General features: G+C 66.4%; 104 protein-coding genes and 5 pseudogenes (1 of these 109 running past the window's edge). 62 read left to right on the top strand and 47 right to left on the bottom strand.

The features are described from left to right. The 9 genes from gcvP to purU form a co-directional block, all read left to right on the top strand. Positions 1 to 1,213, top strand: the 3' portion of a protein-coding gene (gcvP, locus tag AC1DN2_RS06940) for an aminomethyl-transferring glycine dehydrogenase (RefSeq protein WP_476849738.1). 1,634 nt of this gene lie to the left of the window's left edge; 1,213 of the gene's 2,847 nt are visible here — the last part of the coding sequence; the start codon falls outside the window, past its left edge; it ends in the stop codon at positions 1,211 to 1,213. Positions 1,214 to 1,222: 9 nt separating this feature from the next. Continuing rightward, the gene (gcvT, locus tag AC1DN2_RS06935) at positions 1,223 to 2,359 is read left to right on the top strand and encodes a glycine cleavage system aminomethyltransferase GcvT (protein WP_476849737.1); all 1,137 of its coding nucleotides are present in this window, start codon (positions 1,223 to 1,225) and stop codon (positions 2,357 to 2,359) included. Positions 2,360 to 2,416: 57 nt separating this feature from the next. Beyond that, a complete protein-coding gene (gene gcvH, locus AC1DN2_RS06930) occupies positions 2,417 to 2,800 on the top strand; it encodes a glycine cleavage system protein GcvH (protein WP_223913460.1) in 384 nt (127 codons plus the stop codon). Further along, positions 2,797 to 4,119, top strand: a complete 1,323-nt coding sequence (gene glyA, locus AC1DN2_RS06925) for a serine hydroxymethyltransferase (RefSeq protein WP_476849736.1) — start codon at positions 2,797 to 2,799, stop codon at positions 4,117 to 4,119. Before gcvH ends, glyA begins: the two co-directional genes overlap by 4 nt. Positions 4,120 to 4,236: 117 nt before the next feature. Further along, the gene (locus tag AC1DN2_RS06920) at positions 4,237 to 5,649 is read left to right on the top strand and encodes an L-serine ammonia-lyase (protein ID WP_476849735.1); all 1,413 of its coding nucleotides are present in this window, start codon (positions 4,237 to 4,239) and stop codon (positions 5,647 to 5,649) included. A gap of 14 nt (positions 5,650 to 5,663) precedes the next feature. Next, positions 5,664 to 6,671, top strand: a complete 1,008-nt coding sequence (gene lipA, locus AC1DN2_RS06915) for a lipoyl synthase (RefSeq protein WP_476849734.1) — start codon at positions 5,664 to 5,666, stop codon at positions 6,669 to 6,671. Positions 6,672 to 6,745: 74 nt separating this feature from the next. Beyond that, entirely contained in the window at positions 6,746 to 7,582 is an 837-nt protein-coding gene (locus AC1DN2_RS06910; RefSeq protein ID WP_476849733.1) for a methylenetetrahydrofolate reductase, read from the top strand. Further along, the gene (cycA, locus tag AC1DN2_RS06905) at positions 7,572 to 9,038 is read left to right on the top strand and encodes a D-serine/D-alanine/glycine transporter (RefSeq protein WP_476849732.1); all 1,467 of its coding nucleotides are present in this window, start codon (positions 7,572 to 7,574) and stop codon (positions 9,036 to 9,038) included. Before AC1DN2_RS06910 ends, cycA begins: the two co-directional genes overlap by 11 nt. Next, positions 9,035 to 9,964 (top strand): formyltetrahydrofolate deformylase, encoded by a 930-nt coding sequence (gene purU, locus AC1DN2_RS06900; RefSeq protein ID WP_476849731.1) that lies wholly within the window; start codon positions 9,035 to 9,037, stop codon positions 9,962 to 9,964. The genes cycA and purU overlap by 4 nt, the downstream gene beginning before the upstream one ends. 432 nt (positions 9,965 to 10,396) lie before the next feature. Here the strand turns inward: purU and AC1DN2_RS06895 are convergent, their stop codons facing one another. Beyond that, positions 10,397 to 10,600, bottom strand: a complete 204-nt coding sequence (locus AC1DN2_RS06895) for a hypothetical protein (RefSeq protein ID WP_476849819.1) — start codon at positions 10,598 to 10,600, stop codon at positions 10,397 to 10,399. A gap of 36 nt (positions 10,601 to 10,636) precedes the next feature. Between AC1DN2_RS06895 and AC1DN2_RS06890 the strand changes: the two are divergent. From AC1DN2_RS06890 to AC1DN2_RS06865, 6 genes and pseudogenes are all read left to right on the top strand, one after another. Further along, positions 10,637 to 10,717 (top strand): annotated as a pseudogene (locus tag AC1DN2_RS06890) (short-chain dehydrogenase); the annotation flags it as partial. Between the two features lie 413 nt (positions 10,718 to 11,130). Further along, positions 11,131 to 12,003 carry an aminoglycoside phosphotransferase family protein gene (locus AC1DN2_RS06885; RefSeq protein ID WP_476849730.1) on the top strand — a complete coding sequence of 291 codons (873 nt, stop codon included), beginning with the start codon at positions 11,131 to 11,133 and terminating at the stop codon, positions 12,001 to 12,003. Positions 12,004 to 12,080: 77 nt separating this feature from the next. After that, positions 12,081 to 13,523: an HNH endonuclease signature motif containing protein gene (locus AC1DN2_RS06880; RefSeq protein ID WP_476849815.1), complete on the top strand. Its 1,443-nt coding sequence runs from the start codon at positions 12,081 to 12,083 to the stop codon at positions 13,521 to 13,523. Between the two features lie 660 nt (positions 13,524 to 14,183). Beyond that, entirely contained in the window at positions 14,184 to 15,092 is a 909-nt protein-coding gene (locus tag AC1DN2_RS06875) for a phosphotransferase (RefSeq protein ID WP_476849729.1), read from the top strand. Positions 15,093 to 15,215: 123 nt separating this feature from the next. Then, positions 15,216 to 16,508, top strand: coding sequence for a C-glycoside deglycosidase beta subunit domain-containing protein (locus AC1DN2_RS06870; protein ID WP_476849814.1), 1,293 nt, complete (start codon positions 15,216 to 15,218; stop codon positions 16,506 to 16,508). 32 nt (positions 16,509 to 16,540) lie between these two features. After that, positions 16,541 to 18,019 carry a sugar phosphate isomerase/epimerase family protein gene (locus tag AC1DN2_RS06865; RefSeq protein WP_476849728.1) on the top strand — a complete coding sequence of 493 codons (1,479 nt, stop codon included), beginning with the start codon at positions 16,541 to 16,543 and terminating at the stop codon, positions 18,017 to 18,019. A gap of 64 nt (positions 18,020 to 18,083) precedes the next feature. Here the strand turns inward: AC1DN2_RS06865 and AC1DN2_RS06860 are convergent, their stop codons facing one another. Next, positions 18,084 to 19,028: a LysR family transcriptional regulator gene (locus AC1DN2_RS06860; RefSeq protein ID WP_476849727.1), complete on the bottom strand. Its 945-nt coding sequence runs from the start codon at positions 19,026 to 19,028 to the stop codon at positions 18,084 to 18,086. Between the two features lie 228 nt (positions 19,029 to 19,256). Between AC1DN2_RS06860 and AC1DN2_RS06855 the strand changes: the two genes are divergently transcribed. The 12 genes from AC1DN2_RS06855 to AC1DN2_RS06800 all read left to right on the top strand — a co-directional run bounded on the left by AC1DN2_RS06855 (position 19,257) and on the right by AC1DN2_RS06800 (position 30,427). Next, entirely contained in the window at positions 19,257 to 20,546 is a 1,290-nt protein-coding gene (locus AC1DN2_RS06855) for an ABC transporter substrate-binding protein (protein ID WP_476849726.1), read from the top strand. Positions 20,547 to 20,599: 53 nt separating this feature from the next. After that, positions 20,600 to 21,559 carry a carbohydrate ABC transporter permease gene (locus tag AC1DN2_RS06850; RefSeq protein WP_476849725.1) on the top strand — a complete coding sequence of 320 codons (960 nt, stop codon included), beginning with the start codon at positions 20,600 to 20,602 and terminating at the stop codon, positions 21,557 to 21,559. A 3-nt stretch (positions 21,560 to 21,562) separates the two neighbouring features. After that, a complete protein-coding gene (locus tag AC1DN2_RS06845) occupies positions 21,563 to 22,399 on the top strand; it encodes a carbohydrate ABC transporter permease (RefSeq protein ID WP_223913472.1) in 837 nt (278 codons plus the stop codon). A gap of 6 nt (positions 22,400 to 22,405) precedes the next feature. After that, complete coding sequence (locus AC1DN2_RS06840) at positions 22,406 to 22,777, top strand: nuclear transport factor 2 family protein (RefSeq protein ID WP_476849724.1); 372 nt, start codon at positions 22,406 to 22,408, stop codon at positions 22,775 to 22,777. A 30-nt stretch (positions 22,778 to 22,807) separates the two neighbouring features. Continuing rightward, positions 22,808 to 23,584, top strand: a complete 777-nt coding sequence (locus AC1DN2_RS06835; protein ID WP_028275819.1) for a TIM barrel protein — start codon at positions 22,808 to 22,810, stop codon at positions 23,582 to 23,584. Continuing rightward, positions 23,578 to 25,140 (top strand): GMC oxidoreductase, encoded by a 1,563-nt coding sequence (locus tag AC1DN2_RS06830; protein ID WP_476849723.1) that lies wholly within the window; start codon positions 23,578 to 23,580, stop codon positions 25,138 to 25,140. The genes AC1DN2_RS06835 and AC1DN2_RS06830 overlap by 7 nt, the downstream gene beginning before the upstream one ends. A 73-nt stretch (positions 25,141 to 25,213) precedes the next feature. Further along, the gene (locus tag AC1DN2_RS06825; protein ID WP_476849722.1) at positions 25,214 to 25,609 is read left to right on the top strand and encodes a C-glycoside deglycosidase beta subunit domain-containing protein; all 396 of its coding nucleotides are present in this window, start codon (positions 25,214 to 25,216) and stop codon (positions 25,607 to 25,609) included. After that, the gene (locus AC1DN2_RS06820; RefSeq protein WP_476849721.1) at positions 25,606 to 26,709 is read left to right on the top strand and encodes a sugar phosphate isomerase/epimerase family protein; all 1,104 of its coding nucleotides are present in this window, start codon (positions 25,606 to 25,608) and stop codon (positions 26,707 to 26,709) included. The genes AC1DN2_RS06825 and AC1DN2_RS06820 overlap by 4 nt, the downstream gene beginning before the upstream one ends. 20 nt (positions 26,710 to 26,729) lie before the next feature. Beyond that, a complete protein-coding gene (locus tag AC1DN2_RS06815; RefSeq protein WP_476849720.1) occupies positions 26,730 to 27,794 on the top strand; it encodes a sugar phosphate isomerase/epimerase family protein in 1,065 nt (354 codons plus the stop codon). A gap of 8 nt (positions 27,795 to 27,802) precedes the next feature. Beyond that, the gene (locus AC1DN2_RS06810; RefSeq protein ID WP_223913478.1) at positions 27,803 to 28,201 is read left to right on the top strand and encodes a C-glycoside deglycosidase beta subunit domain-containing protein; all 399 of its coding nucleotides are present in this window, start codon (positions 27,803 to 27,805) and stop codon (positions 28,199 to 28,201) included. Further along, positions 28,198 to 29,409, top strand: a complete 1,212-nt coding sequence (locus AC1DN2_RS06805) for a Gfo/Idh/MocA family protein (protein WP_476849719.1) — start codon at positions 28,198 to 28,200, stop codon at positions 29,407 to 29,409. The genes AC1DN2_RS06810 and AC1DN2_RS06805 overlap by 4 nt, the downstream gene beginning before the upstream one ends. A gap of 13 nt (positions 29,410 to 29,422) precedes the next feature. Further along, positions 29,423 to 30,427, top strand: coding sequence for a sugar phosphate isomerase/epimerase family protein (locus AC1DN2_RS06800; protein ID WP_476849718.1), 1,005 nt, complete (start codon positions 29,423 to 29,425; stop codon positions 30,425 to 30,427). A gap of 84 nt (positions 30,428 to 30,511) precedes the next feature. Here AC1DN2_RS06800 and AC1DN2_RS06795 read toward each other — a convergent pair whose 3' ends face one another. Then, a complete protein-coding gene (locus AC1DN2_RS06795) occupies positions 30,512 to 31,540 on the bottom strand; it encodes a restriction endonuclease subunit R (RefSeq protein WP_476849717.1) in 1,029 nt (342 codons plus the stop codon). 68 nt (positions 31,541 to 31,608) lie between these two features. Here AC1DN2_RS06795 and AC1DN2_RS06790 point away from each other — a divergent pair, with 68 nt between their 5' ends. After that, complete coding sequence (locus AC1DN2_RS06790; protein ID WP_476849716.1) at positions 31,609 to 32,025, top strand: C-glycoside deglycosidase beta subunit domain-containing protein; 417 nt, start codon at positions 31,609 to 31,611, stop codon at positions 32,023 to 32,025. A gap of 29 nt (positions 32,026 to 32,054) precedes the next feature. Here the strand turns inward: AC1DN2_RS06790 and AC1DN2_RS06785 are convergent, their stop codons facing one another. Continuing rightward, positions 32,055 to 33,317, bottom strand: a complete 1,263-nt coding sequence (locus tag AC1DN2_RS06785) for an ROK family protein (protein ID WP_476849715.1) — start codon at positions 33,315 to 33,317, stop codon at positions 32,055 to 32,057. A 106-nt stretch (positions 33,318 to 33,423) separates the two neighbouring features. Between AC1DN2_RS06785 and AC1DN2_RS06780 the strand changes: the two genes are divergently transcribed. From AC1DN2_RS06780 to AC1DN2_RS06755, 6 genes are all read left to right on the top strand, one after another. Continuing rightward, positions 33,424 to 34,464: a Gfo/Idh/MocA family protein gene (locus AC1DN2_RS06780; protein ID WP_476849714.1), complete on the top strand. Its 1,041-nt coding sequence runs from the start codon at positions 33,424 to 33,426 to the stop codon at positions 34,462 to 34,464. Continuing rightward, positions 34,461 to 35,258 (top strand): hypothetical protein, encoded by a 798-nt coding sequence (locus tag AC1DN2_RS06775; RefSeq protein ID WP_476849713.1) that lies wholly within the window; start codon positions 34,461 to 34,463, stop codon positions 35,256 to 35,258. The genes AC1DN2_RS06780 and AC1DN2_RS06775 overlap by 4 nt, the downstream gene beginning before the upstream one ends. Before the next feature lie 187 nt (positions 35,259 to 35,445). After that, positions 35,446 to 36,927 carry an MFS transporter gene (locus AC1DN2_RS06770; protein WP_476849712.1) on the top strand — a complete coding sequence of 494 codons (1,482 nt, stop codon included), beginning with the start codon at positions 35,446 to 35,448 and terminating at the stop codon, positions 36,925 to 36,927. 16 nt (positions 36,928 to 36,943) lie between these two features. After that, positions 36,944 to 38,521: a GMC oxidoreductase gene (locus AC1DN2_RS06765; RefSeq protein ID WP_476849711.1), complete on the top strand. Its 1,578-nt coding sequence runs from the start codon at positions 36,944 to 36,946 to the stop codon at positions 38,519 to 38,521. Between the two features lie 75 nt (positions 38,522 to 38,596). Continuing rightward, positions 38,597 to 39,559: a LysR family transcriptional regulator gene (locus AC1DN2_RS06760; protein WP_476849710.1), complete on the top strand. Its 963-nt coding sequence runs from the start codon at positions 38,597 to 38,599 to the stop codon at positions 39,557 to 39,559. Positions 39,560 to 39,632: 73 nt separating this feature from the next. Further along, entirely contained in the window at positions 39,633 to 40,415 is a 783-nt protein-coding gene (locus AC1DN2_RS06755) for an SDR family NAD(P)-dependent oxidoreductase (protein WP_476849709.1), read from the top strand. 18 nt (positions 40,416 to 40,433) lie between these two features. Here the strand turns inward: AC1DN2_RS06755 and AC1DN2_RS06750 are convergent, their stop codons facing one another. The 9 genes from AC1DN2_RS06750 to AC1DN2_RS06710 all read right to left on the bottom strand — a co-directional run bounded on the left by AC1DN2_RS06750 (position 40,434) and on the right by AC1DN2_RS06710 (position 49,086). After that, positions 40,434 to 41,210 (bottom strand): SDR family NAD(P)-dependent oxidoreductase, encoded by a 777-nt coding sequence (locus AC1DN2_RS06750; RefSeq protein WP_476849708.1) that lies wholly within the window; start codon positions 41,208 to 41,210, stop codon positions 40,434 to 40,436. 1 nt (position 41,211) lies between these two features. Continuing rightward, positions 41,212 to 42,210, bottom strand: coding sequence for a fumarylacetoacetate hydrolase family protein (locus tag AC1DN2_RS06745; RefSeq protein ID WP_476849707.1), 999 nt, complete (start codon positions 42,208 to 42,210; stop codon positions 41,212 to 41,214). A 10-nt stretch (positions 42,211 to 42,220) separates the two neighbouring features. Next, complete coding sequence (locus AC1DN2_RS06740) at positions 42,221 to 43,294, bottom strand: amidohydrolase family protein (RefSeq protein WP_476849706.1); 1,074 nt, start codon at positions 43,292 to 43,294, stop codon at positions 42,221 to 42,223. Beyond that, positions 43,291 to 44,415: an FAD-dependent monooxygenase gene (locus tag AC1DN2_RS06735; protein WP_476849705.1), complete on the bottom strand. Its 1,125-nt coding sequence runs from the start codon at positions 44,413 to 44,415 to the stop codon at positions 43,291 to 43,293. Before AC1DN2_RS06735 ends, AC1DN2_RS06740 begins: the two co-directional genes overlap by 4 nt. A gap of 61 nt (positions 44,416 to 44,476) precedes the next feature. Further along, a complete protein-coding gene (locus AC1DN2_RS06730) occupies positions 44,477 to 45,520 on the bottom strand; it encodes a cyclase family protein (RefSeq protein ID WP_028275798.1) in 1,044 nt (347 codons plus the stop codon). Further along, the gene (locus tag AC1DN2_RS06725; RefSeq protein WP_476849704.1) at positions 45,517 to 46,479 is read right to left on the bottom strand and encodes a fumarylacetoacetate hydrolase family protein; all 963 of its coding nucleotides are present in this window, start codon (positions 46,477 to 46,479) and stop codon (positions 45,517 to 45,519) included. The genes AC1DN2_RS06730 and AC1DN2_RS06725 overlap by 4 nt, the downstream gene beginning before the upstream one ends. A 6-nt stretch (positions 46,480 to 46,485) precedes the next feature. Further along, entirely contained in the window at positions 46,486 to 47,505 is a 1,020-nt protein-coding gene (locus AC1DN2_RS06720; protein WP_476849703.1) for a VOC family protein, read from the bottom strand. Positions 47,506 to 47,702: 197 nt separating this feature from the next. Next, a complete protein-coding gene (locus AC1DN2_RS06715; RefSeq protein ID WP_476849702.1) occupies positions 47,703 to 48,923 on the bottom strand; it encodes an ROK family transcriptional regulator in 1,221 nt (406 codons plus the stop codon). Positions 48,924 to 48,933: 10 nt separating this feature from the next. Then, complete coding sequence (locus tag AC1DN2_RS06710) at positions 48,934 to 49,086, bottom strand: hypothetical protein (protein WP_230010248.1); 153 nt, start codon at positions 49,084 to 49,086, stop codon at positions 48,934 to 48,936. A gap of 223 nt (positions 49,087 to 49,309) precedes the next feature. Here AC1DN2_RS06710 and xylA point away from each other — a divergent pair, with 223 nt between their 5' ends. Continuing rightward, positions 49,310 to 50,500 (top strand): xylose isomerase, encoded by a 1,191-nt coding sequence (gene xylA / locus AC1DN2_RS06705; RefSeq protein ID WP_223913496.1) that lies wholly within the window; start codon positions 49,310 to 49,312, stop codon positions 50,498 to 50,500. Between the two features lie 19 nt (positions 50,501 to 50,519). Then, the gene (xylB, locus tag AC1DN2_RS06700) at positions 50,520 to 52,034 is read left to right on the top strand and encodes a xylulokinase (RefSeq protein WP_476849701.1); all 1,515 of its coding nucleotides are present in this window, start codon (positions 50,520 to 50,522) and stop codon (positions 52,032 to 52,034) included. A gap of 163 nt (positions 52,035 to 52,197) precedes the next feature. On the opposite strand, the gene AC1DN2_RS06695 is transcribed toward xylB, so the two are convergent. The 3 genes from AC1DN2_RS06695 to AC1DN2_RS06685 form a co-directional block, all read right to left on the bottom strand. Continuing rightward, positions 52,198 to 53,034: a hypothetical protein gene (locus AC1DN2_RS06695; RefSeq protein WP_476849700.1), complete on the bottom strand. Its 837-nt coding sequence runs from the start codon at positions 53,032 to 53,034 to the stop codon at positions 52,198 to 52,200. Between the two features lie 309 nt (positions 53,035 to 53,343). Further along, on the bottom strand, positions 53,344 to 54,045 hold the full coding sequence (locus tag AC1DN2_RS06690) for an SCO1664 family protein (protein ID WP_476849699.1): 702 nt from the start codon (positions 54,043 to 54,045) through the stop codon (positions 53,344 to 53,346). Between the two features lie 43 nt (positions 54,046 to 54,088). Beyond that, complete coding sequence (locus tag AC1DN2_RS06685) at positions 54,089 to 54,763, bottom strand: MSMEG_4193 family putative phosphomutase (protein ID WP_476849698.1); 675 nt, start codon at positions 54,761 to 54,763, stop codon at positions 54,089 to 54,091. Between the two features lie 148 nt (positions 54,764 to 54,911). On the opposite strand from AC1DN2_RS06685, the gene AC1DN2_RS06680 reads away from it, so the two are divergent. Further along, the gene (locus AC1DN2_RS06680; RefSeq protein WP_476849697.1) at positions 54,912 to 56,300 is read left to right on the top strand and encodes a sigma 54-interacting transcriptional regulator; all 1,389 of its coding nucleotides are present in this window, start codon (positions 54,912 to 54,914) and stop codon (positions 56,298 to 56,300) included. Positions 56,301 to 56,325: 25 nt separating this feature from the next. Then, positions 56,326 to 58,329: a vWA domain-containing protein gene (locus AC1DN2_RS06675; protein WP_476849696.1), complete on the top strand. Its 2,004-nt coding sequence runs from the start codon at positions 56,326 to 56,328 to the stop codon at positions 58,327 to 58,329. A gap of 69 nt (positions 58,330 to 58,398) precedes the next feature. On the opposite strand, the gene AC1DN2_RS06670 is transcribed toward AC1DN2_RS06675, so the two are convergent. The 4 genes and pseudogenes from AC1DN2_RS06670 to AC1DN2_RS06655 form a co-directional block, all read right to left on the bottom strand. Further along, entirely contained in the window at positions 58,399 to 60,369 is a 1,971-nt protein-coding gene (locus AC1DN2_RS06670) for an ATP-binding cassette domain-containing protein (protein ID WP_476849813.1), read from the bottom strand. Between the two features lie 87 nt (positions 60,370 to 60,456). Further along, positions 60,457 to 60,663, bottom strand: a pseudogene (locus AC1DN2_RS06665) (FHA domain-containing protein); the annotation flags it as partial. Between the two features lie 11 nt (positions 60,664 to 60,674). Then, positions 60,675 to 62,324 (bottom strand): serine/threonine-protein kinase, encoded by a 1,650-nt coding sequence (locus AC1DN2_RS06660; protein WP_476849695.1) that lies wholly within the window; start codon positions 62,322 to 62,324, stop codon positions 60,675 to 60,677. A gap of 3 nt (positions 62,325 to 62,327) precedes the next feature. Further along, the gene (locus tag AC1DN2_RS06655) at positions 62,328 to 64,088 is read right to left on the bottom strand and encodes a zinc ribbon domain-containing protein (protein ID WP_476849694.1); all 1,761 of its coding nucleotides are present in this window, start codon (positions 64,086 to 64,088) and stop codon (positions 62,328 to 62,330) included. A gap of 293 nt (positions 64,089 to 64,381) precedes the next feature. Between AC1DN2_RS06655 and AC1DN2_RS06650 the strand changes: the two genes are divergently transcribed. Next, entirely contained in the window at positions 64,382 to 65,839 is a 1,458-nt protein-coding gene (locus AC1DN2_RS06650; protein ID WP_476849693.1) for an MFS transporter, read from the top strand. 40 nt (positions 65,840 to 65,879) lie between these two features. On the opposite strand, the gene AC1DN2_RS06645 is transcribed toward AC1DN2_RS06650, so the two are convergent. The 10 genes from AC1DN2_RS06645 to AC1DN2_RS06600 all read right to left on the bottom strand — a co-directional run bounded on the left by AC1DN2_RS06645 (position 65,880) and on the right by AC1DN2_RS06600 (position 76,439). Then, positions 65,880 to 66,485, bottom strand: coding sequence for a hypothetical protein (locus tag AC1DN2_RS06645; protein ID WP_476849692.1), 606 nt, complete (start codon positions 66,483 to 66,485; stop codon positions 65,880 to 65,882). After that, on the bottom strand, positions 66,482 to 66,877 hold the full coding sequence (locus AC1DN2_RS06640; RefSeq protein WP_476849691.1) for a PEP-utilizing enzyme: 396 nt from the start codon (positions 66,875 to 66,877) through the stop codon (positions 66,482 to 66,484). The genes AC1DN2_RS06645 and AC1DN2_RS06640 overlap by 4 nt, the downstream gene beginning before the upstream one ends. Position 66,878: 1 nt before the next feature. Further along, entirely contained in the window at positions 66,879 to 67,292 is a 414-nt protein-coding gene (locus tag AC1DN2_RS06635; RefSeq protein WP_476849690.1) for a hypothetical protein, read from the bottom strand. 187 nt (positions 67,293 to 67,479) lie between these two features. Next, the gene (locus tag AC1DN2_RS06630; RefSeq protein ID WP_476849689.1) at positions 67,480 to 69,189 is read right to left on the bottom strand and encodes a phospholipase C; all 1,710 of its coding nucleotides are present in this window, start codon (positions 69,187 to 69,189) and stop codon (positions 67,480 to 67,482) included. An 81-nt stretch (positions 69,190 to 69,270) separates the two neighbouring features. Next, complete coding sequence (locus tag AC1DN2_RS06625) at positions 69,271 to 70,278, bottom strand: DUF6454 family protein (RefSeq protein WP_476849688.1); 1,008 nt, start codon at positions 70,276 to 70,278, stop codon at positions 69,271 to 69,273. Between the two features lie 173 nt (positions 70,279 to 70,451). Further along, positions 70,452 to 71,999, bottom strand: coding sequence for a glycoside hydrolase family 32 protein (locus AC1DN2_RS06620; RefSeq protein WP_476849687.1), 1,548 nt, complete (start codon positions 71,997 to 71,999; stop codon positions 70,452 to 70,454). 36 nt (positions 72,000 to 72,035) lie between these two features. Beyond that, positions 72,036 to 72,923, bottom strand: coding sequence for a carbohydrate ABC transporter permease (locus AC1DN2_RS06615; RefSeq protein ID WP_439954127.1), 888 nt, complete (start codon positions 72,921 to 72,923; stop codon positions 72,036 to 72,038). A 1-nt stretch (position 72,924) separates the two neighbouring features. Beyond that, on the bottom strand, positions 72,925 to 73,884 hold the full coding sequence (locus AC1DN2_RS06610; protein WP_476849686.1) for a carbohydrate ABC transporter permease: 960 nt from the start codon (positions 73,882 to 73,884) through the stop codon (positions 72,925 to 72,927). A gap of 83 nt (positions 73,885 to 73,967) precedes the next feature. Continuing rightward, a complete protein-coding gene (locus AC1DN2_RS06605) occupies positions 73,968 to 75,263 on the bottom strand; it encodes a sugar ABC transporter substrate-binding protein (protein WP_223913509.1) in 1,296 nt (431 codons plus the stop codon). 153 nt (positions 75,264 to 75,416) lie between these two features. After that, positions 75,417 to 76,439, bottom strand: a complete 1,023-nt coding sequence (locus AC1DN2_RS06600; RefSeq protein WP_476849685.1) for a LacI family DNA-binding transcriptional regulator — start codon at positions 76,437 to 76,439, stop codon at positions 75,417 to 75,419. Positions 76,440 to 76,665: 226 nt separating this feature from the next. Here AC1DN2_RS06600 and AC1DN2_RS06595 point away from each other — a divergent pair, with 226 nt between their 5' ends. The 3 genes from AC1DN2_RS06595 to AC1DN2_RS06585 are packed head-to-tail and all read left to right on the top strand — an operon-like array spanning position 76,666 to position 80,236. Then, positions 76,666 to 77,442 carry an electron transfer flavoprotein subunit beta/FixA family protein gene (locus AC1DN2_RS06595; protein ID WP_476849684.1) on the top strand — a complete coding sequence of 259 codons (777 nt, stop codon included), beginning with the start codon at positions 76,666 to 76,668 and terminating at the stop codon, positions 77,440 to 77,442. Positions 77,443 to 77,453: 11 nt separating this feature from the next. Continuing rightward, positions 77,454 to 78,437 (top strand): electron transfer flavoprotein subunit alpha/FixB family protein, encoded by a 984-nt coding sequence (locus AC1DN2_RS06590; RefSeq protein WP_476849683.1) that lies wholly within the window; start codon positions 77,454 to 77,456, stop codon positions 78,435 to 78,437. A gap of 2 nt (positions 78,438 to 78,439) precedes the next feature. Continuing rightward, positions 78,440 to 80,236: a cytochrome b/b6 domain-containing protein gene (locus tag AC1DN2_RS06585; protein WP_476849682.1), complete on the top strand. Its 1,797-nt coding sequence runs from the start codon at positions 78,440 to 78,442 to the stop codon at positions 80,234 to 80,236. 16 nt (positions 80,237 to 80,252) lie between these two features. Here AC1DN2_RS06585 and AC1DN2_RS06580 read toward each other — a convergent pair whose 3' ends face one another. Both AC1DN2_RS06580 and AC1DN2_RS06575 read right to left on the bottom strand, forming a co-directional pair. Beyond that, entirely contained in the window at positions 80,253 to 80,921 is a 669-nt protein-coding gene (locus tag AC1DN2_RS06580; RefSeq protein WP_476849681.1) for an alpha/beta fold hydrolase, read from the bottom strand. A 102-nt stretch (positions 80,922 to 81,023) separates the two neighbouring features. Then, positions 81,024 to 81,641 (bottom strand): TetR family transcriptional regulator, encoded by a 618-nt coding sequence (locus AC1DN2_RS06575; RefSeq protein ID WP_476849680.1) that lies wholly within the window; start codon positions 81,639 to 81,641, stop codon positions 81,024 to 81,026. Between the two features lie 83 nt (positions 81,642 to 81,724). Between AC1DN2_RS06575 and AC1DN2_RS06570 the strand changes: the two genes are divergently transcribed. The 3 genes from AC1DN2_RS06570 (at position 81,725) to AC1DN2_RS06560 (ending at position 83,619) form a co-directional block, all read left to right on the top strand. Continuing rightward, complete coding sequence (locus tag AC1DN2_RS06570) at positions 81,725 to 82,504, top strand: SDR family NAD(P)-dependent oxidoreductase (RefSeq protein WP_476849812.1); 780 nt, start codon at positions 81,725 to 81,727, stop codon at positions 82,502 to 82,504. A gap of 285 nt (positions 82,505 to 82,789) precedes the next feature. After that, entirely contained in the window at positions 82,790 to 83,272 is a 483-nt protein-coding gene (locus AC1DN2_RS06565; protein ID WP_476849679.1) for a hypothetical protein, read from the top strand. A 32-nt stretch (positions 83,273 to 83,304) separates the two neighbouring features. Continuing rightward, positions 83,305 to 83,619, top strand: coding sequence for a hypothetical protein (locus tag AC1DN2_RS06560; RefSeq protein ID WP_476849678.1), 315 nt, complete (start codon positions 83,305 to 83,307; stop codon positions 83,617 to 83,619). A gap of 140 nt (positions 83,620 to 83,759) precedes the next feature. On the opposite strand, the gene AC1DN2_RS06555 is transcribed toward AC1DN2_RS06560, so the two are convergent. Continuing rightward, positions 83,760 to 85,103, bottom strand: a complete 1,344-nt coding sequence (locus AC1DN2_RS06555; RefSeq protein ID WP_476849677.1) for an MFS transporter — start codon at positions 85,101 to 85,103, stop codon at positions 83,760 to 83,762. A gap of 267 nt (positions 85,104 to 85,370) precedes the next feature. On the opposite strand from AC1DN2_RS06555, the gene AC1DN2_RS06550 reads away from it, so the two are divergent. The 3 genes from AC1DN2_RS06550 to AC1DN2_RS06540 all read left to right on the top strand — a co-directional run bounded on the left by AC1DN2_RS06550 (position 85,371) and on the right by AC1DN2_RS06540 (position 88,270). Next, positions 85,371 to 85,952: a PadR family transcriptional regulator gene (locus AC1DN2_RS06550; protein ID WP_476849676.1), complete on the top strand. Its 582-nt coding sequence runs from the start codon at positions 85,371 to 85,373 to the stop codon at positions 85,950 to 85,952. A 180-nt stretch (positions 85,953 to 86,132) separates the two neighbouring features. Next, entirely contained in the window at positions 86,133 to 87,230 is a 1,098-nt protein-coding gene (locus AC1DN2_RS06545; RefSeq protein WP_476849675.1) for an aromatic ring-hydroxylating oxygenase subunit alpha, read from the top strand. Between the two features lie 35 nt (positions 87,231 to 87,265). Continuing rightward, positions 87,266 to 88,270, top strand: coding sequence for a PDR/VanB family oxidoreductase (locus tag AC1DN2_RS06540; RefSeq protein WP_476849674.1), 1,005 nt, complete (start codon positions 87,266 to 87,268; stop codon positions 88,268 to 88,270). Positions 88,271 to 88,338: 68 nt separating this feature from the next. Here the strand turns inward: AC1DN2_RS06540 and AC1DN2_RS06535 are convergent, their stop codons facing one another. Continuing rightward, entirely contained in the window at positions 88,339 to 88,815 is a 477-nt protein-coding gene (locus AC1DN2_RS06535) for a hypothetical protein (RefSeq protein ID WP_476849673.1), read from the bottom strand. Positions 88,816 to 89,312: 497 nt separating this feature from the next. Between AC1DN2_RS06535 and AC1DN2_RS06530 the strand changes: the two genes are divergently transcribed. After that, a complete protein-coding gene (locus AC1DN2_RS06530) occupies positions 89,313 to 90,488 on the top strand; it encodes a zinc-dependent alcohol dehydrogenase (protein ID WP_476849672.1) in 1,176 nt (391 codons plus the stop codon). A 151-nt stretch (positions 90,489 to 90,639) separates the two neighbouring features. Here AC1DN2_RS06530 and AC1DN2_RS06525 read toward each other — a convergent pair whose 3' ends face one another. The 3 genes and pseudogenes from AC1DN2_RS06525 to AC1DN2_RS06515 all read right to left on the bottom strand — a co-directional run bounded on the left by AC1DN2_RS06525 (position 90,640) and on the right by AC1DN2_RS06515 (position 92,396). Then, positions 90,640 to 90,789: a VOC family protein gene (locus AC1DN2_RS06525; protein ID WP_476849818.1), complete on the bottom strand. Its 150-nt coding sequence runs from the start codon at positions 90,787 to 90,789 to the stop codon at positions 90,640 to 90,642. 115 nt (positions 90,790 to 90,904) lie between these two features. Then, positions 90,905 to 91,033 (bottom strand): annotated as a pseudogene (locus AC1DN2_RS06520) (VOC family protein); the annotation flags it as partial. 103 nt (positions 91,034 to 91,136) lie between these two features. Next, a complete protein-coding gene (locus tag AC1DN2_RS06515) occupies positions 91,137 to 92,396 on the bottom strand; it encodes an NYN domain-containing protein (protein WP_476849671.1) in 1,260 nt (419 codons plus the stop codon). Between the two features lie 399 nt (positions 92,397 to 92,795). Here AC1DN2_RS06515 and AC1DN2_RS06510 point away from each other — a divergent pair, with 399 nt between their 5' ends. Both AC1DN2_RS06510 and AC1DN2_RS06505 read left to right on the top strand, forming a co-directional pair. Further along, on the top strand, positions 92,796 to 93,611 hold the full coding sequence (locus AC1DN2_RS06510; RefSeq protein WP_476849670.1) for an alpha/beta fold hydrolase: 816 nt from the start codon (positions 92,796 to 92,798) through the stop codon (positions 93,609 to 93,611). After that, positions 93,608 to 94,579, top strand: coding sequence for a PAS domain-containing protein (locus AC1DN2_RS06505; RefSeq protein ID WP_476849669.1), 972 nt, complete (start codon positions 93,608 to 93,610; stop codon positions 94,577 to 94,579). Before AC1DN2_RS06510 ends, AC1DN2_RS06505 begins: the two co-directional genes overlap by 4 nt. 83 nt (positions 94,580 to 94,662) lie before the next feature. Here the strand turns inward: AC1DN2_RS06505 and AC1DN2_RS06500 are convergent, their stop codons facing one another. The 3 genes from AC1DN2_RS06500 to AC1DN2_RS06490 form a co-directional block, all read right to left on the bottom strand. Then, complete coding sequence (locus AC1DN2_RS06500; protein ID WP_018775517.1) at positions 94,663 to 94,842, bottom strand: hypothetical protein; 180 nt, start codon at positions 94,840 to 94,842, stop codon at positions 94,663 to 94,665. 365 nt (positions 94,843 to 95,207) lie between these two features. After that, entirely contained in the window at positions 95,208 to 96,503 is a 1,296-nt protein-coding gene (locus AC1DN2_RS06495) for a cation:proton antiporter (RefSeq protein WP_476849668.1), read from the bottom strand. A 242-nt stretch (positions 96,504 to 96,745) separates the two neighbouring features. Further along, positions 96,746 to 97,330, bottom strand: coding sequence for a hypothetical protein (locus AC1DN2_RS06490; RefSeq protein WP_476849667.1), 585 nt, complete (start codon positions 97,328 to 97,330; stop codon positions 96,746 to 96,748). A gap of 263 nt (positions 97,331 to 97,593) precedes the next feature. On the opposite strand from AC1DN2_RS06490, the gene AC1DN2_RS06485 reads away from it, so the two are divergent. The 5 genes from AC1DN2_RS06485 to AC1DN2_RS06465 all read left to right on the top strand — a co-directional run bounded on the left by AC1DN2_RS06485 (position 97,594) and on the right by AC1DN2_RS06465 (position 101,238). After that, positions 97,594 to 98,004 carry a TOBE domain-containing protein gene (locus AC1DN2_RS06485; RefSeq protein WP_223913528.1) on the top strand — a complete coding sequence of 137 codons (411 nt, stop codon included), beginning with the start codon at positions 97,594 to 97,596 and terminating at the stop codon, positions 98,002 to 98,004. Next, positions 98,001 to 98,819: a molybdate ABC transporter substrate-binding protein gene (modA, locus tag AC1DN2_RS06480; RefSeq protein ID WP_476849666.1), complete on the top strand. Its 819-nt coding sequence runs from the start codon at positions 98,001 to 98,003 to the stop codon at positions 98,817 to 98,819. Before AC1DN2_RS06485 ends, modA begins: the two co-directional genes overlap by 4 nt. Before the next feature lie 5 nt (positions 98,820 to 98,824). Beyond that, positions 98,825 to 99,646, top strand: a complete 822-nt coding sequence (locus AC1DN2_RS06475) for an ABC transporter permease (protein ID WP_476849665.1) — start codon at positions 98,825 to 98,827, stop codon at positions 99,644 to 99,646. Next, entirely contained in the window at positions 99,643 to 100,692 is a 1,050-nt protein-coding gene (locus AC1DN2_RS06470; RefSeq protein ID WP_476849664.1) for a sulfate/molybdate ABC transporter ATP-binding protein, read from the top strand. Before AC1DN2_RS06475 ends, AC1DN2_RS06470 begins: the two co-directional genes overlap by 4 nt. A gap of 84 nt (positions 100,693 to 100,776) precedes the next feature. Then, entirely contained in the window at positions 100,777 to 101,238 is a 462-nt protein-coding gene (locus AC1DN2_RS06465) for an SRPBCC domain-containing protein (RefSeq protein ID WP_476849663.1), read from the top strand. A 34-nt stretch (positions 101,239 to 101,272) separates the two neighbouring features. Here AC1DN2_RS06465 and AC1DN2_RS06460 read toward each other — a convergent pair whose 3' ends face one another. From AC1DN2_RS06460 to AC1DN2_RS06435, 6 genes are all read right to left on the bottom strand, one after another. Then, positions 101,273 to 102,433, bottom strand: coding sequence for a glycerate kinase (locus AC1DN2_RS06460; RefSeq protein WP_476849662.1), 1,161 nt, complete (start codon positions 102,431 to 102,433; stop codon positions 101,273 to 101,275). A 1-nt stretch (position 102,434) separates the two neighbouring features. Further along, entirely contained in the window at positions 102,435 to 103,910 is a 1,476-nt protein-coding gene (dctA, locus tag AC1DN2_RS06455) for a C4-dicarboxylate transporter DctA (RefSeq protein WP_476849661.1), read from the bottom strand. 166 nt (positions 103,911 to 104,076) lie between these two features. Further along, positions 104,077 to 105,174, bottom strand: coding sequence for a tartrate dehydrogenase (locus tag AC1DN2_RS06450; RefSeq protein WP_476849660.1), 1,098 nt, complete (start codon positions 105,172 to 105,174; stop codon positions 104,077 to 104,079). Positions 105,175 to 105,290: 116 nt separating this feature from the next. Then, the gene (locus tag AC1DN2_RS06445; protein ID WP_476849659.1) at positions 105,291 to 106,223 is read right to left on the bottom strand and encodes a LysR family transcriptional regulator; all 933 of its coding nucleotides are present in this window, start codon (positions 106,221 to 106,223) and stop codon (positions 105,291 to 105,293) included. A 150-nt stretch (positions 106,224 to 106,373) separates the two neighbouring features. Further along, positions 106,374 to 106,946, bottom strand: a complete 573-nt coding sequence (locus AC1DN2_RS06440; protein ID WP_223913536.1) for an MOSC domain-containing protein — start codon at positions 106,944 to 106,946, stop codon at positions 106,374 to 106,376. A 115-nt stretch (positions 106,947 to 107,061) separates the two neighbouring features. Further along, complete coding sequence (locus AC1DN2_RS06435; protein ID WP_476849658.1) at positions 107,062 to 108,075, bottom strand: medium chain dehydrogenase/reductase family protein; 1,014 nt, start codon at positions 108,073 to 108,075, stop codon at positions 107,062 to 107,064. A gap of 124 nt (positions 108,076 to 108,199) precedes the next feature. Here AC1DN2_RS06435 and AC1DN2_RS06430 point away from each other — a divergent pair, with 124 nt between their 5' ends. The 3 genes from AC1DN2_RS06430 to AC1DN2_RS06420 all read left to right on the top strand — a co-directional run bounded on the left by AC1DN2_RS06430 (position 108,200) and on the right by AC1DN2_RS06420 (position 110,013). Continuing rightward, positions 108,200 to 108,619, top strand: a complete 420-nt coding sequence (locus tag AC1DN2_RS06430; RefSeq protein ID WP_476849657.1) for an ArsR/SmtB family transcription factor — start codon at positions 108,200 to 108,202, stop codon at positions 108,617 to 108,619. Between the two features lie 18 nt (positions 108,620 to 108,637). Further along, positions 108,638 to 109,135, top strand: a complete 498-nt coding sequence (locus AC1DN2_RS06425; RefSeq protein ID WP_230009669.1) for an SRPBCC family protein — start codon at positions 108,638 to 108,640, stop codon at positions 109,133 to 109,135. 89 nt (positions 109,136 to 109,224) lie between these two features. Then, positions 109,225 to 110,013 (top strand): alpha/beta fold hydrolase, encoded by a 789-nt coding sequence (locus tag AC1DN2_RS06420; protein WP_230009667.1) that lies wholly within the window; start codon positions 109,225 to 109,227, stop codon positions 110,011 to 110,013. Between the two features lie 7 nt (positions 110,014 to 110,020). Here AC1DN2_RS06420 and AC1DN2_RS06415 read toward each other — a convergent pair whose 3' ends face one another. Further along, positions 110,021 to 110,788 (bottom strand): TetR/AcrR family transcriptional regulator, encoded by a 768-nt coding sequence (locus AC1DN2_RS06415; RefSeq protein WP_476849656.1) that lies wholly within the window; start codon positions 110,786 to 110,788, stop codon positions 110,021 to 110,023. A gap of 134 nt (positions 110,789 to 110,922) precedes the next feature. Here AC1DN2_RS06415 and AC1DN2_RS06410 point away from each other — a divergent pair, with 134 nt between their 5' ends. The 3 genes and pseudogenes from AC1DN2_RS06410 to AC1DN2_RS06400 form a co-directional block, all read left to right on the top strand. Beyond that, on the top strand, positions 110,923 to 111,741 hold the full coding sequence (locus AC1DN2_RS06410) for a DUF2306 domain-containing protein (protein ID WP_476849655.1): 819 nt from the start codon (positions 110,923 to 110,925) through the stop codon (positions 111,739 to 111,741). Continuing rightward, positions 111,738 to 112,276 (top strand): annotated as a pseudogene (locus tag AC1DN2_RS06405) (DinB family protein). Before AC1DN2_RS06410 ends, AC1DN2_RS06405 begins: the two are co-directional and overlap by 4 nt. A gap of 186 nt (positions 112,277 to 112,462) precedes the next feature. Next, positions 112,463 to 112,769: pseudogene (locus tag AC1DN2_RS06400) on the top strand (IS481 family transposase); the annotation flags it as partial.

Here is a 112,769-nt window from a genome sequence, read left to right as displayed (position 1 = left end):
CCTCGCCGAAATCACGGGCTATGACCAGGTCTCCATCCAGCCGAACGCCGGCTCCCAGGGCGAGCTCGCCGGCCTGCTGGCCATCCGCGGCTACCACCACTCCCGCGGGGAGGCCCAGCGCAACGTCTGCCTGATCCCGGCCTCCGCGCACGGCACCAACGCCGCCTCCGCCGTGCTGGCCGGCATGAAGGTCGTGGTCGTGGCCACGGCTTCGGACGGCACGATCGACCACGCGGACCTGACGGCCAAGATCGAGCTGCACAAGGATGCGCTGTCCTGCATCATGATCACCTACCCGTCCACCCACGGTGTGTACGACACAGACGTCCGCGAGGTCTGCGACTCCGTGCATGCGGCCGGTGGGCAGGTCTACGTCGACGGCGCCAACCTCAACGCCCTCGTCGGGCTGGCCCAGCCGGGCAAGTTTGGCGGTGACGTCTCGCACCTGAACCTGCACAAGACCTTCTGCATCCCGCACGGCGGCGGCGGACCGGGCGTCGGCCCGGTCGCGGCCAAAGCCCACCTGGCGCCGTTCATGCCAGGGGACGCGAACAAGGTCGAACCGGGAAAGGGAGTTGCCATCTCCGCTTCGCGTTACGGATCCGCCGGTGTGCTGCCGATCTCCTGGGCGTACGTGAAGTTGATGGGCGGCCAGGGCCTCACCGAGGCCACCAAGTCCGCGCTGCTCGCGGCGAACTACATCGCATCCCGGCTGGATGAGCACTTCCCGGTTCTCTACACGGGGGAGAGCGGCCTGGTGGCGCACGAGTGCATCCTGGATTTGCGGGAACTCACGGCCAGGACCGGCGTCACCGCTGAGGACGTGGCCAAGCGCCTCATCGACTTCGGCTTCCACGCCCCCACGCTGTCCTTCCCCGTGGCGGGCACCCTCATGGTGGAGCCCACCGAGTCCGAGGACCTTGCGGAGATCGATCGCTTCATCGAGGCGATGATCACCATCCGCCAGGAGATCGACCAGGTCTCCAACGGCGATTTCACGGTGGAGAACTCCCCGCTGCGCAACGCACCCCACACGGCAGCCGCCGTCGTCAGCACCGACTGGACCCGCGAGTACCCGCGTGAGCAGGCCGCATTCCCCGTCCACACACTCAGGCAGGACAAGTACTTCCCGCCGGTCGGACGCATCGACGGCGCCGCCGGAGACCGCAACCTGGTCTGCTCCTGCCCGCCGCTTTCCGAATTCGAAAACTAAGGATCCCTGATGAGTGAGAACTACACCGCTCTCTACGAGCAGCACAAAAAGGCCGGCGCCTCCTTCACGGACTTCGGCGGCTGGCAGATGCCGCTGAAGTACAGCTCCGAACTCGCCGAGCACCACGCCGTCCGCAACGCCGCGGGCCTGTTCGACCTCTCCCACATGGGCGAAGTCTGGGTCACCGGCCCGGACGCCGCGGCGTTCCTCGACTACGCCCTGGCCGGGAAGCTGTCGGCCGTGGCCGTCGGCAAGGCGAAGTACTCGCTGATCTGCCAGGAAGACGGCGGCATCATCGATGACCTCATCTCCTACCGCCGCGGTGAGGACAAGTACCTGGTGGTCCCCAACGCAGGCAACGCCAAGGTCGTGGCCGCGGCACTGGCCGAAAGGGCCGGTTCTGCCCAAGAAGGCGGGTTCGACGTGACGGTGGAAGACGTTTCCGCCCAGATCTCGCTGATCGCCGTCCAGGGCCCGAACGCCGAAGCCATCCTGCTGACGCTGGTCCCGGCCGAGCAGCATGTCCTGGTCACCGAGCTGAAGTACTACGCTGCGGTTGAGGTTCAGATCAACGGACAAGATCTGCTCCTCGCCCGCACCGGTTACACCGGCGAGGACGGCTTCGAGATCTACATCTCGAACGAGGATGCGGCAGGTCTCTGGGAAGCACTGCTGGAAACCGGTGCCAGCCACGGGCTCATCCCGGCCGGCCTGGCCTGCCGTGACTCGCTGCGTTTGGAAGCCGGCATGCCGCTCTATGGCAACGAACTCTCCCGCGAAGGCAACCCATACGCAGCAGGCCTGGGCCCGGTCGTCTCGCTCGCCAAGGAGTCGGACTTCGTCGGCAAGGCCGCCCTGAGCGAGCTCAAGGCAGCCGGCGCAGGCTCCACGACCGGCCGCAAACTCGTCGGGCTCAAGGGCCTCGGACGCCGTGCCGCCCGCAGCCACTACCCGGTCCTCAAGGACGGCAACGTCGTCGGCGAAGTGACCTCCGGACAGCCCAGCCCCACCCTCGGCTACCCGGTCGCGATGGCCTACGTCGACATCGAACACGCCGCACCGGGCACAGCCCTGGACATTGACCTCCGCGGCAAGACGGAGCCTTTCGAAGTCGTCGCACTGCCGTTCTACAAGCGCCAAAAGTAGCCGGCCGCCGCTGGCTGAGCCTGCCGAAACCACATACGAACTTAAGGATTGAGATAAATGAGCAAAGTTGTAGCCGAACTGAAGTACTCCGCTGAACACGAGTGGGTTGCTGCCGACGGATCTGGCCCTGCAGGAATTGGGATTTCGGCCGTGGCCGCCGACGCCCTGGGCGACATCGTCTACGTGGACCTGCCCGAGGTCGGTTCCGCGGTGACCGCGGGGGAGACCTGCGGCGAGGTCGAGTCGACCAAGTCCGTCTCGGACCTCTACGCGCCGGTCACCGGCGAGGTGGTGGAGATCAATGACGCCGTCGTTTCCGATCCGGCGCTGATCAACAGCGATCCGTACGGGGCCGGCTGGCTGTTCAAGGTCGCCGTGACCGAAGAAGGCCCACTGATGTCGGCTGAAGAGTACGCGTCCAAGAACGGCGGCGAGCTGTGAGCGCCGCGACGGGTACCGTCGCGTTTGAGCAGGTCGTTTCTCCGAGCCTGGACGCGGAGCTGTCCGTGCTGGATCCGGAGATCGCCGCGAAGATCGACGCCGAACTCACCCGGCAGCGTGACGGTTTGGAGATGATCGCCTCGGAGAACCACACCGCCAAGGCTGTGATGCAGGCGCAGGGTTCGGTGTTGACGAACAAGTATGCCGAGGGCTACCCGGGCAAGCGCTATTACGGTGGCTGCGAGCACGTTGACGTTGTGGAGCAGCTCGCGATCGACCGGGTCAAGGCCCTGTTCGGCGCCGAGTACGCCAACGTGCAGCCGCACTCCGGCGCGCAGGCCAACGCCTCCGTGATGCACGCCCTGATCCGTCCGGGCGACACCATCATGGGCCTGAACCTGGCGCACGGCGGGCACCTGACGCATGGCATGCGGATCAACTTCTCCGGCCGGCTCTACAACGTGATCCCGTACCAGGTCCGTGAGGAGGACCACCGGATCGACATGGCCGAGGTCGAGGCCCTGGCCCAGGAGCACAAGCCGGCGCTGATCGTGGCCGGCTGGTCCGCGTACGCCCGGCAGCTGGACTTCGCCGAGTTCCGCCGGATCGCCGACTCGGTGGGCGCTTACCTGATGGTGGACATGGCGCACTTCGCCGGCCTCGTCGCGGCCGGTCTGCACCCGTCCCCGGTCCCGCACGCGCACGTCACCACCTCCACGACGCACAAGACCCTGGCCGGTCCGCGCGGCGGCATCATCCTGTCCAACGACGCCGAGATCGCCAAGAAGATCAACTCGGCGGTGTTCCCCGGGCAGCAGGGCGGGCCGCTTGAGCACGTCATCGCCGGCAAAGCCGTGGCGTTCAAGATCGCCGGGTCCGAGGAGTTCAGGGAGCGCCAGGAGCGTGTCCTGGCCGGCGCCCGGATCCTCGCCGAGCGGCTGGTCCAGGACGACGTGACCGCGCAGGGGATCAACGTGATCTCCGGCGGCACCGACGTGCACCTGGTCCTGGTGGACCTGCGCGAGTGTGAGCTCAACGGGCAGGAAGCCGAGGACCGGCTGGCGGCGATCGACATCACGGTCAACCGCAACGCCGTGCCGTTCGATCCGCGTCCGCCGATGGTCACCTCCGGGCTGCGGATCGGCACCCCGGCGCTGGCGACCCGCGGTTTCGGCGAGGCGGCCTTCGCCGAGGTTGCCGACATCATCGCCGAGGCCCTGACCGCCGACGCCGGCGCGGACCTGTCCGGTCTCCGCACCCGGGTCCAGGCCCTCGCCGCCGCCCACCCGCTCTACCCCTCGGTTGCTAACCTCGCCTAGCGCTCAATGGGCGCATCATCGCACCGGTCCAGGGTCATTGGGGGGCCGGGACCGGTGCGGTGAGCCCCGCCTCTAGTCATTGACCATCATTCTCTTTCTCCGCGGAAGGTACGCATCATGGCAGTTGGAGTCTTCGACCTCTTTTCCATCGGAATAGGGCCATCCAGTTCCCACACCGTTGGCCCCATGCGGGCCGCCGCCGTGTTTGCTGAAGAACTCAAGCCCCTCGGCAAGCTGGCAGAGGCGGCGTCGCTCCGGGTGGACCTCTACGGCTCCCTCGCCGCGACCGGCCACGGCCACGGCACCATGACCGCCATTCTGCTCGGACTCGAGGGCTTCCACCCCGAGCAGATCCTCCCCGAGGAGGTCGAGGAGCGGCTCGCCGCGATCGCGAACACCGGCACCCTGCGGCTGGCCGGCTCGGTCGCCCTGCCGTACGGGGTGCAGGACATGGTCCTGCGCCCCCTGACCATCCTGCCCCGGCACACCAACGGCATGACCTTCACCGTCTCCGACGCCGAAGGCGAAGTCCTCCACCGCGCCACATTCTTCTCCGTCGGCGGCGGCTTCATTGTCCGCGAGGGCGAGGAGGACGCGGCACTGCAGGAACTCGCGGAATCCAAGAAGGAACTTCCCCTGCCGTTCCGCACGGCCGCCGAACTGCTGGAACACTGCCGGAAGACCTCGCTGAGCATCAGCGAGGTGATGCGGATCAACGAAGAGGACAGCCGGACCGAGGCCGAGATCCGTGCGGGGCTGCTGCACATCTACTCGGTGATGGAAGGCTGCGTCGAGGTCAGCCTCAAGCGCGAGGGGCTGCTGCCCGGCGGGCTCAAGGTCCGCCGCCGCGCCCCGGACTGGCACGAGCGGCTGATGAAGGAAACCCGCGGCCAGGACCCCGACTACCGGGACCCGAAGTACTGGCAGGAATGGGTCAACCTGATCGCGCTGGCCGTAAACGAGGAAAACGCCTCCGGCGGCCGCGTGGTCACCGCCCCCACGAACGGCGCCGCCGGCATCATCCCGGCCGTGCTCTACTACGCGCTGCACTTCGCCCCCGGCATGGACCAGGCCACCCAGCAGGACCGGGACGAGGTGGTGGTCAGGTTCCTGCTGACCGCCGGCGCCATCGGGGTGCTGTACAAGGAGCAGGCCTCGATCTCCGGGGCGGAAGTCGGCTGCCAGGGCGAGGTGGGCTCGGCGTCGTCGATGGCGGCCGCCGCCCTGGCCGAAGTCATGGGCGGCACGCCCCAGCAGGTGGAGAACGCCGCGGAAATCGCGATGGAACACAACCTGGGCCTGACCTGCGATCCGATCGGCGGGCTSGTGCAGGTCCCGTGCATCGAACGCAACGCGATCGCCGCCGCCAAGGCCATCAACGCCGCCAAAATGGCGCTCTGGGGCGACGGCACGCACCGGGTCTCCCTCGACGAGGTCATTGTGACCATGCGCGAAACGGGCAAGGACATGTCCTCCAAATACAAGGAAACCGCGATGGGCGGCCTTGCCGTCAACGTCGTCGAATGCTGAAGGAAAGAGAACTAATGACACTGGCACCAGAAGGCCGGAAGATGCTGCGCATTGAGCAGCGAAACGCGGCCACACCGGTGGAACGGAAGCCGGAATGGATCAAGGCCAAGGTCCAGATGGGCCCCGAGTTCGTCCAGCTCAAGAACCTCGTCAAGAAGGAGGGCCTCCACACGGTGTGTGAGGAGGCCGGCTGCCCGAACATCTTCGAGTGCTGGGAAGACAAGGAGGCCACCTTCCTGATCGGCGGCTCCGAATGCACCCGGCGCTGCGACTTCTGCCAGATCGACACCGGCAAGCCCTCCCCCGTGGACATGTTCGAGCCCACCAAGGTGGCCCGCTCGGTCCAGGCCATGCAGCTGCGCTACGCCACCGTCACCGGCGTGGCCCGCGACGACCTCGCCGACGAGGGCGTCTGGCTCTACGCCGAGACGGTCCGCAAGATCCACGAACTGAACCCGGGCACCGGCGTCGAACTGCTGATCCCCGATTTCTCCGGCAGGCCCGAGCACATCGCGGCGATCTGCGACTCCAAGCCCGAGGTCTTCGCCCACAACGTCGAAACCGTGCCCCGGATCTTCAAGCGGATCCGCCCGGCGTTCCGCTACGACCGTTCCCTGGACGTCATCACCCAGGGCCGCAAGCTCGGCATGGTCACCAAGTCCAACCTGATCCTCGGCATGGGCGAGACCCGCGAGGAAATCTCCGAGGCGCTGCGGGACCTGCACGAGGCCGGCTGCGAGCTGATCACCATCACCCAGTACCTGCGCCCGTCCGAGCGGCACCTGCCGGTGGACCGCTGGGTCAAGCCGCAGGAATTCGTGGACCTGCAGCACGAAGCCGACGAGATCGGCTTCCTGGGCGTCATGTCCGGGCCCCTGGTGCGTTCCTCCTACCGCGCCGGCCGGCTCTGGGCCACCGCGATGCGCAAGAAGGGCTGGGAAATCCCGGCCAAACTCGCACACATCGAAAGCTCCGGCAGCACCCGCCAGGAAGCCAGCTCGCTGCTGGCAGCTACGGCCTGAACAACCCAACCTTGATGCCCAAAACCTGATACCCAAAAACCTGATGCCCAAAATCTGATGTTCAGAGAGGACCAATGATGTTCCCCATCAGAATAGAAATCATCCCTTCCGGGGGAATCGTTGAGCGCGTCACGGACCTGGTGCCGTTGACCACGACGCTCACGGTGACGTGCCTGCCCCATCACGGCATCGAGCGGACCATGCGCACTGCCGTGCAGCTTGGTGTGCTGGGCTACACCGTCATCCCGCACCTCGCCGCGCGGACCCTGCATGACCGGGCCGAGCTGACCGGAATCCTCCGCGACTGCGATGCCGCCGGCATCCGCGAGGTCTTTGTCATCGGCGGGGACCGGAAGCAGCCGGCCGGCCCGTATGAGTCCGCCCTTCCTCTGCTGGAGGACATCGCGCAGTACACAGGCGGGTTGATGCGGGCAGGCATTGCGGGCTACCCGGAGGGCCACCCCTCCGCCGGCCCCGTGGAGGTGCTGGACGCCCTCCTGGCAAAACAGCACCTGGCCTCGCACGTTGTGACCCAGATGTGCTTCGCCCCGGAGAAAATCCTTGATTACGCTGCGCTCCTGCGCCGCGAAGGCGTTGAGCTGCCCATCTGGGCAGGGGTGGCGGGGTCCGTGCCCCGGACCAAACTGGTCTCGCTGGCTACGCAGATCGGCGTCGGAAGTTCCCTGAAGTTCCTGAGCCGGAAGGGCCCGCTGGCCCGCAAACTCCTGAGCGGCGACCACTACTCGCCGCAAAGCCTGGTGTCCGGGCTGGAAAACCAGCCTGGCAACCTCGCGGGCATCCATCTCTACAGCTTCAACAGCCTTGACTCGGTTCCCTGCGGACCGGGTCAGGCGCCCATCTCAGCAGCACTCCAGACAGCATTGATTCGAGGAGCAGCACGTGACAACTGAAACCGTAACTTCCCACCAGGAACCGCATCTTGAGCGGCAGCTCAGCAACCGGCACATCCAGCTGATCGCCATTGGCGGCGCCATCGGCACCGGCCTGTTCATGGGCTCGGGCAAAACCATCTCCGCGGCCGGGCCGTCCGTCATCTTCGTCTACATGATCATCGGCTTCATGCTGTTCTTCGTGATGCGGGCCATGGGCGAGCTCCTGCTCAGCAACCTGAACTACAAATCCTTCAGCGACTTCGCAGCGGACCTCCTTGGGCCCTGGGCCGGCTTCTTCACCGGATGGACGTACTGGTTCTGCTGGGTGATCACGGGAATCGCGGACGTCATCGCCATTGCCGGATACTCCAAGGAACTCTGGCCGGGGCTGCCGCTGTGGATCCCGGGCCTGGCCACCGTGGCCATCCTCCTGCTCCTGAACCTCACCACGGTGAAGGCGTTCGGCGAGACGGAGTTCTGGTTCGCGCTGATCAAGATCGTCGCTATCGTGGCGCTGATCGTGGTGGGCCTGTTTATGATCTTCAGCGGGTTCCAGTCCGATGCCGGCCCTGCCAGCTTCACAAATCTGTGGAGCCACGGTGGATTCTTCCCGAACGAGTTCATGGGTTTTGTGGCCGGCTTCCAGATCGCCGTGTTCGCTTTTGTGGGCATTGAGCTGGTGGGCACCACCGCCGCGGAGGCCAAAGACCCGGAGAAGAGCCTGCCGAAGGCCATCAACTCCATCCCGATCCGAGTGCTGCTCTTCTACGTGGGCGCCCTGATCATCCTGATGTCTGTCACTCCCTGGACCCAGTTCCAGGCTGGCCACAGCCCGTTCATCGCCATGTTCTCCCTGGCAGGGCTCGGAGCCGCGGCAACGATCGTGAACCTGGTGGTGCTCAGCTCGGCCATGTCCTCGGCCAACTCCGGCATCTACTCCACGTCGCGCATGGTCTACGGGCTGGCCCAGGAGGGCGACGCGCCGTCAGTCTTCAGCAGCCTGTCCCGGCGTAAGGTCCCGCAGAACGCCCTGTTCCTGTCCTGCGTCCTCCTGCTCTCCGGCGTGGTGCTGATGTACGCCGGACAGGACATCGGCAAGGCCTTCGACATGGTGACCACCGTGTCGGCCGTCTGCTTCGTGTTCGTATGGTCCATCATCCTGGCCAGTTACCTGGCCTTCCGCCGTCGCCGCCCGCACCTGCATGACGCGTCCAAGTTCCAGATGCCCGGCGGAATCCCCATGGTCTGCGTGGTCTTCGCGTTCTTCGCCTTCGTCCTCTGGGCGTTGACCACGCAGCCGGACACACTTCTGGCACTCCTGGTAACGCCGGTCTGGTTCATTCTGCTCGGCGCCGCGTGGTTCGTGCTGCGCCGGCGCCCCGCGCACTTGGCCCGCTATGAAAGCTTCCAGGCTGAGCTCGCGCAGGACGAGGAATCAGCTGTTGCGCGAAAGTTTGAGAAGGTTCAGAAATGACCGCACAGACCCCAAACAGCCCCGAGCCTGCAGCTGCGGAACCCGGTGCCACGGCAGAGCACATCCTGACCGTCGACTGTGTTGAGTCGCCGGGCATCGTCAATTCGGTCTCGGGATTCCTGCTCAACCACGGCTGCGACATCCTGGACATCAAGCAGTACGGGGACAAGGGGCAACGGCACTTCTTTATGCGCGTCCACTTTTCCTCGGGTTCCTCCTCCGACGCCTCCTTAGGGCAGGATTCCTTCAGCACCGAGGACCTGCGCCGCGACTTCACGCCTGTGGCCGAAAAGTGGGAGATGAATTGGCAGCTGGAACCGCACGGCCGCAAACGCCGTGTCCTGGTGATGGTGTCCAAAATGGGCCACTGCCTCAACGATCTACTCTTCCGGGCACGCACCGGCGACATCCCGGTGGAAATCGTCGCGGTGGTATCCAACCACCGCGACCAGGAGGGCCTGGTCCAGTGGCACGGCATCCCGTTCTTCCACCTGCCAGTCACCAAGGACACCAAGCCCGAGGCGGAGGCCCGGCTAATGGAGCTGGTGGACGCCTTCGACGTGGAACTCGTGGTCCTGGCCCGTTACATGCAGGTCCTGAGCGATGAGCTCTCGGCTCAGCTGGCGGGACGGACCATCAACATCCACCACTCGTTCCTGCCCAGCTTTAAAGGCGCAAAGCCGTACCACCAGGCCTACGACCGCGGCGTCAAGACCGTGGGCGCCACGGCTCACTACGTCAACGCCGAACTCGACGAGGGCCCGATCATTTCCCAGCAGGTCATCGAGGTGGACCACACGTACACCGCTGATGACCTGGTGGCGGTGGGCCGGGACGCCGAATGCGCGGCCCTCCGCAACGCCGTCCGCTGGCATTGTGAAGGCAGGATCCTGCTGCTCGGCAACCGCACCGTCATCTTGCGGTAGGCCATGAAACCGACAAATGTGCCGCGCTGGCGCCCAGTGTCGTGGAACGCCTTGCCCGTCGGGCAGCCGGTGAGGCTCTCGCAGGACGGCCGCCCTATCGGCTCCGGCACCGTGGACGGAACCACGCCAGACGGATCCATCATCTGGGTTGTCCTTGACGGCTGGTCCGAACGGCGAATGTTCCACCGGGAGGATTATGTTCGGGTCGAAATTAGCGCGTAGCCGGCCGCGGCCAGCGCGCGAGTCATCGCACCGTAAGCGCGCTGATCGGCGGTTGCGCAGGGAAACCTGGGCTGTCATTCTCGCGGCCGGTGCCCTGTTGGCAGTGATCCTGTGGCAGGCACTGTCCTATGGAAACTGACAAAACGCCAGCGGACGACGCCGACTGGGCTCCATAGAAGGTCAAGACGACGGCATCAGAGTCCGTCGAATTCAGACTGGTTCGATTTTGCTGGGCCGGGGTTCAGCATGATGTCCGTTCTGCTTGCTCGGGATCTCGGTCGGCGCTCCGGGGAGCGCGTACACGCGTCGGGCGTTGTCGCGTCCGACGAGTTGCACGATCCTGCGGGCGTCCGCCTCGGAACAGTCGTCGTCGTCGATCCATCCGCCGGCTACCTTGGTGATTGCGTTGCGCAACAGTCTCGCTCCGAGGTAGTGAAGTTCGGCTGGGCCGCCACCGCCGCGCAGCTCGCCGCCTCCATCACCTTCCTGCTCAGCGACGACGGCACCAACGTCAACGGCGCCGCCGTCGCTCGTTTACCTGCGTCAGGAGGGCGGCGCAGCGACGGTTCAAGTCCACCCTCCGGACGCCGCGACCGGCTTTCTGGAAAAGTTGCGCAGCCAGGTGTGGGAAGCCCGAGGTGATAGGGCAGCTGATGACGGCAGCGCCGACAGCCAGGGTTCTGGAAGAGGTGGCCCGTCAGGGCCAGGGCGCGGGCTGACCGCTGAGAATCCGGTGGTCCACGCCGGATGAGCTAGCCGCAACTTCATGCTGTCCCAGGACGACGGCGGGACATCCCGCCGTCGTCCGATTCCATGTCCTCCCGCGCCCCGTCGGCTCTTGGGCTCTTGACCGATATTCGGACGAGGGGAAAGGATCGGACTGCATTGCCGGCACAAAGGAAGGCGGGTTCTGAATGGCGGAAATGCCGCCAGCCACGGTGGAAGTGAGTGACGCAGTGATCCAGCGCCTTGTCCGGGACCAGCGGCCCGACCTCGGCGATTGTCCCTTAGTGCGGGTTGCGAACGGCTGGGACAACGCGACCTTCCGGCTCGGTGACGGCCTGGCCGTCCGGCTTCCGCGCAGGGCGGAGGCCGTTCCGCTGATACTGCATGAGCAGCGCTACCTTCCCGACATAGCCCGCCGCTCCCCGGTCGCGGTTCCTGTCCCCGTCCATGCCGGCAGGCCGACGTCGGACTTTCCATGGCCGTGGAGCATCGTGCGGTGGGTCCCCGGAGCCGCTGCGGCCGACGTCGTGCCGGCAGGCCGCGGGCCGGCGGCTAAGGGCCTCGCCGATTTCCTGCTGTCCCTTCACGTGCCCGCCGAAACCGGCGTCCCGGTCAACCCTTTCCGAGGCGTGCCGCTGGCGGACCGTGACGCTGTGCTGATAGAACGGCTCGGGGACCGCGAACGCTACCCGCAGGCGGCAGCGCTGAGAGCAGTGTGGGCGCAGGCCTGCGCCGCCAAAGCCTGGGATGGTCCGGCGATGATGCTCCACGGAGACCTCCACCCTGGCAACATCCTGCTGGCGGACGACGGCTCCCTGGCCGGCGTCATCGATTTCGGCGACGTCGGGGCAGGGGACCCGGCTGTCGATCTTGCGGTGGGGTGGCTGATGTTCGACGCCGGCACCCGCCACCGCTTCATGGGCGCCTTTGGCTCCGCAGTAGATGGAGACACCTGGGTGAGGGCCCGCGGTTGGGCCCTCATCCTGTCCACCGCCATGCTGAGCAACTCCGACGATAATCCTCGGATGTTCAGCGTAGGAAAGTTCGGGATCAGGCAGATCGTGGATGACGGACTTCGCCTGCAACTCTGACGCCAGAGTTAAATGTCAGTGGCGCCTGCCATGCTGAGGGTGTGGAAGGCAAAGCAGTTGCGGAGACGTTGGAGGCCATGGAGGCCTCCCTTGCCAGGTTGTCTGCATTTGCCGGTCGCGGAGCCGGGAACGCGGCCTCGACTGGCGCTGACCCTCTTCGGGACGAAGCGGACGCGTGCCTGGACGGTATGGCTGAGGTCGCCAGCATGGAAGCCAGGCTGGCCGCCCTGAAAGTGCACTTCGCCGCCGGATATGCCCGCGCTGCCGTCGCCATGGCGGGCCCAGCCGATTCCCCGCAGGAGCGCACCGCCCAGGAAATGGCCGTGACAGCAGAGGTGGCCTGTGTCCTGACCGTGAGTGAAAGATCGGCGGCGGCGCTCCTGGCAGAGTCGGCCACCCTGACCACTAAGTTGCCCCTGACGCTGGCTGCGCTGCAAGTAGGCAGCATTTCATGGCAACATGCGCGGGTGATGTGTGATGAAACGTCCGGTCTGGACCTCGCCGCGGCGGCTGCTTTGGAGGCTCATTTCCTGGACCCCGAAGCTCCCTTTGCCGCGCGTGGCTGCCCGGCGGGGGAGCTGGTGCCGGGCAGGTTCCGGGCCAAGGCGCGCAGATGGCGTGAGCTGCACCATCCCGTAAGCATCGAAGCCCGCCACCGCAAGGGTGTGGAGGACCGTCGGCTGGAATATGTGCCGGACCGGGACGGCATGGCCTGGCTCTCGGCCTATCTGACTGCGGATGTGGCGGTGGCTGCATGGTCCCGTGCCACGGAAGCGGCCCGTGCCCTGCAGGAGCCGAATGAATCCCGGACCCTGACCCAGCTCCGTGCGGACGTCGCCGCCGACTGGCTGCTGGCGGGGGTGGCGGAAGGAACTCCGTCACCCAAGGCGCAGGTCCTGGTGACCGTGCCGGTGCTGTCTCTTTTGGGCGCCGAGTCGGAACCGGCCACGCTGGACGGGTATGGTCCCGTTCCGCCGAGCATGGCCCGCCGGCTTGTGGGGGATGGCGCCGGATCGTTCCTGCGTGTGCTGACCGATCCGCGCAGCGGAGCGCCGCTGGAGATCGGACGGACCAGCTACCGGGTTCCGAAGGCGATGCGCCAATGGTTGCGGCTTCGGGATGGCCGGTGCCCTTTTCCGGGCTGCAACAACCATTCCCTGGATAACGAAGCGGATCATCTGTTGGCTTGGTCCGAGGGAGGCGGCACCGGGGTCACCAATCTGGGCCAGCCATGCCGGCGGCACCACCGGCTCAGACACACCACAGCATGGAGGCCGGTTGACGCGACCCGGGACAAGCCACCCGGCTGGATCTCACCTGCGGGACGCTCCTATCCCAGCGAACAACAAGACTGGGAACCACCACGCTGGCCGCAGCACCTCGGCCACGCGGGTGAAGGCCGGGAGTTGGAACCGCCCGACTGGCCGGACGTACTTGTCGGCGCTGTTGGACCCGGAGAGACCGGGCCGCCACTGCCGGTGGATCCCTTTCCTGACTGGGCACTGTTCATCGCGGCGTAGGAGCGGGGCTCCATGTTTCCCTCCCCGTCCAATGAGAGGCTCGAAAGGATGTGCCGGCCATTGGCCTGCACCCCTGCCTCCGCCGTGACCCTGAGCCGTGACCCTGAAAGGCCGGATCGGCCAGGACGAACGCGACTCAGGCCACCGTCCCCCCGCCCATCACGGTCCGGGTCAATCTCGACTCACCGGACGGGTTCGTCGGGTCTGCCTGCTGCGGCGATCCTGCGACGCATGACGCCGAGTGGACGGGGAAGAAGGCCTTGATGAAAGTTTCTTCATGACCGTTTCATCCCTGCCTCATTGTTGTCGTTCACGCTGGACACACGAATGGCTTGCGCCGGAAGAGCCTGGGTATGGGGAAGCGGGGGCATGGTGGACGGAGCATGGCTGTCTACTGTTCGGGGGCACGGCACGCCTGGAACGCGTCAATCTGCTGCGTCGCACCACTCGCTGGTGTCTCCGCCAGTCCATGGAATTGATTCCATGGATTGGCCCTCCGCCGTTCCGGCGTCTGCCGACGACGATACCGGCACGTCCTGGCTGGTTCAGCGGGCTTGGCCAGAGAAGACACCAGGAGAATTTGTACTGGAGGTCCGGACGCCGGGAGTGCCAGGCGTCCGGGGAGCTTACTTGCGTCACGGGCAGTTCGAACTAATCCCGTTGGACGATCCGGGGCTTCCCGCCTTGCGGGGGGAAGCGCAGCAGGGGGAATTGATTTCGTATTGGCCATACCATCAGGCTGTCGTCCGGGCGGAGGGCCGCTATATCAAGATCTTCGGGCCCGGGGGAGCCGTCGTACCGGCCGAGCGCTGCGCGCAAATGGAGGTCCTGCTGGACGCCGGCAACTTCACAACGCCCAGAATCCTTCGTCAGAGTTCCCAGGCGGACGTCATCGCTTTCAGCGCCATACCGGGACCGACTCTGAACGAGCTGGGCCGGGTGGAAGCGGCCGTCTGCGATGAAGCGTTCGCCAGGGCATGGGAGAAATGGTCGCGCGCCTGGGTCGCGGAACTGAACGGCTCCCATGGCCCAGCAGCACGAGGCGTTCTCGACAGCCTTCCGCTCCGTTCAGCAGAGTGGGAAGCCACGAAGGTGTGCCGACGGGTGGACGACTGGTTGCGGCACAATGAAAACGTCCCCGAGCTGTCGTCTCAGCGCGCTGTCCTGCGCGCCGCGGCAGAGCACGTGGCCATGAACTTCGCACGGACGGCACCGGATCCGGTGGTATGGGCGCACGGAGACCTGTACGACAAGCAAATCATCGTTCCCGACGGCGACATCCCGCCCGGACTGCTGGACTTCGACAGTACGGCCCGACACGAGGCCGCCCGGGATCTGGCCGGCCTGGACGTCCATCTGGAGCTGCATCTACGAAACAACCGCATGACGCCTGCACGATATCTGACCGCTCACACGCAGGTGCTGGCCGTGGCCGAGGAACTGCGCGTCAGTCCAGCCCGGTTCGATGCGTACTCGGACGCCATCTGGCTCCGTCTGGCACTTTCTCCGTTACCTGGCCGCTTCTCTCTGGCCATCGGCGTCCTCGCGGAACGGGCCGAAAGGAGCTGAGGCCCTCGAAGCGGCCAGGCCGGCGAGCCCTTGGCATGTTTTGCCGGTTAGCCGCTCACTTAGGTGTAAAAGCGACAGAATGATTGCTACTCTGGATTCTGCACCTAGAGAGAGTGAGCAATGATGCTTCTCGAAAGAGACCTCATCCAGTCCGTCGGCTTCCGCAACGTAATGGACGGCGGACGTGTAACCGGCTTTCAGTTCCGGGTCCGGATGCCTTCCTACCGGGGCATGGCCGCGTCCCTCATCGATGGCATCGCCGTTCGCGTGGGCGGCATCGTCGACGTCGGACCTGACGTTCCGCTGTGGACCTTCGGCGGGCGGACCTACACCCTGCAGCAGCTCTGGGAAAGTGATGGCGTGCGCTGGCCCCTTGAGGAAGCGGCAGTGGTCACCGTTCCCCTCGATGGCGGCCTGCCGCAGGGCGTCCACGAGCTCTCCATCGAGCTGCGGCTGCGGATGTCCTACATACCAGTCGAGCACCAGCCCACCACTCACCGGACCAGCCGCAAGGTGACGCTCGCACCGGAAGGCGGCGAAGGTACCTTCCGCTACGGCGTTTCCCTCTACAGCTTTATGGGCGATTACGGCACGGTGATGGACCTTGAGACGGCGCTGGCCGCCGTCGCCGACGTGGGCGCCACCGGCGTCGAGATCCTCGGCGAGGGCCACGTTCCCAACTATCCGGAACCGTCCCCGGCCTGGATCGATAACTGGTTCGGCCTGCTGGAGAAGTATTCGCTGGAGCCGACGAACTACGGTTCCTGGATTGACACCCGTCTTCACCCGGGCCGCACCATGACGGTCGCCGAGGGTGCGGAGGCCCTGCAGCGGGACCTGCGGCTTGCCAACCAATTGGGTTTCGGCTTCGTGCGCCCCAAGATCGGCGTGGTGTCCAGCGATCTGGTCCCAGACCCCATCTGGACCGAGTCCGTGGAACGCTCCCTTGATCTGGCCCACGAGCTGGGGATCATCATCTGCCCGGAGATTCATTCGCCGACGCCCATCAGGCACCCCGTCGTCGAGGACTACATCGCCCTCATCGAACGAACAGGAACCAAGAACTTCGGCCTGCTCATCGACACCGGAATCTTCCAGGACCGGCCCATTCCGCTGCGCGCAGGTGAGACCCGCGAGACCCGGCCGGCCTTCCTCGACGGCATCGGCGTCGACCCCGCCGACTTCGCCGATATCGCCCAGTATGTGGTGTTCGTCCAGGCGAAGTTCCACGACATCAACGAGCAGCTGGAAGACCAGCAGATTCCCTGGCTGCCCGTGCTCAAGGCCCTCAAGGACTCCGGCTACACCGGTTATCTCTCCAGTGAATATGAAGGCGAACGCACGCCATGGCACGCCATTGAGCAAGTGCGGCGCCAACACGCCCTGATCCGCCGCATCACCGGCGAACTTACCTGACCCATCCCCTTTTCCCAGTAAAGAGAGCAACAATGCCAAACGGACTTCTTGACGATGCAAGCCTCCGCACCCATCCCGACGGTCTCGCGCTTGCCCTGACCCTGCCGTGGTACCGAAGTCTGTGGCTCTCCTCGGTCTCCAGCCTGCGGCTCACCGTCGACGGCCAGGATATCCCCGCCGGGAACTTGTCCCTGGAACTGGGCGGTGTCCGCTATGCGCTCCCGGACCTGCCCGCTCAAAGCGAAACTCTCTGGTACCTCCAGGAACATCCCTTGCTCATCGCCACAACGGAGAGCCCTGTTGCCTTGGGCGAGCAGCACACCGTCCGGCTCATCGGTGAGCTGCGCCTGCCCTACATGCAGATTGCGCCCGGCAAGGACGGCGGTCCCGGCATGTACGTTCCCAACTTCGTGAACCAGACGTTGGAGCTGACCGTCACGGACAGGGCTGCGGCGGCACCGGAACTGACGACGGCGGTCACGCCGCCCCCACCGAAAGCGGAGGAAGATCCGTTCTCGCTGGGGCTCACCCTGTACTCGGCAAGCGCCGAATTCCGGGCCGGCTGGTACGACTTCGACGGTCTGCTGAACCGCGTGGCCGAGCTCGGCATCGGCCCCGGGATCGAAATTGTGGCATCGCAGGTCCTGCCTGCCTATCCCAACGTGACTGACGACTTCGTGCGCTCGTGGCAGCGCGCCTTCGACAAACACGGCTTCACCGCCAGCTCCTTCGGCGCCAATTTGGACATGGGACGCCGCCGTGACCGCGACATGACCCCGGACGAGGAGTACGAGTTCACGCAGACACTCTTCCACGGCGCCAAGAAGCTCGGTTTTCCGCTCGTCCGCATCCAGAGCGCGAAGCCGGACCTGCTTCGCCGGCTGCTGCCGCTCGCCGAGGACCTCGAACTCAAACTTGCCTACGAGATCCATGCACCGCTGGGACCCAACTCGCCCGAGATCATGAAGGTCCGCGACGTCTACGCCGAGCTGGATTCACCGCTGTTGGGCTTCGTGGCTGACTTCTCCTCAACCATGCACAGCATGTCTCCCACGCTCCTGCGCGCGGTTCGCCGTGCCGGGCTGGACGATGAAGCTGTCGAAAGGCTGCAGGGTATCTGGGGCACTGAGGCACCGATGCGGGTGCGGCAGGAGGAGTTCATTGCGTACCTGCGGGGACGTGACTTCGATCCTGCCCGGCTTGGGTCCTTCGCCCACCTGGCGTTCAACATGCACGGCCACGTCAGCCCGAAGGAGTGGGCTGACATCATGCCGCAAATCATGCACGTCCACGCGAAGTTCTACGACATTGATGAGCAGGGCAACGAGCCGGCCATCGACTATCCGGAACTGGTCCGCGTATTCGTCGAAGGCGGCTACCGCGGTTACTGGTCCAGCGAATGGGAAGGCCATGCCTTCGCTGAGCTCGGTGAGGTGGATCCGCTGCTGCTGGTGCGGAAGCAGCATGACCTCATCCGCAAGAGCATGCGTACGGCGCTGGCATCAGCCTGACCTGAAAGGCCGACGTCCCATAGCCTCGATGCCCGTCCGTTTAGCCGGCCGGGCATCGAGGCATTTAAGGGGTTTCCTTGGTTGCGGCGGCTGCCACGATGTCGGCAGCCTCTTTGAAGAGGCCCCGCATCCACTCATGTTCGGAGTCGCGGTTGTGCACGGGGTGCCACCACAAGGCATTAACCAGCGGCGTGGCATCGAAGGGCAGCGGCAGGATCCGAATCCCGCCCACGCGCAGGGCGAACGGCACCAGGGCCGCCTGGATGAGCGCGATCCGGTTGGTCCCAACCACAAAATGCGGCAAGGACTGGAAACTTTCAACAACCACGTCCACGCGGGGCTCAACGCCCAGCTGCTGGATCTGCCGTTCCGCCGACGTTGAGGCTGAGCGCGTCTGATAGGTCATCACCCAGGGAAGTTCAGCGATGTTTTCCATGGTGATTTGCTCGCCGACGGCTTCATTTGACGTGGAGACCACGGCCACCCACCCGTCCCTCCACAGGTCCAGGTAGGGCAGCCCGGTGAGGAATCCATGAGGAATCACCATGCCGTCCACCGATCGAAGGCGGTTGGCTGCATCCTCCACCACCATCGGATTGTGGAGCATGAACCGGAACCGGACACCTGGGGCGCGCTCGGCTGCAAGCTCGGAAACAACCCGGCCAATGGTGGTGAAGCCGTAATCCGAGCCGTAGATGGAGAACTCGCGCTCGGATTCTGTGGGCTCCCAGGTGGCCTGGCTTTCGAAGACGCGGCGTGCGGCCTCCAGCGCGGTGGTGGTGTGCTCGGCGAGCCGGAGGGCGAAGGGGGTGAGCTCGTAAGCATTGCCGCGGCGGGCCAGGATCGGGTCCCCAAAGTGGGATCGGAGCCGGGCGAGTGAGGCGCTGAGCGCCGGCTGGCTGAGGTGGAGCCGCTCGGCCGCCCTGGTAACGCTTCGCTCGGTAATGAGGGCATCCAGCGAGATCAGCAGGTTGAGGTCGAGACGGGAAAGCAGGACATGTTTCGTCACGGCGCAGCGATCCTTTGGGAGTGGAACCGTTTCAAGGGAGTGTATCAGCGGGATCTATAACGTAGGCGAAGCCATCAGGGATCTGGATGGACCTTCCGCGGACCCCCGTTAAACTTATGTCCGTCATAGCGAAGACTTATGTGTCTTTTAGGCACATCTCCTGCATACTTGTGAGTGACCGGGGTCACGACACCCGGATTTTGGACAATGAAGTCAGAAAGGCTGGACATGACACAGCACCGTCGCTATTCAGGCCTGAAGGTCGGCGCCCTCGCCGTCCCCACCGTCGCAGCACTCATTCTTACCGGTTGCTCGGCCTCCACCGGCAGCAGCTCCTCTTCGGGTGGTTCCCAGGAATTTTCACTGTCCTTCGCGACATCCAACACCATCGAGAGCCCCTTCCAGGTGTTGGCAGAAAATTACATGAAGTCACACCCGAACGTGAAAATCACCTTCAATCCTCAGCCGAACGACTCCTACGACCAGACCCTGCGCACACAGCTCCAGGCCGGAAACGCCTCAGACGTCGTAGTGACCTCACCCGGCTCCGGCACCGGCCGCAGCATCCTGCCGCTCGTCCAGGCAGGTTTCCTTGAGCCGCTTGACGATGCCGCGAAGCAACTGCTCCCCGAGGGAAGCGCCAGCACCTTTGGAACCGACGGCAAGGTGTACGGCCAGGCCACGGAAATTACGATCTCTGCCTTGGTGAGTAATGAGACGGCTGCAGCTGCAGCCGGCGGCTTCCCTGCCGACTATTCCTCCCTCCAGCAGCAGTGCAAGGCTCTGGAGTCCTCCGGTAAATCCCTCTTTGCCCTTGCCGGATCAGCCCCTCCCAACACAGGGCTGATGGCGATGTCCCTGGCAGCCTCGCGCGTCTACGCGGAAGACCCGAAATGGAACGATAAGCGCGCTGCCAAGGAAGCCACCTTCGCCGGATCGGACGGTTGGAAGGCAGCCCTCGAAGCAGTTAATACCTTGAAGGACGCGGGCTGCTTCCAGAAGGGTGCTGCCGGCGGCGGCTTCGATGCCATCACCAAGGGGCTTGCCAGCGGAACGTCCGTGAGCGGCTTCATCCCGGCTCCAAGCTGGAAGCAGCTGCAGTCCGCCGCTGGGGGCTCCCAGTTCGCCGTACGGCCGTTCCCGGCGGAACAGGGCTCAGGTAATAGCTACGTATTTGCCAGCGCAAACTACGCCTTCTCCATCAACGCGGCCTCCAAGAACAAGGACGCTGCCAAGGCCTTCCTCGACTGGGCCGCCCAGCCTGAGCAGACCAAGGCCTTCGCAGAAATCGACGGTGCCCTGCCGGTCAGCGGACTCGACAAGTACGATTTCGACGCCGGCGCCTACAAGAACGTCGGAGGCCTGATCAAGGACGGCAAGTACGGCCCCCTGCCCAACATCCAGTGGCCGAATTCCGCCGTCTACGACGCACTGGCCACGGGGGTCCAGGGCATCATCACCGGCCAGAAGAGCCCTGACCAGGTCCTGCAGGCCATGGACGCGGCCTGGGAACAGTAGAGTTCTTCACCATCAACGTTCCGACGACTCAAAGGGACAAGCAAGGAATACCAATGACTGCGACGATGCAACCGAAAAGCGAAGCAGCTGAAGCACCCCGGCGAGGCAAGCGGACGCCGGGGACGGGTGAGAACACCCGTCCCCGGCGGGGGCCCATGGAGTTCGGACACTGGTGGTGGGCGCTGCCCGGGATCGCCCTGGTGTTTGCCATCCACTACGTGGCAACCGGAATCGGCGGATTCTTCGCCTTTACCAACTGGACGGGCATCGGCTCGTTCAAAATCACTGGCTGGACAAACTTTGAGGCCATCTTCAAGGACCCCACGAAACTCGGAGCCCTCTCCAACACCCTCTTTCTGGCCTTTGGCTCGGTTCTCCTGGGCAACATCGCCGGGTTGGTCATTGCGCTGGGCCTGAACCGCGTCGTCAAGACGCGCTACATCCTCCGGACCCTCTTCTTCATGCCGGTGGTGCTCAGCCCGCTAGCCACGGCCTACATCTGGAAATACATCTTCGACTTCGACGGTCCGCTCAATGCCTTCCTCACGGCAATAGGCGCCGGCGACCAGATCAAGCCGTGGCTGGCCGACCCGCAGTGGGCCATCTGGACCGTCCTGGTGGTGCTGGTCTGGTCTTCCACCGGCTTTGCCATGGTGATTTTCATGGCCGGCCTGGCCGGTGTCCCCGTGGAAGTGGAGGAGGCGGCGGCCATTGACGGCGCCAATCTGTGGCAGCGGTTCCGCAACGTTACCCTGCCCGCCATCCGCCCCGCCGTCGCCATCGCCACCACGCTGGGAATCGTCCAGGGGCTGCGCGTCTTCGATCCCATCATGGCGCTCACCGGCGGCGGACCGGCCGGAGCGACGGAAACGCTGGCCACGCTGGTTTACAAGCAGGCCTTTGCGCTCGGGAACTTCGGGGGCGGTGCCGCCCTGGCCCTGGTGCTCGCCGCCATCATCCTGATCTTCGCCGTTCTCCAGCAGCGGCTGACGCGTTCGAACCCTGAGGACTAAGCCATGTTCCGCTACACCAAACTCACCCTGCTTCGCGAAGTCGGCCTATGGGCGCTCGCCCTGGTGTTCCTCGCACCGTTCTACTTCCTGGTGACAACTGCCCTGAAGCCGGACAACGAGTTGTTCACCACCTCGGCCCTGGCTCCGCCAACAAGCCCCGACTTCAGCAACTTCATCGACGTCCTCACCGCCACCGGCAACTCCAACGTGGTGATGGGCCTGGTCAACAGCGCCATCATCACCGCAGGCAGCATCGTGGGGCTGATCGCACTCGGTTCCATCACCGGATATGTCATCTCCCGCAGCACCCGACGCTGGAGCAAGGGCGCGTATTACCTCTTCCTGATCGCCATCATCCTCCCCGGCCAGCTCGGCGCCGTCCCGCTCTACATGGGTGCACGGGCCCTTGGGCTCACCGGATCCGCTTGGGGCCTGATCATCCTCTACACGGGCATGCTCCTGCCGTTGTCGATCTTCCTCTACGCAAACTTCTTCCGCGGCCTCGGCACGGACTACGAAGAAGCGGCCACCATCGACGGCGCCAGCAAATCCCAGATTTTCTCCAAGGTGGTGTTCCCCATGATGGCCCCAGCCACGGGAACGGTCACCATCTTCGCCGGGCTCATCGTGTGGAACGACTTCTTCACGTCGCTGATCTTCCTGGGCGGCTCCGCCAACCAGACGCTGCCGGTGGCCATGTACTACTACATCGGCTCCCTGGTCTCCCAGTGGAACTCGATCTTCGCGATAGTGATCGTCTCCATGATTCCCATCTTGGCGCTGTTCCTGTTCGCGCAGAAACGGTTCATCCAAGGCTTCTCCGGCGGCCTGAAGGGCTGACCCGCGATGGTTGACAACCGCGCAGCGTTCGAGCGCTTCGTGGAGATCTTTTACACCCAAAAACGGGTGCGTGAAGCCTTCGACTTCCTTGTGGCCGACGACTACCGGCAGCACAACCCGACCATTCCTGACGGGCCTGAGGCGGCAGTAAGAATGCTGACGCCGAAGTTCGACGGATCGCCAGACTCCCGGTTCGAGGTTCAGCGCATCCTGGTGGACGGTGACCTGGCGTTGGTGCATGTGCGCGCTTCAGGTCCCGGGCGTCCCGACGCCGCCGTCGCAGACATTTACCGCTTCGAAAACGGGCGGATTGTTGAGCACTGGGACGTGCTTCAGCCGGTTCCCGAGCACCCGGTCCACGACCACCCCATGTTTTAGACCACCATCTCAATTCCCTAGGAGACATCCATGTTTCAACTTTCGCCCAATATCGACCTTTTGTTCGCCGAAGCAGGCGAAAGTGCTGCCGATCGGGTTCGCGCGGCGGCAGCAGCCGGCTTCGACGCCGTCGAAATGTGGGGCCCAACGGGCAAAGACATCCCGGCCCTGAAGCACGCACTCGAGGAAACCGGAGTCCAGCTCACCTCCCAACTGGCGGAACCGCGTATGCAGTTCATGATCCCGCCCCGCAACCACGATGCTTTCTACACCGGGCTGGACGCCGGCGTCGAAGTGGCACAGCAGCTCGGCTGCCCCCGGATGGTAGTGGGCAGCGGTACCGGATTCGGCGGGCGCAAGCGGCAGGACCAGCTGGACGAACTGATCGAGATCTTCACCCGAGGCGTCGCGCACATCGAGGGTTCCGGCATCACCCTGGTCCTCGAACCGGTCAACGTCAGGGTTGACCACCCGGGAGCCCTCCTGGACCGGACCTCGGAAGCCGTCTATGTCGCCAAGGGCGTCAACTCGCCCAACTTCGGCGTTCTCTACGACCTCTACCACTCCACGGTCGAGGGCGAGGACGTGGCCGCCGAGCTCGCCAACGCCGGCGACCTCATCAAGTATGTTCAGATCGCCGATGCGCCGGGGCGCGGCGAACCCGGCTCGGGATCCATCGACTGGCACGCCCGGCTCACGGACCTGGGGAACAGCGGGTATGCCGGCCCCATCGGGCTCGAGTACTATCCGACGATCGACTCGGCGAAGTCCGTCCGGCGCATCCAGGAACTGGTGGCGGGATGGTGAGCGGTAACCGGTATCCCGCTGCGGTCGACGTCGCCATCGTCGGCAGCGGCCCCACGGCATCGGCATACGCGCGGATCCTCAGCGAGGAAGCCCCTGGTGCCACCATCGCCATGTTCGAGGTGGGCCCCACGGTCAGCAATCCACCCGGGGCGCACGTCAAGAACATTGAGGATCCTGAACGCCGCAGCCTCGCGCAGCGGGCATCGGAAGGCCCCGGTGCAGGTGCCGAAACGGTGAACTCACCCGGCGCCGTCAAAAGCGGGGAGCGAAGGGCCAGGCCCGGCACCTACCTGCTCCAGGACGGCTACGTCTTCCCCGGCGAGGACGGGATGCCCGTTGCCGCCATGTCCAGCAACGTGGGCGGCATGGCCGCCCACTGGACCGCTGCCTGCCCGCGCCCGGGCGGCAAAGAGCGCATTCCGTTCCTGCCGGACCTTGAAGAGCTTCTTGACGACGCCGACCGACTGCTGGGGGTGACCACCTCCGCCTTCGACGGGGCTCCGTTCTCTGACCTCGTCCGGGAACGACTCGCCGCCGCCGTGGACGCGGGCCGTGACACCGCCTACCGCGTCCAGCCCATGCCTCTTGCTGTACACCGGCGGGAGGACGGCGGCCTGGTCTGGTCAGGTTCCGACGTCGTGATGGGGGATGTGACCCGGGAAAATCCGCAGTTTGAACTCTATGATGAGTCGCTGGTAGCGCGTGTGCTCCTGGAGGACGGAGCTGCTGCCGGCATCGAAGTCCAGGACCGCCGCAGCGGCGAAACCCATCAGGTGACCGCCCGCTACGTTGTGGTGGGTGCGGATGCCCTGCGCACGCCGCAGCTGCTGTGGGCTTCCGGGATCCGGCCCGACGCCCTGGGCCGCTACCTCAACGACCAGGCGCAGGTGGTGTTCGCGAGCCGGCTGCGTGATGTCACGGCTCCGCAGGGCCGGGCAGCCGCCAACGGCGCGCTCAGTGAGCAGAGCGGAGTTGCCTGGGTTCCCTACACGGACGGGGCACCCTTCCACGGCCAGATCATGCAACTGGATGCGTCACCGGTTCCCTTGGCCGACGATGACCCCGTTGTCCCGGGCTCTATCGTGGGGCTTGGCCTGTTCTGCGCCAAGGATCTGCAGCGCGAGGACCGGGTGGCGTTCGACGACGGTGTCCGCGACTCGTACGGAATGCCCGCCATGCGCATCCACTATCGCCTCACAGAGCGGGATCACGAGGTACTGGACCGCGCCAAGCAGGAAATTGTCCGCCTGGGCAAGGCGGTGGGTGAACCGCTCGACGAGCGTCCGTTCGTCATGCCGCCCGGCGCTTCGCTTCACTATCAGGGCACAACCAGGATGGGTGCAAGGGACGACGGCGAGAGCGTGTGTTCGCCCGACAGCCAAGTGTGGCAGGTCCCCGGCCTCTTCGTGGCCGGCAACGGCGTCATTCCCACCGCCACGGCCTGCAATCCCACGCTGACTGCTGTGGCGCTCGCAGTCCGCGGCGCCCGGAAACTCAGAGAAGAACTCAACAGCTCTTTACTTATGTCTGAATCAGACAATAGACTGACTAAATAATGAATAAGTGGTGCGATGCCGCTGCTATTTCGTTCAATCACAGGCAAGGCATGCCGCAGACAAGGAGGTCTCGATGATCGCCGACCGCATAATCGAGCAGGGAACACTGATCACCCAGGACGGCCGTACCGCCGTCGAAGTCCGCATCCCCTGGTACCGGGCCCTGCCGGGTTCCTGCATCGCTGGAGCTGCATTGACAGTGGACGGCGTCGCCGCCCCCGAGAGCTCACTGCGCTGGACCATGAACAACCGCACTTTCAGCTTCGAGGAACTCGTGGACGAGACCGGCGAATGGTGGTTCCCGCTGGACTCGGCAGTCCTTTCGGGTGACCTTCCCGTCCCGGACAGCCGGACCGAGCACGAGGTCAGGGTGGACCTGAAGCTCTACATCCCCTACATCATCACCGACCACGGCGTGCTGCACATCGAAGAGCACGACACCAAGACCATGAAGGTGGAACAGCGATGACCAGCCTCGGCACGCCGATCCAGGGCGTCACCCTTTACAGCTTCACCCGGGCCTTCCACGCCCGGCAGTACGACCTCGATGGCCTGATCCGCAAAGTGGCGGCCGAAGGCTTCGGCCCAGGGCTCGAAGTCATCGGATTCTCCAGCCTGCGCGGCTTCCCGGACCGGATCGATGACAACTTCGTGGGCCAGTTCCGTGATCTTGTGGCCGAGGTTGACCTGGTCCCCACCTCGCTCGCAGTCAACGTTGACACCGGAATCCGCCGCGACCGGCTGATGAACCATGACGAGCTTGTCGAATACATGCGCAAGCAGATCGAAGTAGCCGCCAGGCTCGGCTTCCCGATCGCCCGGGTGCAGATCTCACTGACTCCGGACGCCATGGAAAGCCTGCTGCCCGTGGCCGAGAAGTACGGCGTCACCCTGGCCCTCGAAGTCCACGCGGACCAGCACGGCGCCCACGAGCGTGTCCTGGCCCTTCGCGACCGCTACGAGAAACTCAATTCCCCCTTGCTCGGCTTCACCGCCGACTGGGGTGCCACCGTTACCGGTTTTGCGCCGTCCCTGCTGGAGGCCTACCGCCGCCGTGGTGCTTCGGAGGAACTTCTCGGACAGGTGGTTGACCTGTGGAATGGTTTCTACGTCGACGGACCGCCAAACACGCAAAAGGTTCACGGTGAACGCTTCGGTGCCTTCATCGGCCTGGCCGCCCGGAACGGCCGGCCCGATCTTGGCATTGACTTCGCCATCAACGGAACAGGGCTTTTCGGTCCTGCCCCGCTGGACACCTGGCTGGAGATCATGCCTTGGGTCCGCCACGTGCACGGCAAGTTCTTCGGCATCGACGAGACCGGCGAAGAGCCCTCGGTGCCGGTTCGGAGCCTTGTCCGGCAACTGGTTGAGCACGGCTACTCCGGCGCAATCTCCAGCGAATACGAAGGCTGGCACTGGAACAACTGGCAGGACCCGTTCGACATTATCCGCGGCGAGCAGGCAGTCCAGCGCTCAGCGGCCGCCAACGCCGGTTCGGCCATGATCACCGACCCTTCAGAAGCCCGCCGCATCCTCAATAGCCATCTCGCCCAGCCCGTCCGCGGCTGACAACGAAGGAACCAGAAATTATGTCAGAAGGCATCGCAGGCTCGGGCATCGAGCTTGGCATTACCCTCTATTCGCTCACCTCCGAGTTCGCCGCCGGGCTCTACACCCCTGAGACGCTGATCAAAGCTGTTGCAGATGAAGGCCTCGGCCCGGGGGTTGAGTTCAACATCGCCCAGATGCTGCGCACCTACCCGGACGTCGACGACGACTTCGTCCGCCTGTGGCGCGACAGCATGGACCGCTACGGCCTGACCCCCAGCGCAGTGGGCACCAACCTGGACATGGGCCGCCGCAAGGACCGGGACATGACACCCGATGAGGAGTACGACTTCTTCGCCGCGCAGCTGCACACGGCCAACAAGCTTGGTTTCCACCGCGTGGTGATCCGCTCCGCGGGCAAGGAATTGCTCCGCCGGCTGCTTCCCCTGGCCGAGAAATACGACCAGAAGCTCGGCTACGAAATTCACGCGCCGCAGGGGCCGAACGATCCCAAGATCCTGCAGATCCGCGAGATGTACGAGGAACTGGGAAGCGACCGGCTCGGTTTCACCGCAGACTTCAGCTCGACGATGCACAGCCTTTCCCCGACCCTCTTCCGCACGTTGACGCAAATGGGGCTGCCCGAGGAGCACTTTGCCGTCATGCAGGACATCTGGCGCAAGCCGTTGCCGATGCAGGAACGCAACCAGGAGTTCGAGGACTACCTGAACGCCAACAACTTCGACCCCGCGCGCCTTGGTCCCTTCACCCGGCTGGCGTTCAACATGCACGGACTGGTTCCGCCGGAGGAATGGCTGGATATCATGCCGCAGATCTTCCATGTCCACGCGAAGTTCTACGACATCGACGAACACGGCAATGAACCCGCGATGGACATTCCCCGCATTGTGCGCCAGTTCGTCAAGGGCGGCTACCAGGGCTACCTGTCCAGCGAGTGGGAGGGCCACGCGTTCGCCGACCTGGGCGAATCCGATCCGATCGACCTCGTCAAGAAGCAGCACACGCTGATGCGGCATGCCATCGAAGAAGCCGCTGATCCAAATGCATCCGACTCCCACGCGACCCTGGTCGAGACTGTTAAGTAAGGAAAGCCATGGCAACTCACAATTCCCTGTTCCAGGACACCGACGTCCGCAGGCACCCCGAGGGGATTGCCGTATCGGTGCAGCTGCCCTGGTACCGCAGCCTCTGGCTGTCCGCCGTTGACGACGTCGTTGCAACGGTCAATGGCGTGGAGATTCCCAAGGAGTCCCTCCGCTTCGAATTGCAGGACAAGTCCTACTCCATAGCTGAACTCCCGGAGCAATGGGAAACCCTGTGGTTCGTCGCAGACAAGCCCGACGTGATCATCCCGCTGGACCGCGTCCCCGACGCCGGCGAGGAGATCGACGTCGAGGTCATCCTCACCCTGCGCCTGTTGTATATGCAGATCGCGCCGATGCGCTACGTGGGCAACCGCGTCGCGGTTGAACGGACGGTGGTGCTCGCATGAAAACCCTGCGCGTGGCCATGATCGGTTATGGCTTCATGGGTGCTGCCCACTCCCAAGGCTGGCGGACGGCGCCGCGGGTATTCGGCCTGCCTGCCGAGCCGGAAATGGCGGTTATCGTCGGCCGTAACGCTGAAGCGGTCGCCGCCGCTGCCAGCAAGTGGGGCTGGGCCGAGTCAGCAACAGACTGGCGGGACGTGATCGCCCGTGACGATATCGACGTCGTCGATATCGTCACCCCCGGCGACTCCCACGCCGAAATCGCGATCGCCGCGCTGGAGGCCGGTAAGCACGTTTTGTGCGAAAAACCACTCGCCAACTCGGTGGCGGAAGCCGAAGCGATGGCCGAAGCTGCCGAACGGGCGGCTGCCCGGGGCATCCAGGCAATGGTCGGTTTCACCTACCGCCGCGTTCCGGCCGTCACCTTCCTCCGCAACCTCATCGCCGAAGGCGCCGTGGGCACGATCAACCAGGTGCGTGCCTCCTACCGGCAGGACTGGCTGGTGGACCCGGAGATGCCGCTGGCGTGGCGCCTGCAGAAGGAACACGCCGGCTCGGGGGCCCTGGGGGATATCGGTGCCCACGCCATCGACCTGGCCCAGTTCGTCACCGGCTTGAACCTGGCGAAGGTGTCCGGCGTTATCGACACCATCGTGAAGGAGCGGCCTCTTTTGAAGGGCTCCACTTCAGGCTCCGGACCTTCCGATACCGGGCTTTCCGGCGCTGCCGGCGTCGGCTCCGGCCAGGTGACGGTGGACGATATCGCCATCTTCACGGGCCGCTTCGAATCCGGCGCGCTGGCGTCGTTCGAGGCCACCCGGTTTGCCACCGGCCGGAAGAACGCGCTGCAGATTGAGGTTTCCGGGGACAAGGGCGCCCTGGCCTTCGACCTGGAGGACCTCAACAGCGTCCAGTTCTACGACCGCACGGCCCCTGCGGACCGCCAGGGCTTCCGGAAGATCCTGGTCACGGAAGCGGAGCATCCCTACGTTTCGGCGTGGTGGCCGGCAGGGCACATGCTCGGTTACGAGCACGGGTTCTCCCACCAGGTCAAGGACCTCGTGGAAGGCATCGTGGGCGGCGCCGTCCCGCATTCGTCGTTCGCCGACGGGCTGAGGGTGCAGCGGGTGCTCGACGCTGTCGAGCGCAGTTCCGAAAACGATTCCGCCTGGACACGGGTCGCTGCCGGCGTTCCCGTGCCGGCCAGTTGAGGAGGGGAAGTATTTGGCACGGCCAATTACCTTGTTCACCGGCCAGTGGGCCGACCTGCCGTTCGAGGAGGTGGCCCGGCTCGCCGGCGAGTGGGGCTACGACGGGCTGGAGATCGCCTGCTGGGGTGACCACCTGGATCCCTGGCGCTGGGACGACGACGCCTATGTGCAGGGCAAGCTGGACATTCTTGAACGCCACGGCCTCAAAGTGTGGACCATCTCCAACCACCTCAAGGGCCAGGCCGTCTGCGACGACCCGATCGACGAACGGCACCGCGGCATCCTGCCGGACGTCGTATGGGGCGACGGCGATCCTGAAGGGGTCCGCCGTCGTGCTGCCGAGGAACTGAAGAACACTGCACGGCTCGCCGCAAAGCTGGGCGTGAAAACGGTGACCGGCTTTACGGGATCGTCCATCTGGAAGTACGTGGCGATGTTCCCGCCCGCCTCCGAAAAGATGGTCGACGCCGGCTACCAGGATTTTGCCGACCGGTGGAACCCCATCCTCGATGTCTTTGACGAGGTGGGCGTCCGGTTCGCCCATGAGGTGCACCCATCAGAGATCGCCTACGACTACTGGACAACGCAGCGCGCCCTCGAGGCGATCGGGCACCGCGAGGCCTTTGGCCTGAACTGGGACCCGAGCCACATGGTGTGGCAGGACATCGACCCTGTGGGGTTCCTGTGGGACTTCAAGGACCGGATCTACCATGTGCACTGCAAGGACACGAAGAAGCGCCTGTCCAACGGGCGCAACGGCCGGCTGTCCTCCCATTTGCCCTGGGCTGATCCGCGCCGCGGCTGGGACTTCATCTCCACCGGCCACGGCGACGTGCCGTGGGAGGATGCGTTCCGGATGCTGAACGCCATCGACTACCGCGGGCCGCTGTCCGTGGAGTGGGAGGACGCCGGAATGGACCGGCTGAAGGGCGCCCCCGAGGCGCTGGCTTTCGTGCGCCGGCTCTCCGGCTATGAACCCTCCGCCGCAGCTTTCGACGCCGCATTCAGCACGAAATAATTCGCAGACAAGTGAGGCCGGCCCCGCGGGGCCGGCCTTTCCTGTGCCATGAGCTTCTTGTATCCGGTCAGCGTTTTATATCGGTCAGAGGGCAGCCCGGGCCGCTGGTGTCGGCTCCACCAATGCTGGCTCCGCGAGGGCTGCCCCCGCCAGGGCCAGGTGACTCCGCGTCATCTCCGTTGGGTCGTCCTGCAGCCACTCGTGGCCGCCCCACTCGCTGGTCAGCGTGCCCGTGAAGCCGGTCCCGCGCAGCAGGCTGCCGAGGTCATGCAGCGGCTGGGAAACCCGGCCGCCGTCGTCGTCCAGATCCCAGAACTTCAGATGGAAGGCGCCCACCAGGGGGAGGATGCGCTGCAGGTCTGCGGCGTCACTGCGGCCGAAGCGGATGAGCAGGTTCATGAAGAGCGTGTGGATGCGCGGCGGAACCTTCCCTGCGCGGAGCAGGGCGGTAACGGCATCGAGGGTGGCGGGATCGCGCCAGTCATTCTCCAGGCGCGCCAGAAGATCGGAAGGAACGCCGCCCTGCCGCAACTCATGAAGGTACGTGACGGGAAGGGCCGGCATGAGCATGCTGATGTCAACGAGTACCCGAACGCGCTCATCTGCCAGCCCGGCTATCGCATCCAGGGCTGGTGCCACCGAAGGGTTGTTTGGAGTCTGCTGCCCTTGGATTTCTTCGTACAGCACCAGATCGAGTTCATGCAGCAGCGGCTGCAGCAACGTGAGCAGTTCCGTGCCCGCCTGTCCGATCGGCAACCGGATCCCGCGGGCACCCACTCGGCTGGCGGCGCTGAGCTGGGGGACCAGGAAGCCCAAGCGCTCCTGCAACGAGCGGCGGTCGGTTGGGGACGTGAAGTCGTCGAGGCTGGCGCCAACGATGCTGACGCGTCCCCCTCTTGCCGCCAGCGAATCCCGCAGTTCGTCTACCTCGGCGTCCTGCGGAGCGGGGAAGGACCGCCACAGCAGCCCAGGTTCGAGCTCTATTGTCTTCGTCACGGACTCCGCGATGCCAATCACAACGTCCGCGGCTGTCCGCCGGGCTGCCGTGATCTCCGGAGTCCAGTTGAACGAGCTGGCGCAGAGGGTCCAGTTCTCAGGAAGTGCGGAGGCCATGAGATGCCTTCCCATTTATGCTTGTTAATGACAAACTTATGTCACTTTTAGGATAAAGGACAAAAGCCATGTTGCAAACCGCTTTGCGCGAAGATGCGCTGACGGCCACGCCGGAAGGCTTTGAACTCCGGCTCGGCCTGTCATGGATCCGCTCAATGCCCCTTTCCAGCGTGGCTGAGCTCGCAGTTGAGGTCGACGGCATCCCGGTGGCACCACGGGAGTTGGTGGTGGTGCTGGGGGCCCGACGCGTGGGTGCGTACGCATTGCAGGCGGAGTCCGGGTGGTGGTTCGTGCAGGACAGGCTGGTCCTGGCCGGCAGGCGCGAGCTTTCCCTCGGGGTGCACGCCATCGCCGTCGACTTCCAGCTGCTGGTGCCCTACCTTCAGGCGCGTCCCGGTTCGCCGCTGGTCCTGCCGTTCCATCTGGAGGCCCAGCTGGAGCTTGACCGGGCGCCGGTACCCAGCGTCTCCCGCGACGTGGCCTGAGCGGCTATGCCCAGGCCACGCAGTGGACCCTATGCGGGAACGGCGTGCCGTTCCGGTGAGGGCCTGCCGTCAGCAAACCAGCGCGGGAAGGTGACATCGAACAGCTGCTCGCGCGCCAGCTCGGCTCCTCCGCGCAGGGGTTCGCGCTCATCGTTGACGGACAAGGTGATGGTGAGGTCGCGGGTGGCGAGCGGCAGGGACAGTTCGTAGACCCGCTGGCGCACTTCGGCCAGGAATACTTCGCCGGCCGATCCCATGGCCCCGCCGATGACGATGATTCCGGGGTTGAACATGTTCACCAGGGCTGCAATGGTCTCACCCGCTACCCGGGCCGACTTTTGAATCAGTGTGATGGCCAGCGGGTCCCCGGCCTGGGCCGCGAGGGTGATCTCCTCGAGGGTCAGTGTCCCCTTTTTTGCCAGCGGAGCCAGGGAGCTGTGGGTGCCTTCCCTGACAGCCTCTTCCGCGTCCCTGACCAGGGCCCAGCCGCTGGCCACCGCTTCGAGACAGCCGATCTTGCCGCAGCGGCATTGGGCATGGGAGTCGGAAACCCGGACATGGCCGATGTCGCCGGCCGCGCCGTTGGCGCCGCGGTGGATCCTGCCCTGGGACAGCAGGCCGGCACCGATGCCGGAACCGATCTTGCAATAGATGAGGTTCGCGAGGGATTCGCGACGCCGGGCGCGCTCACCAAGGGCAAGCAGGTTGACGTCGTTATCCACCCACACCGGTGCGTTAAAGCGGTCCTCGAAGGGTGTGCGGACATCGAATCCATTCCACCCGGGCATGATCGGAGGTGCCACCGGTTGTCCCGTGGCGAAGTCAACCGGGCCGGGGAGGCCCACCACCACACCCCAGACGGGCACTTGGTGATCCTTTTTCAGCACGTCGTCAACGAGCGCCATCACGGCGTCAATGGTCTTCTCGGGGCCCTGGGCGATATCCCAGGTGCGGTGCGTGTGTGCCAGGATGTCGCCGTCCAGGGCAGTGACGCCAACCCTTATATGAGCGGCTCCGAGGGCACATATGACGATCCGGCCCTGCTCCGCGCGGAAGCGAAGGGTCCGGGGTGCGCGGCCACCGGAGGAGGCGCCGAATTCTCCATCCCCGAGAAAGCCGATCTCAATGGCCTGGTCCACACGCTGGCTGACAACGCCCCTGCCCAGCCCGGTGACCTTGCCGATTTCAGGGCGCGTTGTCGCCTCGCCCGTTCGCACCAGGTTGACGATCCTCAGCAGGCTCGTCACTTCATCCGTTTGTGCTCCAAAGCGGAGTGTGGACTCTGTCGTCATGATCACAATTCTCACACATAAGAGGGGACTAAGGTGGGGTTGAACGCGACTATAGCCGGATATTTCCGTACTTATGAATAATAAGGACAAAAGGGGGAGGGCGACGATGCCTTGGAATATAGGAGTTCTTGGGGCCGGGCCGGGCGTCGCGGCCCTGCATCTGCCGGTGCTGGGGCGCCTGGCGGAGCTGTTCAAGGTGGTGCACATTGCCGATGCGGGAAGTGGGCGCGCCCAGGGCCTGGCCGAAAGGCTTGGTGCCCGGTGGTCAGTGGGGGAGGCGGACCTGCTTGCGGACCCGGCTGTCCACCTGGTGGCCATCTGCAGCCCGCCCGCTGAACATGCCCGCCAAATCCTGGCGGCCGTAGCCGCGGGGAAGCCTGCAATCTTTTGCGAGAAGCCGTTGGCCACCAGCAGGGAAGAAGCCGACGAAGTCATCTCTGCCTGCCGGCTCGCGGGAACGGTCCTTCTGGTGGGGACGAACCACCTGTTTGACGCCGCGTGGGGGCGGGCCAGGCATCATCTTGTGGCCCTCGCGGGCCGGGTACAGGCGATCTCCGTGACGCTGGCGCTCCCGCCGAATGACAGGTACCACCGGCTGGTCGCCGAGGGCGGCCCTTTCCAGGCCGCCCGGCGGGGACGCCTGGACCTCGACAGTCCTGTGGTTGCGGCCGGCGTCCTGCGGCAGCTGCTGACCGGTCTTGCGATCCATGATCTCCCGGCCGTGAGGGACATCGCGCCAGGCATCGACGAGGTTGTCTACGCCAGGGTCGCTCCGCCAGTCGGCTACCTTGTGGGGTATCGGGCCGGCGGAATCCTGGTCCAGCTGGCGCTTACCATGCTTCCGGAAGGACCGGATGCCCTCTGGAGGATGAATATCGCCACCTCCCACGACCGCATCGAGGTGAATTTCCCGCCCGCCTTTGTCCATGCCGGAAGCGCGGCCACCCGAGTGCGAAGCACGGACGGGCAGTGGACGGAGTACAGGCGGGATCCGGAAGACGGCTATATGGCTGAGTGGCGCCTGCTTGCCTCGCTCCTTGAAGGCGGGGTCCCGGTGGAGTACGACGAGCTGCTGGCTGACTCGCAGTTTGCAATCGACCTGGCCGATGCTGCCGCAGCGAAGGTTCTGGAAGGGGTGTCGCAATGAGTTCGGCAGATCCAGGGCTCGGCATCTTCACGGTGTTACCTTCCTATGTCGCGGCTGTCGCCGAGCTTTCCGTCAGTGCTGCACTCACCAGAGGCGTCAGCGGGGCGGTGGCTGTGGTGCCTGGATCCGGCGATTGGTGGCAGGGCATGCTGGACGCCCGGGCCAGGGGAGCGGCGGCCGTGGTGATTGCGGACCCTGCTGCGCTCCCGCAGAAAGGAATCGGAGCCTACCCGTGGCCCGGTGACATCCCGGTCATCGTTGAGCGTCCCCGGCTGCGCCCGGATGTGGTTGCCGATGCCCTCCGGGCCAGACGAGGCAGGCCGGCCCGGATCGTCACCGTCGAGTGCGCTGCCCCCGCGGCAGGCGTTGAAGCGGTAATCCGCGACGGCTTGGGCTGGGCCCGGTCACTGGTCGGGGGCCCGTTGACGCTCCAGGTGTGCAGTGCCACGGCGCAAGCCAGGATTGCCCTGCTGGATTCAGGGGGATCCGCGGGCGGGGCAATGCCCGTCACCCTGGGGGCGACGGCGGCAGCAGGCCTTCACGCCGACGGCCTGCTCCAGGTGCTGGCCCTCGGCGAGGTGCGAACCGAAGTCACCATGGACCAGCAGGCCGGGCTGACGCGGCTGGAGACGTCCACCGGGGACGGGACACTAAGGGCTCCGGAGCGCTATGAATCATCAGCCCGTCTGGCGCTGCGCCGGGCTATCGAGGCGCGGTCTTCCGGTCAGCCCGGAACGGACCTGGATGAGCTGCTCGAGGACATGTCCCTCACGCGCGCCGTGCTTGCTACATAAATGGGCACCCGCCATAGGCGTCTAATTCACGCATTCTTTTGTTGCTTTCAAACTAAAGTGCGGTAGCATGAGTAACGGCGCCGGGGTTCCTTCCGAACCCGTTCTCCGTCGTGATGGTGCGCCGGAGGCACAATACGTCGCGTCGACGGCCCGATCGTTCGGGTAGATCACTATGCCACTTTCACCTTTGAGACTCCGTCTCCTTGTTATCTCCCTGCTCACGGTTTCGTTCCTCGGGGCCCTGGACCACACCGTGGTGTCCACATCCCTGGCTACGGTTGCGGGTGAGCTGGGCGCGCTGAAGCTCATGAGCTGGGTTGTTGTGGGATACACCCTCGCGAGCACAGTGCTGCTGCCGGTGCTCGGCAAACTAGGTGATGTCCTGGGAGCCCGCCGGATCTTCCTCGGTTCGCTGGTGATGTTCCTGGCGGCCTCCCTGGCCTGCGGCTTCTCGCAGGACATGGCCTGGCTTATCGCCGCGCGCGTCCTGCAGGGGATGAGCTCCGCGGGCCTGCAGCTGATGTCGCAGACCATCATCGCCAGGGTCACCTCGCAGCGGGAACGTCCGCGCTACATGGCCATCATTGGCGCAGCTTTCCCCATCGCGGTCCTGGTTGGACCCGTTCTCGGCGGCGCCATCACCGATTACTGGGGATGGCAGTGGGTTTTCTGGATCAACATCCCGGTGGGCGCTGCAGCCCTGGCCCTTGCCCTGGTTGCCGTTCCCCACCTGGAGCCTGGCCCCATGCCCCGCCACTTCGATGTTGCCGGGGCGGCTGTATTTACCGCCGCACTGGTGGCCCTTGTCCTCGCCGCCACCTGGGCCGCAGAACGCAGCGCGGGCCCCGCCACCGCTGCCGCGCTCGCGGTCAGCATGCTGGGCTTTGTTGCCTTCTACTTTGTTGAGCGCCGCGCACCCGAACCCATCGTCCCCCTGCATTTCTTCGCCAACCGGACCATCGCGGCAGGCACCGCACTCTCGGCGATTATCGGCGTCGGCCTCTTCTCCATCACCGCCTATTTGCCCACATACGTCCAAATGGCGTACCAGACAACCGCCACCGTGTCCGGGCTCGTGCCGATCGCAACCGTGTTCGGCATGCTGACCAGCAACCTGCTCACCGGATGGCTGGCCAGCAGGACGGGGCGGTACCGGATCTTCCCCATCCTGGGAACATCGTTGGGGGCCGCCGGACTCTTTGTGATGGCGGTGCTGCCCGCCGGGCTTCCGCTGTGGGTTCCCATGATCGTCATGGCCGTTGTTGGGATGGGCACCGGCGCGTTCATGAGCCTGATCGTCACTGTGGTCCAGGGAGCTGCTCCCGCCAGCCAGACCGGCACCATCACCGCGACCATCAACCTGGTGCGGCAGGTGGGCTCAACAGTGGCGACGGCGATTATCGGCGGGGTGATCGGCTTCGGCGTGGCGGCCCTCTTGCCGGCGGGCCTGGACGCTTCCACCCTGACCCCGCAACTGGTCAAAGGGGCCGCTCCGGCAGTCCAGGCCAGTGTGGCTCAGATCTACGGCTCAGTCTTCACCCCCATCTTTATTGCCTTGGCGGCCACGTACGCAGTGGGAATAGTCGCGGCGGTCCTGCTTCCGCACGGCCGCCTCTCCGACGAACCCGTTCCCGCCCCCCAAACAACTTCCGAATCCCTTTCGGCCTGATTTCAAAGGAGACATCATGTCCAACCCAACCATCGCCATCGTCGGCAGCGGGCCCATCGGCTCCACCTATGCGCGGGTGCTCCTCGAGCAGGTCCCGAACGCGCGGGTGGTGATGTTCGAAGCCGGACCGCAGGTGACGGAGGTTCCCGGCGAAAGCGTCCGCAACATTGCCGACCCTGGCGAAAAGGCTCGTGCGCGCGAAATGTCGCAGGGGCCGCAGGCCGGCGCCTACCGGGAGTCGCTCGGCATCCCGGCAGCCACAGTCACCGAGGGCATGTTCACCGCCCGCCAGGGAACCCACCTTCTGGACTTCGGCGGCGCGGGCTCCGCCCACGCCTCGAGTTTTCCCGCGGCGGCTGCGGCCACCAACGTGGGCGGCCAAGGTGCGCACTGGACCTGCGCGACGCCGTCGCCCGCCTTCAGTGAAAAAGTCCCCTTCATAGCGGACGACGAATGGGACGGGCTGATTGAGGACGCGAAGCAGCTGCTGCACGTCCACAGCGCAGCGTTTGCCGACTCCGCCGTTGGTGAGGCCATTCGGACCCTCCTCGATGAAGAGTTCGGCGCGGAGCTGCCGGATGGGTATGGCGTGGGCACCCTTCCGGTTGCCGGGGACCCGCAGCCCGACGGCTCCGTGCGCTGGGCGGGGGCCGACGTCGTCCTCGGCCCGCTGATCGACAAGGACAGCCCGCTCTCGAAGCAGTTCGAACTCCGTGACCTCACCCTGGTCCGCCGCGTGGAACTGGACGGACACCGGGTCACCGGTGTCACCGTCGAGGACCTCCGCACCGGGGAGAAGTCATTCGTGGCAGCAGACATCGTGGTGGTGGCCGCCGATGCCTTCCGCTCCCCGCAGCTCCTCTGGGCATCCGGTGTGCGGCCGCAGGCCCTCGGCCACTACCTGACCGAGCATCCCGTGGTCATCTCCACGGTGGCGCTGGACGCCGAAAGGATGGGGCGGTACGCCACCGAAGAGGACCTTAAGGCCGAGCTGGCCCGGCGCGCACTGAACCCGGCAGACCCCGTCGCGGCGGTCAACCGCATCCCGTTCTCAGAGCCGGAACACCCCTTCTCCGTCCAGGTGATGTACACGGAGACCACGCCGTTCCCGATGGAGCCGGGAACCCCGTACTCCGAGAACCGCTGGGGCTACGTCAACATGGGCTACGGCATGCGCAAGCACCCGCGCTACGAGGATGCCGTCACGTTCGACGACAATGAGCCGGACTACCGGGGATTTCCCAACATGAGAATCGAGTATGCGCTCACAGAACGGGAAAACGCGGAAATCGCCGAGGCAACCGAGCGGCTGCGGCGTGCCGGCAAGGCCCTGGGCGCCTTCGTGGCCGAGCCCAGGCTAATGCCGAACGGCTCGAGCCTGCACTACCAGGGCACCATGCGCATGGGTGAAACCGACGACGGCACCTCGGTGGCGGATCCCTGGTCACGCGTGTGGGGCTACAACAACCTGGTGGTGGGCGGAAATGCGCTCATTCCGACGGCCACGGCCATGAATCCCACGCTGATGAGCGTGGCCATCGCCGTCCGCGGTGCCCGGAAGGTTGCTGAGGAGCTTGGTTCGCAGAGTGCCTAGGTCAGCTGCTCGTTGGGGCTCAGACGCCCGCCAGCTGTGGCCGGGCTGACGTCGAGGCACGGATAACCTGTGGGTATGAAGAACCTGGACCTCAACCTGCTGCCCCAGCTGCAGGTCCTGCTGGAACTGCGGAATATCTCCCGGGCAGCCGAGAGGCTCCAGCTCAGCCAGCCGGCCACCAGCGCCGCAATGGCCAGGCTCCGGCGCCATTTCGACGACGAACTCCTGGTGCGGAACGGCCGCGCCTATGACCTCACGCCCTTCGCACAGTCCCTGGTCCCGCTGGTTGATGAAGCCATGCTTCACATCCAGCGGGCCACGCGGGTGCGGTCCGGCTTCGACGCCGGCACGAGCGAGCGGGAGTTCATTATCGCCGCCTCGGACTACGCGGCGGCCCTGATCGTGGGGCCGCTGCGGGGGATACTGCGCGAGGAGGCCCCCGGAGTGTCAGTGGATTTCGTTCCCACAGCCAAGTCCGGGATCCAGGGCCAGATGGCCGACTACTCAAAAATCGACCTGCTCGTCGGGCCCACGGGATACCAGATGCAGGGAGCCAGCAAGCAGCTGTTCCGGGACAGCTTTGTTGCTGTGGCTGACACCGGAAATCCCCTGCTCCAGCGGCCCCGGCTCACCGTGGAGGACCTGGCCACCGTTCCCCACGCCGTCGGCTATTTCGGTGAGGGAATCAGCACCCCGGCGGACAAGCTGTTCGAATCGCGAGGTATCCAGCGCCGCGTGGCGGCTGTGGTGGCCGGGTTCCTGTCCCTGCCACTCCTGGTGGAAGGGACCGACCTCGTGGCGCTCGTCCCCGGGATGCTGGCAGCACGGGCCCAGCGCGGCGCGGATATCGTTGTGCTGGGGTTCTCCGAAGGCGCTGAAGCGTCCCTCGTGGAAGCGATGTACTGGCACCCGTCCCAGGCGGAGGACCCTGCCAGCGTTTGGCTGCGTTCCGTGGTCCAGCGGGCCTGTTCGCGGCTGCACGAACTCTTCCCCATCACCGCGCACCCGGTAACTATCCACGCGGCGGATACCACCTAGAACCAAAGCGCCGTTCCCCATCCGGACCATCCCTGCGAAAGTCGAAGAAACGCACTTTCGAAAGGGATCCCCCATGCCTGTCTCCAGCCAGCGCCTCGACGGCAAGACCGCCGTCATCACCGGAACGGCCAGCGGCCAAGGCAGGGCGGCGGCGCTCGCCTTCGCCGAGGCGGGCGCCGTGGTGGTGGGCTGTGACATGGACGACGACGGCGCCGCGGCCACCGTCCGCCAGGTCGCCGCAGCCGGTGGCCGGATGAGCAGCAGCCGGGTTGACCTCACAGACGAGGCCGCTGTGGCGGCATGGGCGCAGGACGTAGCCGCAAACCACGGCCAGGTGCACATCCTGTATGCCAACGCGGCGGTCACCCGCTTCGCGCCGGTGGAGCAGCTCACGTTTGCCGACTGGAAGTGGAATGTCGAACACGAGATGGATGTGGTGTTCCTGCCGGTCAAATACTTCTGGCCACAACTGATCCGGGTGCGGGACGCCGCCATCGTGCTGGTGGGATCCACGGCAGGAGTTACCGGTTCCATGACCAACGGCCGGCTGGCCCACACCGCCACGAAGGGGGCCGTGGTGGCCATGACCAGGCAGCTCGCGGCCGAAGGGGCTCCGCATGGACTCCGCGTCAATACTGTCAGCCCCGGAATGATCCGCACCGCAGCGACCGAGGGCAACCTCCTGGCCGCCGACCACCCCATGCGGTCCATCGCCGGCAGCATCCCGTTGGGCCGGATCGGCACGCCGGAAGAAGTGGCCAAATGCGCGCTGTTCCTGGCCTCCGACGAAGCGTCATACGTGACGGGCGCCAACCTGATGGTCGACGGCGGCTGGTCGGCCGTGCTGCCGGGCTAGTTGGAATCGTGCACCGCGTCAGCGCATGGCGTCGGAGACAGACTTTGCTCCGCCGTGGCCCGACTGGCCGCCGTCCACCGGGATCTCGGCGCCGGTCACGAAGGACGAGAGCGGGCTGAGGAGGAACAGCACGACGCCGGCCACTTCCTCCACGCTTCCAGTGCGGCCCAGCGGGGTCTCGGCCAGGGTGGCCTGCCTGAATTCCGGCTTAGCGCTCGCCGTCATGGGCGTTTCGATGAAGCCCGGATGGACAGTATTAACCCTTATCCCCCGCGGGCCGAGTTCCATGGCGGCCACCTGCGAGAGTCCCCGCAACGCCCACTTGCTGGCGGTGTAGGCCACCGGATAGTGCGCGGTCAGGCCTGCGACGGAACCGACATTGACGATGGATGCGGCACTGCCCATCAGCGGTGCGAGCGCCTGGATCCCCAGCAGGCATCCGGCGACATTGACTTCATAGACGCGCTGCAGGTCAGCCACAGAGGCATCCAGCAACCGGCTCCGCTGGGTGATGCCTGCATTGTTGACCAACCCGTCCACCTGCCACCCATGGGACTCGATCCAGGAAGCGAGTTCGGACCAGCCGGAGGCATCGCTGACGTCCAGCTGCCGGTACACCAGCGCACCGGCCGAAGGCAATGACATGGCGGCCAGCTCGGCCGGTTTGTTCACTGCTAGGTCTGTGGCAATGACGCGGGCCCCGGCCTCCACCAGCATGCGAGCCTCGGCAGCGCCCTGGCCCTGGCCAGCGCCGGTGACCACCACGGTCCGGCCATCGAGCTGAAGGGAGACCACCCTACGTCCCGGAAGGAACCGCAGCGGCAACCCGGTTGCGCGGACGCTGCCGGGCACGCACCAGAGTCCCGGCGTTACGGCGTTCACCTACCGTGTTCTCTATGGTCCCGATGCCTTCCACCGTCATGCGGACCACGTCTCCCGTCTTCAGCGGCGGGGGAGTCTTCGCGCCGTTCCGTCCCCAGAGCTCCGCGAGGCAACCGCTGCCGCACGTGCCGGAGCCCAGCACATCGCCGGGCCGGACCACGGAGTCCTGCGAGGCGTAGGCCACTAGCTCGGCGAACGGCCAACCCATATTGGACAGCAGGTCCTGGCCGATGGCTTTCCCGTTGACTTCCACGGCCATGGAGATCGGCAGGAACCCCTCGGCGTCGTGCAGGTCCTCGAACTCATCCGCGGTGACAATCCAAGGCCCCAGCGTATTGGCGAAGTCTTTGCCCTTGCACGGCCCCAGGCTGACTCTCATCTCCCGGCGCTGCAGGTCCCGCGCCGACCAGTCGTTGAGGACGGTGTAGCCGAAAATGTGCCGGTGCGCCTCCGCTGCAGTCAGGTTCCGGCCGCCGCTTCCGGGGACGCGCCCGACGACGGCGGCTACCTCGGTTTCGAAGTCCAGGTCCTCGCAGCCCGCCGGAATACCAATCACCTCGCCGGTGCCGGTCACCGTATGCGGGTTGGTGAAGTAAAAGGTGGGCGCCTCGTACCATTCGGGCACCACGCCGGCCACGCCGTCGATGCTTTTCCGCACGCCTTCGACGTGTTCCTCGAACGCGACAAAATCCCGGATGGTGGCGGGCGCCAGTGGGGCGAGCAGCCGCACGTCCGCCAGCGGAACGGCCGGGCCAGACCCGATGATCCGCCGGGCCAAACCCAGGGTCTCCTCGAGCCCTGCTTCCAGGAGTGTCTGGACCGTGTGGCCTGCGGGCAGGGCGTAGCAGGTACCGCCGTCAACGAAGCCGGACTGCGTCCCGCCGTCGTGGTTCCAGCGAGCAATCTTGACCATAACAACGTCCTTAGGCTGTGCGGCGGGCGGCGAGGAGGGAAGCGGGCGTGATGCCCAGGGCAGCGGCGTTGCCGGACAGCACCCTGGCCTCGTCCTCGGCGGAAAGCCGCGCCTCGATGACCTCGGCCGCGGGGCGGTCGGAGCCCATGTCGAACGGGTAGTCCGAGCCGAGCAGCACCTGCCCCGGGCCAGCGGCGGCCACGAGCGCCCGCAGTTCAGCCGGGCTGTGGACCAGGGAGTCGAAGAACAGCTTCTTCACATACGACGACGGTGGCTCAGCACAGCCGCGTGCCTCCGGCCGGACCCTCCAGGCATGGTCGGAGCGGCCAAGGCTGGTGGGAAGGTAGCCGCCGCCGTGCGCGGCCAGAACCAACAGGCTCGGGTGCCGGTCCAGGACACCGCTGAAGATCAGGTGGGACAGGGCCACCGCGTTTTCCGCGGGCTGGGAGACGGTGTTGGCGAGGTAGAAGCGGTCCAGCCGCTCGTCCAGCGAGCAGCCGAACGGGTGCAGGAAGACCAGGGCACCAAGCTCCTCGGCCCGGCTCCAGAACGGTTCCAGCCTGGGGTCGGACAGCTCAACGGTGCTGCGCTCCGGGTCGGCGGGGGTGGCGGCGAACGAGCCGATTTCCACGCCTAGCAACCCGCACTCCAGCATGGCGTGTTCCAGGGCTTCGACCATCAAGGAAGGATGCTGCAGCGGGACCAGGCCCAGGCCGTTCAGCCGTTCCGGGGCGCGGTCCACGAACTCCCGCACCGCCTGGTTGGCGGCCCTGGCAACCTGCAGGGCCAGCTCTTCCGCGGCGAAATAGTAGAAGTGCGACGGCGACGGCGAGACGAGCTGCACGTCCACGCCTTGGGCATCCATGTCCGCAAGACGGCGGTCCAGGTCCGTCAGCTGCGGCCAGCGCTCCTTGATCATCTTTCCCGAAGCGGCCATCGACTCTGGTCCGTTGCGCCGGCCTTCCAGAGCCTGTTGAGCGCCGAAGCCCTCGGGATCAGCTTCGGCCACCAATTGCTGCAGGGCCGGAAGCAGGATGTGGGCGTGGACGTCCACTGTGGGTCTTTCAGCAGGGCCGGTGCTCATGCGGGCTCCCTAACCAAGCTGGAGACTGAATGCATCAGGCCCGGCACATTGGCGTCCCGGACGCCGTCGAGCATCCACTGGCCCAGCTGGACGGAGGCGTCGACCACTGCTTTTGCCCGGTCCAGTCGGCGGTCGGCGAACTCTTTCCAGAGTGTCTCGGTGATCTCGTCGGCGCCGATCAGGAGCTCGGCCAGCACGGCTGCGTCTTCCATTGCCATGGCAGCACCTTGCGCGATGGTTGGCGGGCAGCTGTGGGCGGCGTCGCCGATGATGACGGTGCGGCCGCGGTTCCACGGCCCGTCCACCAGGTGGGTAGTGAACCACGTGTAGTTGATACGGGCGCTCTGGTCCAGGTTGGCGCGGATCTCGTTCCATGGGCCGCCGTAGGCTGCGGCGAGTTCGGCCATAATGCGCGGGCCGTCCTCGTGTTTGCGCTCCTGGGCCCTTTCCACGAGGTAGGCATAGATGGTGTCAGGGCCGGTGGGGCAGTAGCCGGCAATAAAGCAAGGGCCGCCGTACGTCAGGTCGGTGCGGACCACGTCCTGCGGCCGTTCCACGAACGCGCGCCAGATGCCCATGCCCGTGGACCGGGGTTCAACATCGATGCCGATGGCCTTGCGGACAGCTGAGTGCAGGCCGTCGGCGCCGATCAGGAGGTCGTAGCGGTCGGTGCCGCCGTCGGAGGTGCTCACGGTGACGGAACCGCCGTCGTCCGTTATTTCGGCGACCGTCTTGCCGTAGCTGATCCGTGCGCCTGCCTGCCCGGCACGCTCGCGGAGGATGGCGGTGAGGTCGGGGCGGTACATGCCCAGGGTGGCTGGGAGGTCGTCGCCGCCGGTCCGCATGTCATCCAATACGGCGATGACGGTGCCGGCGGGGTCCGGGGCGCGCAGGCCGAGGGTGCTGAACGCGTAGCCCTTCGCCTCGATTTGCTCCCAGACGCCCAGCTGGCGGAGGACCCGCAGGGCGTTCCCCTGCAATGTGATTCCAGAGCCAAGGGTTTGCGGGGCATCGGCCTTCTCCAGGATTTCAACCTGGATTCCCGCGTCGGCCAGCAGGATGGCGGCGGTCAGCCCCGCGGCTCCCGCCCCGACGATTCCGACGTTCTGTACTGCTGCCATCGCTGACTCCTTTGTATTGACGGCCTGACTGATGATGGTTGTGGTGCTGTTGTACTGAAAGCTACCGGAGGGCGATCGGGTTGACGGGCGATCCGACAGCGCCGGTAATGGGCAGGGGCGCCGCGGTGAGCAGGAAGTCGTACCTGCCGTCTGCCGCGCAAGCCTCCGCGAGGCCGTCCGGGTCCCACATTTCGCCGAGGAACAGCCCAAGGTTGGGGATGGCGATCTGGTGGAGGGGCTGGAAGGCGCCGTCGAACTCGTTGGGCCGGACCTCGAAACCCCATGTGTCCGTGGCGATCCCCGCGATTTCACTGCGGTGAAGCCAGGGTGCGGTGCTGAAGGACAGCCCCGGGGCTGAGCCGCCGGCGTAGTCGCCCCAGCCGTCGCGGCGCACCCGGGTGTGCTGTCCGGTGCGGATCACCAGGATGTCGCCCCGGCCAACCTTTGAGCTGGGGCCCTGCAGGTCGATGGTCCGCTGGAGGTGTTCGGGGGTGATGGCGAAACCGTCCGGCAGCTCGCCGTCGTTCCTTCCCAGTTCGGGTCCGAGCGCGCGGCCGACGTCCAGCAGGACGCCGCGGGTGACGATCTTGGCCGCGGCGGTTTCGATGCCGGTGACCAGGTCGCCTTCGGAGGTGACCACGTCCCCTGCGGCGCGGCCGTTCCAGGCCTTGCCCTGGTCGAAGATGTGGCCGAGGCCGTCCCACTGGGTGGAGCACTGCAGCGGCATGGCAATGACGTCGTCCGCGCCGCCGAAGCCGTGCGGGAAGCCCTGGTTGCCGCGTTCGGCGTCCACGCCGGTGTCGGTCATGGTGTGGACAGGGTTGGTGCGTCGCCGCCAGCCCTTCTGCGGGCCGTTGGTGTCGAACGGCTGGGACAGCGAGAAGGCCTCGCCCGTCTTTACCAGGGCTGCTGCTTCAATGCGCTTGTCCGCGTCGATGAAGTTCAGGGTCCCAAGGACGTCGTCCTGGCCCCAGCGGCCCCAGTTGTTGTGGGATTCGGCCATGGCGCGGATGCTGCCGAGCGGATCGTCACGCCGGATGACCGGGGAATCGGTGGCTGATTCCCCGGTGCCGGTGGTGGTTGGTGCTGTGTCCTGGCTGGTCACTGCTGGCTGCCTTCAGTGACAACTTCGTCCTTGCAGTGGATGAGCTGGGTGCCGAGGCCCGTAATGGTGCCCTCCATGACGTCGCCGTCCTGGAGCAGCCTTCCCCAGTGCTGGCCGTTGCCGGCGGGGCTTCCGGTGAGCACCAGGTCTCCCGGGCGCAGCGGCATGATCTGGGAGGCCTCGCTGATCAGCTTGGCGACACCGAAGATCATGTCTGAGGTGGACTCGTCCTGCATGGCCTTGCCGTTGAGCTTCAGCGTGACCTGGACGTCCTGCGGGTCGCCGAAGAACTTGGCGGGTACCAGCAGCGGTCCGGCGGGCAGGAAGCCGGGGGCGTTCTTGGCGCGGTACCAGTCCGAGCCGATCGCCGGCATGTCCTTGCGGAACACGTACTCACGGGTGGTGATGTCGTTGACCATGGTGTAGCCGAAGACGTAGTCCAGGGCTTCCTCGGGGGTGACCCGGAACGCCGTCCTGCCGATCACCGCGGCCAGTTCAAGTTCCCAGTCGTGGGACTTGGAGTAGGCAGGCAGGGTGAGGCCGTCCGTGGCGGACGCGATCGCCGTCGGCAGCCCGATGAAGAAGTACGGCGTTCCCTGGCCCGCGCGCTTGTCCATCATCGCGGCGGTCCGGTCCCGGACTTCGTCCTCGTCCTGGCCCGGTTCGCGGTGGGCTGCGGCGAGGTCGATGACGTGCTTGCGGTAGTTGGCGCCGGTCTGAAGGACCTGGACAGGCTCTACCGGGGCGAGGACCTCGATGTCGGCCATCGCCAGGCCGGTGTCCTCGCCAACCGATGCGGCGATGGCGTCCAGCTGGCTCTCGGTGGTGTCCCAGTGCTCGATCAGTGTATTGATCTCCTCATTCAGGGCCACGACGCGGTCGCCGACCAGCAGGCCCGCGCGGGCCTTGCTGTCACCGGTCTCCTGGAACCGGATGAGTGCATATTGTGTTTCGGCCATGGTGTCCTAGCCCCGTCCCTGCTTGGCGTAGGGGTTCAGGAGGGCTTCCTTCATTTCGGGGGAGGCGCCTTCTTCGGTGGCGGTAAAGCCTTCCGCGGGAGGGAAGGATTCGGTCATGGAGTGCGGCATGGCGCCGTTCTTGTAGAAGTTGTTGGAGCCTTCGGAGGGCTTCCAGGTGTTGGCTTCCCAGTCCGGGACGTAGTTGCGGTATCCGCCGGAGTTGAGCTCGACGCGCAGGCCTGACGGGTCGCGGAAGTAGAGGAAGTTTTGCTCGCCCACGCCGTGGATGGAGGGGCCGTATTCCATGGCGGTGCCGTTTTCCATCATTACGTCCGCGGTGCGGAGCAGGTCTTCGGTGGCGTCCACCCAGAAGGCGATGTGGTTGACGCGTCCCGCGCGGCTGGAGGTGTCCAGGACCACGCCCAGGTCGTGGGACTTTTCGTTGGTCGTGAGCACGGAGAAGACGGTGATGGGTGCCTCGTCCAGGTCCACGAAGGCCATGACGCGGAAGCCCAGGGCCTCGTTGTACCACTTGGCGAAGCCTCGGACATCGGAGGAGGCCACGGTGACGTGGTCCAGGAAGCGGGGCGCTGCGGCGTGGCTGCTGCGGCGCTCCGGCCGGTCCGGGTAGGTGGATTCAAAACCGGGTTCGGCCACGAACTTCTCAACGTCGAAGAAGAGGCGCATGGGGTGGCCATAGGGGCCGGCGAATTCGTAGGCCTTGCCGTAGCCGTGGCCGCCGGCGGTCCAGCGGCCCTGGACACCGGTTGCTTCGACGCGCTGGGCTGCGGCTTCCAGGGCGGTCTGGGAGTTGGCGCGCCAGGCCATCCGGCCCAGGGAAGCTTCCGGCCCTTCGGTGAGGACCAGGCTGTAGCGGTAGTAGTCACCCCAGCAGCGCAGGTAGACGTTGCCGTCCACCCGGTCGACGATGCGCATGCCGAACTTTTCCTCGTAGAACCGTGCCGAGGCTTCGACGTCGGGAGTGGTGATTTCGAGGTGGGCAAGATGGGAGAGGGGAGTTTCCACGTTGAATTCCTTCTAAGTACTGATTGCCTTGAGTGGGGTCGCTGCAGGTCTAGTAACCAGACTGAGGCAAGAGAGGTATTCGGTGAAGAGGCGTTTACTGATGCCACCTATTTGTATGGCAGATAGTTGGCCTGAGGGGTCGATCCGCGCGCAACGCCGTACCGGCTGCTCCGGCTTTTTGAACCAGTGTCGGGTTCCTAGCCCGCCGCGGGCGCGGTGCGGGTGGTTGTGCCGAGGCCCGCGGGGTCGGCCAGGAACGGGGTAAACGCCAGCTCCGCGGCCCCGATCATCATCAGGTCAGAACCGAGCGCTGCACGGTAGATCTCGACCTGCCCGGCGGGGCCGTCCATTGCCTGGGATAGCAGCACTCCGTCCACCGACTCCGGTGCGAGGGCGTACAGCGTTCCCAGGAAGCCGTCCAGGACGATTGCCTCGGGGTTGAAAATGTTCACGGCATTGCGCAGGGCTATGTCCAGGAACATGAGCTGGCGTGCCACTTCGTCGTTCACCTCAGCACTGCTGCTGGTTGCCAGCGCCTTTTCGAGGTCGGCGGTGTCGCCACGGCTTAGGCCGGCCAGTTCGAGGAGGCGGGACTGGGAGACTTCGGTTTCCAGGCAGCCGGTGGCGCCGCAGTGGCAGCGCTTTCCTCCGGAGCGGACAAAGGTATGGCCGATCTCCCCGGCGTAGCCGGAGGCGCCCCTGAGCAATTGCCCGTCGGAGATGATTCCGCCGCCGATGCCGCTGGCGCCGCCGTTGAGGTAGATCAGGTTCCCCTGCCCGGCGCCGGCGCCGAAAATCAGCTCCGCTTCGGCGCCGAGGGAGGCGTCGTTCGCGGCCTGGCACGGATAGCCGGTGGCTTCGCTCAGCATTCGGGCGACCGGCTCGTTCCGCCAGCCCAGGTGCGGAGCGTGCCGGACCACGCCGTCGTCGCGGTTGACCAGGCCCGGCACGGCCATGCCAATGCCCGTGATCCGGTAGGACGCATCCAGCTCGGAGCGCATCCCGGCGATCACGGCCGATGCGATATTCACCGCTTCGCGGGCGCTCGGTATCCGTTCCGTGTCGAAGCGGATCTTCTTTTGCACCTTCCCCCCGAGACTGACCAGGCCGATAGTGACGGCGTCGATTTCTGGGTTGACTGCCAACGCCGCGACCGACGGGCTCGGATGGACGTTCGGACTCGGCCTGCCGACGTGCCCTTCGCCGGCGGGCGCCGTTTCATAGACCAGGCCCAACGCAACAAGCTGTCCGATCAGCGTCCCGACGGTGGAACGGTTCAGTCCCGTGTGCCGGGTCAGTTGGGCACGGCTGAGGACGCCGTGGTGGTGGACGAGGGAGGTCAGCAGCGACAAATTGTTGCGGCGGGACGGATCCGGCTCCCTCGCCGCCGCGGAAGCAAGAGTACGTGGAGGCATCATCGTGACACTATCAGCGGCCGGCCACCGCGCGGTCCAGGAAGGCGTTGCGGAATTTTTCATCCGAATCCAGCCGGAGGTCTTGCGGTTCCGACGCAGTGCGCGGATGCGTTTCGTAGCTGAGGTTTTCCGGCCAATTGCGTTCGGTCACCATCTGATCAATCACGGTGGGATCCTTCCCCCAAGGGCCTCATCGCTTGATTTGTCGGCCAAATTGCTGTTATGCGCAACTTAACATTCACCCACCCACAGCGCCAGAGCCGGGTATCCATTCCGTGCTTGGCGGGGTTGACACCGCAAAAATTCATAATATGTTTGGGTCTAGAACAATTCCCTCTGGTTCCCCGCCAGCCGCGCAACAGCAGCCACACCTACCTTCGGAGCATTCAATGGCGATTCAGCCCACCCGTGACGACAAGTTTTCCTTCGGCCTCTGGACAGTGGGCTGGGAGGCCCAGGACCAGTTCGGCTCCGCCACCCGCCCGCCGCTGGACACGGTGGAGGCCGTCAACAGGCTCAGCGACCTCGGCGCTTACGGCATCACCTTCCACGACAACGACCTCTTTCCCTTCGGCTGCTCCGCGGCTGACCGCCAGCGCGAAATCGACCGGCTGACCGGCGCGCTGAAGGCCACCGGGATGATCGTCCCGATGGTCACCACCAACCTCTTCAGCCACCCGGTCTTCAAGGACGGCGGCTTCACCAGCAACGACCGCGGCGTCCGGCGCTTCGCCCTGCGCAAGGTCCTGGACAACATTGACCTCGCCGCCGAGCTCGGTGCGGAAACCTTCGTCATGTGGGGCGGCCGGGAAGGCAGTGAATACGACGCAGCCAAGGACATCCGCGGCGCCCTGGAACGCTACCGCGAAGCCGTGAACCTGCTGGGCGACTACGTCACGGACAAGGGTTACAACATCCGGTTCGCCATCGAGCCCAAGCCCAACGAACCCCGCGGCGACATCCTCCTGCCCACCCTCGGCCACGCCCTGGCGTTCATCGAAACCCTCGAGCGCCCCGAACTGGTGGGCATCAACCCCGAGACCGGGCACGAGCAGATGGCCGGACTGAACTTCACCCACGGCATCGCCCAGGCGCTCTACCAGGGCAAGCTCTTCCACATCGACCTCAACGGCCAGCGCAGCATCAAGTTCGACCAGGACCTGGTGTTCGGCCACGGCGACCTGCAGAACGCGTTCTCGCTCGTGGACCTGCTCGAAAACGGCGGCCCCGACGGCGGACCGGCCTACGACGGCCCGCGCCACTTCGACTACAAGCCCAGCCGCACCGAGGACATCGACGGCGTATGGGACTCCGCGGCCGCCAACATGCAGACCTACCTGCTGCTCAAGGAACGCGCCAAGGCCTTCCGCGCCGACCCCGAGGTCCAGGCCGCGCTGCAGTCCTCCCGCGTGGCGGAAATCAACGAACCCACCCTCAACCCGGGCGAAGGCTACGACCAGCTCCGCGCGGACCGCGCCTCCTACGAGGACTTCGACGCCGACGCCTACTTCGGCGGCAAGGGCTTCGGTTTCGTGAAGCTGCAGCAGCTCTTCATCGAGCACCTGCTCGGCGCCCGCTAAGACCGTGACGGCTGCTTCCATGAACCTTGTTGCCGGTGTCGACTCCTCCACCCAAAGCTGCAAAGTGGTGATCCTCGACGCCGGCACCGGCACGCTGGTCCGCGAGGGCCGGGCCGCCCACCCGGACGGAACGGAAGTCCACCCGGACCACTGGTGGCGGGCCTTGTCAGCGGCGTTCGACGACGCCGGCGGGCTGGCGGACGTCAGCGCGCTCTCGGTGGGGGGCCAGCAGCACGGCATGGTGCTGCTGGACCACGACGGCAACGTGGTGCGCCCGGCGCTGCTGTGGAACGACACCCGATCGGCGTCGGCAGCTGCCGCTCTCACCGACGAAGTGGGGGCGGAGGACTTTGCCCGCAGGACCGGGCTGGTCCCGGTGGCCTCCTTCACCATCACCAAGATCCGCTGGGTCCGGGACCACGAACCGGACCTGGCGGACCGGGTGGCGGCTGTTGCGCTGCCCCACGACTGGCTGACCTGGCGGCTCCGCGGTTACGGTCCGGCAGCAACCAGCCCGCTGGGCCCGGACCTGGACCAGCTCACCACCGACCGCTCCGATGCCAGCGGCACCGGATACTGGAGCCCTTCGGCCGGCGAATACGATGTGGAGCTGTTCAAACTGGCCTTCGGCCGGGACGCCAGGGAGGCCGGCGGGGGTGCCGGGCACCGGGATCCAGGCACCGTGGTTCTGCCGCGGGTGCTGGGCCCCGGCGGCTCTGCCGGGGCGGTTCACCCCGGCTGCTTTGGTTCCGGCACAGCGGAACTGGCTGGCCCTGCCGGACCCGGGCACCGCATTCTCCTCGGTGCCGGCGCCGGGGACAACGCGGCCGCCGCCCTGGGTCTGGGGGCCGAACCCGGGGACGTGGTGGTGTCCGTCGGCACCAGCGGCACGGTGTTCTCGGTGGCGTCCCGTGCCGTCGCCGATCCCAGCGGAACGGTGGCGGGCTTCGCGGACGCCAGCGGCGAGTACCTGCCCATCGCCGTCACGCTTAATGCCGCGCGCGTGCTCGGCTCCGTGGCAGGCATCCTGGGCGTGGACTTCGAGGAACTTGCGCGACTTGCCCTGGGCGCCGAACCCGGCGCCGGCGGCGTGGTGCTCGTGCCCTACTTCGAAGGTGAGCGCACGCCCAACCTGCCCCACGCCAAGGCCAGCTTCCACGGGCTCAGCATTGCCTCCAGCACCAGGAGCAATCTGGCCCGGGCCGCCATCGAAGGCATGCTCTGCGGGCTGTCCGGCGGCCTGGATGCCCTCCGCGCCCAAGGAGGCCCCGCAACACGGCTCCTGCTGATCGGCGGCGCCGTGCAGAACCCCGCGGTGCAGGCCATCGCGGCCCAGGTCTTCGACCTGCCGGTCGTGGTCCCGAGCCCGGGGGAGTACGTGGCCCGGGGTGCTGCCGTCCAGGCAGTCTGGGCCTCCAGCGGCGACCGGCCGGATTGGCCGGTCGCGGTGGACGCCGCACCCGCCCCGGACTTCCACCCGGCCATCAGGCAAAACTACCTGCGGGCGAGCAGTCGCGTTGACCCCGGCAACTGAGCCGGAGCTCGTGAATGCCTTTGCTTCAATGCGGCAACGAAATGCCGGCTGACCGCTGAGAATACGGTGGTCCTCGTCGGATGAGCCAGCCGCCACAACACCGCGGCCCCGACCCCGCCATCCCTAACAGGTTCCTATCGGTCCTTGATCCCTATCATCGCCATTACGGTGCGGGCTGCTCGGCCGATCCCGAATCCGAGGACACCTCGGGCTGCGGGGTCTGTTCGGTTGCGGGGGCAGGCTGCGGGGTCTGTTCGGTTGCGGGGGCGACGTCCGCCGGCGTGGTGTCGCTTGGTGCGCCGGCTCCCGGCACGGCGGTTCCGGCCGAGCCGCTGTCCGCGCCACTGGGGCTACCCTCCGTGGTCAGGCCATCTGTCTTGGTGGCACCTTGCTCGACCTGCCCGGGCACTTGCGCGACTTGCCCGGGTCCTTCCGTCACGTCCTTGGGCGATGCGTCCGTTTTGTCCGGGACAGTCGGAGTGCCACCCAGGGCCGTGCCCAGCGTCGTCGTGGGGCCAGCCGCACCGTCGATGCTCGACGCCGACGAGACCAGGCTGGAGATGGGCTTGTTGGTTCCGAATTCGACTGCAGTGACACCGACCATCGCGATCACGAATGCGGCAGCACTGACCGCCCCGATCTTAATCCAGGTCTTTGGGGTGACCTGCCTCTTCAACCGGTTGGCTTGAGGTCCGTCGCTTTCGGCCGGGGCGCTAGCGGCCAGCATGCCGGCGTCGTCAGCGGGCAGTCCACTCCTGCGTCGCTTTGGGATTTTCGTCATTGCCACGGTGGCGGCCGAACTGAGTGTCCGGGCATACAGGGCGGCGCCCACCGTGGCAACGATGGAGCCGAGTGCGGCGCCAATAAGCGTCCCGGCAACGCCTAGAAAGGACCCCACCAAGGCAGAGGTCACCGCGGCCAACGCCGAGCCAATAGTCTGGGTGCCACTTAGCCCGAGGAGCTGTTTCGGCTTGTCTTCAATAGCGGAGTCTGCAGGCATCTTCAAACACATTTCAGTCAGATAAATGTTACGAACAGATAACTTTACCCTGCCGGCGGGTGGCCCCCGGCTGCCTCCGTAATAAATTGAGACGCCTCTCACGGACAAGAGGAGAGTCAAGGCTCATGCCACCGGGGCGGCCGGTGGAGGTCAAGAAGTATCGATGATCCAGGGACGTCGGGACCGAGGTGCTGTCGCGGTGGAGATGGTTGCCCACCTGTCATGAAGCGGCAACGAGTCCACGTCCGTTGTGCTCAATCCCGTATCCTCGAGCGGAATTGTGAGTCCAGACTGGGGATCCCAGCTCGCTTAAACGAGCGGCCAGGGGTAGCGCATGCCGGTGCGGTCAACCGGCAGGACCCGGGCGTGCAGCAGGCGCTGGACGCGGCGCTGCAGGGCGGTGACCTCGTCGTCGTCGAGGAGCTCGGCCACCTCGGGAGGAGCGGCCTCGGCGAGCGGGGCGATGTCCTCGAGCAGGGCATCGGGGATAGGTTCGCCGGCGAAGTCCCAGATCACGGTGCGGAGTTTGAAAGCGGCGGAGAAGCACAGTCCGTGGTCGATGCCCCAGACCCGTCCGTCGTCGCCGCGCAGCACGTGCCCGCTCTTGCGGTCGGTGTTGTTGGCGACGTAGTCGAACAGGGCAATCCGCGCCAGGTCGCGGTGCGTCTCTGGGGCGTCCTCGAACAGCGTGAAGTAGTGCTCGCGGAAGTCGCACTCGATGAACCACTGCAGCGACCCGACCCCCAGCGGAGCTTCCTCGCGGATCACGGTCGGCGGGACGAAACCCCAGCCCAGGGACTCGCTGAGCAGGTAGGCGGCGCGTTCCCGCCGGTAGAGGCCGGGCTCGAAATCGGACAGCGGCCTTTCCCCGGCCTCGGGCTTGTAGACCGCATAGGCGGCGTCGTCCCCGCAGGAGACCTGGGCGAGGAACGTCTCGTTGCTGCTGCGCGGGATACGTCCGAGCAGCTCGACGCGGCCCCCGGCGAGCAGGGTCAGCTCCCGGCCGGACACCGGCTGTACCGTATCACTGGCGGTCCCACAGTCTGTCCCGAATTCACGGCGTCCTCAGCCCGCTGAGGGGTTCCGACGTCGAATTCACCATGAGCACGGCGGGTCCCTGGCCGTCCACATAGGAGATGGCGGACACCGAGCCAGGGCTGATGACGATCCGCTGGAAGAGGTCCAGGGGCGTGCCCAGGGCGTGGGCGACGGCGGCCTTGATGGGGTCGGCGTGGGAGAAGCACACGACGACGCCGCCGGGGTGGGCTGTGCGCAGCACCTCAAGCGCTCCAACAATCCGCGCCTGCATTTCCGTGAAGCTCTCGCCCTTCGGGAAACGGAAGGTCGATGGGCTGTGCTGGACTGTCTGCCACGCCCGCAAGCGCGCCAGTTCGGCCAGCGAGGCGCCCGTCCACTCGCCGAAGTCGCATTCGAGCAGGCCGGCATCTTGCTTTACGCCCAATCCGGTGCGGGATGCCGCCGGCTCCGCCGTCTCGCGGGTGCGCTCCAGCGGCGAGGAGTAGATGCCGTCGACCCGAAGTCCCGCGAGCCGTTCCGCGACCCGGTCAGCCTGGTCCCGGCCCCGGTCGGACAGATGCAGCCCCGGTGCCCGCCCCGGCAGCAACCTGCCCGTCGTCGGCGTCTCCCCGTGGCGCACGAGAAGCAGGAGCGTGCCCTGCTGCTCGGGTGAGGGCCCGGCAGATGGTTTCGGCGCGGTTGATGCAGTCATCAAGAATCAGCCTAACGCTCACCGCCTGCCCCGTCCCTCGCAGGCTCGGACCGGGGACCCCGGGCGGCTCTCTTGCACCCCGCCCCAATGCGCAGGAATCTGCAAGAATCCCTCGATTCCCCGCACGATAGAGGTCTACGGTGGAGGAGTGAGTGATCGCCCCGATATCTTCACTGTTGGTGAACTGCGTGCCTCCGGCCACGTCCACAAGGACCTGCGCCGCGAAATCCGCGACAACCTGCTCGCCGCGCTCGCCGCCGGCCGGGATCCCTGGCCCGGGATGTTCGGGTTCAGCCGGACCGTCCTGCCCCAGCTCGAGCGGGCCCTGCTCGCCGGGCATGACGTCGTCCTGCTGGGCGAACGGGGCCAGGGCAAGACGCGGCTCCTGCGCACCCTGGCCGGGCTGCTGGACGAGTGGTCGCCGGTGATCGAGGACTCGGAACTGAACGAACACCCGTACGAACCGATCACGGAGCACTCCCGCGCCCAGGCCCTCACCGAGGGGGACCGGCTTCGGGTGGCGTGGCGGCACCGCTCGGAACGGTACGTCGAAAAACTCGCGACGCCGGACACCTCCGTCGCGGACCTGATCGGCGACGTCGACCCGATGCGGGTGGCCGAGGGACGCCGTCTCGGGGACCCGGAAACCATCCACTACGGCCTGGTCCCGCGCTCCAACCGCGGAATCATCGCCATCAACGAGCTGCCCGACCTGGCCGAGCGGATCCAGGTCTCGATGCTCAACGTGATGGAGGAACGCGACATCCAGATCCGCGGCTACGTGCTGCGACTGCCGCTGGACGTCCTGGTGGTCGCGTCCGCCAACCCGGAGGACTACACGAACCGCGGCCGGATCATCACGCCCCTGCGGGACCGCTTCGGCGCCGAGATCCGCACCCACTACCCGATCGAGCTCGACGACGAGGTCGCCGTCATCCGGCAGGAGGGGCAGCTGGTGGCCGGCGTCCCGCCCGTCATCCTCGAGATCCTGGCCCGCTACACCCGGGCGCTGCGGCAGTCGCCGGCGGTCAACCAGACCTCCGGGGTTTCCGCGCGGTTCGCCATCGCCGGCGCCGAAACCGTTGCCGCGGCGGCCCTGCGCCGGGCCAGCGTGCGCGGCGAGGACGAGGCCGTCGCCCGGATCATCGACCTGGACGCCGCCGTGGACGTCCTCGCCGGGAAGATCGAGTTCGAATCCGGCGAGGAAGGCCGGGAACAGGACGTCCTGGACCACCTCCTGCGCATGGCCACCGCGGAAGCCGTGCGGGCCCACTTCCACGGCCTGGACATGGGCCCGCTCGTGGCCGCGCTCGACGGCCACGCCACGGTCACCACCGGGGAACTGGTCACTGCGCGGGAGTTCCTCCACAACCTGCCGTCCCTCAACGGATCCAGCCTCTACGACGACATCAGTGAGCGACTGGGCGCGGAAAACGACGGGCAGCGCGCCGCCGCCGTCGAACTTGCGCTGGAAGGGCTCTACCTCGCCCGGCGGATCTCCAAGGAGTCCGACGACGAGGAGACGATCTACGGGTAGGCAGCTTTACGGCTAAGGAGGCCTCATGACCGCTCACAACCGGTCCAGGTACGGCCGGTACACGGGAGGACCGGATCCGCTCGCCCCGCCGGTGGACCTGGCGGAGGCGCTGGACGCCGTCGCCGAGGACGTCATGGCCGGCTACTCGCCCCGGCACGCCCTCCGGGAGTTCCTGCGCCGCGGCGGCCGGAACCGGGAAGGCCTCGACGAGCTCGCCGGCCGCGTCCAGCAGCGGCGCAGTGAACTGCTGGGCCGGCACAACCTGGACGGCACCCTCAGCGAAGTCCAGAAGCTGCTTGAGACTGCGGTGCTGGAGGAACGCAAGCAGCTCGCCCGCGACGCGATGATGGACAACACCGACCGCGCTTTCCGGGAGATGCAGCTGCAGAACCTGCCGCGCTCCACGGCGGCGGCGGTCAACGAGCTCGCCTCCTATGACTGGCAGTCGAGCACCGCGCGGGAGGCCTACGAGCGGATCAAGGACCTGCTCGGCCGCGAACTCCTGGACCAGCGGTTCGCCGGCATGAAGGAGGCCCTCGAAGGCGCCACCGAGGAGGACCGCGCGGCCGTGGCCGAGATGCTGCAGGACCTCAACGGGCTCCTCGGCAAACACCGCCGCGGTGAGGACACCGACGCGGACTTCCAGGAATTCATGGCCAAGCACGGCCAGTTCTTCCCGGAGAACCCGCAGTCGGTCGAGGAGCTGGTGGACGCGCTCGCCCAGCGCGCGGCCGCCGCCCAGCGGCTCCTGCAATCCATGTCCGCCGAGCAGCGCGAGGAGCTGATGCGGCTCTCCGCCCAGGCGTTCGGCTCGCCCGAGCTTATGGCACAGCTGGGCCAACTCGATTCCAACCTGCAGGCTTTGCGCCCCGGCGAGGACTGGTCCGGCTCCGAACGCTTCGAGGGCGAGGAAGGACTCGGACTCGGCGACGGCACCGGCGTGCTCCAGGACATCGCCGAACTGGACGAGCTGGCCGAACAGCTCTCCCAGGCCTACGGCGGGTCACGCCTCGATGACCTGGACCTGGACGCCCTCGCCCGCCAGCTCGGACAGAATGCCGCCGTGACGGCCCGCACCCTCGCGGAGATCGAACGGGCCATGCAGGACGGCGGCTTCCTCCAGCGCGGCGCCGACGGCGATCTCCGGCTGTCCCCGCAGGCCATGCGGCGGCTCGGCAGGTCCCTGTTGCGGGACACCGCCAAGCAACTCTCCGGCCGGCAGGGCCGCCGGGACACGCGGGTTGCCGGGGCGGCCGGGGAGCAGACCGGCTCCAGCCGCCAATGGGAGTTCGGCGACGCCGAACCGTGGGACGTCACCCGCACCATCACCAACGCGATCCGCCGCACGATCGCCGACGGCGGTGACCCTGGCCGCGGACTGCGCCTCGCCGTGGGCGACATCGAAGTCACGGAGACGGAGGCGCGCACGCAGGCCGCCGTCGTCCTGCTTGCGGACGTGTCCTTCTCGATGGCCGCCGAGGGACGCTGGGTGCCCATGAAACGTACCGCCCTCGCCCTGCACCACCTCGTCTCAACCCGGTTCCGCGGCGACCGGCTGCAGCTGATCACGTTCGGCCGCTACGCGCAGACCATGGACATTGGCGAGCTCACGGCCCTGCCGGCCCTGCGGGAGCAGGGAACCAACCTGCACCACGGCCTGCTGCTGGCCGGCCGGTTCTTCCGTCAGCACCCGTCGATGCAGCCCGTCCTCCTCGTGGTGACCGACGGCGAACCCACCGCGCACCTGCTGGCCGACGGCGAGTCCTGGTTCTGCTGGCCGCCGGATCCGGAGACCATCCGCGTGACGGTCGCCGAACTGGACCGCCTGGCCCGCGCCGGCACGCAGGCCACGTTCTTCCGGCTCGGCGACGACCCTTCCCTGGAACGTTTCGTCCAGCGAATGGCCCGCCGCATCGACGGCCGCGTGGTGGCGCCCGAGGCCGGAGACCTTGGCGCGGCCGTGGTGGGCGAATACCTCCGCGCCCACTTCCGCGGACGCCCCTACGACGACGCCGACTGGGCCCAATAGATCCGCGGCGACTCTCCACCACTGGCGGGGTAATTGGCCACGCCGTCGGGGTTTGACCGCAGTTCGATCTCACCGCCAAGGGTTTCGGTTGACAGAATGGTGCAACGCCCAATAGGCCAGTACGAGGAACGCGACGGCCTGAATTCCGAGGAACCCGGTGTCTGTGAGCCACTGTCCGGCTGTCGGGTCGTAGAGCGTGTCCACTTCGGGTGCTGGCGGTTTCTGGAGCCCGACAGTGGCCGCCGCAGCCGCGTAGCCAAAACGTGCAGGGAGCAGCCACGACACCTCCTCAAGTCCGGCGCGGCCTTGGATAGCGAACAGCCCACCGCAAAGGACCAATTGCGCCATCACCAAGGCGACGAGCGCAGGCATGGTTTGTTCAGTCGATGTCGCGGCAGCCGAGATCACCAGCGCGGCGGCGGTCATGGCGACGCCAACCGCTGCCACAGCCACCGCAATCTCCAGGTGCCCGTTGCCGAGTACCAAGGCATCGTCCGGTCCCGGCAGACCGAGGAGAGCCATCACGGTGAACAGGATGCACTGGATTGCGACCAAGGCGCCAAGCACCACAAACTTGCCGAGCAGGTAAGCCGTAGGGGAGAGGCCAACGGCCTGTTCCCGCCGGTAGATGGGCCGTTCCGCGACCAGTTCGCGCACCGTGAGGGCTGTTCCCATGAGCGCTGCTCCGACCACGAGGACAATGAGCCGCTGTTGGACCTGATACAGATCGCCCCCGGCCTCCCGCATGGACAGCCCGGCCTCGCCGGGGAAGGCGTGCGCCATCAGGGCGAGCAGCATCGGCATGCCGACAAGGAGGACGACGAAGAGGCGGTCTGCGGCGACGACGGCGGCGTTGCGCCGCATCAGCGTCCACAACTGGCGCAGCGGGGCCGCGCGGGGCGGAGGGGGCGCGTCGCCCACAGGTACGGGCACGTTGGCTGAAGCGGTCCTTCCTATGTACGCGTCACGAGCAGGCGATTGGGCGTATTTGCCCACCCACGTCGGGTCCTCGAGTGCCGCAAACGCCGCAGGGTAGTTGTCCACACCGAAGAATGGGAGTACTTCGGCCGGTGGTCCAAAGAACGCCACGCGTCCGCCCCGGGCGAGGACCAGCACACGGTCGCATTCGTCCAGGGCGAGGACGCTGTGGGTGACTACCAGCACGACGCGGCCGGCGTCGGCGAGAGAGCGCAAGCTGCCCATGACCTGCTTGTCCAGGCCGGGGTCGAGCCCGGAGGTAGGCTCGTCCAAAAAGAGCAGCTGGGGCGCTGTGAGCAGCTCGAGGGCGATCGAGGTCCGCTTTCGTTGCCCCCCGGAGAGGGAATCGATGCGCTGGTCGATTTGGTTGGTCAGATCGACCTCGGCGACGACTTGATTGACCCGTTCGTCGCGCTCTGCGGAGCTAGTGTCTGGGGGCAGTCGCAATTGAGCTGCGAAATGGAGCGCGCGGCGGACGGTGAGTTGCCGGTGGAGTATGTCCTCCTGGGGAACCAAGCCCACCAGGAACCGGAGCTGGGCGTACTCGGCGTAGAGGTCCCGCCCGTTCCAGCTGACGTGCCCGCGAGTGGCCGGGCGCAGCCCGGTAAGGGCGCCCAGGAGGGTGGATTTGCCAGCGCCGGAAGGCCCTATGACCGCCACGAGCGTCCCGGCCGGGACGGTGATGGACACATCGTCCATCAGGTGGGCGCCGGTCTTGGTGGTGACCTCCAGGTGCCGGGCGCTGAACGCGGGACGTTGCGGTGGCGGCATGGCCGCGGTGGCGCCGTCCCAGAGTAAAGTGCTCGATCCGATACCGATGAGGTCACCGATTGAGAGCAGGGCGTCACCGTGGACGCGTTCTCCGTTGAGGAATGTTCCATTGAAGCTGCCGGCGTCGCGCAGGACGGCGGCTTCGCCGACCTCGACCACGGCGTGACTCCGGGACGCGAGGGGGTCATCCACCACAACATCGCACGAGTGCGACCGCCCGAGAGTGAGCACGCGTGGCCTCACCGGCTGTCCGGGCGGGTGGGGCCTGAGGAGCACCTCGGGTCCGTCCATAGCGCCAAGACGGAGCCGAAGTCCGCCGGTGAGTAGCGGCACCGGGCCGTCCAGCACACGGTCCGACTCCATGTCCCAGGTGCCGTTGCGGCTTGCCTGATCTGCCGCCCACCATCTGCCCTCGCTGTGCCAGAGCCGGACGTGTTCGCGGCTGACACGATCGTCATCGATAGGGACATCGGCGCCAGGATCCCGACCAACCTGAACTGTCTGCTGCGGCGGAAAGCTCCACTCACGGCCGTTTGCGCGCACGAAAAGCGCAGTTCCGTCCGGGGGTGGCACTTGGTCCGGCATGGCGACCTTCCTTACTTCGTCAGGCGTAGAGAACCGACGACGTGATCGAAAGTTTCCGTGCGCTGCTCGAACAGCGACGAGGGGGCGAAAAAGACCAGGAGTTGGACCGGATCGGTCTCAACGACGAAGACCCGGACCTGCAGCGTGACGGCGGATGAGAGGGGGATCGTCCCCTCCATGGCCTGCCCCTTAACCTCCCCGACGGTAGCTGGCCCGCGGTCCACCAGATGCGCGTCCCGGCCGGGCAGGAGCGCTTCCGCCGTGCGGACGCGGGCGGTCGGGGATTGATTGGTCAGCCCGGCGGGCCGGTGGTAGATGGCGAGTCCGGCGACTTTCTCCGGGGCGCTGGCCGTTCGGGCCGCCGCAGCCGGAGCGTCCGGCTCGTCGGCGAAAAGCGCGGTCAGGTCCGCGTCCGAGAGCACACTGACGGTGCTGTCGCCCGCTTCGTGAGTTCGGGCGGTCCAGCTCTGCGGGACATCGAGGGTGTACGGGACGCCATCCGCGCGAAAGGTTACGTACTTTTCTCCAGACAGCATCGGCGGGAGCAGCGCGCCGGCGAGGATGGCGAGGATTAGGAGGAGGAGCGCCCCGCCTAGCACAGCCAGCCGCGCGGCCCGGCCCGGCCGCCGATCAGCGCGCCTACCCCGGGACCCGGTGGATCGTCCGCCCAAGTGGGCATTCCCGCCCGCGCGGGCGAGGGTCCCTGCTTCCACCGGGGCGCCGCCGTCGTTGTCCTTGCCGGGTGTAGTGGCGCGGGGCGGGACCGCGTGTTTCCCCGCGCGTCGGGGCTGCGCTGGAACAACCTTGCCAGGCGGGCCGCCGGACATCATGGTAACGAGGGCGCCGCATGTTGGGGGCCGGTCCTCGGGTTGTTTCGCCATGCCCTTGACGATGGCAGCCTCCATTGCAGGAGGAACCTCCGGTCGTTCCAAGGTAAGGCGCGGCGGCTCCTCGGTCATGTGCGCCCACAGCTGGGCCGAGTCGTCGTCATGGTCGAACGGCGGGTGGCCTGCGAGCAGCGTGTAGGCCACGCACGCCAGGGCGTACACATCGGCCCGACTATCGATGTCCCCGCCGCGGATCTGCTCGGGTGCGACGTAGTCCAAGGTGCCGAGGAAGTGACCGGCCGTCGTCACGCCCGTGGCGGAGGTGGTGCGCTTTGTGAGACCGAAGTCCGTGAGGTAGACGAGCCGATGGCCGTTTGCCGGGTCGTCAGAGAGCAGTATGTTGCCGGGCTTGACGTCCCGGTGGACAAGGCCCGCGCCGTGCGCGGCGTCCAGGGCCGCGGCCGTGTGGGAAAGAATGCCCAAGGCCTCGGTCAGCGGGAGAGGGCCGCGTGCGTCAAGTTCTGCCTTGAGATCAGTGCCGTGCACAAAGCGCATGGCGATGTAGAGCAGTCCCGACCATTCCCCGGCAGCGTAGATCGGCAAGATGTTGGGGTGGTCCACCGAGGCGGCGAGCCGGGACTCACGGACAAACCGCTGGCGGAACTTCTCGTTGGCTGCAAGTTCCGGGGCCAGGAGCTTGAGTGCGACGGGTCGGCCGAGCTGCACGTCCAGCGCCCGGTACACGACTCCCATGCCGCCGCGGGCGACCAGGGACTGGATCTGATAACCCGCGAATTCTGCCCCGGGATAGAGGTAATCCTGAACGGGCTCCACGGTTCACCCGACCGGGTAACCGCAGCTGGAGCAGAACCGCGCTCCGGGGCGCACTGATCTGCCGCACTGGGAACAAAACGTCCTGCCCTGTCTCTCCGCGGCGCGGGGTGCCAGCGGTCCGGCCGTGCGGGTTTCGCCACCATCTGGGCCCGTATTTACGTCCCCGGTCGCCCCCGAAGCCGGCTGACCTCGCCCGCCAGATGCCGGAGATTGCGAGGGAGGAGAACTCTTGTGCCCGGCTGCTTCGGTCCGCACGGGGCCCGTCCCGCCGTGTCCGGCCTGCTGCCGCAGGACCTGATCTTCATCAGCCCGCGCAGCCCGGGTCATTGCGGTCTGGCTCTCGCCGGTTTGGGGTTTCAGAGGGGCAACAGGCCTCCCTTCGGCACCCTTTGAGCTTGAACGGTCTACGGGGCGAGGCGGGGCCCCGCCGACGCCCCGAGCGGCTGACGCCCTGCCGCGACGCAGGACCAGGACGGCCAGGATTCCGGCCAGGAGCAGGAATCCGGCGAAGCCGGGCAGGAGGGCAGCCTGCAGGGGGCCGTCCTTGCCAGCGTCTGCGGCGGCGGTCGCCTGGTCTCCCATCGGGTGCTCGCTACTCATTTTTCGGGCCTGCTCAAGATAACTTGTCGCCAAGGCGGAATCGAAGTAGGTCAAGGACTCTTCGAGTGCGCTCTCGGCCGATCCGCCCATGCCCGATGAGAGGTGATCGATGCCCCGCCGGAATACGGCATCGAACTTCGATGGGGAGGCCTCAACGCCCGCCGCGGCCATCGCTGCTTGAATAGACGCGGCCGGCACCAGAGTGCCCTGGCCGTCTGGCTGGCGGGGCCCCATCAGGCCGAGGACCTGGCCGGTTGCCCCGTCGAGCACGGGGCCGCCGGACACGCCGGCGTCGAGTGGCCCGGCAAGGTCCTGACTAGAGCGGATTCGGCCCGCGGCGGTGTCCACCGCCACCGGAAACTGCGCCGGTCCCGCCTTAGGGCTCGGATCCGCGGTGAAGCCGACCAGCACGGGATTCGCACCTGGTGGTGCGGCCGGCGCGGCCAGCGTGGCTGTCGGCGCGCCACCGCCGCCACTGATCCTGAGCAACGCTATGTCCTTGGGCCCGGTCGGGTGGTTGAGCAGCTCGGCCATGACGGTCGAGGGCTCCGCCGTGTAAGTGTGCACTCGGTACTGGGGGACGCGAAAGACGATACAGTGCTCCACCTGGTCGTAGCAGTGCTGCAGGTGCGGCGCCCAGTATCGATCAGGCGTCGAGCCTCGCCGCAGCGGATTCCCGCCGTTTCCAACGATCGGCACTCTGATCACTTTGGCGAAGAGCTCGTTCGCGCTGTAAGCGGCCACAGCGCCCTCGTCGACGGCAAGATTCTCCCAGGTGGTCGCCACAATCCCGTCTGCTGAAACGACCACGCCGGTAGCGGAACCGAGCGGCACTGTGGACCGGCCACGGGAGATCACCACCTCACCTGTGCTGTGGTCAATGTGGGCGATCTCCGCGATGGCAAGGAGGTCGATTCGCACGAGAGCAGCCTTGGACCCCTCGGCATCGCTCTTCAATGTGGCGGATGGAGTAGGCATAGGACTGGCCGCCGATGTCAGCGTCAATGCAGCGGCGACGCCGACGAGAAAGACCAGGAAGCCGGAAGTGCGCCTGTGCATCATCCAAAGCTTCGCCATGAACAGATACGTGACGACGGCCATGCCCGTGTCGCGAGACGTGAGGCGGGAACAGAAGACGGTGGCAGCAACTCGCTTTTGGTTCATGGCGGATCCTCTGGTCGAATATGAGACCGTCACGCGGATACGCCTGTGGGTTTGATCAGCCCGTCCCCCGCCATAATGCTAAGCCTTCTGATCATTTGTGTCATCGGAGTTCTTCGGAATATTTCACAGATCAGGAAGCCGCAGTGGAACGCCTTTTGAAGGGACAGGCCGGTCAATCTCCCGTCTGCCCGGGCTGCAAGATCCTGGACCGGGACTAATTTGTCGAACGGGGAAGTTATGTTGTCGGGGCCGTAACCGGTTCACGCACCGCGCTTCGGGCGCCGATGGGAGTGATGCACGTGACCACCATGCCTGCCGAGGGAGTCGGGTTCCGCTCCAAACGCGGACCCGTCCTCATTGCCCTGATGCTCTCCACCGGCCTGGTGGCGATCGACGCGACCGTGGTGGCGACAGCCGTGCCCGCGATCGTGCACGACATTGGCGGGTTCAGCTCGTTCCCCTGGCTGTTCTCCGCCTACCTGCTGGCGCAGGCCGTGTCCGTTCCGGTCTACGCAAAGCTCTCCGACACCATCGGCCGCAAGCCGATCATGCTGATCGGAATCGGTCTGTTCCTGCTCGGCTCGATCCTGTGCGGAGTGGCCTGGAGCATGCCGGTCCTCATCGCCTTCCGCGTGGTGCAGGGCCTGGGCGCGGGCGCGGTCCAGCCGATGGCCATCACCATCGCCGGCGATATCTACACCCTGGCCGAACGGGCAAAAGTGCAGGGCTACCTGGCGAGCGTGTGGGCGGTCTCCTCAGTGGTGGGTCCGACGCTCGGGGGAGTGTTTGCCTCACTCGGCATCTGGCGCGGCATTTTCCTTGTGAACATCCCGCTGTGCCTGGTGGCCGGCTGGATGCTGGTCCGGTCCTTCCACGAGAACATCGAGCCCGTAAAGCACCGGGTCGACTATCTCGGCGCGGGGCTGCTCACCGTGTCGCTCACCCTGCTCATTCTCGGGGCCCTCGAGGGCGGCCAGGCCTGGGCCTGGGACTCCGCCATCAGCGACGCAGTGTTCGCCGGCGGTGCCCTCCTGTTCGTCGCGTTTATTCTCGTCGAACGGAGGGCGGCGGAGCCGGTGCTGCCGCCGTGGGTGGTTTCCCGGCGGCTGCTGGCGACGACGGCGATGGTCGCCTTCGGGGTCGGAGCGGTCATGCTGGGCATCACTTCGTACGTTCCCACGTTCCTCGTGGGAGCCCTCTCGACCTCCCCGATCGTGGCCGGACTCGCCCTGGCGGCGCTGACCATCGGCTGGCCCATCAGTGCGTCCCAATCGGGGCGCCTGTATCTGCGCATCGGGTTCCGGAACACTGCCCTGATCGGCATCACGGTCACCGTCATCGGCACAGCAGTCCTGGCCGTCACCGCCTCCGTCCCCAACGTTGCGCTCGTCGCCGTCAGCTGCTTCATCGTCGGGCTCGGACTCGGCCTGGTCGCGACCCCAACCCTGATCGCCGCCCAGACGAGCGTCGAATGGAACGAGCGCGGCGTGGTCACGGGCACCAACCTTTTCGCCCGATCCATCGGCAGCTCCATCGGCGTCGCCGTTTTCGGTGCGATAGCGAACGCTGTCTACGCCGGCACCCCGCACGGCGACACGGATCCCCACACCATCGTGGCGGCCTCATCCGCCGTGTTCCTGGCCGTCATGATCGCCGCCGTCCTCACCGTCATCGCCGTGCTCGGCATGCCCGCCACCAAACCCGTCACACAGGTCCAAGCCGCCGCGCGCGGGTCATCCAGCACCGGTTGACCGCGGTTCCGCTGTCACTTTTGGGGTCGTGCTGGGGCGTTCATCGCCGGATGCCGAGGGTGGCGATGAGATCTTCGTGCAATTCGAACCAGATGCGGTGGAAGGAGTCGCGGTCTGTGGCGGTGAGCCACGCTGGCTCCGTGGCTGCGTTTTCCACTGCCAGCTCGAGGCGTTCCGCGTATCCGCTGAACCGCGGCAACACAGCGGTCAGGCGGACTTCCAGATCGCTCAAGGACGCCAATGCCTGGGTGAAGGTTTGCTGTGTTGGCTCGTCGATCCCATCGTTGGACTGACTTCCCTCGGCGAGCCAGCGGAGTTGGAGTTTGCTGCAGGCGGCCACGACTCCTGCGTTCAGCGGTGCAAACTTCGCGTGCACGGCGGTGACTGCTGCCTGGCCGCCCACGCTGTCCAGCTCCTCGGCCAGGAGCCGTTCGTTTTCAGTCCTGCCGGCCACGGTCAGGGACCAGCCCCGGTTTCCGCCGAATGAGGAGCGCGACGCCCACCCGTTCGCGCCGGCGTAAATGAGGAGCCGTTCGACGTCGTGCGGATCCTGGCCAAACCGGGCGGCAACTGACTCAGTGTCAGCGAAGCCGAGCAGCCTCAGGGCGTGGAGGGTGAGCAGCATGGATGGCGGCTGCGGGCTCATGGACCCGCTCCGGGACCTGCTGGTTTCGCGTGGACGGTTCCGTGGGTTCCGTCGACCACGAGCGTCGTTCCGTCCGTGATGCGGGTCAGCGCGCCGGTTACCCCCAGAACGGCGGGGATGCCCTGTTCGCGGGCCACGATGGCGGCGTGCGAGAGCATCCCGCCCGTTTCTGTGATGACGGCAGCGGCGATCCCGAACAGTGGCGTCCAGGCGGGGTCAGTGGTGCGGCAGACCAAAACGTCGCCGGGGGCCACCGCGGAGAATTCGTCGACGCTGTGAACTGTCCGGGCCGTCCCGCAGGCGGTGCCCGGGCTGGCGCCGATGCCGGTGAGAACCGCGCCGGCGGGATCGCGGCCTTCCCTTCCGGCACTGGCCTGAGGAGTGAATTCCACGTCAGCCCACCACACCCGTCTCGGGCCTGCCGGACAGCCGATCCAGTCTCTGCTGCGCGGCCTGCGCCGAGCGGAGCCCAAGGCTCTGGGCAATCTGAGGCCAGGTCAGCCCCTCGGCCCGCGCCAGGAACAGGAGTGCCGTTTCCAGGCCATCCATCTCTGCCCGCGCGGCTGACACAAGGGTGAGGGCGGCCCGCACATCCAGCCCATCCACGGCCTCCCCGCGGCCGGTCCCGTTGGACCTCCACAGGACGTGCTGGATCAGGTCACTCGCTGAAGGGGGTTGCCGCTCACCTAGCCAGGGCCGGGGCGGCAGTTCGGAAGCGCCCCGGTCCAGCAACATCCGTGTGGCCTGGCTTTGGCGCTGAGCCTCCGCAGCGTCGCCGCCTTGACGGGTCCCGTCGGTCTCGTTCATTCCAGACTCCATTTTCCCGTCGGCTCGGCGTCGCTCAACACCACCAGCTTCTGACATCAACATCCTGTTGTCAACAAACTGTTGATGCTTCGGGGGGAGGACGAGTCGTTGAGGCAGCGCGGACAGGAACGCCACCCGGCCAACTGCCGGGTGGCGTTTCCGTCCAGGACCGTGCTGTTGCAGGTGTTTACTTTCCGGAGTTGTTGTGGGAGTTGTTGTTGCCGTGTTCGGTGGAGGCGACGGCGCCGGTCTGTTCGTTGAGCAGGACCTGGTCGTTGCGCTGTCTGCCGAAGTTGAACATGGCGTTCACCGACCCGGCGGTGGCGTCGGCGGAGGCGTCGCCGATCCGGCCGGTGTGCCAGTTGTCCTCGATGAAGCGCAGGATCGAGGCCTGGTCGGTCTGGGTGTGGTCCACAAAGTTCTTCTTCGCGTAGGGGGAAATGACCACCAGCGGCTGGCGCGGGCCGGGGCCGCAGCGGTCAGCGTAGCCGCCGGCCATCGGGACGCCGCTGGCTGCGGCGTGCTGGCACCAGGCGTCGTCGTCGGCGGTGTTGGAGGAGTTCTTTGCCTTGGCGGCGACGTGGTCGTACCAGCCGTCCGAGTCATCGTAGGCAAGCACCACGGCAGTGTTGTCCCAGTTCCGGGATTTCTGGATCTGGTTCACGGTGCTGGTGACGAAGTTCTGCTCGTCGATCGGGTCAGAGTAGGCGGCGTGGCCGTCCTGGAACATTCCGGCTTTCAGGAAGGACACGGCGGGCATGTTGTCGGTGTTGACCACCTTGTTGAACGCGGTGAGGTCGTACTGGTGGTTCGCCTGTCCGTTGTGGCCGATTTCCGCGTCGGACGCCGGTGCCAGGTGGTGCGGGTTGGCGGTGGAGGCGTAGTACTGGAACGGCTGGTGGTGAGGGGAGTAGTCAACCACGCTGGCGCCGGCGGCGTTCGTGTGGCTGGACAGGCACGACGCCGGGGAGTCCGCGGTCGCGGCGGTGGTCGGCGTGAAACCGCCCTGGAACCAGCCCCAGGACGTGCCCTTGGCGTTGAGCAGGTCGCCGATGTTCCTGCCGCTCAGGCCGGCCAGGTTGCCGGTTTTGGCGTGGCTGCTGTTCGAGCAGTCGTCGTGGACCGGGTCCGGGTCGTTGATGACGGTGCCGACGCCGTTCGCATCCGGCAGGCTGACAGCACTGCTGCCGGCCGCCGGGGTGGCCACAGGTTGTCCTGCGGCGGTGTACGCGGTGGCCCCGTGGGTCTGGCCGGATACCAGATTCAGCGCCCCGGGTGTGGAGGGTCCGAAGACAGTGCTGAAGTGGTTGTCGCTCATGGAGTAGTTCTGGGCGTAGTTCCAGATGCCGGTGACGGTGTTGCCGTCGTAGTAGTCCATGGTGAGGCCGGGGCGGCCGTACTGGTTGGTGCCGCAGGCGTCGCGGCTGGTGAACTCGACGAACTTGTCCATCGCCCCGCCGTTGTATGCCTTCTGCTCGGCGGTGTATCCGTGGTCCTGGTCGCAGGTGACGGCCTGCGCCGGCGAGAGCCGGGCAGGCTGCGCAGAGTTGGGGTTGTTCGGTGCCAGGAGGCCGGCGGTGGCCAGAGTGTTGATGTCCTTGGGGGTGTTTTTGGCGGCGGTGAAGGAGGCCGTCGCGGTGCCGGTGCCCTGCTGGGTTTCACCCGGGAGATTGGCGGCCTTGGGGTAGGTGGCGAAGTAGTGGTCGAAGGAAACGTTCTCCTGGAAGATCACCACCACGTGCTTGATTGGCGTCGCGGTACCGTTGTGGTTTTCACCGGCGGAGGCCGGACCTGCGCCGATACCGAACATTCCGGCTGTCAGTGCCGAGGCGGCCAGGGCTGCCGCGCCCGTGGCGGCGACCCGCTTCCGGGTGAATCGTTGTGCTGGATGAGGCATGGGGGTAGCCAATCGTTGGTGTTCAGGGATGCCGGCGGCTGATGGCAGGCATTCGTATGCTGCGTGGGTGACCGGCCTGCGTTACTTGGCCGGCGTGACCGTGGCCTCGTAGGTGAGGATTTCGGTGCCGTTGCCTTCCTCGCCGTTGTCGGGGGCCACCTTCATGGTGAGGTGCCCGCCGTCGGCCGTCATTTTGAACGGGTTGCGCGTGGCCACATGGCCTGCGGTGGACCACTGCTGGAAGGGGACATCGCGGATTACGCTGCGGGATTTGAGGTCGATCATCGCCATGCCGCCGAGTTCGTAGGTGGCGCCGGTACCGCCGGCCGCCGGGGTCTGCGGGAGGTTGGTGATCCCGCTGCAGAGCATCCGGGAGTTGGCCACGTACTGGCAGTCCTGGTAGTCGATGAAGTAGTTCGGGTTCTGCCAGGTCGAGAGCTGCTTGCCCTGCAGATCCCATTCGGCGAAGCGGCGCGAGCCCCAGGTGTTGCCGACCAGGTGGCCGGTCTGCTTGTCCATCACGATGCCGCCGAAGTGGTCCTTCACCTCGAACTGCTTGTGCACGTCCAGGGTGGTCGCGTCGACTCGGTAGATGATGGCGCTGCTGTCCGGCCGGTACTGGGCCACGGGGATCCAGACGCTGGTGCCGTCGAAGTCGATGCCGCCGGGGTGGTACATGTCGCCCTCTCCCAGGACGATGTCCTTTTGCAGGGCGCCGGACTTGTCCATGACGAACAGGTGGCCGACGCCCTTGCCGGGGGTGCGGTCGAAGCCGTTTTGCGGGGTCGGGAACTTCACGGTCGGTTCGATGATCTGAACGGCCGAGAGGAAGATGTGGTCCTGGCTGTAGGCGATTCCCTCCGTGTGGTACGTCGGGAAATTCAGCTTCAGCTTCGACGTCTGCTGCCAGTTCGTGTTCCGGTCAACGCCGTTGAAGGCGTCGGCCAGGGCCGTGTTCCTGTCACCGTGGTTGCCGGCACCGGTGGGGTTGTCTGCGGCCTGGGCGGCCGCGGTGATGCTGATTGCGGACGCGGCCAGGACGATTGCTGCGGCGGCCGTGAGGATGCCTCGGGTGTGAGTCGTGCTCATTCGGGAGCCTCTCAAAGGTTGGATCTCAACAAGAGATCGCAACGCTACTTCCCGGTAATTAATCCCCGATACGGGCAGGTGAACGGCAGATGGCCGGCAGCGGTCCGGCGGACCGGCTTCGTTTCGACACGTGTCTCCCCCCGCCGTCGCTGGCTTTGGGCCCTTTCAGCCGCTCAGGCGAGGACGGCGAGGCCTGCCAGGGTGCCGCCCTCGCCTTCGGCCAGCAGCCCGACGGCGGTGCCGGAGTTCGCGGGAAAGACCAGATCGGTGATGGTGGCCAGGCCGTCCTGCGCGAAGACCTCGACCGAGCAGCGGTCCAGGAAGACCCGGAGCCTTAGCCGGCCGTCCTCCAAGGACACGGCAACGCGCTCCACCGACGGGAACGACTCGTGGAAGCCCACGTTGCCGGATTCGGTCCGGTCCAGGCTGAGCTCCGCCGTACGGCAGTCGTAGGCCAGGACAGTGCGCGCTCCGGCTCCGGCTCCGGGCCCGGACCTGGAGCCGGATTCCCCGCCCGATTCGATGCCGGCCCGGAGCACCAGACCCACCCTGCCGGCGGTGCCGGGCTCGAAGTCCGCATCGATTCGCAGCACATCACCGCAGGCCTCGGCCGGAAGCCAGGTCACCCCGTCCGCCAACGGCTGCCGGTCCAGCGCGAACACCTCGGTACCGTGGGTGTGGAACGGGTCCACCGCCTCCTGCACCAGCACCGGGCGGCCGCCGCGGCACACCAGCCTGACCTCGCGGACCAGGGACATCGCGCTGCGCCAGCCGTCCGAGGGCGTTGAGGCGGCGTACTGCCAGTTGTTCATCCAGCCGATCATGAGCCGCCGTCCGTCCGGGACGTTGCTGAAGGACACGGCCGCGTAGTAGTCCCGGCCCCAGTCGAGCCACCCGTAGTCGGCCATCCGGCTGTCGTCGGTCTGCACGCCGTCGGTGACGGTGGTTTCGGAACGGAACGTCACGCCGTCGAAGGTTCCGATGAAGTACTGGCCGCCCGATCCGCCGGCGATGCCGCCGGGGCTCAGGTTGACCACCAGGACCCACCGGGTGTTGGACGCGTCGCCGTCCACCGGCAGTTCGAACAGGTCCGGGCATTCCCACACCCCTTCCGTGGCGTTCGCCGGGCCGAAGGTGCTCAGGTACTCCCAGGCCAACAGGTCAGCCGACTTGTAAAGGACCACCTCGTGGTGGACCGCCTCGACGGCGACCATCACCCAGTAGCTGCCGGCGGCGCCGTCGTGCCAAAAGACCTTGGGGTCGCGGAAGTCCGCGGAGGCGCGGTCCAGTACCGGGTTCCCGGCGTACTTGGTCCAGGTGGCGCCGTCGTCCGTGCTGAAGGCGAGGGACTGAGCCTGCCGTCCGGCGAGCGGTGAGGCGGGCGAGTACGCGCTGGTGTAGATGGCCACGAGCGGGGGCACGCCTCCGACGCCGAAGCCGCTGGTGTTGTGGACATCGACCACCGCGGAGCCGGAAAAGATGGCCTCCTGCTCATCGCAGGCGATGGCCACGGGTTGTTCGTCCCAGTGCTGCAGGTCTGTGGAGGTGGCGTGGCCCCAGGACATGTTGCCCCACTCCTCGCCGTGCGGGTTGTGCTGGTAGAAGAGGTGGTAGATGCCGTTGGCGTAGACCAGCCCGTTGGGGTCGTTGAGCCAGTTGCGCTCCGCTGAGTAGTGCCACTTTGGCCGGTACTGGCAGTCGAGTTCTGTGAGTGTTTTCATGAGGGTTCTTTGCAGGCTTTCGCGTGAGGAGGCTGGTCAGCCCTTGACGCCGCTGGAGGCGATGCTGTTGATGAATGATCGCTGGAACGCGATGAAAAGGACCACCACGGGAATGGTGATGAGGGACGCGTAAGCCATCACCTCGCCCCAGGAGACGTTGAGCTGGAAGAAGTACTGGATGCCGATCATCACCGGGCGGAGTTCCTCGGACTGGACCACCATGAGCGGCCACAGGTAGGAGTTCCAGGCGGGCAGGAAGGTCAGGATGGCCACGGTGGCGGTCGCCGGTCCCGCGAGCGGCATCACCACCTTGCGGTAGATGGTGAACCAGCCCGCGCCGTCGATCCGGGCAGCCTCGTCCAGTTCCTTCGGGATGGACTCGAAGTACTGGTGGAACAGGTAGATGGAGAACGCGTTCGCGATGAACGGGATGATCTGGACCTGGTAGGTGTCCAGCCAGCCCTTCGAGATCTCGAGGCTGAACCCGTTGAGCTCAAAGTACGGCAGCTGGTTGACCCACCACACCAGCGGCAGCGCCAGCGTCTGGAAGGGCACGATGAGGGTGGCGAGGATCGCGGTGAACACCACGCGCTTGCCGCGGACCTCCATCCGGGACAGGGCAAACGCGCATAGGCTGTTGATGAAGATGCCTAGCACCACCGTGACCGCGGAAATGCCGATGGAGTTCATCAGGAAGCGGGCGGCCGGCACCCGGTCGAACACGGCCGCGTAGTTGTCCAGCGAAATGTTGCCGACCGGCAGGAACGCCGCCACCGAGGACATGTCGCCGAAGATCTGCTGGTCCGGCTTGAGCGAGGACACCATCATGAACACGATGGGGAAGGCGGCGACGGCGGCGAACAGGAGGCGGACCGCCGTGGTCGCGGCATTGCCGAGACCCTTGGAAATGAGTGTCTGTTTCACGTCAGTCCTTCTCTCGGGTCAGGTAGCGCTGCACTGCGGAGATCAGCAGGACGAGCACGAAGAACACGAGCGAGATGGCCGAGGCGTAGGAGGTCTCCTGCTGCTTGAAGCCGGAGCGCACCGCCTCGTAGATGATGGTGGTGGTGGAATCGAGGGGCCCGCCCTGGGTCATGACGCTAACCTGGTCGAAGAGCCCGAGCGCCTGGATGGTGATGGTCACCAGGACCAGGGTGCGGGTGTGGGTGAGGCCGGGCCAGGTCACGAAGCGGAACTGGTGCCAGCGGCTGGCCCCGTCGAGTTGGGCGGCCTCGTAGAGTTCCCCGGAAATGCTTTGCAGGCCTGCGAGCCAGATGATCATGTGGAAGCCTGCGGCCTGCCAGATGGACAGGGCAATGATGGCCGGCATGGCGGTGGCGGGATCGTTGAGCCAGTCCGGGCCGTTGATGAGGCCGAAACTGGCCGCCGACAGCAACTCATTGATCAGGCCGTCCTTGCGGTACATGAACATCCACAGCAGGGACACCACCACCATGGACGTCACCACGGGAAGGAAGTAGATGGTGCGGAAGAAGTTCACGCCGCGGAACTTCTTGTTGATCAGGAGGGCCATCGCCAGGGCGAGTCCGGACTGGACGGGCACCACCACGACGGCGAAGTAGCTGACGTTCAGCAGTGAGCGCCAGAACACGGGATCCGCGAAGAGCCGCGCGAAGTTGTCCGTGCCGACAAACTCGACGGGCCGCGGGGAAACAAGCCTGGCGTTCGTGAATGCCAGGCCGAAGCCCAGGATCGCCGGGAGAAAGACGAAGGCGAGCAGGAGGACCGCGGCCGGGGCGATCATGCCCCACCCGCTGATCTGTTCGCGAAGGTGGCGCGGCCGGCGACGCGGTTTGCTGGGCGGTGCGGCCGGGGCCGGGTCCGCCAGACGGCGGCCGGGGGAGGGGAGTTGGGTGGTTGTCATGGTTTTCTCCGTCGACAGTCAGGGCCTGAGGTACTTTCGACGGCGGTTGCGCACCGCCGTCGAAAGTACCGTTTGGCAGCCGGCTAGTTCTTGTAGCCGCCGTTGGACTTGATGTTGGCGTCGATGGCCTTGACCGACTTGTCCAGCGCCGTCTTGGGGTCGGCGCCGGCCAGGATGTCCTGAACCGCCTTGCCGTATTCGGTGGCGATGAAGGGATAGGCCGGGGTCTCGGGACGCATCACCGCGTAGTTGCGGGAAAGTTCCATGAAGATCCGGTTCGTGCCGTCCTTGGCATATGCGGGGATGAGCGCGGCGGCTTCGTCGGTGGCCGGGATGGTGCCCGTTGCCTTAGCCACCGCGGCCAGGTTTTCCGGCTTCAGTGAGTAGGAGAGGTAGTCCATGGCTGCCGCGGAGTTGTTGCAGCCGCTGGTCACGCCCCACTGCCAGGAGGCGCCGCCGATCTTGGGGCCGGTCCCGAGATCCACGGACGGCATGACCACAAGGTCCTTACCTACCGCTGCGCGTGCCTTGTCCGCGGCCCAGGAGCCGGTGTAGAGAAGGCCGCTCTTGTTGTTGAGGAAGTCCTGGGTGGAGTCCTTGCCGCTCTTCTTAGCCATGAAGCCCTGGTCGGCAAGGCCGCGGAACCACTGGGCCCACTCGATGGCCTTGTCGCCATTGAGGACGCCGTCTGCCGACTGGAACCCGTCGCGGTTGATCAGGTCCCCACCGAAGGACTGCAGGAACGGGGAGTAGGCGTAGGGCAGCCATTCGCCGGTTCCGGCGGTACCCATGTCCAGCGGGTATTCCCACTTGCCCAGGGCTTTGAGCTTGGTCAGCGCGTCCTGGAACTCGTCCTTGGTCCACGGCTTCTCGACCGTGGCGACGCGGACACCGGCTGCCTTGAGGTCGGAGGCACGTGCGAGCATCGCCAGTGCGACGTCATAGGTGCCAACGGCGTAGGTCTCGCCCTCCCATTTGGCCACCGTGCTCGGCAGGTTCTTGGAAACATCCGCGTCGAGTTTCAGGGGTGTCAGGTACTTCGCCCAGGCCCAGTTGGGAACATTGGGGCCGTCGATGTCAACAATGCAGGGGAGCTTCCCGGCGGCCGCGGCCGAGACCACGGAGTCGTTGTAGGAGTCCTGCGGGAACGCCTGGACCTTGATCTTGGCCTTGGCGCCGGCGCTCTTGTTGTAGGAATCGACGATGTTTTCAACCGCCTTGAGTTCTTCGGCGTTGCCCGCGTTGTGGGTCCACATGGTGATCTCATTGGAGCCGGCGGACGGGGCAGAGGCGCTGCCCTTGCCGCAGGCGCCCAGGGAGCCGACAAGTGCCGCCGCAGCTACACTGGTGGCGAGGATCCGGGTGAATCGCTTGTTCATGATGGTCAATCTTTCTGCTGAATTTGGCGTGGGAGATTGCCCCGGGTCCTTCGGGACGCGGCCGGTGCAACGGCTGCGTCCCTTCTTATTGCGGTCCCCGGGCGGCGGAGCAGTGGAACGGTGTGGTGGTGCCGGCTTGATGCCGGCAATCGGCTAACGTGGCGGCGGGCCGAGCGACCCCCGCTCAATCAGGGGGCAGTCCAGTTGCGTCTGGACTGCGGGTGCGCCGGGATTTTCGATGTCGTCCAGGATTCGGTGGACCGCCCAACTGCCCATTTCGTAGTGGGGAAGGGCGACGGTGGTGAGCCCCGGCCATAGGGCGTCCGCGATGATTTCGAGATTGTCGATTCCCACAATGGACACGTCCTCCGGAATGCGCAGCCCCAATGCGGTGGCCGCCTGGTAGGCGCCCATGGCAACCCTGTCACTGAAGCAGAACAGGGCTGTGGGGCGGTCGGGCTGACCGAGCAGGCCCAGGGCGGCCTCGCGGCCTCCCGTGGTTTCGGGCTGGCCGATCACGAGGTGGCGGGGGTCGTGCTGCAGGCCGTGCCGCCGGAGAGCGTTGAGGAAGCCCTCCCTGCGGCCGTGCGTGGCGGGGATGTCGTCGATGTTGTTGATCATCCCGATCCAGGTGTGGCCCGCCTGGATGATTGCTTCAACGGCCGTCTCGGCGGCGCCCACCTCGTCGGGGATAACCGAGGAAATGGACTTGTCGTCAGTGATGGAATCCAGCAGCACGGTGGGAAGTCCCTCCAGTTCCGCGGGGACCTGCACGCTTTGGTGGTACATCCTGGCGTAGACCACGCCGTCCACCTGGTGCTGCCGCAGCATATTGATTTCACGGTTTTCCAGCTCGCTGTCCAGGCCCGAATTGACCACCATCACCACGTAGCCGCGGTCGTAGGCGGCGTCCTGCGCCCCGCGGATCATGGCCCCGGCAAAGGGGGTGGTGGTGATTTCGTCACTGACCAGGCCAAGGATCTGGGAGCGCTGGTTGCGCAGTCCGCTGGCCATCTTGTTCGGGGCGTACCCAAGATCCCTGGCCACGTCCCGGACGAGTTGCTGCGTCGCTGCCTTCACCCGGAAGCTCGTGGCGTCGTTCAGGGCATGCGACACCGTGGTGACGGAGACCCCGGCGGCCTTGGCCACGTCGCGTATTCCCACTCTTGTCGTCATTGACTTCCCTTTGCAAAACGTTTTGTATCTGGTGTGAGACACGTTACACAAAACGTTTTGCAGTTGTCAACGGGACGTCCGGCTTTACCTTGATCCCAGTCCCATGGCGAGGCACGTCACTTCACGACACGGGCTCTGTCAGCCGGAAAGGGCACTAGTTTCGTAGACTCGATGGGTTCGACAATGTCTCCTCTCCAGGGACAAGCCGCCACAGGAAGAGCCATCGATGAAGATTATCGTCCTAGTAAAGGAGGTCCCCGACACGTACGGGGACCGAAAACTGAACCTTGAAACCGGCATCGCCGATCGAGGAGTCAGCGAGGCAGTCATTGATGAGATCGGTGAGCGGGCCCTGGAGCTGGCACTGACGCACGCCGACGCGAACGAGGGCACTGAGGTCGCGATTCTTTCCCTCGCCCCCGAAGGTGCGACGGCAACCATCCGCAAGGGGCTTGCGATGGGCGCGGGAAGCGCCACCCACGTCTCTGACGAGGCGCTCCGGGGTGCGGATCTTGGACTTACCGCTGAAACCCTCGCCGCAGCGATCCGCCGCATGGGATTTGACCTGGTGATCACCGGCAACGTCTCCACTGACGGATCCGGCGGCATGATTCCCGCGATGCTTGCAGAATTGCTTGACGTGCCGCATGCCACCGGCCTCAGCTCCGTCGAGATCAGCGACGGTGCGGTGTCGGGCTCCAGGGCCGTTGACTCCGGCGTGCAGAAGGTCTCAGCCAACCTGCCCGCGGTGATCTCCATTACCGAGGCACTTCCCGAGGCGCGCTTCCCGAACTTCAAGGGCATTATGGCCGCGAAGAAGAAGCCCCTCGAGGTCCTGACCCTCGCGGACCTCGGGGTCACGGCCGACAATCCGGAGGCGGCGCGTTCGATCATGCTGACCGTTGCGGAGAGGCCCCCGCGCGCGGCGGGCGTGAAGATCATCGACGAGGGTGATGCCGGCGAGAAGCTCGCTGAGTTCCTGATCGAAAACCGACTGGCCTAAGGATCAACGACATGACTGAATTCCCTCGTGACGCAATCCTCGTCGTCGTAGAAGCCCGGGCATCCGGTGAACTCGAGAAGGCCGCGGCCGGGCTCTTCGGTGCCGCCGCTGCCGTTGGCACTCCGATTGCATTGGTACTTGCCTCACCCGGCGCCGGGAGCGCCGCCGCCGAGGAGGCCGCGGCCCTTGGTGCCGCCCGCGCACTCATCGCGGAGACCCCGGATCCTTCCGCGCTTGGGGTGCCGGGCGTTGACGCGCTTGCTGCCGCCGTGGAGCAGGTGCAGCCGGACGCCATCCTGATTTCGCATTCCCTGAACGGGCGCGACCTCGCCGGACGTTACGCTGCCCGTTCGCGTGCGGCGATTTCCGCCGATGCGGTCGGTGTGTCCCGTGATGACGAGGGCGTCGTGGCACAGCACTCCGTCTACGGCGGCGCCTACAACGTGACGTCGACGTCCACGTTTGGGGCACCGGTGATTACGGTCCGCCAGGGCTCCATCGAGGCGCGGGCGGCGGCTCAGCCGCAAGAGTCCGAGACCTTGGCCGTGACAAGCTCCGCGAAACCGGCCGCGCGGATCGACTCCTTCGAGGAGGCAACTGCCGCCACCTCGCGGCCGGAGCTGCGTGGTGCCGCGAAGGTTGTCGCCGGTGGCCGAGGCCTCGGCTCGGAAGAACAGTTCGCACTCGTTGGACAGCTCGCCGATACCCTCGGTGCCGCCGTTGGTGCGTCGCGCGCCGCGGTGGATGCCGGCTACGTCCCGACGTCGCATCAGGTCGGCCAGACCGGGGTTTCCGTGTCACCTCAGCTGTATGTCGCGCTGGGCATTTCCGGCGCGATCCAGCACCGGGCCGGCATGCAGACCGCGAAGATGATCGTCGCCATCAACAAGGACGGGGACGCGCCGATCTTCGAGGTCGCGGACTACGGTGTGGTCGGCGACGTCTTCAAGGTTGTTCCCCAGCTCATTAGCGCACTTGAGGCCCGGAAGAAGTAGCGATGGCAACTCTGTCTCGGTCCATCCGGCGGGGCCTGCCGCGCGTCGAAGGTGGCGAACCCTGGCCTCCAGCAGGCCAGGCGCCCGCACACATTGCCACGGCAGAAGCGGCAGAAGCGGCAGAAGCGGCAGAAGCGGCCGATCTGTCGGCGTCAGTTTCCGCGGTGGAATCGGCCGCGGCCGCCGCGCCCTCCGCCCCGGCTGCTGTCCAGGAAACGGCGCCGGGTGCGGCGCTGTCCGCGCCGGTCCCGGCGGTGATTCCAGGCGCCGCGGTGGCGCGGCAGCTTCGCCGCGGCCTGCCGCGCGTGCCGGGCGGTGAACCTTGGCCGCCAGCGGGAGAAGCTCCGGTACCGGTGGCGGCTCTGTCCGGGGCTCCGGCCATCGGCGCCACGGCGGCATCTGCCGTAGATGCGGCCGCAGATGCTGCCGTGGCTGGTGCTGCTGAGAAAGCAGCAATGCCGGCGGCGGCGGCGCCTGCAGCTGCTCCGGCAGCCGCGCCTGCCACACGGACGACCGGAACCGCCTCGCTGCGTCGCGGGCTTCCCCGTGTTCCCGGTGGCGAGCCGTGGCCGCCGGCTGGGCTTGCTCCGGCGGTCGCTGCCGCCCCTGCGGTGCAGACACATCCCGAACGCGTTGCCGACGCTGTCCCTGCCCCGGCTGCCAGCGTGGTGAAGGCCGACGTCGAGACGGAGCCCTCGGCGTCGAGTGCACCCGCACCCGCACCCGCACCCGCACCCGCGGCCGCCGCCGTCCCGGCGCCCGAAGCACCGCCCGCCGTCACCGCCCCGGCACCGGTGGCACAGCCTGCCGTCGTCGCGGCACCCGCGGCCGCCGCCCCGGCGCCCGCGGCACGGCCCGCCGCCGTCGAAAAGCCCGTGAAGCCCAAGGCCGAGGCAAGGCTCTACGGCTCACGTACCCTGGGCCAGTGGATCAAGCTCGTCGTGCTCTTCGGCATCGGCGGAGTGGCCGCCGCAGCGATTCTTGTGCTCGCCGCACGCGGCGTGACGACGCTGCCGGGCGTGCCCGAGTTCCTTGAGAGATACCCCGGCGCTTATGACCTGCCCGATACGGTGGAGCCCGGCTTCCCGTGGTGGGCACAGTGGGCGCACTTCCTGAACATCTTCCTGATGGTGCTCATCATTCGCTCCGGCTATCAGGTACGCACGCAGCAGAAGCCGCCGGCGTACTGGACGCCGAAGCGCGGTGGCAAGAAGATCAGCATCAACCTGTGGCTGCACCAGTCGCTCGACATTTTGTGGCTGGCCAACGGGCTCATCTTTGTGGTGCTGCTGTTTGCCTCGGGCCGCTGGATGAGGATCGTGCCGAGCAGTTGGGAGGCCGTCCCGAACGCGCTCTCCGCGCTCCTGCAGTACATGACACTCGACTGGCCCGTTGAGACCGGCTGGGTGAACTACAACAGCCTGCAGCAGATCATGTACTTCGTGGTGGTCTTCATCGCGGCCCCCGTCGCTGCGATCACGGGTGCGCGCATGAGCGAGTTCTGGCCGAAGAACGCGAAAACGCTGAACAAGGTCTACCCGTTAGAGGTTGCGCGCGCGGTGCACTTCCCGACCATGCTGTTTTTCGTGCTGTTCATTCTCGTCCACGTGTTCCTCGTGTTCGCGACCGGTGCGCTGCGCAACCTGAACCACATGTTCGGCGGCACCGACGTGGTGAACTGGGTCGGGTTCTGGCTCTTCGCGGCCGCCATCGCCATCACGGCGGCCGGATGGTACGCCGCCCGCCCGCTGGTGCTCGCGCCCATCGCGAAACTGTTCGGCCAGGTGAGCAGCCGCTAGGCCGGAATTCCCACGTTCAGCGGCGCAGCAGGTAATCGGCCACACCGTCGGGATTTGCCAGGGCGAGGAGATGGCCGCCGGGCAGGACGTCGGGCTCTATGCCGAGGCGTTCGCGGGCGAGCCGCTGTTGGAAGTCCAGCGGAAAGAAGCGGTCTCCCTCTCCGGCCAGGACGCGGGTCGGGATCCCGGGCCAGGCCGTGAACGTGCAGACCGATTCGAACACCGCCTCTGCTTCGGGGCGTTGATGCGGTTCGCCTTCCGCGGCCACTTCCGGCGGAACGTCGTGCAGGAAATAGGTGTCCGTGTCGAACTCGGCACTGTACCCGTGGGCCTGGGCCGCGCTTTGCTGCGCCGCAGCCCAGCCGGTGTTTCCCCACCATGCGCCGGGAGTCTCGCCCGGTACGGGGATCATCGCATTCACCAGGACAAGCCCGGCGACGGGGGCTTTTTCGCACACGAGCGGGGCGGTGAAGCCACCCAGCGACTGCGCAACGAGCACCACGTCCTGGCGTCCACCGACGGCTTCGAGCACCAGGCGCGCGTACTCGGGCAGCCCGGCGCTTTCATCGTCGCCGGGCAGATCGACAGCGACGGCTTCGTGGCCGGCCCCCTGCAGCAGCGGAACGATGCGGCTCCAGTACCAGGCCGCGCCGCCCGCTCCGGGGATCAGGACGAATCTGCTCACCGCAGCACCAGCCAAACCACGACGGCGGGACCCCGGGTCCGGACCGGCAGGCGGCGGCCGTTCGGCCGGCTTCGGTTCGATGCGGATCTCATCTCCCCATTGTCACCCCGCCCGCGTCGACTCCGGCACCCGCAATACCCCCACCGCTGCCACCAGATACGGCACCGGGTCCGGGTCCGTCCCGGCGGCCCACTGCATCCAGGCCTCGAACGTCGCGCCGATCAACGCGGCACACAGATACCCCGCGACATCCTCGCGGACTCCCGCGGACAGCAGGTAGGCCCGGGTCCGCTCGCGCTGCGGCGCCAGGGACTCGTAGCTCCGGCTGGCCAGTTCGGGGTGCTCGGCGATCAGCCGCAGTCGGCCGCGCGTGACCGCAAGGTCCGGCAGGACAGCAACGCCGGCGACAGCCGCGTCGCGCAGCCCCGCCAGGAGGCCGCCGTCGGCCGCGCCGTCAACGCGGGCCGAATCCAGTACCCGGCCCGAGGCCTCGATGACCGGTTCCATGCCGCCCCAGACGAGCTCGGCTTTGCTGGCGAAGTAGCGGTACAGGCTCTTGCGCCCGATCCCGGCCTCGCGGGCGATGTCCTCCATGGAGGTCTGCTCGTAGCCGCGCTCGGCGAACAGGCGCAGCGCGATGGCGGCCACGGCGTCGGGATCAATCGTCACCGGACGCCCGGCGGCGCGCGGAACGGCGGTGGTCACAGCATCCGAAGGCATCCCACCAGTATTCACCCTTACATAATGACACAGAGTGTCATAAGGTGGATCGCATCACCGTCAGCAACGTCTGGAAGGACATCATGGGCAACGAAGCTTCATGGCAGGAAGCCACCACCGCCGGCCGGTTCGCCGGCAAGACCGTCATCGTCACCGGTGCCGCCTCCGGCATCGGCCAGGCCACCGCGCTGCGGATCGCCAGGGAAGGCGGCCGGGTCATCGCCGCCGACATCAGCAAGGAACGCCTCGATGACCTCGTGGCCGAGAACACCGGGCTGGACCTGGTCCCGGTATCCGGCGACATCTCCAGCGAGGAGACCGTGGCCGCCGTCGTCGCTGCCGCCGGCGGACGCATCGACGCCCTGGCGAACGTTGCCGGGATCATGGACAACTTCGCCCCGATCCACGAAGTGGACGACGACACCTGGGACCGCGTCTTCCGGATCAACGTCACCGCCCTCATGCGCCTCACCCGCGCGGTGGTGCCGCTGATGCTCGACGCCGGCACCGGGTCCGTGGTCAACGTCGCCTCCGAGGCAGGCATCCGCGGGTCCGCCGCCGGCGCCGCCTACACCGCGTCCAAGCACGCCGTCGTGGGCCTGACCAAGAACTCGGCCGTGATGTACGGGCCCAGGGGCCTGCGCTTCAACGCCGTGGCCCCCGGCCCCACCATCACCAACATCGTGGCCACCTGGGGATCCCAGCTCGCGGCAGAACGCCTCGGCCCGCTGATGCAGGCCACCGTCCCGACGCCCGCCACCGCCGCGCAGCTCGCCGCGTCCATCACCTTCCTGCTCAGCGACGACGGCACCAACATCAACGGCGCCATCCTCGCCTCCGACGGCGGCTGGTCCGCGCTGTAAAGCACCTTCAAAACGCAGGCGGAAAACGGCGGGAGGTCCCGCCGTCGTCCGCCTGCGGTGCAGAGTTCACACCTGACGTGCCTCGCCGGTGATCGTCCGTCACGGCCGCCGTTCCGGGCCGTCGCGGAAAGGTGTCTCTCAAGTACCTACCTGTAGGGAGGATTCCTGTAGGAGGGGAGCGCACCGAGGAACCCGGGCGTTCGTATTGGCTGCGGCCGGAAGGGCCTGTTTCTACGGTGCCGACCGCCGTAGGCTATGGGCATCCACCACATCGAGGAGGCACTCATGCGCACGGCAGCACCCAAGAACCAGGCCGACCAGATCCGCCATCTTTCAGAGAATCTCATCTCTCAGCTCACCGAGGGGAGGGAGTGGGCCACTCCCGGAGTCGAGGCGGCATTGAAAAGAGTGGTGGCCGGGCTCGATGCCGGGATTGAATCTGCGTCTCCGAGGATCCAGACCGGACTACGGCGGCTCGCTGACGACCTCGCCGGTGGAGTGGAAACTCTTGCTCCCCGTGTTCAAGAGGGCCTGAAACGGGTTGCCCCGAGTGTTGTCACGGCACCCGCCCGGGCTAAGTCGCGGCGGACGGCGTCCGGGAAGGCCTGGGTGATTGCCGGAGTGGCGGCCGTCGCGGTGAGCGCGGGAGTCGCGGCCTGGCTCTATTTTCATCGCGCGGATAACGAGCCGGTGCCGTCCGTGGATGCGCAGCGAACCAGAGGTGTGGACCCCGACCTGCGCGCCGCCTCCGCAGAGGACCAGACCTGAGGGACCCGGGCGGCGTAGGCGGAGGGGGAACCATGCAGCCCAAGGGGACATCTCAAATTGCTGTGGGTTCAACTTTCCTGGCGGCCACGGTTTTCGTCCTGCCGATGCCGCTGTTTGAGGTGTTCTCGGGTATCGCGGGGGAGGGGGCGGTGGCGCTGTTCATCCTCGGACTCGGTCTTCTGGCAGTTGGTCTTGGGCTTGTTGCCGTGGGGCTGCATAAACGATCCCGGAACCTGCGAACGGCCCGCACCTACGACACCAGGGAGCCATCCGCGTCCGACGCGGACAGGCCCGTCAATCCTCATGCGCTGCCAAATACCTATGGCGCTCTCCCCCCACCGGGTTAGCTACAAGACCGTCGACGCGTTCAAGGGATGGCGGGCCGCAGAGTCATGTGCTGTGGGTTCAGCAGGGAGGAGCGGACGACGGCGGGAAGTCCCGCCGTCGTCCGCACTATGCCGCCTGAGCCTCGCTCGTTGACACTGGATTATGCAGGCAGGGCTAGTTCCTTCTCTCCGTCGATTAGGGCGCCGTCATCTTGCTGGGATGGCCGCATTGCCGCAACTGCGCCGCCTGCCACCAGGACTACGACGCCGACGCCCATGTACAGCATGGACGCTGTCCAGTGCGCGTCGAGCAGGGCTCCGGTGATGAGCGGAGCGACGATGGCACCAACGCGGCCTATCCCGATGGCCCAGCCCACGCCGGTGCTCCGGACGGAAGCGCCATAGAGCGCCGGGGTAATTGTGTACATGCCCGCGATGCAGCCGTTGATGAGCATGCCGACAACGCCGCCCGCGACGAAGGCGAGGATCAGGATACCCGCGGTGGAAATGAACATCACCATGGTGGCCGCCGACAGGACGGCGAAAATGACCATCACCTTCCGGCTGTTCCAGCGGATGGTCAGCAGTCCATAGAGCAACGACCCGAAGGTGCCGCCTAAGGTCAGCATCAGCCCGCCGACGACTCCCTGGCTTTCGGTCATGCCGGCCGTGACGAGGAGCCGCGGGGTCCAGCTGTTCACGAAGTAGAAACCGAACATGGTGGCAAAGAAGGCAAGCCAGACGAGCCAGGTGGAGCGGCGGTTGCCGGCTGTGAACAGTTCGGAGACCTTGTTCCTGCGATCATTCTTGGCAGCCACTGCGGGCAGTTCGGTGACGGCGGGCTGTCCGATCTTGCGCGCGATCCTGTTCAGGCGGTCCAAGACATTGCGGGGACGCCGGTTAGCGAGGAAGTCCACAGACTCGGGCAGAAGGACAGCGAGCAGTACGAAGACGGCGGCAGTGCAGATGCCGCCGAATAGAAACACAGAACGCCAGCCGAAGCTGGCCTGCAGAGTCACCGCCGCTGCGCCGCCGAGCGTTGCCCCGATGCCGTATCCCGCGGTGTAGATGCTGATGGCCAGCCCGCGCCAGCGCTTGGAGGAGTACTCGCTGGCGATGACATTTGTGCAGGCGAGTATCCCGCCGATACCGAGGCCCGTGACCACGCGCCAAATCCCGAGTTCCACGGCAGAGTGCGCTACGGAGGCCAGCAGCATCCCGGCAGTTGCGAGACCGACCGAAATCAGGACCATGGGCCGGCGCCCGATGACATCGGCAAAGGGCGCGAGGCCCAGCGAGCCGATGGCCATCCCGACCAGTCCGGCGCTTAGCAGGATACCCAGTTCGGCGCCGCTAAGGCCGAAGTCCCGGGTCACGCTGTTGGCGGTGAAGGCCATGGCCAGCACATCGAAGCCATCGAGGGCGTTGAGGACGATGCACAGGCCCACGATCAGCCATTGATACAGAGACATACGGGACGCGTCGATGCGTTCTTGAAGTTGCATGGGACTACTTTCTAGAGGCCACGGACGGTCCGGGCAGATGCTGAAACTGACGTGGAGAAGATCTGGTGGCTCTTCTGGAGGCGGAGGCCGGGCCTCGTCGTTGAAGGCTGGCAGCCGGGAAACTATCTATAGTGATAGGTAAATGTGGCGCGGGACACAGCATAACTATGAACGTAGTTAGTTGACAAGGGGTTTAATGGAGGCGGCGCCCGGCCCTGCCGCAAGGCATCGGCAGCAGGGCGCCCTGACGGAGAGGATCGGTTACGAGTGAGTTTGCGTTATGCCCTGCTTGCGCTGCTGACGTCTCAGCCCCTCACGGGCTATGACGTTTTCAAGCACTTTGAACAATCCGTCGGCTACGTCTGGCACGCACCGGACTCGCAGATCTATCCCGAACTCCGGCGAATGGAAAAGGATGGCCTGCTGAGCGGAGTGGAAGAGCCCTGGGGCAAAAAAGGCAAAAAGAAGCGCTATCACATCACTCCGGAAGGAGTCGAGGCTTTCCGGGCATGGATGAATACCACCCTGGACTACGCCCGGGAGCGTGACCCGATCCATCTTAAGGCGGCGTACCTTGAGTGGGCCGACCCGGAAGCCGCGCGAGCGCAGATGCGCGCCCATATTGCCTATCACTCCTCCCGCGCGCAGCAGTGGCAGGACATGGTTGCCGCCTTGGAAGACCGGAGCAACCCCACGCTTGCGCGCCGCCTCGAGGCCGCGCCTGAGGAGGACCGGGCCAAGATTGCCGGCTACAAAATCTTCACCTATGAAGGCATGATCGAACGCGCCAAAGCGGAGATCGAGTGGGCCAGGCGCGGCCTGGAACTGATCGACAAGCTCGAGTCTTGAGTGCCGAAAGGCCCGGATGCCCGCCTGGGTGTCCGGGCCTTTTGTCGTCCCCTTCTGCGGTTCGCTTATGGGGGCAGCTGGGGGGGGGGGGGGGGCTTGCCACTACCTATCAACATAGTTATGCTGTGATCCAAGCCACTACCTATGAGCATAGGTATACCGTGAGGGGAAGGATCGATCATGACCGCGCTGATGCAGTCCATGAGCTCAACAACGAACAAAGTGCTTGGTTATCCGCTTAACACCTGGTATGTCGCCGCGTGGGACCACGAGGTAACCCGCAAGCCGATGTCGCGCCGGATTGCGGACCGCCCGCTCGCCCTGTACCGCACCGAGGATGGCAAGGCAGTGGCGCTGGCGGACGCCTGCTGGCACCGCCTAGCCCCGCTGTCCATGGGCAAGACCCTCGGCAAGGACCAAATCCAGTGCCCGTACCACGGCATTATCTACAACTCCGCCGGCCGCTGTGTCTCCATGCCCGCCCAGGAAACCATTAATCCCAGCGCCACCGTGCCGTCTTTCCCCGTGATCGAGCGCTACCGCTATGTGTGGGTGTGGCTGGGGGATGCCACCCTCGCGGATCCGGCCCTTATCCCGGACATGCACCAAATGAGCTCGGATGATTGGGCCGGTGATGGCGAGACCATTTTGGCGCCGTGCAACTACCAGCTCGTTCTGGACAACCTGATGGACCTCACCCATGAGGAATTCGTCCACTCTTCTTCGATCGGCCAGGACGAGCTGAGTGAGTCCGATTTCGTCGTGACCCATGACGACAACACCGTCACGGTATCGCGCTGGATGCTCGACATCGAGGCTCCGCCGTTCTGGCTCAAAAACATGCGGGACAAGTTTCCGGGTTTCGAAGGGCGGGTTGACCGCTGGCAGATCATCACCTTCCAGTCGCCCTCGACCATCAACATCGACGTCGGAGTAGCCAAGGCGGGCACTGGGGCCCCCGAAGGCGACCGCAGCCAGGGCGTCAACGGCTTCGTGATGAACACGATTTCGCCGGAAAGCGCCAAAACATGCCACTACTTCTGGGCCTTCATGCGCAACTACCGGCTGGAAAGCCAGCTGATCACCACCCAGCTGCGCAACGGCGTACACGGCGTGTTCGGCGAGGACGAAGAAATGCTGGCGGCCCAGCAGAATGCTATCGACGCCAACCCGGACTACGAGTTCTACAACCTCAACATCGACGCGGGCGGCATGTGGGTGCGACGGCTGATAGAGCGACAACTCGCCGCCGAAGGCCGACTGATCCCCACCGCCTGACCGGATCGCCCGATCCCAGGAAGTTAGAAGAAGACATGGCTGCAACGAACATCGAAGTCTGGCAGATCGGCACTGTGGTCGAGGCGGAGGACATTACCGCAAAGACCCGGCGCCTGGTCCTGGAACAGTCCAGGCCCATGAAAGCCGAGCCGGGCTCACACATTGACGTGATGGTCTCGATCAACGGCGAGCAGCACAGGCGCTCCTACTCCATCGTCGATTCGAGCGGGGACGGCCGACGTGTGGCGATCAGCGTCTTCAGGGCCCCTCAATCCCGGGGCGGCTCCCACTTCATGCAGGCCCTAGAGCAAGGCGACCGGCTGGAGATCACGCAGCCGCTGCAGAATTTCCCTCTGCGGATCGGCGCTCCGCGCTACGTACTGCTGGCCGGCGGGATCGGCATCACCGCCATGATCAACATGGCCCGGGTGCTCCGAAACATCAAGGCCGACTACACCTTCGTGTACGCCGGCCGCAGCCGCCCCGCCATGGCCTACCTGGCGCAATTGGAGCAGCTGCATGGCGACGCGCTGCGAGTCCACGTGGACGATGAAGGCACAGCACTCAACGTAGATGAGCTGCTGGCCACGATTGAGCCGGACACTGAGTTGTACATGTGCGGCCCCATCCGGCTCATGGACGCCGTCAAACGGGGCTGGGATGCCCGGGCGCTCAACGTGACAAACCTCCGCTACGAGACCTTTGGCAACAGCGGCTGGTTCGACCCCGAGGAGTTCGTGGTGCGCGTGCCCCGCCTGGGCGTCGAGGCAACCGTCCCCGCCGGAAAGTCCATGCTGGAAGCGCTCGAGGACGCCGGCGTCGACATGATGTTCGACTGCCGCAAGGGCGAATGCGGACTGTGTGAAGTGCGTTTGCTCGGCCTGCGGGGCTCCATCGACCACCGCGATGTCTTCTACAGCGAACGCCAGCAGCATTCCGCAGCCAAGATGTGCTGCTGCGTCTCCCGGGCCGTCAGCTTAAAATCCGGCGCCCGTGCAGACTCGGCAGCCTCCTGTGCCATCGTCACAATCGACGTTTGAGTGCCCACAGCTCCGCCGCTCGGGGTGGACCTGGAGTCCGCTGGCGAACCTGGACCGCTCCCCGCTTTTTACTCTTCGACGGCCCCGCCCGTTGACACTCCGCAAAGGGTGTCAATGTAATCGAGCGATTTGGAACTGACATGCCGCACGGCCCCAAGAGCCTCCCGGAGAACGGCTCTGCTGGCGTCGTCACCAAGTGCTCCTCGGAGTTCGACTACAGTCTCGATGCCCTGGCTCTCGAACACGCGCGTCATGTCCTCTACCTGGGCGAGACGGCCAGGGGACGGCCAGCTGATAACTTCGGAAAGCGCCCCGGTATCGAGGCGCCGCCGGAATCCACTGGTCGTGGCGGCATCAGGCCATGCCCCGACCAGAGCGACAACGCGCGGCCTGACGGTCGCGTGGTAGTTCTGTCGCCGCTGCAGGGTCGCATCGACAATGATGGCCCCGATGTGGTCCCAGCCACGGCTGACTTCGATCGAGTCGTCTGTGCCGCGAGAGTCCAATTGCGCCGGGAGGTTGGCGGCATCATTATCGATAGTCATAGGTGAATACTCCCATGCCACAGCAGTGAGCGTGCGGCTGCGGCAGCCCAGATCGGAGCGAAACCGGGGTGGCCAAACGCAGCGGACGACGGCCGGGAGTCCCGCCGTCGTCCGCTTTGTGCGAAGGTGCCGCTGAGCCGCCGGGCGGCTATTTGGGGCGGGCGGCCAGGGCGGCCAGGCCGTGGCCGCATCCTGCCCTCAGCCGCGGGCTCCCGCCCTTCGAACGAGCTCATCGCCAGCCGGGACGACCTCAGTCCCGGCTATGAGCTTTCCCGGGCTGCGCCCAGGGTAAAACAGCAGCCCGACAAGAAAATTGCAGCGGATGAAACTTTCAGTCCTCTTCCGGGACCTGGATCAAATTGGTTGATGCGGTCCGACCATCTAAGTCGCCGGGCTCGTAGGACTCAGACCGACGCTCCTTCCCATCCGGGCGCGAACAAGGAATGATCTTATTGGTCAGTAGACTTACTAATTTGGTTGCGACTGAAGGAGCGAATATGAGGGCACTTACCTGGCAGGGAAAGCGGTCGGTCAGCGTGGAGATTGTTCCGGATCCGGTCATTGAGAAGGGGACGGACGCCATCGTCAGGATCACCTCATCGGCCATATGCGGCTCGGACCTCCACCTGTACGAGGTCCTTGGCCCCTATATGAAGGCCGGCGACATCCTGGGGCACGAACCCATGGGCGTCGTTGAGGAGGTCGGCTCCGAGGTCAGGAACCTCAAGCCGGGCGACAGGGTGGTCATCCCCTTCAACATCTCCTGCGGCCATTGCTGGATGTGCAAACAGGGGCTGCAGTCCCAGTGTGAAACCACCCAGGTCCATGCCCACAACAGCGGGGCGAGCCTGTTCGGGTTCTCCGAGCTCTACGGTTCGGTCCCCGGTGGGCAGGCGGAATACCTGCGCGTGCCCCACGCCGACTACGGGCCGATAAAGGTCGGGCACGAACTGCCTGATGAGCGGTACCTCTACCTCTCCGATATTCTTCCCACCGCCTGGCAGGGAGTGAAATACGCCGACGTCCCCGCCGGCGGCACACTGGCCGTCTTTGGTCTCGGCCCGGTGGGGCAGTTCGCCAGCCGCGTCGGTCGACACCTGGGTCAGCGCGTCATCGCCATCGAGCCGGTTCCGGAACGCCGCCGCATGGCCGAGCGGCACGGGGTGGAAACGATCGATTTCACGAAGGACGTCAGCGACCAGCTTCGCGATATGACGGATGGAAGGGGCCCCGACGCGGTCGTCGACGCCGTCGGCATGGAAGCGCACAATTCGCCCGTCGGCGCCTTTGCGCAGAATGCGGTGGGGCTCTTGCCGGATGCCTTGGCAAAGAAGGCCATGGAGACTGCGGGTGTAGACCGCATGACGGTTCTCCATGCAGCGATCGACTCCGTGCGCCGGGGAGGCACCGTTTCGCTAAGCGGGGTGTACGGGGGTACAGCGAGCCCCATGCCCCTGCTGAGCATGTTCGACAAGCAGATCCAACTCCGGATGGGCCAGTGCAACGTCCGCCGGTGGACGGACGAGCTGCTCCCGCTCGTGGAAGATTCCGCAGACCCGCTCGGCGTCATGGACCTGAAGACTCACGAGGTCGACCTCGACGGTGCCGCGGCCGCCTACGAGATCTTCCAGAAAAAGGAAGACGGCTGCATCAAGGTGGTCCTGAAGCCGTAGCGAAGATGTCCCCGCTCCGGGAGATCTCCTCAGGTCTTCCGTCAGCCGGACCCAAGCGCAGCTGGGCTCCCCATTAGACAGGAACGGGAGCCCAGCTAGGCGACCTCGGTGAAGAGAAATCCCTCCGTCGTCCGCTTGCGTGAAACGGCCGCTATTCGCCGGCGGGTTGGAACAACTCGACAACGTTCCCGGACGGGTCCTCCAACAGGATCTGCTGTCCGCCGGGGCCGGTGACAATGTCGTTCCGGAACGTGAGGCCTGCGGCGCGCAGCCGCTCCTCTTCGGCCGCGATATCGCCCACGATGAGGTGGATGCGGTTCCAGCCCCCCCGGCACGGGCACCGTGCCGTCCGGCATGGGACGGCCTGCCGAGCTGGCCGGCCCGCTCAGGAGGAGCCGCAACCGGCCGCGGGTGACATCGGCGAACGCCGGCGCGGCGCTCATCCTGACGGTGAATCCGAGATGCGCTGTATAGAAGTCGACCGCGGCATCGACGTCGGCCACTATGTACCGGACGCTGACCAGCTCCGTAAGGTCGTTGGGCATTTCCAGCTCCGTTCCGAATTCGTTTGGTGAGTACTCGATGTAGATAGATCACACTGTTGATCGGTTTGGCACCCGGCGCAAGCCCACGACGGCGGGAGGTTCGCTATGCCCGGGAGCCGCCGGGGCCGGACTCCAGCAGCCCGCCGCCGGCCCAGCGCCTGAGCGCGAGCTTTTCGGCGTCGTCGAACTCCATGAGGGCCAGCCGGCACAGCTCTTCCACGTTTCTGGTCCACGCGGCAGCGAGTTCTGCCGCTGATATCTCCTCTGCGAGGGAGCCGCCGGCGTACACCACGCCCTGGATCACGAAGTTGACGGCAGAGCGGGACACTGGCTGCCCGGCCGCCACGCAGTCGTCCCGGACGGAGCGTGCCAATTCGCTGCGGTTGCCCGAATGGTCGCGCAGCTTCGCCGCCAGGGACAGGAAGACCTGTCTGAACTGTTCTGCCGACAGCGCCGGAACGTCCGTGACCCGGGTGACCTGCTCCTCGATCGCGGGGCGGGCGTCGGAGGCCAGCGAGGAGGGCTCCGGGGAGAACCGCTTCGCGTCCCACACCCAGCCGGGCGACGGCGTGGACGAGTATTGGACGCCCTGGCCGATCTGGGCGATCCAGGCCCCGAACTTGCCGTGCCCGCCCCAATCGGTCTTCAGCGACGGGTCCGCGGTCAGGGCCCGGTGCGCCGCGACGGCTCCCGTGACCGGACCCGGCGCGGCCTGCACCAGGGCCCGGACCTCGTCGGCGGCCGACGTCGCAGACCCGGGCGTGCCCTGTGCGGTGCGGAGCGGGGTGCCAAGTCCGGCGGACGGGACCATGCGGGGGATGCCGGCCGCGGTCCCGTTGAGGATTGCCACGAAGTCGTGGGACTCCACCACGCTGTCGGCCATCTCCCGGTATGCGAACGCCACGGCGCCGGCAGCGATGACGGTGGTCATACGGTCGGCCGCCCGGAACCGCTGGACCAGCGACGTGAAGTCGGCGTCGGCAGACGCGACGAAGAACTCCTCAATATGTGCCGCGCCGGCCAGGGCATCCATTGCGTCCAGCACCAGGTTGATGTCGGTGCTGGACTTGCCCCGCTGGGTCAGGGAGGGGCAGTCGATCACCCGGAAGCCCGCGCGGGTCCAGTACGGCCGGTACTTGGAGTAAATCACCGGATTGAGGTAGCAGTTGCGGATCAGGAAGCGCCGGGATTCTTCGCCCGCGCCGCCGGCGGCCAGCGCCTCCGTCCAGTGCTTGGGGTCCTCGGCGAATCTCTTAGCGGCCGCCGGGTCCAAGGCCATCAGGCCGGTATAGACGTTGTCGAAGTCCACGAACATCGCGGCACGGATGCCAGGCCGCCGGGACTGGGGGAGGGGATCACTCATCGGCTCAGTGTGCCAGCAGGAGGGCGGCGCGTGCCAGAGGTGGCCGCTTGGTTGCCCATTTGCCGTCGTGTGCCGGACCTCCTGGCGGGAGCAGGAGGTCAATACGTGTGTCCGGGATCTGCCGCGCGCGCCGGAACAGCTTGCTACGGCCAGTTTTCGGCTGTAAGCATCCCCGCCAGAAACCCCGCGTGACCTGCGGGGACGCATGTCCGGGCCCGCAGCCCACCGGACTAAGATGGATCCACGTCGTCGAAATACATCCTTGTAATATGGGAATTTTCGTGGGGCGGCGCCTGCAGGCGGCGGACGGATTTTTCTGGGCCCGAGGCCCGGATGAATTGTGCAGCCGTCGGTCTCGATAGGTGGGTCCATGTGTGAATTGGAAGAGCAGGTTGGCCGATGATGTCCGGTGCGGCAGCGCGCAACAACGTCGAGGTGCATGGGCCAGAAGACGGCCCGGCGCTGGTGTTCGCCCACGGGTTCGGCACCGACCAGAGCATGTGGGGCAAGATTCTGCCCCGGTTCACCGACCGCTACCGGGTGGTTCTGCTGGACCATGTGGGCTCCGGCGGCTCCGACCAGTCCGCCTACGATTCGGCCACCTACTCCGCCCTTGACGCCTACGTCGATGACCTGGTGGAAGTCTGCGGCGAACTCGACCTGCAGGACGTGACCCTCATCGGCCACAGCGTCGGGTCGATGATGGCCGTCAGCGCGGCCGCCCGGGACGCAGGGGGCAGGTTCGGCCGGCTCGTGCTGGTCACGGCCTCGCCGAGCTATCTTGACCACCCCGAGGACGGCTACGTGGGAGGGTTCACCCGGCAGGACATCGACGACGTCTTCGAATCCCTGGATGCCAACTATGTGGTCTGGGCCGAGTCGATGGCCCCGGTCTACATGAATACGCCGCACGCTCCCGAACTGGAGCATGAGATCCAGGGCAGCTTCGGGCGGATCAGCCCCCGGGTTGCCCGTGACTTTGCCCGGGTGGCGTTCCTTTCCGATGTCCGGCACCTGCTCGGCGAGGTCACCATCCCGGTGCTGGTCCTGCAAAGCACCGACGACGTCGTCACGCCGGACCACGTGGGAACCTACCTGCACCACGCGCTCCCGAACAGCACCCTGGTCCGGCTTGCGGCCACAGGCCACTTCCCGCAAAGCAGCGCGCCGGAGGAAACGTCTGCCGCCATCCTCGAATTCCTGAAGCCGGCATGACCCGGACCAGCACCACGGCCGTCGATTACGGGCAACTCTTCCACCAGGCGCCCGCCGGCTACATCGTTGCCGGTACCGACGGGACCATCCTGGCCGCGAACGCCACCTTGTGCGCCTGGACCGGAATCCCCGAAGGCGGCCTCGGCGGCACCCGCCTCCTGGACCTCATGCCGGCCGGGGACAGACTGATGTACCGGACGCACGCCGGGCCGAAGCTGGAACGCGACGGGCACCTCGCCGAACTCTCGATCGAGCTGTTGGGACAGGACGGGCAGCGCAGGCCCGTCCTGCTGTCCGTCACCCGGACCGTGGACGGGGCAGAACCGAGGGATTTGATGATCTTTTTCGCGGCCCCCGAGCGGCGGCGGTATGAGCGCGAACTGGCCAGCGCTCACCGGCAACTCGAGGATGCCGAGGCGGACCGCGCCGCGCTCCTGCGGGAAGCCCACCATCGGGCGCTGCATGACCCGCTGACCGGCCTGCCGAACCGGCGGCACCTCGAGGAAAACCTGCTGGCGGCCCTGGCCAGCGCCGGCGAACAGCGGAACCGCGTCGGCGTGCTGTTTTGCGACGTCAACAAGTTCAAGCTGGTCAACGACACCCTGGGCCACGCGGCCGGCGACCAGGTCCTGGAACACGTGGCGCTGATGCTCTCCCAGGCCGTGCGCGGCGCGGTCACCGTCACGCGCTACAGCGGGGACGAGTTCGTTGTCCTGATCCCTCGGCTGGAGCACGCGGCGGAGCTCGAGGCGGTTGCAGAGCGCGTCCGGAGCTGCCTGGCCGGCGCCGTCACCATCGGGGGGAGCGAGCTCCGGCTGGGCATGTCCGTTGGCCAGGCGAAAACGGCTGTTCCGGCGGACGCGGATCCGGCCGCGCACAAAGAACTGGCCACGGCCCTGCTGCTGGCCGCAGATCAGGACATGTACCGGGTCAAGACGGAAATGCGCGGGGCCGTGGGCGCCGGTTGATCCGCGGGCTTTAAGGTCAAACGACGACGGCGGGATGTGGCTCCCGCCGTCGTCGTTTGGCTTTGCTGCCTGGAACCCGGGCTTTAGGCGCCGTGGTTCAGGCTGAGGGTGAAGGTGTTCGGGCCGCTGGCGTGGACCGCGATGTTGCTCTTGGCTGTGTTGTGGCGCTCGGAGAGCTCGTGGACCAGCGCGTCCAGCTCGTGGTGCATGGTGGAGCGGTCCCAGAGCTTGTGGGTTACAGAGTTGGCAGTTTCAAACGTCATTGTTCAGTGCTTCCATTTCATGAATCCGGATGTCCGGCTGCCGCACCGATGCGGAGCCGCCGTAGGGGCCAAACCAGGAACGCCTGAGACCGTGGGCAGCTCTGCGAGCTCACCGGTTTGGCCTCATTGCGTCCACCAGGATGGGTGCCCGGCGTTTACTGCGGACGCGGAACGTCGCAGGAAATCGTCGGGCTGCACCGGCAGGAACGTCGCAGTCCCTGCCTTGCCTTTCCATAGTGCACAGCGCCGCGCGGGCGGCTCAAGCCAGATGGCGAAATTTGCGCGTGAGACTCATCACAGCCGCTGTGGCGGAACGTGAACGGCGACGACGGCACCCGAGGCCAGTGCGGACGGTTCGGTGCGGTCTAGGGACGGGACCGCTTCGACCGAAAATGCGGAGGGTGGATGTGCATGCGGCTCAGCCCCCGGGCGGGGGCCGGAGAGACCGGCACCGGTCCGCCGGGCTCCGGTCCCGCTGCGGCAGCGGCCCGTCCGTAGCGGGCAGCCAGCGGTGCGGCGCTGAAGCCGTGGGCCAGGACGCTGAGCAGTACGGTGGCGGCGATGACGGCCACAGCCTGATCGGACACTGGTCCAAGGGCTTCCAGGGCCAGCAGCGCGAACACCAGGGACGCCAGTCCGCGCGGGCCGAACCAGCCCACGAACAGGACGGTCTTCCGGTCGAGGCCGGCGCCGATTGAGGCCAGCGCTACCGGCAGCATCCGCACCACCGTGAGGCTGAGCACGGCATACGCGATGGTCAGGGGGAGGGAGTGCTCCAGCATGATCGGCACGGTGATGGCTCCGAAGGCCAGCCACACGAGCAGGGACACCAGGCCGCTCATCTGCTCAACGAAGGCCAGTTCGGCCGGCCCCCGTTCCCCGGCGCAGGTGCCGAACGCCAGCCCGGCGCAGAACGCGGCGACGAAGCCGTTGCCGCCCACCGCGAGTGCGGCGCTGTAGGAGAGCAGGCTCAGGGCCAGGACGCCGATGCCGGCGAAGTCCTCGGTTGCGGTTCCACGCCGGCGGGCCAGCTGGAGCAGCCACCCGCCCGCGGCGCCGGCCGCTGCGCCGACGCCGGCGCCGATGAGCAGTTCCATGGCCGCGCTGCCTGGGCCTTTGGCGCTCTCCAGGCCTGCTGCGGCGGCCGCACCGGCGATGGCGAGCATGACGACCGGGGTGGCGATGCCGTCGTTGAGGCCGCTTTCGACCGTGATCAGCTGGCGGATCCGCGACGGCACCGCCGGATTCGTCACCACGGGTATTCCGAGTGCGGCGTCGGTAGGGGCAAGCGCTGCGCCGACGAGGAGGGCCAGCCAGAACCCGAACTGGGGAAAGAACCAGGCGGCCAGGGCCCACCCGAACACAATCGTCAGCGGCAGGCCGACTCCCAGCAACCGCACGTAGCGGCTCACGTCGCGGCGCAATTGCTGGAGCGGCAGGCGGGCGGCGTCGGAGAAGAGCACCCACACCAGGGTGACCTCGACAACCGGGGTGATACTCGCCAGGGGCGACGGGCCGCTGACCAGCCCGGACCAGGCCAGGGCTGCGCCGACAGCGGTGAACACAATGGGAGCGGTCAGGTCCGCCTGCTGCAGCCGCGCCGACACCAGCGCCCACGCGAACAGGAGGGCGGTGATGAGGACAATGACCGTCAGCTCCATGACGGATCGGCGCCCGTTTCCGTGGGCGCCGCGTGAGGGCAGCCCGGTTCCAGCAGCCGGATGGGTCCGCCCACAGGGATCACGCTCCCTCCGCCGATTGCACTAAACGTTCCCCTGCAGTTCAGTGAATCCGCCGGCCCGGGACCGCGCCAGAGAACTAAGCCCTGTCCTGGGGGACTTCCTCGTCGAGATCGACGTCGTCGCCGCGATTCCCTAGCTGGCGCTTGGGGCCGGGCTTCGGGCTACGGGCTGGGGGAGGGGCTGGGGGACCCGGTCCCGGATGGGGCGGTGATGTTCCCGGGCAGCGTGGGTGACGGGCTGCCGGAGGCAGTCCCGGATCCGGGCGTCGCGGGCATGTACGACTGGTATTCGGGCAGCGTGGAGTCGAGGACCGGAAGCTGCAGCTCGGCCGACTTACCTGTGGAGTCCTCGCTCACCCGGACCGTGACCAGGGACCCGGGGGATCCCGTGGTGGGGTCCAGCATCATGGCCGGAGGCTGGGCCAAAGACGTTTCGCCGTTGGCCTTGACCGGAATCGATACCGTCGATCCGGAAGCGCCGGAGATGGTGACAACCGCGTCTTTGGCGGACGTGTTGAATACGGTGCCCATGATCCGTCCGGGCTGGTCCGCTCCGTGGGAGAGGATGAGCATGTCCGCCAGCTTCATCGGACCGACCACAGTGTTGATCCCGTTGGTCGCCGGCGTGATCTTCGTGGTTTCCGCGGGGTTGTCGGAGGAGCAGCCGGTTCCGGTCAGCAGCAGCACCCCCAACGTGAGGGCGGCGATCGCAGATCTGAATCCTGCCAGCAGGGTGGTGGGTGCCACGGCCGGCTCCTCTCGGCAGAAGCTGTCCGGTCACCTCCGATTATCGTCCCGGGCGGCGGGAAAATCGACCCGCCGTCGCTCCTGGTGGCCACCCAGCGGGCGGCGCCCGGCGGCGGCGCCACCGGCCGGCCTGAAATGCGCCTTGAGTTCGAGGATCCCGGGGGCCGGACCCGGCTGCGCCTCGGATGACCCCAAACGAGGATTCTTTACTGATTTGCGGATCAGTTTCCCCATAATGGCCGCAAATAGGTGATTATGGAGGTATGCCGAAAATCCGCATTTCCGAAGCAGCACGATTTCTCGGGGTCAGTGACGACACCGTCCGGCGCTGGACCGAGAATGGGATACTGACCCCGGTCAAGGATGACTCCGGCCGGCTGGCCGTGGACGGCCTGGAACTTGCCCACCTGGCCCGCGACCAGGCACAGCTTCCCGATGACCCCACCAAGATAGGCCGCTCCGCCCGCAACCGGTTCGTCGGCCTGGTCACGGGCATCACCGCTGACAAAGTCATGGCACAGGTTGAGCTGCAGTGCGGGCCCTTCCGCGTCGTGTCCCTGATGAGCAGCGAAGCCGTCCGGGAACTGGGCCTGGAACTTGGATCCGTGGCGACCGCCGTGGTCAAAGCCACCACCGTCATCATCGAAACGCCCCACGGAAAGAGCCTCATATGAGGACCGCCCGCAAGCACGTCCCCGCACTGCTGGCGGCCGGCGCCCTGGCCGCGGGCCTGGCCGGCTGTGCCGCCGGCACACCCGGGGCAGCCGGAACCGGCTCCAACTCCAGCGCCGGGGCCAGTGAGACCCCCACGCTGTCCGGAGCGCTCACCGTGTACGCCGCGGCCTCGCTGAAATCGACCTTCACCAAGCTGGCCAGCGACTTCGAGGCGAAGAACCCCGACACCAAAATCACTTTGAACTTTGCCGGCTCCTCGGACCTGGTCACGCAGATCACCCAGGGCGCCCCGGCCGACGTCTTTGCCTCCGCCGACACCAAGAACATGACCAAGCTGACCGATGCGGAACTGATCGACGGCGCCCCGGCCAACTTCGCCACGAACGTCCTGGAGATCGCGGTTCCGCCGTCCAACCCGGCATCGATCAGCTCCTTCGCCGACCTCGCCAAGCCGGGCGTGAAGGTCGTGGTGTGCGCACCGCAGGTTCCCTGCGGCGCCGCGGCCGAGACCGTCGAACAAGCCACCGGCACCACCCTGGCGCCGGTCAGCGAGGAATCGTCCGTCACGGATGTCCTGGGCAAGGTCACCTCGGGTGAGGCCGACGCCGGGCTGGTCTACGTTACGGACGTCAAGAACGCCGGAGACAAGGTCAGAGGCATCCCCTTCGCCGAGTCGGACCAGGCCGTAAATACCTACCCCATCGCCACGGTCGGCACGGGCAAGAACAAGAAGCTCGCCGCTGCCTTCATCGCAGCGGTCACCGGCAGCGAGGGCAAGCAGGTCTTGAGCGACGCCGGATTCGGCACCCCGTAAGCGGCATGCACAGGCGCAGCGGCACCGGGTACACAGGCATCCCGGCATGGATTTACGCCATCGCGGCAGCAGGGGCACTCTTCGTCCTGCTGCCGCTGGTGGCAATGGTCGCCAGGGTCAACTGGTCCGAGTTCATCCCGCTGATCACCTCCGAATCCGCACTCACCGCGCTCGGCCTGAGCCTGCGTACCTCCGCGGCGAGCACCGCCTCCTGCATCGTCCTCGGCGTGCCGCTCGCACTCATCCTGGCCCGAAGCCCGTTCCCGGGCCAGCGCCTGCTCCGGGCCTTCGTCCTGCTGCCGCTGGTCCTGCCTCCCGTGGTGGGAGGCATCGCCCTGCTCTACACCTTCGGCCGCCAGGGACTGCTGGGCAAAAGCCTGGAACTGGCCGGAATCCAGATCGCCTTCTCCACCACCGCGGTCGTCCTCGCCCAGACGTACGTTGCCCTGCCGTTCCTGGTGGTCAGCCTCGAAGGCGCCCTGCGCACCGCCGGCAACAAGTATGAGGCGGTCGCCGCGACCCTCGGCGCGCGCCCGGGCACGGTGCTGCGCCGGGTGACCATCCCGCTGGTGCTCCCCGGACTGGCCTCCGGCGCCGTTCTGTCCTTCGCCCGCAGCCTGGGCGAATTCGGTGCTACCCTGACCTTCGCCGGCAGCCTGCAGGGCGTCACCCGCACCCTGCCGCTGGAGATCTATCTGCAACGCGAAACCGACGCCGACGCCGCCGTCGCGCTCTCCCTCCTGCTGGTCGCCGTGGCGGTGGCCGTCGTCGGGCTCTCCTACCGGCGCCCGCGCCTTGGCGTGGCACCGGAAGGAGCACTCCGGTGACCTTTCAGCTGGACGCAACCCTTGCCGCGCGGGGCTTCGAGGTCTCCTTCAGCCTCGGACCGGCCGAGACAATCGCCATCCTCGGGCCCAACGGGGCCGGTAAATCGACGCTCCTCTCGATCATCTCCGGCCTGCTGCGCCCCGATGCCGGCAAAGCCACGATCGGCGAAAAAGTCCTCTTCGACGTGAGCGCGGACACCAACATCTGGCGCGCCCCGCACACCCGGGGCACGGCGCTGCTGGCCCAGGAAGCCCTCCTGTTTCCGCACCTCAGCGCACTGGACAACGTCGCGTTCGGGCCACGCAGCGCCGGCGCCTCCAGCGCCGCGGCCCGCGAAACGGCCATGCACTGGCTCAGTGAAGTCGACGCCGACTCCCTCGCCTCCCGGCGCCCCGGACAGCTCTCCGGCGGACAGGCCCAGCGGGTGGCCGTGGCCCGCGCCCTCGCCGCCGACCCCGACCTGCTGCTCCTGGACGAGCCCATGGCCGCGCTCGACATCCATGCCGCCCCGCTGCTCCGCCGGCTCCTCAAGCGCGTCCTCGCCGGCCGCCGGGCCATCATCATCACCCACGACATCCTCGACGCCCTCATGCTGGCCGACCGGGTGATCGTCCTCGAGGACGGCCGGATCACCGAACAGGGCCCCACCCGCGAAGTCCTGGAAAAACCGCGCAGCCGGTTCGCCGCCGGGCTGGCCGGGCTGAACCTGGTGGCGGGGACTGTCAGCGACGCCGGGGTGACCACCGCCCAGGGCATGGTCGTCGCGGGCTACCGGGACGAGACCATCGAACCCGGGCAGGACGGAGTAGCGGTCTTTCCGCCCTCGGCGGTATCGGTGTTCCTCACCGAAGAGCACGGCAGCCCGCGAAACTCATTCCAAGTGATCATCACGGACCTGGAGCCCCACGGCGATCAGATCCGTGTCCGTGCCGGTCGACTCTCCGCCGACATCACCCCGGCCGCGTCGGCCGACCTCGGCCTCATCCCCGGAATGAGCGTCTACTTCGTCATCAAGGCCGCCGCCATCGCGATCTACCCGGCCTAGGGAGCTTCCGCACGTTCCGCCCGGCGGAGTAGTCTCGGTGCCGGGCGCTGCCGGCGCCGAGCGACTCCGCGAGGAAAGGAAGCTATGCCTGGAATGTATGTGGCGACCTCGACCATCACCATCGGGGCGCCCGCGAGCCGCGTATGGTCCGTGATCACCGATCCCGATGCCGCCAAGGAATTCATGTTCGGCACCGAACTCGTGACCGACTGGGCGGTAGGCGGACCCATCCTGTGGCGGGGCACCTGGGACGGCAAGGAGTACGAGGACAGGGGCAGCATCCTCGAGTTTGAACCCGGACGGCGGCTTGTTGTCACGCACTTCAGCCCGTTGAGCGGCCAGGCGGATGCGCCGGAGAACTACCACACGCTGACCTGGACGCTCGAGGACCAGGCCGGTGCCACGCAACTGACGCTCGCCCAGGACAACAACGCCAGTGCCGAGGACGCCGACCACTCCAAGGGCATGTGGGACAGCCTGGTAACGAGCGTGAAGGCGATCGCCGAGCGGGAAGAGTCAGGGCGGGAAGAGCCAGAGCGCGATTAGGCAGTAAGACCGCGGGGCCAGATTCCGCTAGCGCCTACAGCAGGCTTGCCGCGATGTCCCTCCCGATCCTCTGCAGCAGGGCGGCCGAAAGTCCGGGGTCTTTGGCGGAGTCCTGGTCGGTGTACTCGGCCAGGGTGTAGACCCGGGTGAGCGCCAGTTCGGACCACCTTTCCCGGGGGAGGAGGGAACGGCCGGCCACCGCGATGATCGGGCGGGTTCCCGACCTCCGGGCGACGGCGGCGGGAAGTTTGCCGGCGAGGGTCTGTTCGTCGATGCTGCCTTCGCCGGTGATGACGATGTCGCAACTGTCCCTGCGGTTGTTGAAATCGAGCAGGTCCAGGAAGTAGTCGGCGCCGGAGACCTGCTTGGCGCCCAGCAGCAGGCACGCGAAGCCGATCCCGCCGGCGCTTCCGGCGCCCTCGCGCTGCGCCAGTTCGGCGGCGTCCTCAAACCCGGCGTCCGTCAACGTGGCGACGAGGTGCGCCAGCCCGTGCTCCAGTGCCGCAACGTCCTGCGGTCCGGCGCCCTTTTGGGGTCCGAAGACCGCCGGCGCGCCGCCGGGCCCGAGCAGTGGATGGTGGACGTCGCTGGCGACCACGAGCTCCGTGCTGTCCAGTTCGGGGAACCTGGTCCGGCGGATGGTGTGGATCTGCGCCAGTGACTCTCCGCTGCCGTGGAGCTGCCGGCCGCGGGCGTCGTGGAAGCCGTAGCCCAGGGCGGTGAGCATTCCCATGCCGCCGTCGGTGCTGGCACTTCCGCCCAGCGCCAGGACGATCCTGGCCGGGTTGAGACTGAGGGCGAACAGGATCGCTTCCCCAAAGCCCCGGCTGGAGGCCGCCAAGGGTTCCAGCTGGCCCGCCGGCAGGAGCGCCAGGCCGCAGGTGTTGGCGACCTCGACGACGGCGGTGGTGCCGTCAAACGCGATGCCGGCCGGGACGGGCTGGCCGGTGGGCCCGGTGACAGTGTGGCGGTGCCGGGTGAAGCCGGCGGCGACGGCGGCGTCCACACTGCCGTCCCCGCCGTCGGCCAGGGGAAGCAGCTCGCAGTGGACCGCTCCGGCCCCGCCGGTGGAGCCCGCTCCGGCGCGGAGCCCTGCGGCCAGGGCGTCGGCCACCTCGCCGGCCGTGAGGCTGCCTTTGAACTTGTCCGGTGCGATGAGGGTCCGCACGGTTTTCGGGGCGGTGGTGTTGAACATGTCAGATGGTTTCCGAGTAGGCGGGGCGGCGGGTGTCCTTGGCCGTCGAATCGGCATCGGCGGCTTCTGTGCGCTCCGGGTGGTTGTCCGGGTGCGTGTGGTGGCCGTATTCGATCAGGTCATCGTCGATGTCGCCGTAGCCGTCCGGGAGGATCGGATCCTCGCTGGGCAGCGGCTCAACAGTTTCGCCGTTGAAGACGCGGCGGACGCGGTCCGCGTCCAGGGTGCGGTCCCACCAGGCGATGAACAAGGTGGCGACGGCATTACCGGTGAAGTTCACCAGGGCCCGGCACTCGGACATGAACTTGTCGATGCCGAAGATAAGCATGATGCCGGCGGCAGGGATGGTGCCGAGCGTGGCCAGGGTGGCGGTCAGGGCGATGAAGCCGCCGCCGGCGACGCCTGCCGCGCCCTTGGAGGTGAGCAGCATGACCGCGATGAGGCCCAGTTGCTGGCCGATGGTCAGGTTCGTGTTGGTTGCCTGGGCGATGTAGACGGCGGCCAGCGAAAGGTAGATGGCGGCGCCGTCGAGGTTGAAGCTGTAGCCCGTGGGGACCACGAGCCCGACCGTTTCCTTCTTCACACCGGCGTGCTCGAGCTTGCGCATCAGGCCCGGGAGGGCCGGTTCGGCAGTGGAGGTGCCCAGAATGAGCAGGTACTCCTCTTTGAGGTGGCGGATCATCTTGAAGATGTTCAGCTTCAGGAAGGCCATGACGGAGCCGAGGACCACGACGACGAAGAGGATCGAGGTGGCGTAGAAGAGGGCGATCAGCCCGCCCATGCTGGAGAGGGAAGAGACGCCGTACTTGCCGACGGCGAAGGCCATCGCGCCGAACGCACCCAGCGGGGCGGCCTTCATGATGAAGCCCAGGATTTTGAACATGACCCCGGTGAGGCGCTGGACGCCGTCCAGGACGGGCGCTCCGACCTTGCCCATGGCGTTCAGCGCGACGCCGAAGATCACGGCGATGAAGATGATCTGGAGGATGTCGCCTTCCACGAAGGGCGCGACGACGCTGGTGGGGATGATGTGGGTCAGGAACTGCCACCATTCCTGGTGGGCGCCGGCGTCGATGAGTTTGGCCGCGGAGTCCGTCGTCTTGATCGCGCTGGCGTCTGCGTTGACGCCTTCGCCGAGGCGGAAGATGTTGATGGCGACCAGGCCAAAGAGCAGGGCAAAGATCGTGCCGATCTGGAAATACGTCAGGGCCTTCAGCCCGGTCATGCCGACCTTCTTCAGATCCGCGACGCTGGCGATGCCGCCGACGATGGTCAGGAACACGATCGGGCCGATCAGCATTCTCATGGCGTTGACGAAGGTGGTGCCGATCGGTTCCATGGCAATGCCCGCGGCCGGGGCCAGCCAGCCCACCAGAATGCCGAGGACGATGCCGGTCAATACCCAGAAGTACAGCTGCCTGTACCAACGTTTCTTGGGGGCCGGGATGTCCGTGCCCGCGGTGGTGATGTGTCCCATGATTCCTACCTCATTGTGGAATGTCTCTGGAGATGCTTTAAGTGTGGGGGTTTGCGCGGGGCGGGTGCCAGTTCGGCGCAGCCGCCCCGTGCAGTGTGTAGCGTTCGACGCCGGCCGCGAGGCCGGCGTCGTCCGTTTCAGTGCGCCGCAGCGCTGGACGGAAGCGTTAGACGGCCGCCAGGGTGCGGGCCAGGGCCTCGATGATGGCGTCGGTGACGTCCGCGGTGGTGGCGTCGCCGCCGACGTCGCGGGTCAGGTGGCCGGCGCCGGTCGCCTCTTCGATGGCGGCCTCGACGCGGCGGGCTTCCTCGTGCAGGCCGAAGTGGTCCAGCATCAGGGCTGCGCTGGCGATCGCGCCGATCGGGTTGCTGATGCCCTTGCCCGCGATGTCCGGGGCCGAGCCGTGCACCGGCTCGAACATGGACGGGAAGCGGCGCTCCGGGTTCAGGTTTGCGCTGGCCGCCAGGCCGAGGCTGCCGGCCAGGGCCGAGCCGAGGTCGGAGAGAATGTCGGCGTTCAGGTTGGAGGCGACGACCACGGAGAGGTCTTCCGGGTGCAGGATGAACTTGGCGCTCATCGCGTCGACCAGGACGCTCTCGGTGGCGACATCGGGGTAGTCCAGGGCAACCCGCTGGAAGGTTTCGTCCCAGAGGACCATGCCGTACTGCTGGGCGTTGGACTTGGTGACGGAGGAGACCTTCTTCACCGTGCGGGTCCGGGCCAGATCGAACGCGAAGCGCATGATGCGCTCGCAGCCCTTCTCGGTGAACAGTGCGGTCTGCAGGGCGACCTCGTTGCCCGGGCCGCGGCCGCTGAGGTTGCGCCCGCCGAGGCCGGCGTACTCGCCTTCGCTGTTTTCGCGGACCACAATCCAGTCGAGCTCGGTGATGTCGGCCTTGCGCAGCGGGGACTGGACGCCCGGGAGGAACTTCACCGGACGGATGTTCGCCCACTGGTCAAAGTTCTGCGTGATATTCAGGCGCAGGCCCCAGAGGCTGATGTGGTCCGGGACGTTTTCCCAGCCGACAGCGCCGAAGTAGATGGCGTCGAAGTCCTTGAGGGTGTCCAGTCCGTCGGGGTCCATCATCTGGCCGGTCTTGGCGTAGTACTCGCAGCCCCATGGGAACTCGGTCCATTCGAAGGCGAACTTGCCGCCGGAATTCTGCGCCAGGGCGTCCAGGACCCGGCGTCCGGCGGAGACGACCTCTTTGCCGACTCCGTCTGCGGGGATTGAAGCGATGCTGAATGTCTGGGTGGCGCTCATGTGCCTACCTCCTCGTTGAGTGTGTTAGCAGCGTCACACTGCCTTCCTCTTCAAGTAGACGGGCCGGCACCACATGCCGTCCAAGACCAAGATCCGATCCGCTAGATAGGTTCAGCCTATTGATGATGCGCCGGGGGAGGCGTTTCTGTCCCTCCTTGCTGTTGCGGGGCCGCGTGCAGCCGCGCCACCGCCAGGAAGGACCGGGCTGCGGGGGTCAGGTCGTCCCTCCGGCTGAGAACGGCAACATCCAGGTAGGACACGGGTTCGATCAGCAGCGTCCGCAGCCCCGATTTGTGGGCCAGGGGCGCCCACGACGACGGCATCACGGCGTGGCCGACCCCGGCCAGGACCAACGGCAGGATCGAGGTCCGGTGGGCGACCTCGACGACGATTTCGGCGTCGATCCCCCGCGCCAGTGCGTCGTCCACAAGCCAGCGCATCAGCGAACCGCGCTGGCTCGCGACCAGGCGGTGGCCGGCCAGCTCCTCGCGTTGGATCGTTGTTGCGGCGCCAAACGTATCGGACTGGGGATTGACGAGAAGGATCAGCGGCTGGCGATCGAGCTCCAGCACCTCAACGCCGGGAACCTTGATGGGCGTGGGGGAGCCTGCCAGCCCGATCTCCGTGCTGCCGCTTCGGACAGACTCGATGACGTCCTCCGGGGTGAAGGCGGCGCTGACATTGAGCCTGACCAGGGGATGCGCCCGGGTGAAGGCGGCGATCATCGAGGACAGGGGCTCGATCCCGGGTGAGGGCATCGTGACGATGTCCAGCCGTCCGCTGCGCAACCCACGCACCGACTGCACCGCGGACTGCGCAGCATCGAGGTTGCGCATCACGAGCCGGGCCGGCCCGATCAGCTCCTTGCCCGCCTCGGTGAGCACCGCCCGCCGCCCGATCCGGTGGAAGAGCGGCACGCCCAGCTCCTTCTCGAGGGCGGCGATGGTCTGCGAGAGCGATGGCTGGGCGATGAGCAGGTGCTCCGCGGCCCGGCTGAACCCGTCGTGGTCAACAACAGCCAGAAAATACTTCAGCTTTCGGGTGTCCACCCTGGCTCCTTCACCGGTTTTGCGCTTGACGGTTGCCGTGCGGCCGCCTGATCGATGAGTCCGAGCCTATTTCCTGCCGACGATTCGGATGAGCATTTGTTCCACCTCCGCGGCAAAGAACATGATCGCCGATCGCCGTCGTCCGCGCCGCTACGGCAGCCGGGAGGGGCGCAGCAGCGTGGGGACGCCGGCCTGCCCGGGGTCGAGCGGGACGGGGCTGACCAGCACGGCCGGGCCGCGGCTCAGGAGGCCGGTCGAAAGCGGCTGGCAGCGCACGCCTCCCCGGCCGCGCATGGCGGCGTGCGCGCCGGGGGCAAGCATCCGGTCCATCCAGGCGCAGGGGTGGGCTGGCCGTCCGGCCCGGAGCCGGACCACGTTGCCCCTCGACTCGAGCGCGAACTCTTCGCCGAGCAGGGGAGCGAGCTGGGCGCCCCGGAGGACCACATTGCGCCGGGTCAGGAGCGGGTCAAAGGGGCCGGCTGCCAGTTCCTTGGCCATCGCCTCGAGGGCCTCGATCGAGAGGAGGGTGACGGCGGCGTCCATGTGCGCGGCCTTGCCGAAGAACCGGTCGCCGACGATGCCCTTGCCGGCCACCAGCTCCACTTGGTCCGCGTCCGTCGTGGGGACCTGCGCCGCACCATCGCGGGCGCGGCCGAAGTAGGCGTGTGCCGGCGAGACAAGGAGGTGCAGAATCTCGACGTCGTACCTGTAGCTTGCCGTCATGCCCTAAAACTATCCTCCCTCGTGGCGACGGCGCGCCGAGTCGCCGGAAACGTGCGAGGTCGCCGGAACCTTGCGGCGACCTCGCAGGCTTCCCGCGAACTCGGCGGGGCCTTTATCAGGGTACGAGCACGATCTTCCCTTTCGACGCGGTGGTCCCCAGCAGCTCATGGGCGCGGCGAACGTCGGAAAGCGGCAGGCGCTCGGCCACCACCGGGTGAATCTCGCCGCGGCGAAGCAACTCGAGCAGCGCGAAGAAGTCTGCCCTGAACCAGTCCTGGTGGTGGATGCGCAGCTTCTGGATCCGGTAGGACAACACTTTTCGACGGGGTGACAGCCAGCCCCAGAGGGCGACGCTCCCCGTTGCCGCGTACCAGGCGATCACGCCCGGCCAGTTCTTGCGCCCCTGCGCGATGGTGGCGTAGCGGCCAAACACGACGAGCCGACCGCCGGGCCGCAGCGCGCGGAAGGAGCGCAGAGACAACGGCCCACCGATCCCGTCGAGGGCAATGTCTACACCGTCGCCGGTGAGCCCGCGCACCCGGGCCAGGAAATCCTCGTTCTGATAGTCGATCGCCACCGCGCCCAGCCGCTCCACTGCGGCGCGGTCCCGGCCGGAGGCGGTCCCGTAGAGGCGGAGGCGGGCCAGTGCTCCGAGCTCGAGGATGGCGGCCCCTACCCTGCCTGCCGCGCCGTGAACCAGAACACTCTCCCCGGGCTTCGCCTGGGCCGTCCGGTGCAGCAGCTGGTAGGCGGTCATGTAGGGGAAGACGAGGCTTACGACCTCGGCCGGGTCGAGGTCCTCAGGCACATCCACCGCGTATGCCTCCGGCACACAGACGCGCTCGGCGTTGGCGCCCCACACCGTCAGCGCGCCGATGCGGTCCCCGACCCGTACCCGCGAGCAACCGGGCCCGAGCTCATCAACGATGCCGACGAGCTCATAGCCGGGCGTGAAAGGCGGCTTCGGTCCGCCGAGGTAGGTGCCGGCGCGCAGCTGGGCGTCGGTGAAAGAGACCCCCGAAGCCAGGACCCTGACGCGGACTTCGCCCGGGCCGGGCCGTGGATCGTCGACCTCCACCACCTGCAGGACCTCGGGGCCGCCGAAGCGGTCGATCACCACACGCTTCATGGGCTCACTCTACGCTCGGCACACGCTCCGCACACCGGCCTCTTGCCGCCCGGTCCTTGTCTCCACCGGGCGTCGTTTCGTGAACCATTGACACCCCCGAGCGGTCGGGCTATCCTACAACCAAATGGTTGTAGATCAGCTCAGAACCCAGCTCAACGACGACGAACTCGACCGCCTTTTCCACTCGTTCGCCGACGCGACCCGCAGGGACATCGTGCGCCGGGTGACAGTGGGCGAGTACTCGGTCTCCGGGCTCGCCGCCCTCTACGCCATGAGTTTCGCGGCCGTCCAGAAGCATGTGGCGGTGCTGGAACGCGCTTCCCTTGTCTCGAAGGAGAAGCGGGGAAGGGAGCAGATCGTGCGGGCCAACCATGACGGCCTGCAGCGGGCCCGCCGCCTGCTGGACGACTACGAGGTCATCTGGCGCCAGCGCGCCGACCGGATTGCGGACCTGCTTGCCGAAGTGGCCGCCCCGGAATCTGACGAGACGCAGGCAGGCGCCAGACCAATCAAGAAATCGCAAGGCCAAGCTGAAGGAAACTGAAGGATAGGAGAGTTCGTCATGACGGTTGTCAGTTCAGTCAAGAATCTTGAGGCGCTGAGCCTCACCGTGGTCGCCGAGTTCGATGCCGGAGTGGGGCGCGTCTGGCAAATCTGGGAAGACCCGCGCCAGCTCGAGCGCTGGTGGGGGCCGCCCACGTGGCCGGCCACCTTCGAGAAGCACGAGTTCGTCCCGGGCGGCGAGGCCAGCTACTACATGACGGGACCCGAGGGGGAGAAGGCCCGCGGCTGGTGGCGGTTCGTGACCATCAACGCTCCGCACCGGCTGGAGTTCGATGATGGCTTCGCGGACGACAACGGCGACCCCGTGGCCGATATGGGAACGATCCACGGAGTTGTGACATTGGAGCCAATCGGCGACCGCACCCGAATGACCATCCTGTCCACCTTCGAGGCGGAGGAGCAGATGGAGAAGATCGTCGCCATGGGCATGGAAGAAGGCATGAGGGAGGCGCTGGGCCAGGTCGACGCGATCATCGCCGAGTCCGTCAACGCCTGACCTGCAACGCAACACGACGACGGCGGGAATCTCCCGCCGTCGTCCGCAAGGCCCTGTTCAGCCCGGTATTAGCGGCGGTAACATGCCATGTGACTTTCACCCACGGTTACGCGGCGAACGGCGACCTCCGCATGTACTACGAGGTGCATGGCCACCCGCGGGTCGGCGAGCCCCCGCTGTTGCTGATTCCCGGCGGAGGCTCGAGCATCGAGACCAATTTCGCCGGCCTCATCCCCGCGCTGCTGGCCGAGAGCCTGCAGGTGATCGCCGTCGAAGAGGAAGGCCACGGCCGGACCGCGGCTACCGCCCGGCCGCTCACCGCCGAAGGATCGGCAGGGGACATCAAGGCCGTGCTCGATGAGCTCAACGTGGACTCCGTGGACGTGCTCGGGTTCAGCGCCGGGGGCCACACCGCGCTCGCGCTGGCCATGAGGCATCCGTCCATGGTGCGGTGCCTGATTGCCGCCTCCACCTTCGCCAGCCGCGACGCTGTGGGCGATGAATTCTGGGAGGGGATGGAAAAGGCAACCCTCGATGACATGCCGGAGGTGTACCAGGACGCGGACCGCCGGCTGAACCCGGACCCCGGACACCTCGAGCGGATGTTCGAACTGGACCGCCAGCGGATCCTGAGCTTCCCCGGATGGTCGGACGAGGACCTGCGCCGCATCACGGCCCGGACCCTGGTGCTGAGCGCCGACCGCGACGTCGTCAGTGCTGACCACGCCGTGCGGATGTCACGGGTCATTCCCGGGGCGCGCCTGATGATCGTGCCGGGTACCCACGGCGATTATTTGGGCGAGCTGGCCGCGAGCGGGGGCGACCTGCGGGCCATGCGGACCACTCTCCCGTACCTGCTGCGGTTCCTGGAGGAGTAGGGGCCGGTCAGGGCCTCGCCGGCGTCGAGGTCTGCGCCGGGCTGGTCTGTGCCGGGCTGGTCTGTTCCGGAGTGGAGGTCCAGTGCTGCCGGTGCAGCCGTTCGAAGCCGTCCAGGAGCAGATCGAGGGCGAACTCGAACTCGAACTGGTCATCGCACCCCTGGCCCACCACGGAGTCCTGGTGCGCGGAGGCGGTGGCGACCTTCAGGATGTTCGGATACCGCTCGGCCATCTCCTGGAACATGGCCGCCTGCGCCTCCGGCGGAAGGGTGGCCAGCCCTGCGGCGTTCCCGCCGGCGGAGTCGTCGAACAGCTCCTGGGTAAACCCCCACATGCGGCTGCCGAGGGCGTGCATGACGTGATGGGTCAGGTCCACGGAGAAGCCTCCGGCCAGGAACATGCCGATGAACGAGTCCATGTAGCCAAGGACCGCTGGAGTTTTATTCGTGCGCGATTCCAGCACTTGCCGGGCCCACGGATGCCGCAGCAGCGCCCCCCGCGCCGAGAGCACCCTCAGGCGCACGGCGTCCTTCCAGCCGGCATCGCGGACGGGAGGATCGATCTCGCTGACAAGGGCGTCCACCATGCCGTCAAGGAGTTCCTCCTTGTTGGCCACGTGCTTGTAAAGCGCCATCGGCACGACGCCGAGTTCCTGCGCCAGCCGGCGCATGCTCAGCGCCTCGATCCCCACCTGATCGGCCAGCACGACGGCGGCAGCCAGGACGCGGTCCCGGCTCAACGGAATCCGGCGCGTTCGCTCCGCTTGCTGGGTCATCCGGCCACCCTTCCCTAACGGTTCCCTATTGACAAGTGTACGCCGTAGACCTAACGTGGCCGCATCAGGTGTACGCCGTACACCTCGCGTCTCATGTACCGCCGCCGCCAGCCATCCCAGCCAAGGACCACGCCGTGACAACACACGCCAGCAGCGCCCCCGTCCCCCGAGTCCGCCGCCGCCCCCAGTGGCCAGTGCCCGCCGGATTGATCCTTCTCAGCCTCATCCCGGTGATCGCCGGTGCGGCGCGGCTGACGGAACTGACCGGCGGTGCCGCCATCACCGCCCAGAACGCCCGGTTCTTCGCCTCACCCGTGCCCGTGGTGACCCACATCCTCAGTGTCACCACCTACAGCCTGCTCGGTGCGTTCCAGTTCCTCCCCGCGCTGCGGGGCCGCCGGGGCTGGCACCGCATCGCCGGCCGCATCCTCGCGCCGGCGGGCCTGCTGGCCGCCCTGTCCGGCCTGTGGATGGCCGTCTTTTATCCGCTGCCGCCCGGGGACGGACCGGCGCTGTTGGTGCTGCGGCTGGTCTTCGGCTCGGCCATGGCGGCGAGCATTGTCCTGGGAGTCGTGGCGGTTGTGCGCCGGGATTTTGTGCGGCACGGCGCGTGGATGACCCGCGGCTACGCGATCGGCGTCGCCGCGGGAACGCAGGCGCTGACGGGGCTGCCGTGGATGCTGCTGGTGGGCCCGCCCGACGAGCCGACCCGGGCGGTGCTCCTGGGGGCAGCCTGGGTGATCAACCTTGCGGTGGCCGAGTACGTCATCCACCGGCGCGCCAGGCGGACCGTGCGCTCCAGGCGGACCGTCCCCGAACCTGCCGCCGCCGTCCCCGTGCCTGCTGCCGCCGTCGTCGAAGTCGCCGGAAGCGTGCCGGAACGCCGTACTTTTCCGGCGAAGCGGACGGTTTCCGGCGACGTGGAGGCCGGGCGGCTAGACTCACGCGCATGACAATTGTGGACGATCAGGGCCGCCCGGAGCCTCCCCTCGCCTCCGACGAAACCGCGACCCTCCTGGGATTCCTGGACTACCAGCGGGCCACGCTGGCGTGGAAATGCGCCGGGCTGGACGCGGCCGGCCTTGTGGCTACTACCGCTGCCTCATCGATGACACTGGGTGGGCTCCTGAAGCACATGGCCTATGTGGAGAGCGAATGGTTCTCCCGTTCCCTGCACGCCCGGGACAGGGAGGCCCGTTTGCCGCCGTGGACTGGAAGGCCGACCCGGACTGGGAGTGGCATTCCGCCGCCGGGGACACCCCGGACCAGCTGCGCACCTTGTGGCAGGACGCCGTGGACCGGTCCCGGGCCAGCGTCACGGAGGCCCTGGCCGCCGGTGGCCTGGACCAATTGGCCCGTCGCCCGTGGCCGGACGGTTCGGCACCGAGCCTGCGCTGGATCCTGTGCCACATGATCGAGGAGTATGCCCGGCACAACGGCCATGCCGATCTCCTCCGCGAGGCCCTAGACGGCGAGACGGGGGAATAGGCGGAGAAACGGGGGAGTAGCCTCGAGGCACCCCTCCAACCACCCGTTGCGCTATCAGTCTTGGCGGTTATGAACGCCGAATGACGACTGTGGAGTCTCATGACTTAATGGACGTTTCTGTCTCAAGACATCGTGGACAGTGTGTCTCAGGACATCGTGGACACTCGGACCGGTTTTGCTCGGGTCATGAGCAAGATGCACCCCGATATCAAGATCCGGCATTTGGTGGCGACATGGCCTGACGACGCTGAGAGGGGTGCGGTTACACAGTTCTGCGAACGTCATAAGGTGTCCCGGGCCTGGTTTTACAAGATCCGGGCCGCGGCTGCCGCCGGGGGGACGATCAAAGCCTTGGAAACTGCCTCGACCAAGCCGGCGACCAGCCCGGCCAAGGTCGATGCCTCTTTGGCGCAGCTGGCTCTCGCGACCCGGGAGTCCCTGAAGAGCCTCGGCTATGACTACGGGCCGCTGAGCGTCGCCGCCAAACTCCGAC

It is taken from the genome of Arthrobacter sp. 01L42 (assembly GCF_056400005.1).
Note: the sequence above shows the minus strand (reverse complement) of the source record. Positions and strands in the feature narration are given on the sequence as shown.

Bases quoted from the DNA above. Each gene is read 5' to 3' on its own strand.
- gcvT (WP_476849737.1), top strand. From the start codon at position 1,223: ATGAGTGAGAACTACACCGCTCTCTACGAGCAGCACAAAAAGGCCGGC.
- gcvH (WP_223913460.1), top strand. From the start codon at position 2,417: ATGAGCAAAGTTGTAGCCGAACTGAAGTACTCCGCTGAACACGAGTGG.
- lipA (WP_476849734.1), top strand. From the start codon at position 5,664: ATGACACTGGCACCAGAAGGCCGGAAGATGCTGCGCATTGAGCAGCGA.
- AC1DN2_RS06910 (WP_476849733.1), top strand. From the start codon at position 6,746: ATGATGTTCCCCATCAGAATAGAAATCATCCCTTCCGGGGGAATCGTT.
- purU (WP_476849731.1), top strand. From the start codon at position 9,035: ATGACCGCACAGACCCCAAACAGCCCCGAGCCTGCAGCTGCGGAACCC.
- AC1DN2_RS06880 (WP_476849815.1), top strand. From the start codon at position 12,081: ATGGAGGCCTCCCTTGCCAGGTTGTCTGCATTTGCCGGTCGCGGAGCC.
- AC1DN2_RS06870 (WP_476849814.1), top strand. From the start codon at position 15,216: ATGCTTCTCGAAAGAGACCTCATCCAGTCCGTCGGCTTCCGCAACGTA.
- AC1DN2_RS06865 (WP_476849728.1), top strand. From the start codon at position 16,541: ATGCCAAACGGACTTCTTGACGATGCAAGCCTCCGCACCCATCCCGAC.
- AC1DN2_RS06855 (WP_476849726.1), top strand. From the start codon at position 19,257: ATGACACAGCACCGTCGCTATTCAGGCCTGAAGGTCGGCGCCCTCGCC.
- AC1DN2_RS06850 (WP_476849725.1), top strand. From the start codon at position 20,600: ATGACTGCGACGATGCAACCGAAAAGCGAAGCAGCTGAAGCACCCCGG.
- AC1DN2_RS06845 (WP_223913472.1), top strand. From the start codon at position 21,563: ATGTTCCGCTACACCAAACTCACCCTGCTTCGCGAAGTCGGCCTATGG.
- AC1DN2_RS06840 (WP_476849724.1), top strand. From the start codon at position 22,406: ATGGTTGACAACCGCGCAGCGTTCGAGCGCTTCGTGGAGATCTTTTAC.
- AC1DN2_RS06835 (WP_028275819.1), top strand. From the start codon at position 22,808: ATGTTTCAACTTTCGCCCAATATCGACCTTTTGTTCGCCGAAGCAGGC.
- AC1DN2_RS06830 (WP_476849723.1), top strand. From the start codon at position 23,578: ATGGTGAGCGGTAACCGGTATCCCGCTGCGGTCGACGTCGCCATCGTC.
- AC1DN2_RS06825 (WP_476849722.1), top strand. From the start codon at position 25,214: ATGATCGCCGACCGCATAATCGAGCAGGGAACACTGATCACCCAGGAC.
- AC1DN2_RS06820 (WP_476849721.1), top strand. From the start codon at position 25,606: ATGACCAGCCTCGGCACGCCGATCCAGGGCGTCACCCTTTACAGCTTC.
- AC1DN2_RS06815 (WP_476849720.1), top strand. From the start codon at position 26,730: ATGTCAGAAGGCATCGCAGGCTCGGGCATCGAGCTTGGCATTACCCTC.
- AC1DN2_RS06810 (WP_223913478.1), top strand. From the start codon at position 27,803: ATGGCAACTCACAATTCCCTGTTCCAGGACACCGACGTCCGCAGGCAC.
- AC1DN2_RS06805 (WP_476849719.1), top strand. From the start codon at position 28,198: ATGAAAACCCTGCGCGTGGCCATGATCGGTTATGGCTTCATGGGTGCT.
- AC1DN2_RS06795 (WP_476849717.1), bottom strand. From the start codon at position 31,540: ATGGCCTCCGCACTTCCTGAGAACTGGACCCTCTGCGCCAGCTCGTTC.
- AC1DN2_RS06790 (WP_476849716.1), top strand. From the start codon at position 31,609: ATGTTGCAAACCGCTTTGCGCGAAGATGCGCTGACGGCCACGCCGGAA.
- AC1DN2_RS06785 (WP_476849715.1), bottom strand. From the start codon at position 33,317: ATGACGACAGAGTCCACACTCCGCTTTGGAGCACAAACGGATGAAGTG.
- AC1DN2_RS06780 (WP_476849714.1), top strand. From the start codon at position 33,424: ATGCCTTGGAATATAGGAGTTCTTGGGGCCGGGCCGGGCGTCGCGGCC.
- AC1DN2_RS06775 (WP_476849713.1), top strand. From the start codon at position 34,461: ATGAGTTCGGCAGATCCAGGGCTCGGCATCTTCACGGTGTTACCTTCC.
- AC1DN2_RS06765 (WP_476849711.1), top strand. From the start codon at position 36,944: ATGTCCAACCCAACCATCGCCATCGTCGGCAGCGGGCCCATCGGCTCC.
- AC1DN2_RS06760 (WP_476849710.1), top strand. From the start codon at position 38,597: ATGAAGAACCTGGACCTCAACCTGCTGCCCCAGCTGCAGGTCCTGCTG.
- AC1DN2_RS06755 (WP_476849709.1), top strand. From the start codon at position 39,633: ATGCCTGTCTCCAGCCAGCGCCTCGACGGCAAGACCGCCGTCATCACC.
- AC1DN2_RS06745 (WP_476849707.1), bottom strand. From the start codon at position 42,210: ATGGTCAAGATTGCTCGCTGGAACCACGACGGCGGGACGCAGTCCGGC.
- AC1DN2_RS06740 (WP_476849706.1), bottom strand. From the start codon at position 43,294: ATGAGCACCGGCCCTGCTGAAAGACCCACAGTGGACGTCCACGCCCAC.
- AC1DN2_RS06735 (WP_476849705.1), bottom strand. From the start codon at position 44,415: ATGGCAGCAGTACAGAACGTCGGAATCGTCGGGGCGGGAGCCGCGGGG.
- AC1DN2_RS06725 (WP_476849704.1), bottom strand. From the start codon at position 46,479: ATGGCCGAAACACAATATGCACTCATCCGGTTCCAGGAGACCGGTGAC.
- AC1DN2_RS06715 (WP_476849702.1), bottom strand. From the start codon at position 48,923: ATGATGCCTCCACGTACTCTTGCTTCCGCGGCGGCGAGGGAGCCGGAT.
- xylA (WP_223913496.1), top strand. From the start codon at position 49,310: ATGGCGATTCAGCCCACCCGTGACGACAAGTTTTCCTTCGGCCTCTGG.
- xylB (WP_476849701.1), top strand. From the start codon at position 50,520: ATGAACCTTGTTGCCGGTGTCGACTCCTCCACCCAAAGCTGCAAAGTG.
- AC1DN2_RS06695 (WP_476849700.1), bottom strand. From the start codon at position 53,034: ATGCCTGCAGACTCCGCTATTGAAGACAAGCCGAAACAGCTCCTCGGG.
- AC1DN2_RS06685 (WP_476849698.1), bottom strand. From the start codon at position 54,763: ATGACTGCATCAACCGCGCCGAAACCATCTGCCGGGCCCTCACCCGAG.
- AC1DN2_RS06675 (WP_476849696.1), top strand. From the start codon at position 56,326: ATGACCGCTCACAACCGGTCCAGGTACGGCCGGTACACGGGAGGACCG.
- AC1DN2_RS06670 (WP_476849813.1), bottom strand. From the start codon at position 60,369: ATGGACGGACCCGAGGTGCTCCTCAGGCCCCACCCGCCCGGACAGCCG.
- AC1DN2_RS06655 (WP_476849694.1), bottom strand. From the start codon at position 64,088: ATGAACCAAAAGCGAGTTGCTGCCACCGTCTTCTGTTCCCGCCTCACG.
- AC1DN2_RS06650 (WP_476849693.1), top strand. From the start codon at position 64,382: ATGCACGTGACCACCATGCCTGCCGAGGGAGTCGGGTTCCGCTCCAAA.
- AC1DN2_RS06645 (WP_476849692.1), bottom strand. From the start codon at position 66,485: ATGAGCCCGCAGCCGCCATCCATGCTGCTCACCCTCCACGCCCTGAGG.
- AC1DN2_RS06635 (WP_476849690.1), bottom strand. From the start codon at position 67,292: ATGAACGAGACCGACGGGACCCGTCAAGGCGGCGACGCTGCGGAGGCT.
- AC1DN2_RS06630 (WP_476849689.1), bottom strand. From the start codon at position 69,189: ATGCCTCATCCAGCACAACGATTCACCCGGAAGCGGGTCGCCGCCACG.
- AC1DN2_RS06625 (WP_476849688.1), bottom strand. From the start codon at position 70,278: ATGAGCACGACTCACACCCGAGGCATCCTCACGGCCGCCGCAGCAATC.
- AC1DN2_RS06620 (WP_476849687.1), bottom strand. From the start codon at position 71,999: ATGAAAACACTCACAGAACTCGACTGCCAGTACCGGCCAAAGTGGCAC.
- AC1DN2_RS06610 (WP_476849686.1), bottom strand. From the start codon at position 73,884: ATGACAACCACCCAACTCCCCTCCCCCGGCCGCCGTCTGGCGGACCCG.
- AC1DN2_RS06605 (WP_223913509.1), bottom strand. From the start codon at position 75,263: ATGAACAAGCGATTCACCCGGATCCTCGCCACCAGTGTAGCTGCGGCG.
- AC1DN2_RS06600 (WP_476849685.1), bottom strand. From the start codon at position 76,439: ATGACGACAAGAGTGGGAATACGCGACGTGGCCAAGGCCGCCGGGGTC.
- AC1DN2_RS06595 (WP_476849684.1), top strand. From the start codon at position 76,666: ATGAAGATTATCGTCCTAGTAAAGGAGGTCCCCGACACGTACGGGGAC.
- AC1DN2_RS06590 (WP_476849683.1), top strand. From the start codon at position 77,454: ATGACTGAATTCCCTCGTGACGCAATCCTCGTCGTCGTAGAAGCCCGG.
- AC1DN2_RS06585 (WP_476849682.1), top strand. From the start codon at position 78,440: ATGGCAACTCTGTCTCGGTCCATCCGGCGGGGCCTGCCGCGCGTCGAA.
- AC1DN2_RS06575 (WP_476849680.1), bottom strand. From the start codon at position 81,641: ATGCCTTCGGATGCTGTGACCACCGCCGTTCCGCGCGCCGCCGGGCGT.
- AC1DN2_RS06570 (WP_476849812.1), top strand. From the start codon at position 81,725: ATGGGCAACGAAGCTTCATGGCAGGAAGCCACCACCGCCGGCCGGTTC.
- AC1DN2_RS06565 (WP_476849679.1), top strand. From the start codon at position 82,790: ATGCGCACGGCAGCACCCAAGAACCAGGCCGACCAGATCCGCCATCTT.
- AC1DN2_RS06560 (WP_476849678.1), top strand. From the start codon at position 83,305: ATGCAGCCCAAGGGGACATCTCAAATTGCTGTGGGTTCAACTTTCCTG.
- AC1DN2_RS06555 (WP_476849677.1), bottom strand. From the start codon at position 85,103: ATGCAACTTCAAGAACGCATCGACGCGTCCCGTATGTCTCTGTATCAA.
- AC1DN2_RS06545 (WP_476849675.1), top strand. From the start codon at position 86,133: ATGACCGCGCTGATGCAGTCCATGAGCTCAACAACGAACAAAGTGCTT.
- AC1DN2_RS06540 (WP_476849674.1), top strand. From the start codon at position 87,266: ATGGCTGCAACGAACATCGAAGTCTGGCAGATCGGCACTGTGGTCGAG.
- AC1DN2_RS06535 (WP_476849673.1), bottom strand. From the start codon at position 88,815: ATGACTATCGATAATGATGCCGCCAACCTCCCGGCGCAATTGGACTCT.
- AC1DN2_RS06530 (WP_476849672.1), top strand. From the start codon at position 89,313: ATGAGGGCACTTACCTGGCAGGGAAAGCGGTCGGTCAGCGTGGAGATT.
- AC1DN2_RS06515 (WP_476849671.1), bottom strand. From the start codon at position 92,396: ATGAGTGATCCCCTCCCCCAGTCCCGGCGGCCTGGCATCCGTGCCGCG.
- AC1DN2_RS06510 (WP_476849670.1), top strand. From the start codon at position 92,796: ATGATGTCCGGTGCGGCAGCGCGCAACAACGTCGAGGTGCATGGGCCA.
- AC1DN2_RS06505 (WP_476849669.1), top strand. From the start codon at position 93,608: ATGACCCGGACCAGCACCACGGCCGTCGATTACGGGCAACTCTTCCAC.
- AC1DN2_RS06500 (WP_018775517.1), bottom strand. From the start codon at position 94,842: ATGACGTTTGAAACTGCCAACTCTGTAACCCACAAGCTCTGGGACCGC.
- AC1DN2_RS06495 (WP_476849668.1), bottom strand. From the start codon at position 96,503: ATGGAGCTGACGGTCATTGTCCTCATCACCGCCCTCCTGTTCGCGTGG.
- AC1DN2_RS06485 (WP_223913528.1), top strand. From the start codon at position 97,594: ATGCCGAAAATCCGCATTTCCGAAGCAGCACGATTTCTCGGGGTCAGT.
- modA (WP_476849666.1), top strand. From the start codon at position 98,001: ATGAGGACCGCCCGCAAGCACGTCCCCGCACTGCTGGCGGCCGGCGCC.
- AC1DN2_RS06475 (WP_476849665.1), top strand. From the start codon at position 98,825: ATGCACAGGCGCAGCGGCACCGGGTACACAGGCATCCCGGCATGGATT.
- AC1DN2_RS06465 (WP_476849663.1), top strand. From the start codon at position 100,777: ATGCCTGGAATGTATGTGGCGACCTCGACCATCACCATCGGGGCGCCC.
- AC1DN2_RS06460 (WP_476849662.1), bottom strand. From the start codon at position 102,433: ATGTTCAACACCACCGCCCCGAAAACCGTGCGGACCCTCATCGCACCG.
- dctA (WP_476849661.1), bottom strand. From the start codon at position 103,910: ATGGGACACATCACCACCGCGGGCACGGACATCCCGGCCCCCAAGAAA.
- AC1DN2_RS06450 (WP_476849660.1), bottom strand. From the start codon at position 105,174: ATGAGCGCCACCCAGACATTCAGCATCGCTTCAATCCCCGCAGACGGA.
- AC1DN2_RS06440 (WP_223913536.1), bottom strand. From the start codon at position 106,946: ATGACGGCAAGCTACAGGTACGACGTCGAGATTCTGCACCTCCTTGTC.
- AC1DN2_RS06435 (WP_476849658.1), bottom strand. From the start codon at position 108,075: ATGAAGCGTGTGGTGATCGACCGCTTCGGCGGCCCCGAGGTCCTGCAG.
- AC1DN2_RS06430 (WP_476849657.1), top strand. From the start codon at position 108,200: ATGGTTGTAGATCAGCTCAGAACCCAGCTCAACGACGACGAACTCGAC.
- AC1DN2_RS06425 (WP_230009669.1), top strand. From the start codon at position 108,638: ATGACGGTTGTCAGTTCAGTCAAGAATCTTGAGGCGCTGAGCCTCACC.
- AC1DN2_RS06415 (WP_476849656.1), bottom strand. From the start codon at position 110,788: ATGACCCAGCAAGCGGAGCGAACGCGCCGGATTCCGTTGAGCCGGGAC.